The sequence below is a fragment of the Streptomyces sp. NPDC091682 genome (assembly GCF_044756625.1).
Taxonomy (GTDB): domain Bacteria; phylum Actinomycetota; class Actinomycetes; order Streptomycetales; family Streptomycetaceae; genus Streptomyces.
Window position 1 is genome coordinate 111,578 of sequence record NZ_JBIVTH010000009.1, and the last position, 113,935, is coordinate 225,512.

Annotated in this window: 109 protein-coding genes and 1 pseudogene (2 of these 110 cut by a window edge); 83 read left to right on the plus strand and 27 right to left on the minus strand. The window is 71.1% G+C overall.

Features of this window, described 5'->3' with window-relative positions; all coding sequences use genetic code 11:
• From hisS to ACIQK6_RS21800, 3 genes are all read left to right on the plus strand, one after another.
• A protein-coding gene (hisS, locus tag ACIQK6_RS21790; protein ID WP_329103990.1) for a histidine--tRNA ligase crosses the window boundary here: on the plus strand, positions 1–115 show its final stretch. It extends 1,145 nt beyond the left edge of the window; 115 of the gene's 1,260 nt are visible here — the last part of the coding sequence; its start codon lies beyond the left edge, outside the window; the stop codon is at positions 113–115.
• Positions 116–236: 121 nt separating this feature from the next.
• Positions 237–854, plus strand: a complete 618-nt coding sequence (locus ACIQK6_RS21795; protein ID WP_329103992.1) for a vitamin K epoxide reductase family protein — start codon at positions 237–239, stop codon at positions 852–854.
• Between the two features lie 41 nt (positions 855–895).
• Positions 896–2,251, plus strand: coding sequence for a replication-associated recombination protein A (locus ACIQK6_RS21800; RefSeq protein WP_329103994.1), 1,356 nt, complete (start codon positions 896–898; stop codon positions 2,249–2,251).
• A gap of 92 nt (positions 2,252–2,343) precedes the next feature.
• On the opposite strand, the gene ACIQK6_RS21805 is transcribed toward ACIQK6_RS21800, so the two are convergent.
• Positions 2,344–3,066 carry a DUF2470 domain-containing protein gene (locus ACIQK6_RS21805; protein ID WP_402695348.1) on the minus strand — a complete coding sequence of 241 codons (723 nt, stop codon included), beginning with the start codon at positions 3,064–3,066 and terminating at the stop codon, positions 2,344–2,346.
• A 241-nt stretch (positions 3,067–3,307) separates the two neighbouring features.
• Between ACIQK6_RS21805 and rpsD the strand changes: the two genes are divergently transcribed.
• The gene (gene rpsD / locus ACIQK6_RS21810; RefSeq protein ID WP_008740451.1) at positions 3,308–3,919 is read left to right on the plus strand and encodes a 30S ribosomal protein S4; all 612 of its coding nucleotides are present in this window, start codon (positions 3,308–3,310) and stop codon (positions 3,917–3,919) included.
• 88 nt (positions 3,920–4,007) lie between these two features.
• Here the strand turns inward: rpsD and ACIQK6_RS21815 are convergent, their stop codons facing one another.
• Entirely contained in the window at positions 4,008–6,182 is a 2,175-nt protein-coding gene (locus ACIQK6_RS21815) for a regulator (RefSeq protein WP_329103999.1), read from the minus strand.
• A gap of 147 nt (positions 6,183–6,329) precedes the next feature.
• On the opposite strand from ACIQK6_RS21815, the gene ACIQK6_RS21820 reads away from it, so the two are divergent.
• From ACIQK6_RS21820 to nusB, 15 genes are all read left to right on the plus strand, one after another.
• Positions 6,330–6,773 carry a DUF948 domain-containing protein gene (locus ACIQK6_RS21820; RefSeq protein ID WP_329104000.1) on the plus strand — a complete coding sequence of 148 codons (444 nt, stop codon included), beginning with the start codon at positions 6,330–6,332 and terminating at the stop codon, positions 6,771–6,773.
• Between the two features lie 8 nt (positions 6,774–6,781).
• Positions 6,782–7,126: a DUF6167 family protein gene (locus ACIQK6_RS21825; protein WP_329104002.1), complete on the plus strand. Its 345-nt coding sequence runs from the start codon at positions 6,782–6,784 to the stop codon at positions 7,124–7,126.
• Positions 7,126–9,795, plus strand: a complete 2,670-nt coding sequence (gene alaS / locus ACIQK6_RS21830) for an alanine--tRNA ligase (protein WP_329104004.1) — start codon at positions 7,126–7,128, stop codon at positions 9,793–9,795. Before ACIQK6_RS21825 ends, alaS begins: the two co-directional genes overlap by 1 nt.
• Positions 9,796–9,797: 2 nt before the next feature.
• Positions 9,798–10,268: a Holliday junction resolvase RuvX gene (gene ruvX / locus ACIQK6_RS21835; RefSeq protein ID WP_150256582.1), complete on the plus strand. Its 471-nt coding sequence runs from the start codon at positions 9,798–9,800 to the stop codon at positions 10,266–10,268.
• A gap of 128 nt (positions 10,269–10,396) precedes the next feature.
• On the plus strand, positions 10,397–12,151 hold the full coding sequence (gene mltG / locus ACIQK6_RS21840) for an endolytic transglycosylase MltG (protein WP_402695284.1): 1,755 nt from the start codon (positions 10,397–10,399) through the stop codon (positions 12,149–12,151).
• 6 nt (positions 12,152–12,157) lie between these two features.
• The gene (locus ACIQK6_RS21845; protein WP_329104008.1) at positions 12,158–12,982 is read left to right on the plus strand and encodes a shikimate dehydrogenase; all 825 of its coding nucleotides are present in this window, start codon (positions 12,158–12,160) and stop codon (positions 12,980–12,982) included.
• Positions 12,983–13,013: 31 nt separating this feature from the next.
• Positions 13,014–13,205, plus strand: coding sequence for a hypothetical protein (locus tag ACIQK6_RS21850; RefSeq protein ID WP_329104010.1), 192 nt, complete (start codon positions 13,014–13,016; stop codon positions 13,203–13,205).
• 132 nt (positions 13,206–13,337) lie between these two features.
• Positions 13,338–14,522: a chorismate synthase gene (gene aroC / locus ACIQK6_RS21855; RefSeq protein WP_329104012.1), complete on the plus strand. Its 1,185-nt coding sequence runs from the start codon at positions 13,338–13,340 to the stop codon at positions 14,520–14,522.
• Positions 14,519–15,037 (plus strand): shikimate kinase, encoded by a 519-nt coding sequence (locus ACIQK6_RS21860; RefSeq protein WP_401685880.1) that lies wholly within the window; start codon positions 14,519–14,521, stop codon positions 15,035–15,037. Before aroC ends, ACIQK6_RS21860 begins: the two co-directional genes overlap by 4 nt.
• Positions 15,034–16,125: a 3-dehydroquinate synthase gene (gene aroB / locus ACIQK6_RS21865; protein ID WP_301372379.1), complete on the plus strand. Its 1,092-nt coding sequence runs from the start codon at positions 15,034–15,036 to the stop codon at positions 16,123–16,125. Before ACIQK6_RS21860 ends, aroB begins: the two co-directional genes overlap by 4 nt.
• On the plus strand, positions 16,122–16,562 hold the full coding sequence (gene aroQ, locus ACIQK6_RS21870) for a type II 3-dehydroquinate dehydratase (protein ID WP_329104019.1): 441 nt from the start codon (positions 16,122–16,124) through the stop codon (positions 16,560–16,562). The genes aroB and aroQ overlap by 4 nt, the downstream gene beginning before the upstream one ends.
• Positions 16,563–16,654: 92 nt before the next feature.
• Positions 16,655–17,473 (plus strand): AAA family ATPase, encoded by an 819-nt coding sequence (locus ACIQK6_RS21875; RefSeq protein ID WP_329104021.1) that lies wholly within the window; start codon positions 16,655–16,657, stop codon positions 17,471–17,473.
• Positions 17,474–17,578: 105 nt separating this feature from the next.
• Positions 17,579–18,685 (plus strand): aminopeptidase P family protein, encoded by a 1,107-nt coding sequence (locus ACIQK6_RS21880; RefSeq protein WP_329104023.1) that lies wholly within the window; start codon positions 17,579–17,581, stop codon positions 18,683–18,685.
• Between the two features lie 59 nt (positions 18,686–18,744).
• Positions 18,745–19,311 (plus strand): elongation factor P, encoded by a 567-nt coding sequence (efp, locus tag ACIQK6_RS21885; RefSeq protein ID WP_030008757.1) that lies wholly within the window; start codon positions 18,745–18,747, stop codon positions 19,309–19,311.
• Between the two features lie 3 nt (positions 19,312–19,314).
• Positions 19,315–19,749, plus strand: a complete 435-nt coding sequence (gene nusB, locus ACIQK6_RS21890; protein ID WP_030008756.1) for a transcription antitermination factor NusB — start codon at positions 19,315–19,317, stop codon at positions 19,747–19,749.
• Positions 19,750–19,932: 183 nt separating this feature from the next.
• On the opposite strand, the gene bldD is transcribed toward nusB, so the two are convergent.
• On the minus strand, positions 19,933–20,433 hold the full coding sequence (gene bldD, locus ACIQK6_RS21895; RefSeq protein WP_030008755.1) for a transcriptional regulator BldD: 501 nt from the start codon (positions 20,431–20,433) through the stop codon (positions 19,933–19,935).
• A 287-nt stretch (positions 20,434–20,720) separates the two neighbouring features.
• Between bldD and pyrR the strand changes: the two genes are divergently transcribed.
• The 14 genes from pyrR (at position 20,721) to ACIQK6_RS21965 (ending at position 37,469) form a co-directional block, all read left to right on the plus strand.
• On the plus strand, positions 20,721–21,296 hold the full coding sequence (gene pyrR / locus ACIQK6_RS21900; RefSeq protein WP_402695285.1) for a bifunctional pyr operon transcriptional regulator/uracil phosphoribosyltransferase PyrR: 576 nt from the start codon (positions 20,721–20,723) through the stop codon (positions 21,294–21,296).
• 112 nt (positions 21,297–21,408) lie between these two features.
• Positions 21,409–22,404 (plus strand): aspartate carbamoyltransferase catalytic subunit, encoded by a 996-nt coding sequence (locus ACIQK6_RS21905; RefSeq protein ID WP_329104028.1) that lies wholly within the window; start codon positions 21,409–21,411, stop codon positions 22,402–22,404.
• A 2-nt stretch (positions 22,405–22,406) separates the two neighbouring features.
• Positions 22,407–23,693: a dihydroorotase gene (locus ACIQK6_RS21910; protein ID WP_329104030.1), complete on the plus strand. Its 1,287-nt coding sequence runs from the start codon at positions 22,407–22,409 to the stop codon at positions 23,691–23,693.
• Complete coding sequence (locus tag ACIQK6_RS21915; protein ID WP_329104032.1) at positions 23,690–24,271, plus strand: hypothetical protein; 582 nt, start codon at positions 23,690–23,692, stop codon at positions 24,269–24,271. The genes ACIQK6_RS21910 and ACIQK6_RS21915 overlap by 4 nt, the downstream gene beginning before the upstream one ends.
• On the plus strand, positions 24,268–25,431 hold the full coding sequence (gene carA / locus ACIQK6_RS21920) for a glutamine-hydrolyzing carbamoyl-phosphate synthase small subunit (RefSeq protein ID WP_329104034.1): 1,164 nt from the start codon (positions 24,268–24,270) through the stop codon (positions 25,429–25,431). The genes ACIQK6_RS21915 and carA overlap by 4 nt, the downstream gene beginning before the upstream one ends.
• On the plus strand, positions 25,424–28,732 hold the full coding sequence (carB, locus tag ACIQK6_RS21925) for a carbamoyl-phosphate synthase large subunit (RefSeq protein WP_402695286.1): 3,309 nt from the start codon (positions 25,424–25,426) through the stop codon (positions 28,730–28,732). The genes carA and carB overlap by 8 nt, the downstream gene beginning before the upstream one ends.
• Before the next feature lie 95 nt (positions 28,733–28,827).
• Positions 28,828–29,937 (plus strand): quinone-dependent dihydroorotate dehydrogenase, encoded by a 1,110-nt coding sequence (locus ACIQK6_RS21930; protein WP_402695287.1) that lies wholly within the window; start codon positions 28,828–28,830, stop codon positions 29,935–29,937.
• Complete coding sequence (gene pyrF, locus ACIQK6_RS21935) at positions 29,934–30,773, plus strand: orotidine-5'-phosphate decarboxylase (RefSeq protein ID WP_329104040.1); 840 nt, start codon at positions 29,934–29,936, stop codon at positions 30,771–30,773. Before ACIQK6_RS21930 ends, pyrF begins: the two co-directional genes overlap by 4 nt.
• Before the next feature lie 301 nt (positions 30,774–31,074).
• Positions 31,075–31,398, plus strand: coding sequence for an integration host factor (locus ACIQK6_RS21940; RefSeq protein WP_030008746.1), 324 nt, complete (start codon positions 31,075–31,077; stop codon positions 31,396–31,398).
• Between the two features lie 61 nt (positions 31,399–31,459).
• Positions 31,460–32,023 carry a guanylate kinase gene (gene gmk, locus ACIQK6_RS21945; protein ID WP_030008745.1) on the plus strand — a complete coding sequence of 188 codons (564 nt, stop codon included), beginning with the start codon at positions 31,460–31,462 and terminating at the stop codon, positions 32,021–32,023.
• A 73-nt stretch (positions 32,024–32,096) separates the two neighbouring features.
• A complete protein-coding gene (rpoZ, locus tag ACIQK6_RS21950) occupies positions 32,097–32,369 on the plus strand; it encodes a DNA-directed RNA polymerase subunit omega (RefSeq protein WP_004948662.1) in 273 nt (90 codons plus the stop codon).
• A gap of 121 nt (positions 32,370–32,490) precedes the next feature.
• Positions 32,491–33,690 carry a bifunctional phosphopantothenoylcysteine decarboxylase/phosphopantothenate--cysteine ligase CoaBC gene (gene coaBC, locus ACIQK6_RS21955; protein WP_402695349.1) on the plus strand — a complete coding sequence of 400 codons (1,200 nt, stop codon included), beginning with the start codon at positions 32,491–32,493 and terminating at the stop codon, positions 33,688–33,690.
• Positions 33,691–33,902: 212 nt separating this feature from the next.
• Positions 33,903–35,111 (plus strand): methionine adenosyltransferase, encoded by a 1,209-nt coding sequence (gene metK, locus ACIQK6_RS21960; protein ID WP_329104043.1) that lies wholly within the window; start codon positions 33,903–33,905, stop codon positions 35,109–35,111.
• 237 nt (positions 35,112–35,348) lie between these two features.
• Positions 35,349–37,469: a primosomal protein N' gene (locus ACIQK6_RS21965; protein WP_329104045.1), complete on the plus strand. Its 2,121-nt coding sequence runs from the start codon at positions 35,349–35,351 to the stop codon at positions 37,467–37,469.
• 193 nt (positions 37,470–37,662) lie between these two features.
• On the opposite strand, the gene ACIQK6_RS21970 is transcribed toward ACIQK6_RS21965, so the two are convergent.
• The gene (locus ACIQK6_RS21970) at positions 37,663–38,214 is read right to left on the minus strand and encodes a hypothetical protein (protein ID WP_329104047.1); all 552 of its coding nucleotides are present in this window, start codon (positions 38,212–38,214) and stop codon (positions 37,663–37,665) included.
• A gap of 252 nt (positions 38,215–38,466) precedes the next feature.
• Here ACIQK6_RS21970 and fmt point away from each other — a divergent pair, with 252 nt between their 5' ends.
• From fmt to ACIQK6_RS22005, 7 genes are all read left to right on the plus strand, one after another.
• Complete coding sequence (gene fmt / locus ACIQK6_RS21975) at positions 38,467–39,411, plus strand: methionyl-tRNA formyltransferase (protein ID WP_402695288.1); 945 nt, start codon at positions 38,467–38,469, stop codon at positions 39,409–39,411.
• A gap of 93 nt (positions 39,412–39,504) precedes the next feature.
• Positions 39,505–40,980, plus strand: coding sequence for a transcription antitermination factor NusB (locus tag ACIQK6_RS21980; protein ID WP_329104051.1), 1,476 nt, complete (start codon positions 39,505–39,507; stop codon positions 40,978–40,980).
• Positions 40,981–41,409: 429 nt separating this feature from the next.
• A complete protein-coding gene (gene rpe / locus ACIQK6_RS21985) occupies positions 41,410–42,096 on the plus strand; it encodes a ribulose-phosphate 3-epimerase (RefSeq protein ID WP_327386423.1) in 687 nt (228 codons plus the stop codon).
• A gap of 124 nt (positions 42,097–42,220) precedes the next feature.
• Positions 42,221–43,234, plus strand: coding sequence for a sugar-binding transcriptional regulator (locus ACIQK6_RS21990; protein WP_189740535.1), 1,014 nt, complete (start codon positions 42,221–42,223; stop codon positions 43,232–43,234).
• A 124-nt stretch (positions 43,235–43,358) separates the two neighbouring features.
• Positions 43,359–43,580, plus strand: coding sequence for a CarD family transcriptional regulator (locus tag ACIQK6_RS21995; protein ID WP_030012151.1), 222 nt, complete (start codon positions 43,359–43,361; stop codon positions 43,578–43,580).
• Positions 43,581–43,629: 49 nt separating this feature from the next.
• The gene (locus tag ACIQK6_RS22000) at positions 43,630–44,064 is read left to right on the plus strand and encodes a ribonuclease domain-containing protein (RefSeq protein WP_329104053.1); all 435 of its coding nucleotides are present in this window, start codon (positions 43,630–43,632) and stop codon (positions 44,062–44,064) included.
• Entirely contained in the window at positions 44,061–44,507 is a 447-nt protein-coding gene (locus ACIQK6_RS22005) for a barstar family protein (RefSeq protein WP_402695289.1), read from the plus strand. Before ACIQK6_RS22000 ends, ACIQK6_RS22005 begins: the two co-directional genes overlap by 4 nt.
• A gap of 83 nt (positions 44,508–44,590) precedes the next feature.
• On the opposite strand, the gene ACIQK6_RS22010 is transcribed toward ACIQK6_RS22005, so the two are convergent.
• From ACIQK6_RS22010 to ACIQK6_RS22030, 5 genes are all read right to left on the minus strand, one after another.
• Positions 44,591–45,067 (minus strand): group II truncated hemoglobin, encoded by a 477-nt coding sequence (locus ACIQK6_RS22010; protein WP_329104056.1) that lies wholly within the window; start codon positions 45,065–45,067, stop codon positions 44,591–44,593.
• Between the two features lie 2 nt (positions 45,068–45,069).
• Positions 45,070–45,393, minus strand: a complete 324-nt coding sequence (locus tag ACIQK6_RS22015) for an antibiotic biosynthesis monooxygenase family protein (RefSeq protein WP_329104058.1) — start codon at positions 45,391–45,393, stop codon at positions 45,070–45,072.
• 73 nt (positions 45,394–45,466) lie between these two features.
• The gene (locus ACIQK6_RS22020; protein ID WP_329104060.1) at positions 45,467–45,976 is read right to left on the minus strand and encodes a hypothetical protein; all 510 of its coding nucleotides are present in this window, start codon (positions 45,974–45,976) and stop codon (positions 45,467–45,469) included.
• Positions 45,977–46,031: 55 nt separating this feature from the next.
• Positions 46,032–47,762 carry an FAD-dependent oxidoreductase gene (locus ACIQK6_RS22025; protein WP_402695290.1) on the minus strand — a complete coding sequence of 577 codons (1,731 nt, stop codon included), beginning with the start codon at positions 47,760–47,762 and terminating at the stop codon, positions 46,032–46,034.
• Positions 47,759–48,025 carry a UBP-type zinc finger domain-containing protein gene (locus ACIQK6_RS22030; protein WP_033226151.1) on the minus strand — a complete coding sequence of 89 codons (267 nt, stop codon included), beginning with the start codon at positions 48,023–48,025 and terminating at the stop codon, positions 47,759–47,761. The genes ACIQK6_RS22025 and ACIQK6_RS22030 overlap by 4 nt, the downstream gene beginning before the upstream one ends.
• Before the next feature lie 306 nt (positions 48,026–48,331).
• Here ACIQK6_RS22030 and ACIQK6_RS22035 point away from each other — a divergent pair, with 306 nt between their 5' ends.
• From ACIQK6_RS22035 to ACIQK6_RS22120, 18 genes and pseudogenes are all read left to right on the plus strand, one after another.
• Complete coding sequence (locus ACIQK6_RS22035; RefSeq protein WP_329104064.1) at positions 48,332–49,156, plus strand: type 1 glutamine amidotransferase domain-containing protein; 825 nt, start codon at positions 48,332–48,334, stop codon at positions 49,154–49,156.
• A gap of 42 nt (positions 49,157–49,198) precedes the next feature.
• Positions 49,199–50,836: a thiamine pyrophosphate-binding protein gene (locus ACIQK6_RS22040; RefSeq protein WP_329104067.1), complete on the plus strand. Its 1,638-nt coding sequence runs from the start codon at positions 49,199–49,201 to the stop codon at positions 50,834–50,836.
• 37 nt (positions 50,837–50,873) lie between these two features.
• On the plus strand, positions 50,874–51,308 hold the full coding sequence (locus tag ACIQK6_RS22045; protein WP_329104069.1) for a nuclear transport factor 2 family protein: 435 nt from the start codon (positions 50,874–50,876) through the stop codon (positions 51,306–51,308).
• Between the two features lie 29 nt (positions 51,309–51,337).
• Positions 51,338–51,793 carry a nuclear transport factor 2 family protein gene (locus ACIQK6_RS22050; protein ID WP_030008817.1) on the plus strand — a complete coding sequence of 152 codons (456 nt, stop codon included), beginning with the start codon at positions 51,338–51,340 and terminating at the stop codon, positions 51,791–51,793.
• 13 nt (positions 51,794–51,806) lie between these two features.
• A complete protein-coding gene (locus ACIQK6_RS22055; protein ID WP_329104072.1) occupies positions 51,807–52,190 on the plus strand; it encodes a nuclear transport factor 2 family protein in 384 nt (127 codons plus the stop codon).
• Between the two features lie 9 nt (positions 52,191–52,199).
• Positions 52,200–53,819: a GMC oxidoreductase gene (locus ACIQK6_RS22060; protein WP_329104074.1), complete on the plus strand. Its 1,620-nt coding sequence runs from the start codon at positions 52,200–52,202 to the stop codon at positions 53,817–53,819.
• Positions 53,812–54,423 (plus strand): DJ-1/PfpI family protein, encoded by a 612-nt coding sequence (locus ACIQK6_RS22065; protein WP_030008820.1) that lies wholly within the window; start codon positions 53,812–53,814, stop codon positions 54,421–54,423. Before ACIQK6_RS22060 ends, ACIQK6_RS22065 begins: the two co-directional genes overlap by 8 nt.
• Positions 54,423–54,860 carry a VOC family protein gene (locus ACIQK6_RS22070; protein ID WP_329104077.1) on the plus strand — a complete coding sequence of 146 codons (438 nt, stop codon included), beginning with the start codon at positions 54,423–54,425 and terminating at the stop codon, positions 54,858–54,860. Before ACIQK6_RS22065 ends, ACIQK6_RS22070 begins: the two co-directional genes overlap by 1 nt.
• A 3-nt stretch (positions 54,861–54,863) precedes the next feature.
• Complete coding sequence (locus ACIQK6_RS22075; protein WP_402695291.1) at positions 54,864–56,687, plus strand: AGE family epimerase/isomerase; 1,824 nt, start codon at positions 54,864–54,866, stop codon at positions 56,685–56,687.
• Positions 56,688–56,724: 37 nt separating this feature from the next.
• On the plus strand, positions 56,725–57,075 hold the full coding sequence (locus tag ACIQK6_RS22080; RefSeq protein WP_329104082.1) for an STAS domain-containing protein: 351 nt from the start codon (positions 56,725–56,727) through the stop codon (positions 57,073–57,075).
• Positions 57,072–59,219: a glycogen debranching protein GlgX gene (gene glgX / locus ACIQK6_RS22085; protein WP_329104084.1), complete on the plus strand. Its 2,148-nt coding sequence runs from the start codon at positions 57,072–57,074 to the stop codon at positions 59,217–59,219. The genes ACIQK6_RS22080 and glgX overlap by 4 nt, the downstream gene beginning before the upstream one ends.
• Positions 59,220–59,235: 16 nt before the next feature.
• Entirely contained in the window at positions 59,236–59,547 is a 312-nt protein-coding gene (locus tag ACIQK6_RS22090) for an STAS domain-containing protein (protein ID WP_030008825.1), read from the plus strand.
• Positions 59,544–60,017 carry an ATP-binding protein gene (locus tag ACIQK6_RS22095; protein WP_329104086.1) on the plus strand — a complete coding sequence of 158 codons (474 nt, stop codon included), beginning with the start codon at positions 59,544–59,546 and terminating at the stop codon, positions 60,015–60,017. Before ACIQK6_RS22090 ends, ACIQK6_RS22095 begins: the two co-directional genes overlap by 4 nt.
• Entirely contained in the window at positions 59,999–61,255 is a 1,257-nt protein-coding gene (locus tag ACIQK6_RS22100; protein ID WP_329104088.1) for a PP2C family protein-serine/threonine phosphatase, read from the plus strand. Before ACIQK6_RS22095 ends, ACIQK6_RS22100 begins: the two co-directional genes overlap by 19 nt.
• Positions 61,256–61,999, plus strand: a complete 744-nt coding sequence (locus ACIQK6_RS22105; protein WP_402695292.1) for an AAA family ATPase — start codon at positions 61,256–61,258, stop codon at positions 61,997–61,999.
• A gap of 70 nt (positions 62,000–62,069) precedes the next feature.
• Complete coding sequence (locus tag ACIQK6_RS22110) at positions 62,070–62,810, plus strand: type 1 glutamine amidotransferase domain-containing protein (protein ID WP_329104093.1); 741 nt, start codon at positions 62,070–62,072, stop codon at positions 62,808–62,810.
• A 33-nt stretch (positions 62,811–62,843) separates the two neighbouring features.
• Entirely contained in the window at positions 62,844–64,328 is a 1,485-nt protein-coding gene (locus ACIQK6_RS22115) for an aldehyde dehydrogenase family protein (RefSeq protein ID WP_402695293.1), read from the plus strand.
• Positions 64,329–64,397: 69 nt separating this feature from the next.
• A pseudogene (locus tag ACIQK6_RS22120) lies at positions 64,398–64,472 on the plus strand (F420-dependent NADP oxidoreductase); the annotation flags it as partial.
• A gap of 408 nt (positions 64,473–64,880) precedes the next feature.
• Here the strand turns inward: ACIQK6_RS22120 and ACIQK6_RS22125 are convergent.
• The 4 genes from ACIQK6_RS22125 to ACIQK6_RS22140 form a co-directional block, all read right to left on the minus strand.
• Complete coding sequence (locus ACIQK6_RS22125) at positions 64,881–65,270, minus strand: rhodanese-like domain-containing protein (protein ID WP_402695294.1); 390 nt, start codon at positions 65,268–65,270, stop codon at positions 64,881–64,883.
• Positions 65,267–65,815, minus strand: coding sequence for a cysteine dioxygenase (locus ACIQK6_RS22130; RefSeq protein ID WP_329098716.1), 549 nt, complete (start codon positions 65,813–65,815; stop codon positions 65,267–65,269). The genes ACIQK6_RS22125 and ACIQK6_RS22130 overlap by 4 nt, the downstream gene beginning before the upstream one ends.
• Positions 65,816–65,893: 78 nt before the next feature.
• Positions 65,894–65,980 carry a putative leader peptide gene (locus tag ACIQK6_RS22135; RefSeq protein WP_311318651.1) on the minus strand — a complete coding sequence of 29 codons (87 nt, stop codon included), beginning with the start codon at positions 65,978–65,980 and terminating at the stop codon, positions 65,894–65,896.
• 32 nt (positions 65,981–66,012) lie between these two features.
• Positions 66,013–67,611, minus strand: coding sequence for an FAD-dependent monooxygenase (locus tag ACIQK6_RS22140; RefSeq protein WP_329098714.1), 1,599 nt, complete (start codon positions 67,609–67,611; stop codon positions 66,013–66,015).
• A 68-nt stretch (positions 67,612–67,679) separates the two neighbouring features.
• On the opposite strand from ACIQK6_RS22140, the gene ACIQK6_RS22145 reads away from it, so the two are divergent.
• Positions 67,680–67,898, plus strand: a complete 219-nt coding sequence (locus tag ACIQK6_RS22145; RefSeq protein WP_329098712.1) for a hypothetical protein — start codon at positions 67,680–67,682, stop codon at positions 67,896–67,898.
• A 171-nt stretch (positions 67,899–68,069) separates the two neighbouring features.
• Here ACIQK6_RS22145 and ACIQK6_RS22150 read toward each other — a convergent pair whose 3' ends face one another.
• The 4 genes from ACIQK6_RS22150 to ACIQK6_RS22165 form a co-directional block, all read right to left on the minus strand.
• Positions 68,070–68,960, minus strand: a complete 891-nt coding sequence (locus ACIQK6_RS22150) for an amino acid ABC transporter permease (protein WP_329098710.1) — start codon at positions 68,958–68,960, stop codon at positions 68,070–68,072.
• Entirely contained in the window at positions 68,957–69,631 is a 675-nt protein-coding gene (locus tag ACIQK6_RS22155; RefSeq protein WP_329098708.1) for an amino acid ABC transporter permease, read from the minus strand. Before ACIQK6_RS22155 ends, ACIQK6_RS22150 begins: the two co-directional genes overlap by 4 nt.
• 83 nt (positions 69,632–69,714) lie before the next feature.
• Positions 69,715–70,566, minus strand: a complete 852-nt coding sequence (locus ACIQK6_RS22160; protein ID WP_329098706.1) for a glutamate ABC transporter substrate-binding protein — start codon at positions 70,564–70,566, stop codon at positions 69,715–69,717.
• A gap of 117 nt (positions 70,567–70,683) precedes the next feature.
• Positions 70,684–71,469, minus strand: a complete 786-nt coding sequence (locus tag ACIQK6_RS22165; protein ID WP_329098705.1) for an amino acid ABC transporter ATP-binding protein — start codon at positions 71,467–71,469, stop codon at positions 70,684–70,686.
• Between the two features lie 299 nt (positions 71,470–71,768).
• Between ACIQK6_RS22165 and ACIQK6_RS22170 the strand changes: the two genes are divergently transcribed.
• Both ACIQK6_RS22170 and ACIQK6_RS22175 read left to right on the plus strand, forming a co-directional pair.
• Positions 71,769–72,479: a response regulator transcription factor gene (locus ACIQK6_RS22170; protein ID WP_329098704.1), complete on the plus strand. Its 711-nt coding sequence runs from the start codon at positions 71,769–71,771 to the stop codon at positions 72,477–72,479.
• A 12-nt stretch (positions 72,480–72,491) separates the two neighbouring features.
• On the plus strand, positions 72,492–73,904 hold the full coding sequence (locus ACIQK6_RS22175; RefSeq protein ID WP_329098702.1) for a HAMP domain-containing sensor histidine kinase: 1,413 nt from the start codon (positions 72,492–72,494) through the stop codon (positions 73,902–73,904).
• A gap of 20 nt (positions 73,905–73,924) precedes the next feature.
• On the opposite strand, the gene ACIQK6_RS22180 is transcribed toward ACIQK6_RS22175, so the two are convergent.
• Both ACIQK6_RS22180 and ACIQK6_RS22185 read right to left on the minus strand, forming a co-directional pair.
• On the minus strand, positions 73,925–76,117 hold the full coding sequence (locus tag ACIQK6_RS22180) for an endo-beta-N-acetylglucosaminidase (protein ID WP_329098700.1): 2,193 nt from the start codon (positions 76,115–76,117) through the stop codon (positions 73,925–73,927).
• A 45-nt stretch (positions 76,118–76,162) separates the two neighbouring features.
• Positions 76,163–77,446 carry a glycosyl hydrolase gene (locus tag ACIQK6_RS22185; protein ID WP_402695295.1) on the minus strand — a complete coding sequence of 428 codons (1,284 nt, stop codon included), beginning with the start codon at positions 77,444–77,446 and terminating at the stop codon, positions 76,163–76,165.
• A 620-nt stretch (positions 77,447–78,066) separates the two neighbouring features.
• Here ACIQK6_RS22185 and ACIQK6_RS22190 point away from each other — a divergent pair.
• Positions 78,067–79,227, plus strand: a complete 1,161-nt coding sequence (locus ACIQK6_RS22190; protein WP_329098696.1) for a LacI family DNA-binding transcriptional regulator — start codon at positions 78,067–78,069, stop codon at positions 79,225–79,227.
• Between the two features lie 34 nt (positions 79,228–79,261).
• On the plus strand, positions 79,262–80,317 hold the full coding sequence (locus tag ACIQK6_RS22195) for an ROK family protein (RefSeq protein ID WP_329107585.1): 1,056 nt from the start codon (positions 79,262–79,264) through the stop codon (positions 80,315–80,317).
• Between the two features lie 12 nt (positions 80,318–80,329).
• Here the strand turns inward: ACIQK6_RS22195 and ACIQK6_RS22200 are convergent, their stop codons facing one another.
• Together ACIQK6_RS22200 and ACIQK6_RS22205 are read right to left on the minus strand one after the other, a co-directional pair.
• Positions 80,330–81,325 carry a TAXI family TRAP transporter solute-binding subunit gene (locus ACIQK6_RS22200; RefSeq protein ID WP_329098695.1) on the minus strand — a complete coding sequence of 332 codons (996 nt, stop codon included), beginning with the start codon at positions 81,323–81,325 and terminating at the stop codon, positions 80,330–80,332.
• A gap of 32 nt (positions 81,326–81,357) precedes the next feature.
• The gene (locus tag ACIQK6_RS22205; protein WP_402695296.1) at positions 81,358–82,314 is read right to left on the minus strand and encodes a LysR family transcriptional regulator; all 957 of its coding nucleotides are present in this window, start codon (positions 82,312–82,314) and stop codon (positions 81,358–81,360) included.
• Between the two features lie 71 nt (positions 82,315–82,385).
• On the opposite strand from ACIQK6_RS22205, the gene ACIQK6_RS22210 reads away from it, so the two are divergent.
• From ACIQK6_RS22210 to ACIQK6_RS22220, 3 genes are read left to right on the plus strand one after another with little or no spacing between them, the layout of a single operon-like run.
• Positions 82,386–83,099 carry a maleylpyruvate isomerase family mycothiol-dependent enzyme gene (locus ACIQK6_RS22210; RefSeq protein ID WP_329098691.1) on the plus strand — a complete coding sequence of 238 codons (714 nt, stop codon included), beginning with the start codon at positions 82,386–82,388 and terminating at the stop codon, positions 83,097–83,099.
• A complete protein-coding gene (gene miaB, locus ACIQK6_RS22215) occupies positions 83,096–84,619 on the plus strand; it encodes a tRNA (N6-isopentenyl adenosine(37)-C2)-methylthiotransferase MiaB (protein ID WP_329098689.1) in 1,524 nt (507 codons plus the stop codon). The genes ACIQK6_RS22210 and miaB overlap by 4 nt, the downstream gene beginning before the upstream one ends.
• Positions 84,620–84,657: 38 nt before the next feature.
• Positions 84,658–85,380, plus strand: a complete 723-nt coding sequence (locus ACIQK6_RS22220; protein ID WP_402695297.1) for a hypothetical protein — start codon at positions 84,658–84,660, stop codon at positions 85,378–85,380.
• 165 nt (positions 85,381–85,545) lie between these two features.
• Here ACIQK6_RS22220 and ACIQK6_RS22225 read toward each other — a convergent pair whose 3' ends face one another.
• The gene (locus tag ACIQK6_RS22225; RefSeq protein WP_329098685.1) at positions 85,546–85,791 is read right to left on the minus strand and encodes an antitoxin; all 246 of its coding nucleotides are present in this window, start codon (positions 85,789–85,791) and stop codon (positions 85,546–85,548) included.
• Positions 85,792–85,814: 23 nt separating this feature from the next.
• On the minus strand, positions 85,815–85,982 hold the full coding sequence (locus tag ACIQK6_RS22230) for a gliding motility protein (protein WP_329098683.1): 168 nt from the start codon (positions 85,980–85,982) through the stop codon (positions 85,815–85,817).
• Between the two features lie 227 nt (positions 85,983–86,209).
• Here ACIQK6_RS22230 and miaA point away from each other — a divergent pair, with 227 nt between their 5' ends.
• From miaA to hflX, 6 genes are all read left to right on the plus strand, one after another.
• A complete protein-coding gene (gene miaA / locus ACIQK6_RS22235; protein WP_329098681.1) occupies positions 86,210–87,148 on the plus strand; it encodes a tRNA (adenosine(37)-N6)-dimethylallyltransferase MiaA in 939 nt (312 codons plus the stop codon).
• A gap of 126 nt (positions 87,149–87,274) precedes the next feature.
• Complete coding sequence (locus tag ACIQK6_RS22240) at positions 87,275–87,802, plus strand: hypothetical protein (protein WP_402695298.1); 528 nt, start codon at positions 87,275–87,277, stop codon at positions 87,800–87,802.
• Positions 87,803–87,872: 70 nt separating this feature from the next.
• The gene (gene dapF, locus ACIQK6_RS22245; protein ID WP_329098679.1) at positions 87,873–88,748 is read left to right on the plus strand and encodes a diaminopimelate epimerase; all 876 of its coding nucleotides are present in this window, start codon (positions 87,873–87,875) and stop codon (positions 88,746–88,748) included.
• Positions 88,749–88,888: 140 nt separating this feature from the next.
• Positions 88,889–90,979: an HD domain-containing protein gene (locus tag ACIQK6_RS22250; protein ID WP_329098677.1), complete on the plus strand. Its 2,091-nt coding sequence runs from the start codon at positions 88,889–88,891 to the stop codon at positions 90,977–90,979.
• A 228-nt stretch (positions 90,980–91,207) separates the two neighbouring features.
• Positions 91,208–92,722 (plus strand): M1 family metallopeptidase, encoded by a 1,515-nt coding sequence (locus ACIQK6_RS22255; RefSeq protein ID WP_402695299.1) that lies wholly within the window; start codon positions 91,208–91,210, stop codon positions 92,720–92,722.
• Positions 92,723–92,850: 128 nt separating this feature from the next.
• The gene (hflX, locus tag ACIQK6_RS22260) at positions 92,851–94,356 is read left to right on the plus strand and encodes a GTPase HflX (RefSeq protein WP_329098673.1); all 1,506 of its coding nucleotides are present in this window, start codon (positions 92,851–92,853) and stop codon (positions 94,354–94,356) included.
• An 81-nt stretch (positions 94,357–94,437) separates the two neighbouring features.
• On the opposite strand, the gene ACIQK6_RS22265 is transcribed toward hflX, so the two are convergent.
• Complete coding sequence (locus tag ACIQK6_RS22265; RefSeq protein ID WP_329098672.1) at positions 94,438–95,607, minus strand: hypothetical protein; 1,170 nt, start codon at positions 95,605–95,607, stop codon at positions 94,438–94,440.
• Positions 95,608–95,796: 189 nt separating this feature from the next.
• Between ACIQK6_RS22265 and ACIQK6_RS22270 the strand changes: the two genes are divergently transcribed.
• The 5 genes from ACIQK6_RS22270 (at position 95,797) to ACIQK6_RS22290 (ending at position 104,361) form a co-directional block, all read left to right on the plus strand.
• Positions 95,797–97,299, plus strand: coding sequence for a diaminobutyrate--2-oxoglutarate transaminase family protein (locus ACIQK6_RS22270; protein ID WP_329098670.1), 1,503 nt, complete (start codon positions 95,797–95,799; stop codon positions 97,297–97,299).
• A 21-nt stretch (positions 97,300–97,320) separates the two neighbouring features.
• Positions 97,321–99,600 (plus strand): IucA/IucC family protein, encoded by a 2,280-nt coding sequence (locus ACIQK6_RS22275; RefSeq protein ID WP_402695300.1) that lies wholly within the window; start codon positions 97,321–97,323, stop codon positions 99,598–99,600.
• Positions 99,601–99,632: 32 nt separating this feature from the next.
• Positions 99,633–100,346, plus strand: coding sequence for a GNAT family N-acetyltransferase (locus ACIQK6_RS22280; protein ID WP_402695301.1), 714 nt, complete (start codon positions 99,633–99,635; stop codon positions 100,344–100,346).
• Between the two features lie 99 nt (positions 100,347–100,445).
• Positions 100,446–102,338: an IucA/IucC family protein gene (locus tag ACIQK6_RS22285; protein ID WP_402695302.1), complete on the plus strand. Its 1,893-nt coding sequence runs from the start codon at positions 100,446–100,448 to the stop codon at positions 102,336–102,338.
• Between the two features lie 52 nt (positions 102,339–102,390).
• Positions 102,391–104,361, plus strand: a complete 1,971-nt coding sequence (locus tag ACIQK6_RS22290) for an ATP-dependent DNA helicase (RefSeq protein WP_329098664.1) — start codon at positions 102,391–102,393, stop codon at positions 104,359–104,361.
• A gap of 104 nt (positions 104,362–104,465) precedes the next feature.
• Here the strand turns inward: ACIQK6_RS22290 and lexA are convergent, their stop codons facing one another.
• Positions 104,466–105,260 (minus strand): transcriptional repressor LexA, encoded by a 795-nt coding sequence (gene lexA, locus ACIQK6_RS22295; protein WP_150259859.1) that lies wholly within the window; start codon positions 105,258–105,260, stop codon positions 104,466–104,468.
• 468 nt (positions 105,261–105,728) lie between these two features.
• Between lexA and nrdR the strand changes: the two genes are divergently transcribed.
• A complete protein-coding gene (gene nrdR, locus ACIQK6_RS22300) occupies positions 105,729–106,241 on the plus strand; it encodes a transcriptional regulator NrdR (RefSeq protein WP_329098662.1) in 513 nt (170 codons plus the stop codon).
• 144 nt (positions 106,242–106,385) lie between these two features.
• Positions 106,386–109,274: a vitamin B12-dependent ribonucleotide reductase gene (locus ACIQK6_RS22305; protein WP_329098660.1), complete on the plus strand. Its 2,889-nt coding sequence runs from the start codon at positions 106,386–106,388 to the stop codon at positions 109,272–109,274.
• A gap of 132 nt (positions 109,275–109,406) precedes the next feature.
• Here ACIQK6_RS22305 and ACIQK6_RS22310 read toward each other — a convergent pair whose 3' ends face one another.
• Entirely contained in the window at positions 109,407–109,796 is a 390-nt protein-coding gene (locus tag ACIQK6_RS22310; RefSeq protein ID WP_329098658.1) for a helix-turn-helix domain-containing protein, read from the minus strand.
• A gap of 68 nt (positions 109,797–109,864) precedes the next feature.
• Between ACIQK6_RS22310 and ACIQK6_RS22315 the strand changes: the two genes are divergently transcribed.
• The gene (locus tag ACIQK6_RS22315) at positions 109,865–110,542 is read left to right on the plus strand and encodes a nitroreductase family protein (protein ID WP_402695303.1); all 678 of its coding nucleotides are present in this window, start codon (positions 109,865–109,867) and stop codon (positions 110,540–110,542) included.
• Positions 110,543–110,705: 163 nt separating this feature from the next.
• Here ACIQK6_RS22315 and ACIQK6_RS22320 read toward each other — a convergent pair whose 3' ends face one another.
• Complete coding sequence (locus ACIQK6_RS22320; protein ID WP_329098655.1) at positions 110,706–111,665, minus strand: DUF1152 domain-containing protein; 960 nt, start codon at positions 111,663–111,665, stop codon at positions 110,706–110,708.
• Positions 111,666–111,760: 95 nt separating this feature from the next.
• Here ACIQK6_RS22320 and ACIQK6_RS22325 point away from each other — a divergent pair, with 95 nt between their 5' ends.
• The 3 genes from ACIQK6_RS22325 to ACIQK6_RS22335 form a co-directional block, all read left to right on the plus strand.
• On the plus strand, positions 111,761–112,600 hold the full coding sequence (locus tag ACIQK6_RS22325) for an arylamine N-acetyltransferase (RefSeq protein ID WP_329098653.1): 840 nt from the start codon (positions 111,761–111,763) through the stop codon (positions 112,598–112,600).
• A 32-nt stretch (positions 112,601–112,632) separates the two neighbouring features.
• Positions 112,633–113,238 (plus strand): YdbC family protein, encoded by a 606-nt coding sequence (locus ACIQK6_RS22330; RefSeq protein WP_030008846.1) that lies wholly within the window; start codon positions 112,633–112,635, stop codon positions 113,236–113,238.
• Between the two features lie 74 nt (positions 113,239–113,312).
• Positions 113,313–113,935 carry the 5' portion of a histidine phosphatase family protein gene (locus tag ACIQK6_RS22335; protein ID WP_329098651.1) on the plus strand. The gene runs 37 nt beyond the window's last position, so the window shows 623 of its 660 coding nt (coding positions 1–623); it begins with the start codon at positions 113,313–113,315; its stop codon lies off the right edge, out of view.

Sequence of the window (113,935 nt, forward strand, 5' to 3'; positions counted from 1 at the left end):
CGGTGAGCGGGACCTCGCCGAGGGCGTCGTCCAGCTGAAGGACATGGAGTCCGGCGAGCAGGCGGCCGTGCCCGTCGACGAGCTGGTCGACACGGTCCGGGCCCGCCTCGCCTGACGGCGACGCTTCGCACGCGCACGGGACGGGGCCGGGGATCTTTCCCCGGCCCCGTCCGTTCACAGGCTCGTACGGCACAATGGCCCGTGCTTGATCACCTGGCAGATGTGGAGCGGGCGGTATGACGACACGAAGCGCGGACGCGGACACCGCCCGGGGCAGGACCGTCGGGGGGAGCCGGGCCCTGGCCCTGCTGCTGGTGATCACCGGAGCCGCGGGCCTGCTCGCCGCCTGGGTGATCACGATCGACAAGTTCAAGCTGCTGGAGGACCCGACCTTCAAGCCCGCCTGCAGCCTCAACCCGATCGTCTCCTGCGGCAACATCATGACGAGCGATCAGGCATCGGCCTTCGGCTTCCCGAACCCGATGCTCGGACTCGTCGCCTACGGCATCGTGATCTGCGTCGGCATGAGCATGCTGGCCGGTGCCTCGTTCCGCCGCTGGTACTGGCTGACCTTCAACGCCGGCACCCTCTTCGGCGTCGTCTTCTGCACCTGGCTCATGTACCAGTCGCTCTACAACATCAACTCCCTCTGCCTGTGGTGCTGCCTGGCTTGGGTCGCCACGATCTTCATGTTCTGGTACGTCACCGCGCACAACGTCCGCGAGGGGCTGCTGCCGGCCCCGGGCTGGCTCAAGGCCTTCCTCGACGAGTTCACCTGGGTCCTGCCCGTCCTGCACGTCGGGATCATCGGGATGCTGATCCTGACCCGCTGGTGGGACTTCTGGACCTCCTGAGCGCGGGCGGCCCTGTCGGTGGGCTCGCATAGGCTTCCCGTGTGGAACCAGACCTGTTCACCGCCGCTGCCGAAGACCGCCAGGAGAAGGACCCGGCGAGCTCCCCGCTCGCCGTCCGGATGCGCCCGCGCACCCTGGACGAGGTCGTCGGCCAGCAGCACCTGCTGAAGCCCGGATCACCACTGCGGCGCCTCGTCGGGGAAGGGGCCGGCGGCCCGGCCGGTGCCTCGTCGGTGATCCTCTGGGGCCCGCCCGGCATCGGGAAGACGACGCTGGCGTACGTGGTCAGCCAGGCCACGCAGAAGCGTTTCGTGGAGCTCTCCGCCATCACGGCGGGCGTCAAAGAGGTACGGGCCGTCATCGAGGGCGCCAAGCGGGCGGCCGGCGGCTACGGCAAGGAGACCGTCCTCTTCCTCGACGAGATCCACCGGTTCAGCAAGGCGCAGCAGGACTCGCTGCTCCCCGCCGTCGAGAACCGCTGGGTGACGCTGATCGCGGCCACCACCGAGAACCCGTACTTCTCGATCATCTCCCCGCTCCTGTCCCGCTCGCTGCTGCTGACGCTGGAACCGCTCACGGACGAGGACCTGAGCGACCTGATGCGGCGCGCGCTCACCGAAGGGCGGGGCCTGGGCGGGGCCGTCACCCTCCCGGCGGACGCCGAGGCCCATTTGCTGCGGATCGCCGGCGGCGACGCCCGGCGGGCGCTGACGGCACTGGAGGCGGGCGCCGGGTCGGCCATCGCCAAGGGCGAGGACGAGATCACCCTCCAGACGCTGGAGGAGGCCGTCGACCGGGCGGCGGTCCGGTACGACAAGGACGGAGACCAGCACTACGACGTGGCCAGCGCGCTGATCAAGTCGATCCGCGGCTCGGACGTCGACGCCGCACTGCACTACCTGGCCCGGATGATCGACGCCGGGGAGGACCCCCGGTTCATCGCCCGCCGCCTGATGATCTCCGCGAGCGAGGACATCGGCCTGGCGGACCCGACGGCCCTGCCGATCGCCGTGGCCGCGGCCCAGGCGGTGGCGATGATCGGCTTCCCGGAGGCGGCCCTGACCCTCTCGCACGCCACGATCGCCCTGGCGCTGGCCCCCAAGTCGAACACCGCCACGACCGCGATCGGCGCGGCACTGGCCGACGTACGGGCGGGCCTGGCCGGATCGGTCCCGCCGCACCTGAGGGACGGGCACTACAAGGGCGCGGCGAAGCTGGGGCACGCGCAGGGGTACGTGTACCCGCACGACGTGCCGGGCGCGATCGCGGCGCAGCAGTACGCACCGGACGAGATCCAGGGCAAGCGGTACTACGAGCCGACGCGGTACGGCGCGGAGGCCCGCTACGCCGACGTGGTCGAGAAGGTCCGCGAGCGCCTCCGGGGCGCCGGGTCCTGACCGACCACGTCGTCGCGCTCGGCGCCGCCCGGCGCGGCGGCGCGTACGCCCGGACCCCGCGGCGCCGGCTGGAGTACGCCAACGACCTGTCTCTAGTACGAAGCGGCCGAGAACAGGGAGTGCATCGCCCGGCGCAGGCCGCAGATGTCCGCGACCGGCTCCGGGAAGTCGAAGCGGGCGTCGAAGGAGCCGGCCGGGCCGCCGGTGAAGCGGACCCGCAGCCCCAGTCGGTCCAGGGAGAGCGGGACGGCGGTCATCCCGCGGGCCTCGCGGGCACCGAGCAGGCCGCCCAGCTCGCCGAGCCGGTCGCCGTGGGCGGAGTGCAGGTGCTGCAGCAGCTCCGACTCGTGCGCGACCATCGGGTCCGGCTCCGCGGCGGCCAGGTCGTCCGGGTCGACGTGCTCGGCGCCCCACAGGTCGTCCACCGAGATCTCGCCGACCTCCAGGCGCAGCATCATCCAGGCCGGGCGTCCGGCGTGGGGGGCGTCGAGGGACTCCCGCATGCCCAGCAGCTCGCCCACCGGCTGCCGCTCCGCGAGCAGCGCCGCGCAGGCCGCGCGGTCGTCCCCGCGCACCGGCGTCAGCCACCCGGCCAGCCAGGCGCGGCCTCGGATACGATGGGGCACGGACACCGGCGCCACGTCCGTGATCTCGATCACGGCGGTGAGGTCGTCGTCCTGGGCGTGAGCGGCTGCCCTGGCAGCCGTGGATTCCCCGGAAACAAGGAGAATCACGTCCCCGTCCGGGGTGACGGTCCGCGCGACCGGCAGCCCTGTCCCGAACTCCTCGGCATCGTGAGTGTCACGAGCACCGATCAGCGTGAGGGATACTGAGGCGTTGGACTCTACGAGGGTTCGTACGCGTTCGGCTCCGGTGAGCTGCCGAACGCCTTCCCTGGGACGCGGCTGACCTTGCTTATCGTCGGCGCAAGCGGATTCTGTTTCGTTGGAATCCGAACTGCGTTGCGCACTGGGCAGGGGGATCCCATGTGGTCGAGACATTACGTCCTCCTCGCTAAGGTAAGCCTCACCTAACTTACATGGAGGTAGGTTCCCCGTGAACCAGAAGCGACCCAAGGTCAAGAAGTCGCGTGCCCTCGGCATTGCGCTGACCCCGAAGGCCGTCAAGTACTTTGAGGCCCGCCCCTACCCGCCGGGCGAGCACGGCCGTGGCCGCAAGCAGAACTCGGACTACAAGGTCCGTCTGCTGGAGAAGCAGCGTCTGCGCGCTCAGTACGACATCTCTGAGCGTCAGATGGCCCGCGCGTACGACCGCGCCAAGAAGGCCGAAGGCAAGACGGGCGAGGCGCTGGTCGTCGAGCTCGAGCGTCGCCTCGACGCCCTGGTCCTGCGTTCGGGCATCGCCCGCACCATCTACCAGGCCCGCCAGATGGTCGTTCACGGCCACATCGAGGTCAACGGCGACAAGGTCGACAAGCCGTCGTTCCGTGTCCGTCCGGACGACGTCATCACCGTGCGCGAGCGCAGCCGCGAGAAGGTTCCGTTCCAGGTTGCCCGTGAGGGTGGCTACGCAGGCGAGGGCGAGACCCCGCGCTACCTGCAGGTCAACCTGAAGGCCCTGGCCTTCCGCCTGGACCGCGACCCGAACCGCAAGGAAATCCCGGTCATCTGCGACGAGCAGCTCGTCGTCGAGTACTACGCCCGCTGATGCAGGCCTAGTCTCACTGGCTGGTCAGCCCGCCGTCCCCTCCGGGGGCGGCGGGTTTTCCGTTCCTCCTCCGTTTCCGGGCCCGGCCTCAGGGCTGCGGCTGCTCCGCCGCCGTGCCCGTCGACACGCGGGAGCCGCGCGGCCGCCCCGCCTGCCGCGGCACTCCGCCGGCGCCGCGCTCCTCCGGATCGCGCAACGCCCGCCCGACCAGCGCCTCACGGCTCAGCTCCCGGCCCTCGGCCTCGTACGCCGCGTAGCGCTCGGCGCCCAGCAGCTCGCCCGCCCGCTCCCGGCACATCAGCCGCGGGGCGTTGAAGTACCCCGAGCCGAACAGCTGCAACCCCACCCCGCCCCACATCGGCTCCGCCGCACCCTGGAGCACCGCGGCCTCGGCCGCGTCCCCCTCCGCGACCGTGACCAGCGCGAGCAGCTCCAGCGCGAGCACCAGCCCGACCAGATCGTGGAAGACGTGGTTGATGGTCACGCACTCGGTCAGCAGCCGCCGAGCTTCCCGGGTGCGCCCCGCTTCGAGGGCCGCGTACGCGAGGACGTACAGGGCGTACGCCTTCGTCCAGCGCTCCCCGCGCTCCTCGCAGATCTCCCGGACCTCCCCGCACAGCGCGAGCGCGCCCGGCAGGTCACCGAGGAAGGCCAGCGCCATCCCCAGCTCCACCTGGCACATCAACACGTTGCTGTTCAGCTCGCCGGCGGCCCGGTACTGCTCCAGCGCCGCGCCCAGCAGCTCCCGGGCCCGCGCCATGTCGTCCGATACCAGCGCCAGGCAGCCCATCCGGTGCACCGCGTAGGCCGCCGCGACCTGGTCCCCGCTCTGCGCCGCCCCGTCCCGGCACTCGTACAGGGCGCTCATCGAGGCCGCCGCGTCCCCCTGGAGGGCCGCGACGTAGCCGAGCACCCACAGGGCCTTCAGCCGCGAGGTCTCGTACTCCACCGCCCGGTCCGCCGGCTCCAGGGTCCGGTCCAGCCATTGCCGCCCCTCGGTCAGGCGCCCGCAGCCCGCCCAGTAGAACCACAGCGTCCCCGCCAAGTACTGGCCCAGGTGCGTCTCGTCCGGCTCGTCCAGACAGCACTCCAGGGCGAGCCGGATGTTCGGCAGCTCCGCCTCCACCAGCGCGGCCACCTCCTGCTGGCGCGGGCTGAACCAGTCCAGCTCGCACCACGTCGCCAGCCCCACGTACCAGTCCCGGTGGCGCCGCCGCAGGCGTCCGGCGTCGCCCAGCGACTCCAGCCACCCCGCCCCGTACACCCGTACGGTCTCCAGCATGCGGAAACGCACCCCGGCGGGCGTCTCCTCCCGAACCAGCAGCGACTGGGCGAGCAGCTCCCCAACCAGGTCCAGCACGGTCTCCACCGGCAGATCCGGACCCGCACACACGTATTCGGCGGCGTCGAGTTCGAACTGCCCCGCGAACACCGACAGCCGCGCCCACAGCAGCCGCTCCGCGGGCGTGCACAGCTCGTGGCTCCAGCCGATCGCGGTCCGCAGCGCCCGGTGCCGGGCGAGCCCGCCGCGCGCACCACCCGTCAACAGCGCGAAGCGGTCCTCCAGCCGGGCCAGCACCTGCGCGGGGGACAGCGTCCGCAGCCGGCCCGCCGCGAGCTCCAGGGCCAGCGGGATCCCGTCGAGGCGGGCGCACAGCTCGACCAGCGCGGCCCGGTTCTCCGCGGTCACCGCAAAGGCCGGGTCGGCCGCGGACGCCCGCGCCGCCAGCAGGGCCAGTGCCTCCTCGGCGGCCGGCGGGGCCAGGGGGAAGACCGACTCCCCGTCCAGGGCCAGCGGCCGCCGGCCGGCCGCGAGGACGCACAGGCCGGGACAGCGGCGCAGCAGCTCCCGTACCAGGTCGGCGCACTCGTCGACCAGCTGCTCGAAGCCGTCCAACACCAGCAGTAGCCGGCGTCCGGCCAGGTGCTCGGCCAGGACCGTCCGGGGTGGCCGGGTGGTGTGGTCGGTCAGCTCCAGGGCCTCGGCGAGGGCCAGCTCCAGCAGTGCGGGATCCCGTACGGTCGACAGCTCGGCCAGCCGGACGCCGTCACAGTAGCGTTCCTTCGGTCCCTCGGCCGCGGCCCGGGCCGCAGCGAGCACGAGCCGGGACTTGCCCACTCCGCCCACGCCGGTCACCGTCACGAGCCGCGAGCGCTCCAGGAGCCGCCCCACCTCGGCGAGTTCGCCACCCCGCCCGATGAACCGGCCCAGCTCCGAGGGAAGATTGCCCCCGGCAGTACTTCGAAGGGGTGTCTGTCCCATGGGACACGGAGGGTACTGGTCCGGATGCGCTGCGTTCAAGACGGGTCCGGTCCTCACGGATTTCCGGTACGGCCGAGGATCTCCGGCGCGATAGGGTCGGAGGGCGAATAGTCCTGCGGTTCCGGTACAGACAGAGAGCGGTGTGACGTGTCCGGTGTAGAGGTGGCCGGGATCATCGTGGCCGTCTTCTGGGCCATCCTGATCTCCTTCCTCGCCGTGGCCCTGGTGAGGCTGGCCCAGGTGCTCAGGGCGGCCACCAAGCTGGTGGCCGACGTGACCGACCAGGCCGTTCCGCTGCTCGCCGACGCCTCCACCACCGTCCGCTCCGCGCGCACCCAGCTCGACCGGGTCGACGCCATCGCGAGCGACGTGCAAGAGGTCACCTCCAACGCCTCGGCACTGTCCTCCACCGTGGCCACCGCCTTCGGCGGGCCGCTGGTGAAGGTCGCGGCCTTCGGCTACGGCGTCCGCAAGGCGCTGGGCAAGGGGGACGCCGGGGCGTCGGGAGGCACGCCGCCGAAGACATCCCGACGAACCGTGATCGTTGGACGTACGGTGCCGGCCGCCCGGCGCCGGAAGCAGAAGGGCTGAGACCGCCGATGTTCCGCCGAGCCTTCTGGTTCACCGCAGGCGCAGCCGCCGGCGTGTGGGCCACCACCAAGGTCAACCGCCAGCTGAAGAAGCTGACGCCGGAGAGCCTCGCCGCCCAGGCGGCCGACAAGGCCGTGGAGGCGGGACACCGCCTCAAGGACTTCGCCCTCGACGTCAAAGCGGGAATGACGCAGCGCGAGGACGAGCTGAACGACGCATTGGGGCTCCACCAGGACCCCGATCGACCCGACAACGTCACGGCCCTCCCCGGGCCGCGGCGGCTGCGGGCCATCGAGAACCGCAAGACCACCTACCGACCTAAGTTGTCGTACGACCGGAATGAGGACCACTGATGGAGTCGGCTGAGATTCGCCGCCGCTGGCTGAGCTTCTTCGAGGAGCGCGGTCACGCCGTTGTCCCTTCGGCGTCGCTCATCGCGGACGACCCGACTCTGTTGCTGGTCAACGCGGGCATGGTTCCCTTCAAGCCGTACTTCCTCGGCGAGACCAAGCCCCCCGCCCCCCGCGCCACCAGTGTGCAGAAGTGCGTCCGTACGCCGGACATCGAAGAGGTCGGCAAGACGACCCGCCACGGCACGTTCTTCCAGATGTGCGGCAACTTCTCCTTCGGGGACTACTTCAAGGAAGGCGCCATCAAGTACGCCTGGGAGCTGCTCACCAGCTCGGTGGCGGACGGCGGCTACGGCCTCGAGCCCGAGAAGCTCTGGATCACCGTCTACCTCGACGACGACGAGGCCGAGACGATCTGGCGCGAGAAGATCGGCGTGCCCGCCGAGCGCATCCAGCGCCTAGGCAAGAAGGACAACTTCTGGTCCATGGGCGTCCCCGGCCCCTGCGGCCCGTGCTCGGAGATCAACTACGACCGCGGCCCGGAGTTCGGCGTCGAGGGCGGCCCGGCCGTCAACGACGAGCGCTACGTGGAGATCTGGAACCTGGTCTTCATGCAGTACGAGCGCGGCGCCGGCGACGGGAAGGAAGACTTCCCGATCCTCGGCGACCTGCCGTCGAAGAACATCGACACCGGTCTGGGTCTCGAGCGCCTCGCGATGATCCTGCAGGGCGTGCAGAACATGTACGAGACCGACACCCTGCGCGTCGTCATGGACAAGGCCACCGAGCTGACCGGCGTGCAGTACGGCGCCGCCAAGAACACCGACGTCTCGATGCGCGTGGTCGCCGACCACATCCGCACCTCCGTCATGCTCATCGGCGACGGCGTCACCCCCGGCAACGAGGGCCGCGGCTACGTGCTGCGCCGCATCATGCGTCGCGCCATCCGTAACATGCGCCTCATGGGCGCCACCGGTCCCGTCGTTCAGGACCTGGTCGACGTCGTGATCAACACGATGGGCCAGCAGTACCCGGAGCTCGTCACCGACCGCAAGCGCATCGAGACCGTCGCGCTCGCCGAAGAGGCCGCCTTCCTGAAGGCCGTCAAGGGCGGCACGAACATCCTCGACACCGCCGTGACCGAGACCAAGGCCACCGGCGGCACCGTCCTCTCCGGCGACAAGGCGTTCCTGCTCCACGACACCTGGGGCTTCCCGATCGACCTCACCCTGGAGATGGCCGCCGAGCAGGGCCTGACCGTGGACGAGCCCGGCTTCCGCCGCCTGATGCAGGAGCAGCGCGACCGCGCCAAGGCCGATGCCAAGGCCAAGAAGACCGGCCACGCGGACATGTCCGCCTACCGCGAGATCGCGGACGGCTCCGGCGCCACCGAGTTCACCGGCTACGCCACCAACCAGGGCGAGTCGACCATCGTCGGCCTGCTGGTTAACGGCGTCTCCGCGCCCGCCGCTTCCGAGGGCGACGAGGTCGAGGTCGTCCTCGACCGCACCCCCTTCTACGCCGAGGGCGGCGGCCAGCTCGCCGACCAGGGCCGGATCAAGCTCGACACGGGCGCCGTCATCGAGATCCGCGACGTCCAGCAGCCGGTCCCGGGCGTCTCCGTGCACAAGGGCTCCGTCCAGGTCGGCGAGGTGACGGTGGGCGCCTCCGCCTACGCCGCCATCGACGTCAAGCGCCGCCGGGCCATCGCCCGCGCCCACTCGGCCACGCACCTGACCCACCAGGCGCTGCGCGACGCCCTCGGCCCCACCGCCGCCCAGGCCGGCTCCGAGAACAGCCCCGGCCGCTTCCGCTTCGACTTCGGCTCTCCGAACGCCGTCCCCGGCTCGGTCCTCACCGACGTCGAGCAGAAGATCAACGACGTGCTCTCGCGCGAGCTCGACGTCACCGCCGAGATCATGAGCATCGACGAGGCGAAGAAGCAGGGCGCCATCGCCGAGTTCGGCGAGAAGTACGGCGAGCGCGTGCGCGTCGTGACCATCGGCGACTTCTCCAAGGAGCTGTGCGGCGGCACGCACGTCGGCAACACCGCCCAGCTGGGTCTGGTGAAGCTGCTCGGCGAGTCCTCCATCGGCTCCGGCGTGCGCCGCGTCGAGGCCCTCGTAGGCGTGGACGCGTACAACTTCCTCGCCAAGGAGCACACGGTCGTCGCCCAGCTCCAGGAGCTGGTCAAGGGCCGTCCGGAGGAGCTGCCGGAGAAGATCGCCTCCATGCTCGGCAAGCTGAAGGACGCCGAGAAGGAGATCGAGAAGTTCCGCGCGGAGAAGGTCCTCCAGGCTGCCGCCGGGCTCGCCCAGAACGCCCAGGACATCAAGGGCGTCGCCCTCGTCGTCGGCCAGGTGGCGGACGGCATCGGCGCCGACGACCTGCGCAAGCTGGTCCTCGACGTCCGCAGCCGCATCCAGGGCGACCGTCCGGCCGTCGTGGCCCTGTTCACCGTGGCGAACGACCGCCCGCTGACCGTCATCGCCACCAACGAGGCCGCACGCGAGCGCGGCCTCAAGGCGGGCGACCTGGTCCGTACGGCCGCCAAGACCCTCGGTGGCGGCGGTGGCGGCAAGCCGGACGTCGCGCAGGGCGGCGGCCAGAACCCGGCCGCCGTGCCGGAGGCCATCAGCGCCGTCGAGCGCCTCGTCGTAGAGACGGTCTGACGATGACTCTGCGCCGCGGCCGCCGGCTCGCCATCGATGTCGGTGACGCCCGTATCGGGGTCGCCTCGTGCGACCCCGACGGGGTGTTGGCCACACCGGTGGAAACCGTTCCGGGCCGGGACATCCCCTTCGCCCACCGGCGGCTGCGGCAGCTCGTCGAGGAGTACGAGCCCCTCGAAGTCGTGGTCGGCCTTCCCCGCTCGCTCAGCGGGCGGGAGGGGCCGGCCGCGGCCAAGGTGCGCGCCTTCGCGAACGAACTCGCCAAGGGCATCAAGCCGGTGACGGTCCGTCTGGTGGACGAGCGGATGACCACGGTCACCGCCGCCCAGGGTCTTCGGGCCTCCGGGAAGAACGCGAAGAAGGGCCGGTCGGTCATCGATCAGGCAGCCGCTGTGGTGATCCTTCAGAACGCTCTTGAGACCGAACGGGTATCGGGTAATCCGCCTGGCGAGTGCGTCGAAGTGGTTGTCTGATCGCGATACGGTAACGTTCCGCGCGATGAGACGGCATTCGAACAGCCGTCGATCACCGTCAAAGAGGCGGAACCGGTTGCCACGGATGATGGAGTCCGTGGCCTCCGTCTCGCGGCTCTAGGGGACCGATGACTGACTATGGCCGGGGCCGTGGCCCCGAACCCTGGCACCCTGAGGACCCCCTTTACGGGGACCAGGGGTGGACCGGGCACCAGACCCAGCAGGGCCAGGTGCCTTACGGCGGTGCCCCGCAGCAGCAGGAATACCCACAGGAGCCGCAGTACCAGCAGCAGTACCCCCAGCACCAGCAGTACCCGGAGTACCAGCAGCAGCAGTACCCGCAGCAGGCACAGCAGCAGCCGCAGCAGTACCTGCAGGGCCAGTACGCGCAGCAGCAGCAGTACACCGGGCAGCAGCAGGCCTACGCCCCGCAGCAACCGCAGCAGCAGCCGCAGCAGCCGGCCTACGACAACCAGGGCTGGGACACCGGCCAGGGCCAGTACGCGGCGGCCGTGCAGAGCGGCCCGTACGCGGGCGTGGACCCTTACACCCAGCAGCCCGCAGCGGGCTACCCGGGTGAGGCCCCCGACCTCTACAGCACGGAAGACGCCTACGCGCCGCCACAGCCCCCGGGTCGGCGTCACCTGGAGCCGGAGCCCGTCGAGGAGCCGGAGCCCGCGGAGGAGCCGGAGAGCGACCTGCTCACCGCCGGTGGAGGCCGTGACGGCGACGACGGGGAGGGGGACGACGACGGCGACGGCCGCCGGGGCGGCCGCTCCAAGGGCGACAAGCCCAAGAAGCGCAGCGGCACGGCCTGCCTGGTCGCCGCAGTCGTCATCCTCGGCGTGGTCGGCGGTGGCGGCTACTACGGCTACAACTACATCAAGGCCAGGTTCAGCTCGGCCGAGGACTTCGCGGGCGAGGGCAGCGGCGAGATCGTCGAGGTCGAGATCCCCAAGGGCTCGGGCCTCATGCAGATGGGCCTGATCCTCAAGAAGGCGGGCGTCGTCGCCAGCGGGCAGGCGTTCGTCGACGCCGCGTCCAAGCTCCCTCCGGGCAAGGCCATCCAGGCCGGTGTCTACCCGCTCCGGAAGGAGATGTCGGCCGCGTCCGCGGTCGAGGTGATGAGCGACCCCTCGAAGCTGAACGTGATCACGGTCACCGAAGGCATGCGCAACAGTGCGGTGTACGCGGCGATCGACAAGAAGCTGGGCCAGCAGGAGGGCACCACCGCCGAGATCGCCAAGCGCGAGATCAAGAACCTCGGCCTGCCCGCCTGGGCGAACAACAACCCGAAGCTGATCGACCCGCTCGAGGGCTTCCTGTATCCGGCGCGCTACGACCTCAGCAAGGAGAGCACCCCCGACTCCCTGCTCAAGCAGATGGTCAAGAACGCGACCGACAAGTACACGGAGCTGGGCCTCGAGGGCAAGGCCAAGGAGCTGGGCCTGGAGAATCCGCTCCAGGTGGTCACGGTCGCCAGCCTCGTCAACGCCGAGGGCAAGAACCACGACGACTTCCGGAAGATGGCCGAGGTGGTCTACAACCGCCTCAAGAAGACCAACGACGTCACGAACCAGAAGCTCCAGTTCGACTCGACGTACAACTACGTCAAGAACCAGAGCGAGATCAACTTCAACCTGAAGGAAGCCCAGGCCTTCGACCACCCCTACAACACGCACTTCGTCAGGGGACTGCCCACCGGGCCGATCGACAATCCGGGCCTGGACGCGCTGACCGCTACGCTCAACCCGGACCACGGTGGCTGGATGTTCTTCGTGTCGGTCGACGGCAAGACCACGACCTTCACCAAGACCTACGAAGAGCACACCAAGCTGGCCAACGAGTTCCAGGAACGGCAGAAGCAGAAGAACGGCGGATAGCAGGACATGTCACGCATAAGGGCCGCGGTGTTGGGTTCGCCCATCGAGCACTCCCTCTCACCAGTGCTGCACCGCGCCGCTTATCAGGAGCTCGGCCTCGACGACTGGTCGTACGACCGCTTCGAGATCGACGAGGCCGCGCTCCCGGAGTTCGTGGCAGGACTCGGCCCCGAGTGGGCCGGGCTCTCCCTGACCATGCCGCTCAAGCGGGCGATCATCCCGCTGCTCGACGGCATCAGTGACACGGCCGCCTCCGTCGAGACGGTCAACACCGTCGTCCTCACCGAGGACGGCCGGCGCCTCGGCGACAACACCGACATCCCCGGCATCGTCGCCGCGCTCCACGAGCGCGGCGTCGAGAAGGTGTCCTCCGCGGCCGTCCTCGGCGCCGGCGCAACGGCTTCCTCGGCGCTCGCCGCGCTCGCGCGGATCTGCTCCGGGGAGGTCACGGCGTACGTCCGCTCGGCGGCCCGGGCGGACGAGATGCGGCAGTGGGGCGAGCGGCTCGGCGTGCCCGTCCGCACGGCCGACTGGTCCGCGGCGGCCGAGGCGCTGTCCGCGCCCCTGGTGATCGCCACCACTCCGGCCGGTACGACCGACGCCCTGGCGGCGTCCGTACCCGAAGGGGCGGGCACCCTCTTCGACGTCCTCTACGACCCCTGGCCCACCGCGCTGGCCGCGGCCTGGTCGCGGCAGGGCGGCCAGGTCCTCGGCGGACTCGACCTCCTCGTCCACCAGGCCGTGCTCCAGGTCGAGCGGATGACGGGCCGCACCCCGGGGCCGCTCGCCGCCATGAGGGCCGCCGGAGAGCGGGCGCTCGCCGCCCGTTAGGCTTTCCGCCTGCATATTCACAGGGGGCGGCATGGACGGGAACAGCACGGACCAGGTACTCGCGTCGAAGTGGGACCTCCCCTTCGTCGTCTTCAGCATGATCAGAGTGGCGTTCGGCACCCTGCCCCTGTGGGCCAAGGCGCTCATCCTCGGACTCTTCGCTTCCGTCGTCCTCTGGTACGGGATCACCTGGCAGCGCGAGCGCGGCCGGCGGGCCCGCTGACGCCTCAGGCGTCCGATAGCTGGACCGGGGCCCGAGAAACCCCTCCGGACGTGGGAGGATCGGGTGAGGCGGGTCCGGGCCGCGCACCCGATCGCGCCGTCGCTGTACCAGGCGCGAGCATGAGGAGCATCGTTGAGCAGGTTGCGTTGGCTGACCGCAGGAGAGTCGCACGGACCGGCACTGGTCGCGACGCTGGAGGGCCTTCCCGCCGGCGTCCCGGTCACCACCGAGCTGGTGGCCGATCACCTGGCCCGGCGCCGGCTCGGCTATGGCCGCGGTGCCCGCATGAAGTTCGAGCAGGACGAGATCACCTTCCTCGGCGGCGTCCGCCACGGGCTGTCCCAGGGCGGCCCGGTCGCGGTCATGATCGGCAACACCGAGTGGCCCAAGTGGGAGACGGTCATGTCGGCCGACCCGGTCGACCCCTCGCTGCTGAAGGAGACCGGCCGCAACGCGCCGCTGACCCGTCCGCGCCCCGGCCACGCCGACCTCGCGGGCATGCAGAAGTACGGCTTCGACGAGGCCAGGCCGATCCTGGAGCGCGCCAGCGCCCGTGAGACCGCCGCCCGCGTCGCCCTCGGCGCCGTCGCCCGTTCCTTCATCAAGGAGGTCGCGGGCATCGAGATCGTCTCGCACGTGGTGGAACTGGCCGCGGCCAAGGCCCCCTACGGCGTCTACCCGACCCCCGCCGATGTCGACAAGCTCGACGCCGACCCGGTGCGCTGCCTGGACGCCGACGCGTCGAAGGCGATGGTCGCGGAGATCGACCAGGCCCACAAGGACGGCGACACCCTCGGCGGTGTCGTCGAGGTGCTGGCCTACGGCGTTCCGGTCGGCCTCGGTTCGCACGTCCACTGGGACCGCCGGCTCGACGCGCGCCTCGCCGCCGCCCTCATGGGCATCCAGGCCATCAAGGGCGTCGAGGTCGGCGACGGCTTCGAGCTCGCCCGCGTGCCCGGCTCCAAGGCGCACGACGAGATCGTCTCCACGCCCGAGGGCATCAAGCGCACCTCCGGCCGCTCCGGCGGCACCGAGGGCGGACTGACCACCGGCGAACTGCTGCGCGTACGCGCCGCGATGAAGCCCATCGCGACCGTTCCGCGCGCGCTGGCGACCGTCGACGTGGCCACGGGAGAGGCGGCCGTGGCCCACCACCAGCGCTCCGACGTGTGCGCCGTGCCTGCCGCCGGCATCGTCGCCGAGGCGATGGTCGCCCTCGTGCTGGCCGACGCCGTCGTCGAGAAGTTCGGCGGCGACTCGGTCCCCGAGACCCGTCGCAACGTCCGGTCCTACCTCGACAACCTGCAGATCCGGTGACGGCCGGACCGCTCGTCGTCCTCGTCGGGCCCATGGGGTCCGGCAAGTCCACGGTGGGGGCGCTGCTCGCCGAGCGGCTCGGCGTCCCCTACCGGGACACCGACGCCGACATCGTCCTGGCCCAGGGCCGGGAGATCTCCGACATCTTCGTCGACGAGGGCGAGCCGTACTTCCGCGAGCTGGAGCGGCAGGCGGTCGCCGCCGCCGTCGCCGGACACACCGGAGTCCTCGCCCTCGGCGGCGGCGCCGTCCTCGACGAGGGCACCCGCGAGCTGCTGGCCGGCCTGCCCGTCGCCTATCTGTCGATGGACGTCGAGGAAGCCGTACGGCGCGTGGGCCTCGGCGCCGCCCGCCCGCTGCTCGCCGTCAACCCGCGCCGCCAGTGGCGCGAGCTGATGGACGCCCGGCGCCCCCTGTACACCGAAGTCGCGCGCGTCGTGGTGGCCACCGACGACCGCACCCCCGAAGAGGTCGCCCAGGCGGTCCTCGACGCTCTGGAGTTGAAGGACGTATGACAGACCAGGTGACGCGCATCCACGTCGGCGAGAGCGCCGGACACGACGCGTACGACGTGCTGGTCGGGCGACAGCTGCTCGGCGAGCTCGGCTCCCTGATCGGTACGAAGGCCCAGCGGGTCGCCGTGATCCACCCCGAGGCGTTGGCCTCGACCGGAGAGGCGCTGCGCGACGACCTGGCCGAGCAGGGCTACGAGGCGGTCGCCATCCAGGTGCCGAACGCCGAGGAGGCCAAGACGATCGAGGTCGCGGCCTACTGCTGGAAGGCCCTGGGCCAGTCCGGCTTCACCCGCACCGACGTGATCGTCGGCGTCGGCGGGGGAGCCACCACCGACCTCGCGGGCTTCGTCGCGGCCAGCTGGCTGCGCGGCGTGCGCTGGGTCGCCGTACCGACCACCGTCCTCGCGATGGTGGACGCGGCGGTCGGCGGCAAGACCGGCATCAACACCGCCGAAGGCAAGAACCTGGTGGGCGCCTTCCACCCGCCGGCCGGTGTGCTCTGCGACCTGGCGGCACTGGACTCGCTGCCGGTCAACGACTACGTCAGCGGCCTCGCCGAGATCATCAAGGCCGGGTTCATCTCCGACCCGGTGATCCTCGACCTGATCGAGGAGGACCCGGCGGCGGCGCGTACGCCCGAGGGCCCGCACACCGCCGAGCTCATCGTGCGCTCCATCCAGGTCAAGGCCGACGTGGTCTCCAGCGACCTCAAGGAGTCGGGGCTGCGCGAGATCCTCAACTACGGCCACACCCTCGCGCACGCCATCGAGAAGAACGAGCGCTACAAGTGGCGGCACGGCGCGGCCGTGTCCGTCGGCATGGTCTTCGCCGCCGAGCTCGGCCGGCTCGCGGGCCGCCTCGACGACGCGACGGCCGACCGGCACAAGGCGGTCCTCGCCTCGGTCGGACTGCCGCTGACCTACCGCGGCGACCAGTGGTCCAAGCTGCTCCAGACCATGCAGGTCGACAAGAAGTCCCGCGGCAACCTGCTGCGCTTCATCGTCCTGGACGGGCTGGCCAAGCCGACCGTCCTGGAGGGCCCCGACCCGGCGCACCTGGTCGCCGCCTACGGCGAGGTGTCGGCGTGAGCCGCCCCGTCCTCGTGCTGAACGGCCCGAACCTGGGCCGGCTCGGCTCGCGCGAGCCCGATGTGTACGGGGCCACCTCGTACGCGGGTTTGGTGGAGAGCTGCCGCTCGCTGGGCGAGGAGCTCGGCTTCGACGTCGAGGTCCGCGAGACCAACGACGAGGGCGAGTTGATCCGCTGGCTGCACGAGGCGGCGGACGGAAAGATCCCCGTGGTCATCAACCCGGGGGCCTTCACCCACTACTCGTACGCCATGCGGGACGCGGCCGCGCAGCGCACGGCGCCGCTGATCGAGGTGCACATCTCGAACCCGTACGCCCGCGAGGAGTTCCGGCACACCTCGGTCATCGCGGCCGTGGCGACCGGTACGGTGGCGGGCTTCGGCATCGGTTCGTACCGGCTGGCGCTGCGCGCACTGGCGGACGAGATCTCCGCCTGACACCCTGCCTGACGGTGCTGGTGGACGGCCGGACCCCGGCAGTCATATAACGTTCTCGCATCAGTCGCCGGAACGAGACGGAGTGGCAGCGGATGCAGCACGGAGTGGGGGGCGGGGGCGCGGGCTGGGGGCAGCCGGGACCGCGTCCGTCGGCGCCCCCGCAGCCGCCGATACCCCCGGCGCAGGGCTGGCCGGGTTCGCCCCCGCCGCAGTCTCCGCCCCAGCCGCCCCACCAGCCTCATCAGCCACCCCACCAGCATCATCAGCACCATCAGTCGCAGCCGGTGCCCGCCGTTCCGGAGGCCACCGGGCACATCCCGTTGCCTCCCGCAGTGCCGGGCACCGGCGGGGCGGTCCTCGCCGTCCTGCTGATCGGCCCGGCCGGCGCCGGTAAGACCACCGTCGCCCGGCACTGGGCCAGCACCCGGCCCGTGCCGACCGCCCACGTCAGCCTGGACGACGTCCGCGAGTGGGTGTGCTCCGGCTTCGCGGACCCCCAGGCGGGCTGGAACGAACACTCCGAGGCCCAGTACCGGCTCGCCCGCCGCACCTGCGGCTTCGCCGCCCGCAACTACCTGGCGAACGGCATCTCCTGCATCCTGGACGACGCCGTCTTCCCGGACCGGCCCGTGGTCGGGCTGGGCGGCTGGAAGCGGCACGTGGGCCCCACGCTGCTGCCGGTCGTGCTGCTGCCCGGCTTGGAGATCGTCCTGGAGCGCAACGCGGCCCGTTCCGGCAACCGCCGGCTCTCCGACGAGGAAGTCGCGCGGATCCACGGCAGGATGGCCGGCTGGTACGGCTCCGGACTGCCGATCATCGACAACTCCCACCTGGACATCGAAGGCACCGCACGCGCCCTCGACGAGGCCCTGGCCCGGGCCCTCTCGGCCCCCGGCGGCCGGCCCGGGTAGCCGGGGGGCGTCGCCTCCGGGCGCCTCTCGCGGTCCGGCCGGGCCCGGGCCCGTCCGGACGCGCTCGCCGGGCCGGATCGGCGGGGCGCTCGTACGCTCGAAGACATGTCAGACGTGTACGCCGCCCGCCGGGACCTGCTTCGCGACCGATGTGTCGCCGCGGGGAGCGCCGCCGCACTGATCACGCGTCCGGCGAACGTCCGCTACCTCTCCGGGGCGTCCCCGCTCGATGCGGTGCTGCTCGTCGGCCCCACCGAGGACATGCTGTTCTGCGCCGGCGCACCCACCGGCGAGGCGGACGAGGGCCGCCTCGATGAGCACCTGGACGTGACCGTCCTGGGCAGCCCCGGTGGTGACCCGGCCGTCGCGGCCGCCGATCTGGCCGCCTCCCTGCGGGCCGACTCGCTCGCGGTGGAGGAACACCACCTCACCGTCGGCCGCCACCGGGCCCTGCGCTCCGTCGCGCCCAAACTGCGCCTCGCGGACCTCGGTACGGCCGTGGAGCAGCAGCGCCTCGTCAAGGACGAGGAGGAGATCGCCTGCCTGCGGATCGCCGCCGAGATCGCCGACCAGGCCCTCGGGGAGCTGCTGGAGTCGATCCTCGTCGGGCGCACCGAGCGGCACCTCGCCCTGGAACTGGAGCGGCGGCTCGTCGACCACGGGGCGGACGGCCCCGCCTTCCCGACCTCCGTCGGCACCGGCCCGCACTCCGGCCGCTCCCGGCACCGGCCCTCCGACCGCAGGGTGGAGGAGGGTGACTTCCTCACGGTCTGTCTGGGCGCCAACTACCGCGGCTACCGGTGCGAGATCGGGCGGACCTTCGTGATCGGCACCAGTCCGGCAGACTGGCAGATCGAGCTGTACGACCTCGTCTTCACCGCCCAGCGGGCCGGGCGCGAGGCCCTGCTGCCCGGGGCCGCGTACCGGGACGTGGACCATGCCGCACGCTCCGTCCTGGACTCCGCAGGCCACTCGGAAGCCCTCGCTCCGTGGACCGGACACGGCGTGGGCCTCGAAATCGACGAGGACCCGCAGCTTGCACCTACGGCAATGGGTAAACTGGACGCTTGCGTGCCGGTCACCGTCGAACCGGGGGTTCACCTCCCGGGCCGGGGAGGTGTCCGGATCGATGACACGCTCGTCGTGCGCCCCGAGGCGGACGGCGGTCCCGAGCTACTCACCATTACGACCAAGGAGCTGCTCGCGCTCTAGCCGGCTCTGCCGGGCTGTGCGCGCACCCGTGGTCTTCCAGTGCAGGAGATTCCGCAACCGTGGCTTCCACGAACGACCTCAAGAACGGCATGGTGCTCAAGCTCGACGGTGACCAGCTCTGGTCCGTCGTCGAGTTCCAGCACGTCAAGCCCGGCAAGGGCCCGGCCTTCGTGCGCACCAAGCTCAAGCACGTGCTCTCCGGCAAGGTCGTCGACAAGACGTTCAACGCCGGCACGAAGGTCGAGACGGCCACCATCGACCGCCGTGACATGCAGTTCTCTTACATGGACGGCGAGTACTTCGTCTTCATGGACATGACCACCTTCGACCAGCTGATGGTGGACAAGAAGGCTGTCGGCGACGCCGCCAACTTCCTGATCGAGGGCTTCACCGCCTCTGTCGCCCAGCACGAGGGCGAGGTGCTCTACGTCGAGCTCCCGGCCGCGGTCGAGCTCAAGATCGAGCACACCGACCCGGGCGTCCAGGGCGACCGCTCCACCGGTGGCACCAAGCCCGCCACCCTGGAGACCGGCTACGAGATCCAGGTCCCGCTCTTCGTCACCACCGGCGAGACGGTCAAGGTCGACACCCGCACCAGCGACTACCTCGGCCGGAAGAGCAACTAACCCGTGGCTGCTCGGAGCAATGCGCGCAAGCGCGCCTTCCAGATCCTTTTCGAGGCCGACCAGCGCGGGGTGCCCGTACGCGAGGTCCTCGCGGACTGGATCCGCCACGCGCGGTCGGACGACCGGCAGCCGCCGGTCAGCGCCTTCACGATGGATCTCGTCGAGGGTTACGCCGACAAGGTGAACCGCATCGACGATCTGATCATCACCTACGCCGTGGACTGGGACCTCGACCGCATGCCGGTCGCCGACCGGAACATCCTGCGGCTCGGTGCCTACGAGCTGATCTGGGTGGACGACACCCCGGACGCCGTGGCCATCGACGAGGCCGTCCAGCTGGCCAAGGAGTTTTCGACGGACGAGTCCCCCTCGTTCGTGAACGGGCTGCTGGCCCGCTTCAAGGACCTGAAGCCGAGCCTGCGGCGCAGCGAGAGCTGACCGCACGGACCGGCACCGGCACCGCCGTACGGAAGGGCCCGCAACGCACGCGTTGCGGGCCCTTCCGTACGCGGGGCTCCGTGTGCGGGGCGGGATGCAGGACGAAAAAACCGGTGGGCGCCGGACCCCCGCAAGGGTCCGGCGCCCACCGGTAAACGTTTCTGCTGGTCCCGAGCCCGAGACTCAGAGCTCCTCGTGCGCCACCGCGCGACGGGCGTCCGCGTCCAGCACGCCCCAGCTGATCAGCTGCTCGGTCAGGACCGAGGGGGACTGGTCGTAGATCACGGCCAGGGTGCGCAGGTCGTCCTGGCGGATCGACAGCACCTTGCCGTTGTAGTCGCCGCGCTGGCTCTGGATGGTCGCCGCGTAACGCTGGAGCGGACCGGCCTTCTCGGCGGGGACGCCCGCCAGGCGCTCCAGGTCGAGACGCAGCTTCGGCGGCGGCTCGGCAGCCCCGCCGGGAGTCGTACCCGGAAGCAGTTCCTGCACCGGAACCCCGTAGAAGTCCGCCAGCTCGGCAAGACGCTGGACGGTCACGGCGCGGTCCCCGCGCTCGTAAGAACCGACCACCACGGCCTTCCACCGACCCTGGGACTTCTCCTCGACACCGTGGAGGGAAAGGCCCTGCTGGGTGCGGATGGCGCGGAGCTTGGCCCCGAGCTGTTTGGCGTATTCGCTGGACATAACGCTCCCGGACGCTGTGACGCTGTGACTGGTGGACACTGCGACTACGTAACTACGTGCGGCTCCGCCGCGCGGCTGGTAACTCACTGTGAGGTTACGCAGCGTTACTTGGATGCGTCAAGCCGAATGGTCTTCGTCGCCCCCCTGGGGGTCCGTTCCAGCAGCCCTGTGAGAGCCATTCCGTACCGGCCGGGTCCGAGCCACCGGCCTCTCCCTGGTACCGTGTGAGACGTACATCAGACGTCCTTTAAGGTCCGTCCCGTGAGGCGGAGAAGGAGGTCCTTTTCATGGACACCCAGCAGAACGCCGATTCCATGCGCCCCGTACTCGAAGCGCAGGACATCGCGCGGGTCCTGACCCGCATCGCCCACGAGATCGTCGAACGCGCCAAGGGCGCCGACGACGTGGTGCTCCTCGGCATCCCCACCCGCGGCGTCTTCCTCGCCCGCCGGCTGGCCGCCAAGCTCGAAGAGATCACCGGTACGAAGATCCCGGTCGGCTCCCTCGACATCACCATGTACCGCGACGACCTGCGGATGAAGCCCGCCCGCGCGATCGGCCGCACCGAGATCCCCGGCGACGACCTCGACGGCCGCCTCGTCGTCCTCGTCGACGACGTGCTCTTCTCCGGACGCACCATCCGCGCCGCCCTCGACGCCCTCGGCGACCTCGGCCGCCCCCGCGCCGTGCAGCTCGCGGTCCTCGTCGACAGGGGCCACCGCGAACTGCCGATCCGCGCCGACTACGTCGGCAAGAACCTCCCCACGTCGCTGCGGGAGACCGTCAAGGTCCAGCTCCAGGAGGAGGACGGCCGTGACGCCGTGCTGCTCGGCCAGCGGACCGCCCAGGCAGCAGGCCAGTAGACCGTTCGAGTGACGGGCCCCGACCGGGCCCGCGCCGAGGCCTGCCCTGCCCTGACCGCTCGCACCTCCGCCCGTCAGTCCGCCTGCCCTCCAGACCTACGGAGCCATCCAGATGAAGCGCCACCTCATCTCGGCCGCCGACCTCACGCGCGACGACGCCGTCCTGATCCTCGACACCGCCGAGGAGATGGCCCGTGTCGCGGACCGGCCGATCAAGAAGCTGCCCACCTTGCGCGGCCTCACCGTCGTCAACCTCTTCTTCGAGGACTCCACCCGCACCCGGATCTCCTTCGAGGCGGCCGCCAAGCGGCTCTCGGCCGACGTCATCAACTTCTCCGCGAAGGGTTCGTCCGTTTCCAAGGGCGAATCCCTGAAGGACACCGCCCTCACCCTGGAGGCCATGGGCGCCGACGCGGTCGTCATCCGCCACCACGCCTCCGGCGCCCCCTACCGGCTCGCGACCTCCGGCTGGATCGACTCCGCCGTCGTCAACGCCGGCGACGGCACCCACGAGCACCCCACCCAGGCCCTGCTGGACGCCTTCACCATGCGCCGCCGCCTGGTCGGCCGCGACGCCGGCCTCGGCAAGGACCTGAACGGCCGCCGGATCACCATCGTCGGCGACGTCCTGCACAGCCGCGTGGCCCGCTCCAACGTCCACCTGCTGCACACCCTCGGCGCCGAGGTCACCCTGGTGGCCCCGCCCACCCTCGTCCCGATCGGCGTGGAGACCTGGCCCTGCGAGGTCTCGTACAACCTCGACGAGGTGCTGCCGAAGTCCGATGCGGTGATGATGCTGCGTGTGCAGCGCGAACGCATGAACGCCGCCTTCTTCCCGACCGAGCGCGAGTACTCCCGCCGGTACGGGCTCGACGGCGACCGCATGGCGAAGATGCCCGAGCACGCCATCGTGATGCACCCCGGCCCAATGAACCGCGGCATGGAGATCACCGCCCAGGTCGCCGACTCCGACCGCTGCACGGCCGTCGAGCAGGTCGCCAACGGCGTCTCCACCCGGATGGCCGTCCTGTACCTGTTGCTCGGAGGCTCCCAGCCCGCCGTCACGACCACCCCCGCCGCCCCCGCCCGTACCGAGGAGAGCAAGTAATCATGAGCAAGATCCTTATCCGTGGCGCGAAGGTACTCGGCGGCGAGGCGCAGGACGTCCTGATCGACGGCGAGACCATCGCCGAGGTCGGCCAGGACCTGTCCGCCGACGGCGCGACCGTCATCGAAGCCGAGGGACAGGTCCTCCTCCCCGGCCTCGTCGACCTGCACACCCACCTGCGCGAGCCCGGCCGCGAGGACTCCGAGACCGTCCTCACCGGCACCCGCGCCGCCGCCTCCGGCGGCTACACCGCCGTGTTCGCCATGGCGAACACCTTCCCGGTCGCCGACACCGCCGGCGTCGTCGAGCAGGTCTGGCGCCTGGGCAAGGAGTCCGGCTACTGCGACGTGCAGCCCATCGGCGCCGTCACCGTCGGCCTGGAGGGCAAGCAGCTCTCCGAGCTGGGCGCCATGCACGAGTCCGCCGCCCGCGTCACCGTCTTCTCCGACGACGGCAAGTGCGTGGACGACGCCGTGATCATGCGCCGCGCCCTGGAGTACGTGAAGGCCTTCGGCGGCGTCGTCGCCCAGCACGCCCAGGAGCCCCGCCTCACCGAGGGCGCCCAGATGAACGAGGGCATCGTCTCCGCGGAACTCGGTCTCGGCGGCTGGCCGGCCGTCGCCGAGGAGTCGATCATCGCCCGCGACGTCCTGCTCGCCGAGCACGTCGGCTCCCGCGTCCACATCTGCCACCTCTCCACCGCCGGCTCCGTCGAGATCGTCCGCTGGGCCAAGTCCCGCGGCATCGACGTCACCGCCGAGGTCACCCCGCACCACCTCCTCCTCACCGAGGAGCTCGTGCGCTCGTACAACGCGGTCTACAAGGTCAACCCGCCGCTGCGCACCGAGCGCGACGTGCTGGCCCTGCGCGAGGCGCTTGCCGACGGCACGATCGACATCGTCGCCACCGACCACGCCCCGCACCCGCACGAGGACAAGGACTGCGAGTGGGCCGCCGCCGCCATGGGCATGGTCGGCCTGGAGACCGCGCTCTCCGTCGTCCAGCAGACGATGGTCGAGACCGGACTGCTCGACTGGGTGGGCGTCGCCGAGCGGATGTCCTTCGCTCCGGCGCGCATCGGCAGTCTCGAGAACCACGGCCGTCCCGTCTCGGCAGGTGAACCCGCGAACCTGACCTTGGTCGATACCTCGTACCGTGGTGTCGTGGACCCCGCACACTTCGCCTCCCGCAGCCGCAACACGCCTTACGAGGGCCGTGAGCTGCCGGGGCGCGTCACTCATACCTTCCTGCGGGGCCGGGCAACGGTCGTGGACGGGAAACTGGCGTGACACCTGCAGTAATCCAACTGGCCGCCGAGGCCGCCGAACGACAGTCGGCGGAGGTGACCCAGTTCGGCGCCCGCATCGCGTGGGTGATCGGCCTGGTCGTCTTCATTGCGTTCGTGTACTGGCTGATGCGGCAGGGCTGGAAATGGCGAGGGGCCCTGCAGAACGATCTGCCTGAGCTCCCCGCCGCCCCCGACGGCCTCCCCGAGCACCGACTGGCGCTGGTCGGCCGGTACCACGGGTCCACCACCGCCGGGCAGTGGCTCGACCGGATCGTCGCCCACGGTCTGGGCCTGCGCAGCCGGGTCGAGCTCACGCTCACCGACGCGGGCCTCGACGTGGTCCGACCGGGGGCGGGCGACTTCTTCGTACCGGCCGCGCAGCTGCGCGGCGCCCGCCTCGACAAGGGAATCGCGGGCAAGGTACTCACCGAGGGCGGTCTGCTCGTCGTCACCTGGGCGCACGGCGACAAGCTGATCGACTCCGGATTCCGCTCCGACCGCGCGGCCGAACACGCCGCCTGGGTCGAAGCCATCAATCTCATGAACTCATCCATCACGACGGAAGGCGCCGAACGATGACGACCTCCACCAGGGGAGCAGCCAAAGCTCCCGCCGTACTCGTCCTGGAGGACGGTCGGATCTTCCGCGGCCGCGCCTACGGCGCTGTGGGGGAGACCTTCGGCGAGGCCGTGTTCTCCACCGGCATGACCGGATACCAGGAGACCCTCACCGACCCGTCGTACCACCGGCAGGTCGTCGTGATGACCGCCCCCCACGTGGGCAACACGGGCGTCAACGACGAGGACCCCGAGTCCTCCCGCATCTGGGTGGCCGGCTACGTCGTGCGCGACCCCGCCCGCGTCCCCTCCAACTGGCGCTCCCGGCGCTCGCTGGACGAGGAGCTCGCGCAGCAGGGCGTCGTCGGGATCTCCGGCATCGACACCCGCGCCCTCACCCGCCACCTGCGCGAGCGCGGCGCCATGCGCGTCGGCATCTTCTCGGGCGAGGCCTGGGTCGGCATCCGCGACGAGGCCCTGCTGGCCAAGGTCCAGTCGCAGCCGCAGATGAAGGGCGCGAACCTCTCCGCCGAGGTCGCCACCAAGGAGGCGTACGTCGTCCCCGCGATCGGCGAGAAGCGCTTCACCGTCGCCGCCGTCGACCTCGGCATCAAGGGCATGACCCCGCACCGGATGGCCGAGCGCGGCATCGAGGTGCACGTGCTGCCCGCCACCGCCACGGTCGAGGACGTCTACGCGGTCAACCCCGACGGCGTGTTCTTCTCCAACGGCCCGGGCGACCCGGCCACCGCAGACGGTCCCGTCGCCGTCATGCAGGGCGTGCTGGAGCGCAAGACGCCGCTCTTCGGCATCTGCTTCGGCAACCAGATCCTGGGCCGCGCGCTCGGCTTCGGCACCTACAAGCTGAAGTACGGCCACCGCGGCATCAACCAGCCGGTGCAGGACCGCACCACCGGCAAGGTCGAGATCACCGCGCACAACCACGGCTTCGCCGTCGACGCGCCCCTCGACGGGGTCACCGAGACCCCCTACGGCCGCGCCGAGGTCTCCCACGTCTGCCTGAACGACAACGTCGTCGAAGGCCTCCAGCTGCTCGACCAGCCGGCCTTCAGCGTCCAGTACCACCCCGAGGCGGCCGCCGGCCCGCACGACGCCGCGTACCTCTTCGACCGCTTCACGTCTTTGATGGAAACCGCCCTGATGGAGGCCGAGCGTGCCTAAGCGCACCGATATCCAGTCCGTCCTGGTCATCGGCTCCGGCCCGATCGTCATCGGACAGGCCGCCGAGTTCGACTACTCCGGCACCCAGGCCTGCCGCATCCTCAAGGCCGAGGGCCTGCGGGTCATCCTGGTGAACTCCAACCCCGCGACGATCATGACCGACCCGGAGATCGCCGACGCCACGTACGTCGAGCCGATCACCCCCGAGTTCGTCGAGAAGATCATCGCCAAGGAGCGCCCCGACGCGCTCCTGCCCACCCTCGGCGGCCAGACCGCGCTCAACACCGCCATCTCCATGCACGAGCAGGGCGTGCTGGAGAAGTACGGCGTCGAGCTCATCGGCGCCAACGTCGAGGCCATCAACAAGGGCGAGGACCGCGACCTCTTCAAGGGCGTCGTCGAGGCCGTCAAGGCCAAGATCGGCTACGGCGAGTCCGCCCGCTCGGTCATCTGCCACACCATGGACGACGTCATCAAGGGCGTCGACACCCTCGGCGGCTACCCCGTCGTCGTCCGCCCCTCCTTCACCATGGGCGGCGCCGGCTCCGGCTTCGCCCACGACGAGGACGAGCTGCGCCGCATCGCCGGCCAGGGCCTCACGCTCTCCCCGACCACCGAGGTGCTCCTGGAGGAGTCCATCCTCGGCTGGAAGGAGTACGAGCTGGAGCTGATGCGCGACACCAAGGACAACGTGGTCGTCGTCTGCTCCATCGAGAACTTCGACCCGATGGGCGTCCACACCGGTGACTCGATCACCGTCGCCCCGGCGATGACCCTGACCGACCGCGAGTACCAGCGCCTGCGCGACATCGGCATCGCGATCATCCGCGAGGTCGGCGTCGACACCGGCGGCTGCAACATTCAGTTCGCGATCGACCCGACCGACGGCCGCGTCATCGTCATCGAGATGAACCCGCGCGTCTCGCGCTCCTCGGCCCTCGCGTCGAAGGCCACCGGCTTCCCGATCGCCAAGATCGCCGCCAAGCTGGCCATCGGCTACACGCTCGACGAGGTCCCCAACGACATCACCGAGCAGACCCCGGCCTCCTTCGAGCCGTCCCTCGACTACGTCGTCGTCAAGGCCCCGCGCTTCGCCTTCGAGAAGTTCCCGCTGGCCGACGCCACCCTCACCACGACCATGAAGTCGGTCGGCGAGGCCATGGCCATCGGCCGCAACTTCACCGAGGCCCTCCAGAAGGCCCTGCGCTCCCTGGAGAAGAAGGGCTCGCAGTTCACCTTCGTCGGCCCCACCGGCGACAAGGACGAGCTGCTGCGCACCGCGGTCCGCCCGACCGACGGCCGCATCAACACCGTCATGCAGGCCATCCGCGCCGGCGCCACCCAGGAAGAGGTCTTCGAGTTCACGAAGATCGACCCCTGGTTCGTCGACCAGCTCTTCCTCATCAAGGAGATCGCGGACGAGCTGACCGCCGCCGAGAAGCTCGGCCCCGAGCTGCTCGCCGAGGCCAAGCGCCACGGCTTCTCCGACGCCCAGATCGCCGAGATCCGCGGCCTGCGCGAGGACGTCGTCCGCGAGGTCCGGCACGCCCTCGGCGTCCGCCCGGTCTACAAGACGGTCGACACCTGCGCCGCCGAGTTCGCCGCCAAGACCCCGTACTTCTACTCCTCGTACGACGAGGAGTCCGAGGTCGCGCCCCGCACCAAGCCCGCGGTGATCATCCTGGGCTCCGGCCCGAACCGCATCGGCCAGGGCATCGAGTTCGACTACTCCTGCGTCCACGCCTCCTTCGCCCTCAGCGACGCCGGCTACGAGACCGTGATGGTCAACTGCAACCCGGAGACCGTCTCCACCGACTACGACACCTCCGACCGCCTGTACTTCGAGCCGCTGACGCTCGAGGACGTGCTGGAGATCGTCCACGCCGAGTCGCTGGCCGGCCCCATCGCCGGTGTCGTCGTCCAGCTCGGCGGCCAGACCCCCCTCGGTCTCGCCCAGGCCCTCAAGGACAACGGCGTCCCCGTCGTCGGCACCTCTCCGGAGGCCATCCACGCCGCCGAGGACCGCGGCGCCTTCGGCCAGGTCCTCGCCGACGCGGGCCTGCCGGCCCCCAAGCACGGCACCGCCACCACCTTCGCGGGTGCGAAGGCGATCGCCGACGAGATCGGCTACCCGGTCCTGGTCCGCCCGTCCTACGTGCTCGGCGGCCGCGGCATGGAGATCGTCTACGACGAGGCCCGCCTCGAGTCGTACATCGCCGAGTCCACCGAGATCTCCCCGACCCGCCCCGTGCTGGTCGACCGGTTCCTCGACGACGCGATCGAGATCGACGTGGACGCCCTCTACGACGGCCACGAGCTCTACCTCGGCGGCGTCATGGAGCACATCGAGGAAGCCGGCATCCACTCCGGCGACTCGGCCTGCGCCCTGCCCCCGATCACCCTCGGCGGCTACGACATCAAGCGCCTGCGCGCCTCCACCGAGGCGATCGCCAAGGGCGTCGGCGTCCGCGGCCTGATCAACATCCAGTTCGCGATGGCCGGGGACATCCTCTACGTCCTGGAGGCCAACCCGCGCGCCTCCCGGACCGTCCCCTTCACCTCGAAGGCCACCGCGGTCCCGCTCGCGAAGGCCGCCGCCCGCATCTCGCTCGGCACCACCATCGCCGAGCTGCGCGCCGAGGGCCTGCTGCCGAAGACCGGCGACGGCGGCACCCTGCCGATCGACGCGCCGATCTCCGTCAAGGAGGCCGTCATGCCGTGGTCGCGCTTCCGCGACATCCACGGCCGCGGCGTGGACACCGTCCTCGGCCCCGAGATGCGCTCCACCGGCGAGGTCATGGGCATCGACGCCGTCTTCGGCACCGCCTACGCCAAGTCGCAGGCCGGCGCCTACGGCCCGCTGCCCACCAAGGGCCGCGCGTTCATCTCCGTCGCCAACCGCGACAAGCGCTCGATGATCTTCCCGGCGCGCGAGCTCGTCGCCCACGGCTTCGAGCTGATGGCCACCTCCGGCACCGCCGAGGTGCTGCGCCGCAACGGCATCAACGTCACCGTGGTGCGCAAGCTCAGCGAGGGCGAGGGCCCGGGCGGCGAGAAGACCATCGTCCAGCTGATCCACGACGGCCAGGTCGACCTGATCGTCAACACCCCGTACGGAACCGGCGGCCGCCTCGACGGCTACGAGATCCGCACGGCGGCCGTGGCCCGCAGCGTCCCCTGCCTGACCACGGTCCAGGCGCTCGCCGCCGCCGTCCAGGGCATCGACGCGCTCAACCGCGGCGACGTGGGCGTGCGCTCCCTCCAGGAGCACGCGGAGCACCTGACCGCAGCCCGCGACTGACGCAGGCCCGCACAGCCAGCCCGGACACGGGGAGGGGGACACCGGTTTCACGACGGGTGTCCCCCTCTTCACGAGCGCAGAGGGATTTTCCGACGATGTACAAAACGTTCTTCAACCTGGTCTTCAAGCGGATGGACCCGGAGCAGGCCCACTACCTGGCCTTCCGCTGGATCCGCCTGGCCGCCCGCACCCCCGTGCTGCGCACCTTCGTCGCGGCCGCCCTGGCCCCGCGCTACGAGGAGCTGCGCACCGAGGCCCTCGGCTTGCGCATGCACGGCCCCTTCGGACTCGCCGCCGGCTTCGACAAGAACGCCGTCGCCATCGACGGCATGTCGATGCTCGGCTTCGACCACATCGAGATCGGCACGGTCACGGCCGAGCCGCAGCCCGGCAACCCGAAGAAGCGGCTCTTCCGACTCGTGGCGGACCGCGCGCTGATCAACCGCATGGGCTTCAACAACGAGGGCTCGGCGGCCGTGGCGGCCCGCCTGGCGGCCCGTGAGGCCGTCTTCAAGACCGTGGTCGGCGTCAACATCGGCAAGACCAAGGTCGTGCCCGAGGAGGAGGCCGTGGGGGACTACGTCGCCTCCACCGAGCGCCTCGCCCGGCACGCCGACTACCTCGTGGTCAACGTCTCCTCGCCGAACACCCCGGGCCTGCGCAACCTCCAGGCCACCGAGTCGCTGCGCCCGCTGCTGACGGCCGTGCGCGAGGCCGCGGACCGGACGGTGACCGACCGCCGGGTGCCGCTGCTGGTCAAGATCGCCCCCGACCTGGCGGACGAGGACGTCGACGCGGTCGCCGACCTGGCCCTGGAGCTGGGCCTCGACGGCATCATCGCGACGAACACCACCATCGCCCGCGAGGGGCTGGGCCTGAAGTCCGCCCCGTCCCTGGTGAAGGAGACCGGCGGGCTCTCCGGCGCCCCGGTCAAGGAGCGCTCGCTGGAGGTCCTGCGCCGCCTGTACGCCCGCGTGGGGGACCGCCTGGTCCTGGTCGGGGTCGGCGGCATCGAGAACGCCGAGGACGCCTGGCAGCGGATCCTGGCCGGCGCCACGCTGGTCCAGGGCTACAGCGCCTTCATCTACGAGGGCCCGTGCTACGCCCGCGCCATCCACAAGGGCCTCGCCGCGCGCCTGGCCAACAGCCCGTACGCGACGCTCGCCGAAGCGGTGGGCGCCGAGACCCGAAAGGCCACCAAGTGACTGTGACCCCGTTCGGCACCCGCCTGCGCGCGGCGATGGACTCCCGGGGCCCGCTGTGCGTGGGCATCGACCCGCACGCCGCCCTGCTGGCGCAGTGGGGGCTGCAGGACGACATCGCGGGCCTGGAGCGGTTCTCCCGCACGGTCGTCGAGGCGCTCGCCGAGTCGGTGGCGGTCTTCAAGCCCCAGGCGGCCTTCTTCGAGCGGTTCGGCTCGAAGGGCGTGGCCGTCCTGGAGCGGGCCGTCGCGGACGCCCGCGCGGCCGGGACCCTGGTCGTCATGGACGCCAAGCGCGGCGACATCGGCTCCACCATGGCGGCGTACGCCTCGGCCTTCCTGGACCCGGCCTCGCCGCTGTTCTCGGACGCGCTGACGGTCTCCCCGTACCTGGGCTACGGCTCGCTGAAGCCGGCCGTCGACCTGGCCCGGGAGTCGGGCGCGGGCCTGTTCGTCCTGGCGCTGACCTCGAACCCGGAGGGCGCCGAGGTCCAGCGGGCGGTCCGCGAGGACGGCCGGACGATCGGCGCGACGATGCTGGCGCACCTGGCGGCGGAGAACGCGGACGCCGCCCCCATGGGCTCCTTCGGCGCGGTGGTCGGCGCCACGCTGGGCGATCTGTCCTCCTTCGACCTGGACATCAACGGGCCGCTGCTGGCCCCCGGCATCGGCGCGCAGGGCGCGACGGCGGCGGACCTGCCGGGCGTCTTCGGCAAGGCGGTGCGCAACGTCGTCCCGAACGTCTCGCGGGGCGTCCTGAAGCACGGTCCGGACGTGAGCGCCCTGCGCGACTCGGCACGGCGCTTCGCCGACGAGATCCACGAGGCCGTCACCGCGTAATCGCTCGCTCGGGGAGGCCGGCCGCAGCTCCGCGGCACGGCCTCCCGCACTTCTTGGCGAAACTCGAACGCTCTTCATCGGACAAAACCGGGGTATTTTGTCGGTGATGTCCGGTTCGGTGGAGGCTGACCAGGACTTTTCGTCCGTTCTCGCTGACTGGAGCGGTGTTGGCCGCTAGTCTCCGACCAGAGTGAACGTGCAGCGAACGAGTTCATCGCTGTTCGGGAGCTCGCCAGGTGTGGTGCCTTCGGGCAGCCCGCCGGTCCGTATCCGACAGTTCGACATCCGAGGTGACGTAGGCGTGGCTCTTCCGCCCCTTACCCCTGAACAGCGCGCAGCCGCGCTCGAAAAGGCCGCCGCGGCTCGCCGGGAGCGGGCCGAGGTCAAGAATCGACTCAAGCACTCCGGTGCCTCGCTCCAAGAGGTCATCAAGACGGGCCAGGAGAACGACGTCATCGGCAAGATGAAGGTCTCCGCCCTGCTGGAGTCTCTGCCTGGCGTGGGCAAGGTGCGCGCCAAGCAGATCATGGAGCGTCTCGGCATCTCCGAGTCCCGGCGTGTCCGAGGTCTCGGTTCCAACCAGATCGCCTCTCTGGAGCGCGAGTTCGGCAGCACCGGCGCCTGAGGCGTCGACTGAAGTTCTCCCGGCGTTCTCAGGCAGTCCCGAGAACCTGGATAATCGCTCTATGGCAGCAGAGGTTCGTCCGCGGCTGACCGTGCTCTCCGGCCCTTCAGGGGTCGGCAAGAGCACGGTCGTCGCGCATATGCGCAAGGTTCACCCCGAGGTATGGCTCTCGGTGTCGGCCACCACCCGCAAGCCGCGGCCCGGTGAGCGACACGGAGTCCACTACTTCTTCGTCAATGACGACGAGTTCGACAAGCTGATCGCCAACGGCGAGCTCCTGGAGTGGGCCGAGTTCGCGGGCAACCGCTACGGCACTCCCCGCGGCGCGGTGCTGGAACGCCTGGACAACGGCGAGCCGGTACTGCTGGAGATCGATCTCCAGGGCGCGCGACTCGTCCGCGAGTCCAAGCCCGACGCCCAGCTGGTCTTCCTGGCACCGCCGAGCTGGGACGAGCTGGTCCGCCGGCTGACCGGTCGGGGCACCGAATCGGCGGAGGTCATCGAGCGCCGGCTCGCCGCCGCCAAGATCGAGCTCGCTGCCGAGTCCGAGTTCGACACCACCCTGGTCAACACCTCCGTCGAGGACGTAGCCCGTGAGCTGCTAGCCTTGATGGCAGTTGTCTGATCGTTGATCGATGTTTTTGATTCGGTCGATTCCAGGACGGCCCAATCTTTCACCCATCTTCGGAAGGTAGAGCGTGTCCTCTTCCATCACCGCGCCCGAGGGCATCATCAACCCGCCGATCGACGAGCTGCTCGAGGCCACGGACTCGAAGTACAGCCTCGTGATCTACGCGGCCAAGCGCGCGCGTCAGATCAACGCGTACTACTCGCAGCTCGGTGAGGGCCTGCTCGAGTACGTCGGCCCGCTGGTGGACACCCACGTCCACGAGAAGCCGCTTTCGATCGCGCTGCGCGAGATCAACGCTGGTCTGCTGACCTCCGAGGCCATCGAGGCCCCGGCCCAGTAGGGCACCAGAAGTCCTTTCACCACAGGCCCGGCAGAACATCTGCCGGGCCTGTGGTGTGTCATGGGTGGGTACGACGACGATCAGAGCCGAACGCGTCGCAGCCGTCGAAGGGAAGTACGTGGTGGACAAGCCGAAGGTCGTCCTGGGGGTCAGTGGCGGGATCGCCGCCTACAAGGCGTGCGAGCTGCTGCGCCGGCTCACCGAGTCCGGCCACGACGTGCGGGTGGTGCCCACCGCGTCCTCCCTGAACTTCGTGGGGGAGGCCACCTGGTCCGCCCTCTCCGGGAACCCGGCCTCCACCGAGGTCTGGGAATCGGTCCACGAGGTGCCGCACGTGCGCATCGGGCAGTCCGCCGACCTCGTCGTCGTCGCACCCGCCACGGCCGACATGCTGGCCAAGGCCGCCCACGGGCTCGCCGACGACCTGCTCACGAACACCCTGCTCACCGCCCGCTGTCCGGTGGTCTTCGCCCCCGCCATGCACACCGAGATGTGGGAGCACCCCGCCACCCAGGAGAACGTGGCCACGCTGCGCCGGCGCGGCGCCCTCGTCATCGAGCCCGCCGTCGGCCGGCTCACCGGCAAGGACACCGGCAAGGGGCGGCTGCCCGACCCCGAGGAGATCTTCGATGTCTGTCGCCGGGTCCTGACCCGTGGTGCGGCCGAGCCGGACCTCGCCGGGCGGCACGTGGTGATCAGCGCGGGCGGCACGCGGGAGCCGCTGGACCCGGTCCGCTTCCTCGGCAACCGTTCCTCCGGCAAGCAGGGCTACGCCCTCGCCCGCACCGCCGTCGCCCGCGGGGCCCGGGTCACCCTGGTTTCGGCCAACACCGCGCTGGCCGACCCGGCCGGGGTGGACGTCGTACGGGTGGGGACGGCAGTGCAGCTCCGGGAGGCCGTGCTCAAGGCCGCCGCCGACGCCGACGCCGTGGTGATGGCCGCGGCCGTGGCCGATTTCCGGCCCGCCGAATACGCGAGCGGAAAGATCAAGAAGAAGGACGGACAGGACCCGGCGCCGGTGGCGCTGGTGCGCAATCCGGACGTTCTCGCAGAGATCTCGGCCGATCGGGCCAGAGCCGGACAGGTGGTCGTGGGATTCGCCGCCGAGACCGACGACGTCCTCGCGAACGGCCGCGCCAAGCTCGCCCGAAAGGGCTGTGACCTTCTCGTCGTGAACGAGGTCGGGGAGGCTCGAACCTTTGGTTCCGAGGAGAACGAAGCGGTGATCCTGGCCTCTGATGGCTCTGAGACTCAGGTTCCCTATGGTCCGAAGGAGGCCTTGGCTGAGGTGATTTGGGACCAGGTGGCCGTCCGGCTCTAGTCGCGACGCGCCTGGCCCGATTCCCCTTCTCCAGATCACCTCTGTGCGTAAGAATGGGAGTGCCGCAGGTCACACGGCTCCCATAAGGCGAGACGGGTGGTCCGGGTAACGGTGGCGACCGATAAACTGCATCCGGAACGTGATCGGGCGCAGCCCCCGATGTGGTTCCGCCAAATGATCAGCCAGCAGCCGCTGCAACCCCAGGGAGCGTTGTGTCCCGTCGTCTGTTCACCTCGGAGTCCGTCACCGAGGGCCACCCCGACAAGATCGCTGACCAGATCAGCGACACGATCCTCGACGCGCTCCTCACCGAGGACCCGACCTCGCGCGTCGCCGTGGAAACCCTCATCACCACGGGTCTCGTGCACATCGCGGGAGAGGTGACGACGAAGGCCTACGCGCCCATCGCGCAGCTCGTCCGGGAGAAGATCCTCGAGATCGGCTACGACTCCTCCAAGAAGGGCTTCGACGGCGCCTCCTGCGGCGTGTCGGTGTCCATCGGAGCCCAGTCCCCGGACATCGCGCAGGGCGTCGACACCGCCTACGAGAAGCGCGTCGAGGGCGACGAGGACGAGCTGGACAAGCAGGGCGCGGGCGACCAGGGCCTGATGTTCGGCTACGCCTGCGACGAGACCCCCGAGCTCATGCCGCTGCCGATCCACATCGCGCACCGGCTGTCCCGCCGGCTCTCCGAGGTCCGCAAGAACGGGACCATCCCGTACCTGCGCCCCGACGGCAAGACCCAGGTCACCATCGAGTACGACGGTGACAAGGCCGTGCGCCTGGACACCGTCGTGGTCTCCTCGCAGCACGCCTCGGACATCGACCTCGACTCGCTGCTCGCTCCCGACATCCGCGAGTTCGTCGTCGAGCACGTCCTGGCGCAGCTCGTCGAGGACGGCATCAAGCTCGACACCGAGGGCTACCGCCTCCTGGTGAACCCGACCGGCCGCTTCGAGATCGGCGGCCCGATGGGCGACGCCGGCCTCACCGGCCGCAAGATCATCATCGACACCTACGGCGGCATGGCCCGCCACGGTGGCGGAGCCTTCTCCGGCAAGGACCCGTCGAAGGTCGACCGCTCGGCCGCCTACGCCATGCGCTGGGTCGCCAAGAACGTGGTCGCCGCCGGTCTCGCCGCGCGCTGCGAGGTGCAGGTCGCGTACGCCATCGGCAAGGCCGAGCCCGTCGGTCTCTTCGTCGAGACCTTCGGCACCGCCAAGGTCGAGGTCCAGAAGATCGAGGACGCGATCGGCGAGGTCTTCGACCTGCGCCCGGCCGCGATCATCCGTGACCTGGACCTGCTGCGCCCGATCTACGCCCAGACCGCCGCCTACGGCCACTTCGGCCGTGAGCTGCCGGACTTCACCTGGGAGCGCACCGACCGCGTGGACGCCCTGCGCACCGCGGCCGGCCTGTAAGCACACCCCGCCGCACGGCGGACCCGTACGGCCCCGGACCGCTGGTCCGGGGCCGTATTCGCGTTGATCGGCCGGCGGTCCGGTGCCTATGCTGCTCCTGCCCTCCCGGTGCGCGGGGTGACGGCTTCATCTGGAGCCGGGCGCGAGCCCGGCGTTGAAGGGTAGTTCCACCTGCCGCCGCCCGCCCTGATCTCGGGAGGGCGCCCACTGTCGGTGGCGTTTGGTAAGAATGCTGCTGTGAGCAGGGACAACGGCGAGAGCGAAACCGAGGCGGGCGGCCCGCCGGAGCAGCTCGCACTGATCCGGGAGATGGTCGCCGAGGCGAAGGCCAAGGCGCCCAAGGCAAAGCCGCGCACCTGGCGCGGGGCCCCTCTCGCCGCCGAGCTGCCCGTCGCCCGGATCCTCGTGAACAAGGGCGTCCTCCACCTCGACCAGCTCTGGGACTACGCCGTCCCCGAGGAGCTCTCCGAGGCCGCCCAGCCCGGCGTCCGAGTCCGCGTCCGGTTCGGCGCCGGCTCCCACCACGTGCACGGCGGCCGCCGCGAGGGCGGCGGCCTGATCGACGGCTTCATCGTGGAACGCCGCGCAGAGTCCGACTACGACGGCGCACTGGCCGCCCTCGCCCACGTGGTCTCGCCCGAGGTGGTCCTCAGCCCCCGCATGCTCGCCCTCGCCCGGGCCGTCGCCGACCGGTACGCGGGCAGCCTCGCCGACGTCCTCCAGCTCGCCCTGCCCGCGCGCAGCGCCCGCGCCGAGGCCAAGCCCTCACCGGAGCCCCTGCCGCCGCCCCCCGTCCCCGAGCCGGCCGGCTGGGCGCGGTACGGCGCCGGGCCGGGCTTCCTGCGCGCCCTCGCCACCGGTGGCGCCCCGCGCGCCGTGTGGACCGCCCTGCCCGGCCCCGGCTGGGCCGACGAACTCGCCCGCGCCATGGCCGCCACCCTGGCCTCCGGGCGCGGGGCCCTCGCCGTACTCCCGGACGGCCGCACCGCCGCCCGCGTCGACGCGGCCCTGACCGCCCTCCTCGGCGAAGGCCGGCACGCGCTGCTGACCGCCGAGTCGGGACCCGAGAAGCGCTACCGCCAATGGCTGGCGGTGCACCGGGGATCCGTGCGGGCCGTCATCGGCACCCGGGCCGCGATGTTCGCACCCGTGCGGGACCTTGGGCTGGTCGCCGTCTGGGACGACGGGGACTCCAGCCACAGCGATGACAACGCCCCCTTCCCGCACGTCAGAGAAGTGCTGGAACTCCGCGCCGTAAGCGACGGCTGCGGCTTCCTCGCGGGCAGTACCAGCTGCACCGTGGAGGCCGCCCAGTTGGTCGAGTCCGGCTGGGCCAGGCCCCTGATCGCCGACCGCGAGACCGTGCGGGCCTGCGCGCCCCGGATCAGGACCGTCGGGGACGAGCTGCTCGCCCGTGACGAGGCGGCCCGGGCCGCGCGCCTGCCGAGCCTGGCCTGGGAGACGGTACGGGAAGGGCTGAAGACCGGGCCCGTACTGGTACAGGTACCGCGGCGGGGCTACGTGCCCCGGCTGGCGTGCGAGCGGTGCCGCACCCCCGCCCGCTGCACGGTGTGCGCGGGACCCCTGGAGGCCCCCGACGAGCGGGATCTGAGGTGCGGGTGGTGCGGGCGGGGCGAGCCGTCCTGGCACTGCGAGGAATGCGGATCGTTCCGGCTGCGGGCCCAGGTGGTCGGGGCCCGGCGCACCGCCGAGGAACTGGGACGCGCCTTCCCGGCCGTGGCCGTACGGACCTCCGGGCGCGACCACGTCCTCGACGAGGTGCCGGACCGGCCTGCGCTGGTGGTGTGCACCCCCGGCGCCGAACCGGTGGCCGCGGGCGCCGGGTACGCGGCCGCGCTGCTGCTCGACGGCTGGGCCATGCTGGGTCGGCCCGACCTGCGGGCCGGCGAGGAAGCCCTGCGGCGGTGGATCGCCGCCGCCTCCCTGGTCCGGGGCGACGGCCAGGTCGTGGTGGTCGCCGAACCGACGCTGCGGCCCGTCCAGGCGCTGGTGCGGTGGGACCCGGTGGGCCATGCCGTGCGGGAGCTCGCGGAGCGGTCCCAGCTCGGCTTCCCGCCGGTGTCCCGGATGGCGGCGGTGGCCGGCCGGGGCGAGGCCGTGGAGGCCTTCCTGGCCGGAGCCGAGCTGCCGCCCGACGCGGAGATCCTGGGGCCGGTGCCGCTCCCGGGGCGGCGCGGGGAGCCGTCCCCCGGGGAGCGTGCGCTGGTCCGGGTTCCGCCAGGCAGCGGAGCCGCCCTGGCGGCCGCCCTGAAGGCGGCGCAGGCGGCCCGGCTGGCGAAGGGGGTTCCGGCGGCGGAGGCCGTCCGGGTCCGGATCGACCCACCCGACATCGGCTGACGGGCCGCGGCACCGGGCCGCGCCGACGAGCCGCGCCTACGAGCCGCGCCGACGCGGTGCGGGCAAGGCCGTCGCCGAACGCCGAAACCCCCGGTGGGACGCCCGTACGGGCGTCCCACCGGGGGCGGACTCGGGCGCGGCGATCCGGCGCGGCCGGCCGTCGGGTGTCGGCGTCCCGGCGGCAGGACACTCCTCAGCCGCTGCGCGGACCGGGGAAGGCGGGGGAGCGGGGAACCTCTCCGAGCCCCCGCGCGGGAGCGCCCGCGGCAGCGGCTGCCTGGGCCTCCTCGCGCACCGGCTGCGGCGGCATCGAGCGGGCTGCCGGGACGGTCGGCAGCGGCCCCATGGTCCGGGTGGTCGTCCCCTCGGCCAGCGGCTCCGCGGACTCGGCGGACTGCGCCCGCCGGGCCCCGTAGCGGCGGTGCACGGCCTGCTTGGTGACACCGAGCGCAGAACCGACCGCGTCCCACGAGAAGCCGAGCGAGCGGTCGAAGTCCACCGCCGCGGTGACCAGCGTCTCGACGCTGTCCCGCAGCTCCTGCGCGAGGCGGACGGTCGGGGCGGGCGCCCGGCCGTAGACGACGAAGCCGGTCGAGGGACCCGATCGGCGCGGGCGGTACACGTTGCCGAGCTGGGCGGTGAGCGTACGCAGGGCATCCACCTGCCGGCGAACCCGCTCGATGTCCCGTACCAGGAGGTGCAGGCTGGCCCGGGCTTGAGCGTCGTGGGTGGCGTGGTCGGCCATGAAGAAGCCTCTCGAACCGGTGCTGAAGGGCGGATCGGGCCGCAGACACCGTTCATTCACACGCGGCCCGTTTTGGTCAATCTCTCTTGACAACGCGCCACCCGTCGCCCAGGTCACGCTGTGGGGGCGTGTCGGCATATGCGAGGGGCGTGCGCGTGTGCGTACGCCCCCTCAACACCACAGGTGGGCGGCCCGACCCGCGCCCCATAGACTGGTGCGCTGCTGACAGCCGAGATAGCGAGGTAGTCCCCAGTGAAGCTCGTCTTCGCAGGCACCCCCGAGGTCGCCGTACCCGCCCTGGACGCCCTGATCGCCTCCGGGCGGCACGAGGTCGCCGCCGTGATCACCCGGCCCGACGCACCGGCCGGCCGCGGCCGCCGCCTCGTCGCCAGCCCGGTCGCCGAACGCGCCGAGGAAGTGGGCATCGAGGTGCTCAAGCCCGCCCGCCCCCGCGACCCGGACTTCCAGGCCCGACTGCGCGAGATCGGCCCGGACTGCTGCCCGGTCGTCGCCTACGGCGCCCTGCTCCCCAAGAGCGCCCTCGACATCCCCCGGCACGGCTGGGTCAACCTGCACTTCTCGCTGCTGCCCGCATGGCGCGGCGCCGCGCCCGTCCAGCAATCGATCATCGCGGGGGACCAGGTCACCGGCGCCTCCACCTTCCGCATCGAGGAAGGCCTGGACACCGGCCCGGTCTACGGCATCCTCACCGAGGAGATCCGGCCCACCGACACCAGCGGCGACCTCCTCACCCGGCTCGCCTTCGCCGGGTCCGGACTGCTGGCCGCCACCATGGACGGCATCGAGGACGGCACCCTGCGCGCCGTCGAGCAGCCCCACGACGGGATCTCCCACGCGCCCAAGATCACCGTGGAGGACGCCCGGATCGACTGGACCGCTCCCGCGATGCGCGCCGACCGCGTGGTCCGCGGCTGCACGCCGGCCCCGGGCGCGTGGACCGTCTTCCGCGGGGAACGCCTCAAGCTGATCTCGCTCGGCCTGGTGCCCGACCGCACGGACCTGGAACCGGGCGAGCTGGCCCCCGCCAAGAACAACGTGTACGCCGGCACCGGCTCGCACGCCGTGGAGCTGCTGTGGGTGCAGCCGCAGGGCAAGAAGCCGATGCGGGCCGCCGACTGGGCGCGCGGGGTGCGGATCGCTCCCGGCGAGCGCCTCGGTGGAGCCGACGTAGGCTGATCGGGGCGACGTCCGAGCGCGGACGTCCCCCCGTCCCACCCCCGCAAGACCCGTAGCACTCGTAGCACTCGTAAACCCCGGAGCACCTTTCACGTGAGCGAACAGCCCCGTCAGCCCCGTCGCAAGCCTGCCCCCGCAGGCGCGGGCGGCAAACAGGCCAAGCCCTACCGCCGGCCCCAGAAGGACCCCGTCCGGATGCTGGCCTTCGAGGTGCTGCGGGCGGTGGACGAGCGCGACGCCTACGCCAACCTCGTACTGCCGCCACTGCTCAAGAAGGCCCGACAGGACGAGAACTTCCAGGCGCGCGACGCGGCGCTGGCCACCGAGCTGGTCTACGGGACGCTACGCCGCCAGGGCACCTACGACGCCGTCATCAAGGCGTGCATCGACCGCCCGCTGCGGGAGGTGGACCCGCCGGTGCTGGACGTGCTCTCGCTCGGCGCCCACCAGCTGCTCGGCACCCGCATCCCCACGCACGCGGCGGTCTCGGCGAGCGTGGAACTGGCCCGGGTGGTGCTCGGGGACGGGCGCGCCAAGTTCGTGAACGCCGTTCTGCGGAAGATCGCCGCGCACGACCTCGACGCCTGGCTGGAGCGCGTCGCACCGCCCTACCAGGACGACGCCGAGGAACACCTCGCGGTGTACCACTCGCACCCCAGGTGGGTCGTCAGCGCCCTGTGGGACTCGCTGGGCGGCGGGCGCGCGGGCATCGAGGACCTGCTGGAGGCCGACAACGAACGTCCCGAGGTGACTCTGGTGGCCCGCCCGGGCCGGTCCACTCCGGAGGAACTGCTGGAGGCGGTCGGTGAGGACTCGGCGCTGCCGGGCCGCTGGTCCCCGTACGCCGTCCGGATGGCCGAGGGCGGCGAACCGGGCGCGCTGGAGGCGGTCCGCGAGGGCCGCGCGGGCGTCCAGGACGAGGGGAGCCAGCTGGTGGCCATGGCGCTGGCTGCCGCACCCGTCGAGGGCCGCGACGAGCGGTGGCTCGACGGGTGCGCCGGCCCGGGTGGCAAGGCGGCGCTGCTCGCGGCGCTCGCGGCGCAGCGCGGTGCGTTCCTGCTGGCCTCGGAGAAGCAGCCGCACCGGGCCCGGCTCGTGGAGCGCGCGCTCGCGGGCAACCCGGGCCCGTACCAGGTGATCGCGGCCGACGGCACCCGCCCGGCATGGCTGCCCGGCTCCTTCGACCGGGTCCTGATGGACGTCCCGTGCTCGGGCCTCGGCGCGCTGCGCCGCCGCCCGGAGGCCCGTTGGCGCCGCCGCCCGGAGGACCTGGAGGGCTTCGCGCCGCTCCAGCGCGGGCTGCTGCGCGAGGCCCTGTCGGCGGTGCGCGTGGGCGGCATCGTCGGCTACGCCACGTGCTCCCCGCACCTGGCGGAGACCAGGGTCGTCGTGGACGACGTCCTGAAGGGCCGCGGGGCGGGCCACTCCCCGGTGTCCGCGGAACTGATCGACGCGAGGCCCTTCATGGCGGGCGTCCCGGCCCTGGGCGACGGCCCGGACGTCCAGCTCTGGCCCCACTTGCACGGCACGGACGCGATGTACCTGGCGCTGCTGAGGCGCACGGCGTAGGACCGGACCCCGCCCCGCCTCCCCCCGCCCGGCCGGAACCGACCGCGATGCCGTCCGGGCCGGGCCTTGTCGGCGGGGGCGGGGGCGGGGGCGGGGGCGGGGGCGGGGGCTTCGCGGTGAGCGGGTGCCGGTCGGGCGGGGGGAGGCGGGGCGGGGGCTTCGGGGAGGGCGGGATCCTCTCGGGCGGTATCGGGGATGGGACTGACGGGAAACCCCCATACCCATCCGTGATTCAGGTCGAGAGGCTCCCGCTCATCGCGAAGCCCCCGCCGCGCCTCCCCGTCCCGCCCGGCCGGATCCCGCTCCCCGGGGTCGCTCTCGCATCACCCGGTCCCCGCTGTACCGTGCCCGGTCGTCCCGGCCCGTCGTGCGCGGGGCGACTTGCGGGGTCGTGGCCGGAACCCGGTGGGGGCATGGCAGGCTTGGGGCATGGCCGCTCAGATTTATCCCAGCATCCTGTCCGCCGACTTCGCCAGACTCGCCGAGGAGGCGAAGGCCGTCGAGGGGGCCGACTGGCTGCACGTCGACGTCATGGACAACCACTTCGTCCCGAACCTGACCCTCGGTATGCCGATCGTGGAATCCCTGAGCAGGGCCACGGACACCCCGCTGGACCTCCACTTGATGATCGAGGACCCGGACCGCTGGGCCCCCCAGTACGTGGAGGCCGGAGCGGGCTCGGTCACCTTCCACGCCGAGGCCGCCGCCGCGCCCGTGCGGCTCGCGCGGGAGATCCGGGCCAAGGGGGCGCGGGCCTCGATGGCGCTCAAGCCCGCGACGCCGATCGAACAGTACGAGGACATCCTCCCCGAGCTCGACATGTTGCTGATCATGACGGTCGAGCCCGGCTTCGGCGGCCAGCCCTTTCTCGACATCATGCTCCCGAAGATCCGCCGTACCCGGGAGCTGATCGCCAAGCACGGCCTGGAGCTGTGGCTCCAGGTCGACGGCGGGGTCTCCGCCTCGACCATCGAACGGTGTGCCGAGGCCGGCGCGGACGTGTTCGTGGCGGGCAGCGCGGTCTACGGAGCGGTCGATCCGGCCACCGCCGTGCGCACGCTGCGTGAGCAGGCGGGTGCAGCGATCGCAGCCGCGCCGTGGGCTTGCGACCACTGAACCAAGGGTTGATGAACAGCTCGGTGAACGGGAGCTGTCCAGGCTGATCAACGGCCGTCGGATCTGACAGGATGAACGGCGAGTCGAGAGTGTGAACAGCAGTGAGGAGAGCGCGGTGTCTGCAATGTCGGCGGGACGGTCAGCCCTGCGGATGGGACCCGCGGAGCTGGTGCAGGCGGCGGCCATGGCCCGCCGCTTCTACCTGGAGGGCAAGTCCAAGATCCAGATTGCCGAGGAGTTCGGCGTGAGCCGCTTCAAGGTGGCCCGGGTCCTGGAGACCGCCCTCGAACGTGACCTCGTACGGATCGAGATCCGGGTACCGGCCGAACTCGATGCCGAGCGGTCGGACGCGCTCCGGGCCCGGTACGGGCTCCGGCACGCCGTCGTCGTGGAGTCGCCCGCCGACACCACCGAGGACGCGCCCGACCCGGAGAACCTCGGCGCGGTCGCGGCCGACCTGCTGGGCGAACTGGTCAACGAAGGCGACGTGCTGGGCCTGGCGTGGGGGCGGTCGACCATTCACATGGCCGCCTCCCTGCACAGGTTGCCGCAGTGCACCGTGGTGCAGCTGACCGGCGTGTACGACGCGGGGACCGCCGAGCGGGGTTCGGTCGAGGCCGTGCGCAGGGCCGCCCAGGTCTCGGGCGGTGACGCGCACCCGATCTACGCGCCGATGCTGCTGCCCGATCCGGCGACCGCCGCCGCGCTGCGCAGCCAGACGGGGATCGCGCGCGCCTTCGAGTACTTCGACAAGGTGACGGTCGCGGCCGTGTCGATCGGCTCGTGGGAGCCGGGCATTTCGACCGTGCACGACATGCTGACCGACGAGGAGCGGGAGCACTACGCCTCGCTGGGCGTGGCGGCGGAGATGTCCGCGCACCTGTTCGATGCCGAGGGGCGTCGGGTCGGCCGGGACCTCGGCGAGCGGTGCATCACCGTCGAGGCCGACCGGCTGCGGAGGATTCCCGAGGTCGTGGCGATCGCGGGCGGGCTGCGCAAGGCCTCCGCGATCGGTGCCGTGCTGAGGTCGGGGTTGGTGACCAGCCTCGTCACGGACACGGCGGTTGCCGACTACCTCCTCACCGAGTCGGCCCCCGGGCTGCGGCCGGCCTTGGACCGGGCCGACCCGGACGACTGACGCGGTCTGACCGGGTATGACGCACCGGTGGCGGTCGCTGTTGCTGCCGCCGGTGCGGATGGTGCTGGAATTGAGATCCGAACGGCGGGCCGCGCGGCGGCCCGCGGGGCGCATACTGGGTTCAATGACAAAGTCAGCAGTACCTCGCCGCCATTTGCCGTCCAGCCCGTTCAAGGCCCCCGTGGAGCAGCCGATCCGGCAGTTCAACGTCGGCGACCGGGTTACCCACGATGAGCACGGCCTCGGCCGTGTCGTCGGAATCGAGGAGGGGATCGCTGTTCTCGTCGACTTCGGTTCGGTTCAGAAGCGAATCCTGAGTCCCTACACCAAGATGGCCGCACTCTGAGGCCACCGGGCGATTCGCTAGCGAATCGGATATTTGGCACGATCGGTGCATGATCTTTCGGAACGTGCCCCGATCGTTGCTGCGTTTGCTGGGGCCCCTGTTCCTCTGTGCCGCGCTGGTCGGTGCGGTGGGGTGTGACGGGCAGACGTCCGTACCTGCCGCCGCCTCCCGTGCGAGTGCCTCCGCCGTCCCGGGGTGGGCGAAGGGGATGGCCACCGTACGGGCCGACGGGCTGCCTCAGCAGGCCCGTGACGTGCTCGCGCTCATCGACGAGGGCGGGCCGTACCCCTACCGGCAGGACGGCACGGTCTTCGGGAACTTCGAGAAGGCCCTGCCCGCGCAGAAGCGTGGCTACTACCACGAGTACACCGTGCGCACGCCGGGGGAGCGTGATCGCGGAGCCCGGCGGATCGTGACGGGTGAGGGTGGGGAGTTCTTCTACACGGACGACCACTACGACACCTTCAAGGCGGTTCTCCGATGAGCCTGGACCCGCAGCCGCTCACCCCCGCGCTCGAAGCCGCCGAAGCGGCGGGCCGGACGGTCGTACGGCTGGACCTGAGCGGGGTACGGAGCAAGGCCGAGCTGATGCGGCGGTGCGGGGACGCCTTGCGGCTGCCGGAGTGGGTCGGCGGGAACTGGGACGCGTTGGCCGATGCGCTGCGGGACCTGTCGTGGGTGCCGTCGCCGTCCGGCGGGGGGTGGCTGGTGGCGGTGACGTCGTGGCGGGGTTATGCCGATGCTCGGCCGGGCGAGTGGGAGACGTTGGTGGAGGTGCTGGAGGAGGCCGTGGGCTTCTGGCGGGAGCGGGGGCCGTCCGGAGGTGGGGCGGGGCTGGTGGTGGTGCTGGCCGATGCCGATGCCGATGCCGGGCCGGCTACCGGGGCTCCGCCCCGGACCCCGCGCCTCAAGCGCCGGCGGGGCTGAAACGGCGCCTCGAGCAGCGCCTCAAACGCCGGTGGGGCCGGGTTGGTGGGGCGGGGGCAGGCCGCGGGGCCTGCCCCCGGGGGTCAGTCCTGGGGGGTGTTGGGGATCCAGGGTGGGGTTTGGCCCCAGGACCAGACCGGGATCTTGGCCGCGTCGACCGGGGGTGGGTTGGGGCCCGAGTAGATCAGGGCCATCCGCGTGCCCCACTCGATGTAGTACGCGAACACGCCCCGGAATTCCGGGTCCGTCGGGAGGCCGACCTCGTCGGCCGTGTCCATCAGCAGGTCCACCCAGCGGCGGCGCTGCCGTTCGGTGATCGCCCGGCCCAGGTGCTTGGTGGCCATGTGCTGGTGGCCGCCGTGGTGGGCGGTGTAGTCCGACGGGCCGCCGAAGACCTCCGACAGCCAGACCGCGACGTGCTGCGGGTGTTCGGAGTCCATGCCGGCGAAGACCGGGGCCAGGACCTCGTCCTGCAGGGCGTGGGCGTAGAAGGCGTCCGTGAGGCGGTCCATCGCCTCCGCTCCGCCCATCCACTCGTAGATGGTGGGTGTGGTGCTCATCGTTATCCGGCGGCCTTTCCCGTGCCCGCGACGCCCGTCACGAGGTAGTGCTGCATCTCTTCGATGGCCGTCACGTACGGACGGATCGCGCCGAAGAAGGCGGGGAAGTGCTCGCCCTTGCGGAACCCGTTCAGGTGGTCCTCGATCGAGGTCCAGCGGATCCGCAGGATGTAGCGCTCCTTCTCCTCCTCGCAGCGGGCCAGCTCGTAGTCGATGCACTCGGGCGAAGCGGCCAGGGACTCGGCGGCCCGGGCGTACGCGTCCTCGAAGGCCGACTGGTCGTCCAATGCGATCCGGTAGCGGATGTATTCGACGGTGGTGGTCATGGGTGCGTGCCTCTCCCTGGGTGTCGGTCGTCGCCAGCCTTACTCGATCACGCGCCGCCGTGGGGCGGATTCCTCATTCGGACCCGGACTTCATGGAGTCGGTCGGTTCGGAGACGTCGGGTCCCTGGGCGCGGACCCGCTGGACCTCGTCCAGGGAGCCGCGCAGCTCGGTCAGCCACTCGTCCGTGTTGCGGCCGACGAGTCGGACGCACCAGGCGAGGGCGTCGGCCCGACTGCGGGCCACGCCGCCGGCGACCAGGGTGTCGAGCACCTGGCGCTCGGACTGGCGCAGACGGGTCATCACCGGGACGGCGAGGTGGGTGAACAGGGTCGTCTCCCCACCCACCCGCACGCCCCAGGCGACCTTCCGGCGGTAGAGCTCTTCGGCCTCGCGGGCCACTTCGACGCGCTGTTCGCGGGTGCGTTCGCGGAACTCCTTGACCGATTCGGCCGCCGGTATGACGCCGACGACCGTGATCTCCTCGCGGTCGAGGGTGACCGAGTCCAGGGACTCGTAGACGTCGACCGGCAGGCGCTCGGCGAACCACGCGCGGAGCTGTTCGCTCTGTTCGGCTGTAATCATGTAATCAACGTTGCATCCGCTGCGCCCTTGATCGCAAGGCGCGCGGCGTTCGCTCTCAGCCCATCGAGCGGTAGCGGTGGATCAGCGAGACGGCCATGGCTCCCTCGCCCACCCCCGAAGCGACCCGTTTGACCGAGTGGGCGCGGACGTCGCCCGCCGCGAAGACTCCCGGGACGCTCGTCTCCAGGGGGTACGGGGCGCGCTCCAGGCTCCACTCGGCCGGCAGTTCGCCGCCGTTCGAGATCAGGTCCGAGCCGGTGAGGACGAAGCCGTACTCGTCGCGCTCGACGACCCCCGCGAGCCAGTCGGTGTGCGGGCGGGCGCCGATGAAGGTGAACATGAAGCGGGCCGGGACCTCGGTGTCCTCGCCCGTGTCCGCATCGTGGAGGGTGAGGCGTTCGAGGTGCTCCTCGCCGTCCAGTCGGACCACCGTCGTGCGCACCTTCACCTCGATGTTCGGGGTGCGGTCGATCTCGTCGATCAGGTAGCGGGACATGCTCGCGTCCAGGGAGGCCGCGCGGACCAGGATGGTCACGCGGGCGGCGTACTTGGCGAAGTGCACCGCCGCCTGGCCCGCGGAATTGGCCCCGCCGACGATGAACACGTGCTGGGAGATGCAGGCGGAGCTCTCGGTGGTGGCCGCGCCGTAGTAGAGGCCGGCCCCCTCGAAGCGGTCCGCGCCGGGGGCCTCGAGGCGGTTGTACGAGACCCCGGTGGCCAGCAGCACCGTCTCGGCGGAGATCTCCGTGCCGTCCGCCAGGGTCAGGATCTTGGCCGGGTCGTCCCGGGTCAGCGAGACCACCTCCACGGGGTGCAGGATCTCGGCGCCGAACCGGGAGGCCTGGATGGTGGCCCGGCGGGTCAGGTCGCCGCCCGAGAGGCCCGAGGGGAAGCCGAGGTAGTTCTCGATCAGGCTGGACGTGCCCGCCTGGCCGCCCGGGGCGCGGGAGTCCAGCATGAGGGTCGACAGGCCCTCCGAGGCCGAGTAGACGCCCGCCGCCAGGCCCGCCGGGCCCGCGCCGACGATGACGCACTCGTAGTGCGGGCGGGAGGCGGTGGTCGCCAGGCCCAGGCGCTGGGCGAGTTGGGTGTCGGTCGGAGCCGAGAGCACCGACCCGTCCGGGAAGCGGACGAGGGGGAGCGCCCCGTCGGGCTGGGCGGCGATCAGGGTCAACGCCTCGGGGTCCCGTTCGACGTTGAGGAAGCGGAACGGCTGGCCGTTGCGGGTGAAGAAGTCCCGCACGGCGTGGGTGCCCGGGGAGACGAGGTGGCCGGCGACGATGATCCCGTCGTACGCCGGCCGGTAGGTGGCCAGCCAGTCCGACAGCAGGTCGTCCAGGACCGGGAAGAGCCGCTCGTGCGGCGGGTCCCAGGGCTTGAGCAGGTAGTAGTCCAGTCGGACCCGGTTGATGGCGGTGATCGCGGCGTCGGTCTCCGCGTAGGCCGTCAGCAGCACGCGGCGGGCGTCCGGGAAGCGGCTGACCGCCTCCAGCAGGAACTCGACGCCGGTCACGTCCGGCATGCGCTGGTCCACGAGGAACAGCGCCGGGTCGTGGCCGCGCTCGTCGAGGGAGTCCAGGATCTTCAGGGCGTCGGCCGCCGAGGAGGCGCCGAGCACCCGGTAGCGGTCACCGTAGGCGCTGCGCAGGTCGCGGCGGACCGCGCGCAGCACCTGCGGGTCGTCGTCCACGGCGAGGATGACCGGCTTCTTGTGCTCCGCGCGTTCGGCGGCCGAGGACGCAGAGGTGGCGGTGGCGGCGGCGGAACCCTCCGGGGCCGCGCTCATGCCGGGTCCAGCATCAGCTGGTCGGCGTAGCACCAGGCCCAGTCCTCGCCGGGCTCGTGGGAGGCCGCGATGGCGTGCTCGGTGGTCCGGTAGTGCCGGGTTGCGTGACGGTTCCTCGACGAGTCGCAGCATCCGACGTGCCCGCAGCTGAGGCACATCCGCAGGTGCACCCAGGTGTCGCCGGCGATGAGGCACTCCTCGCAGCCCACGGCCGTGGGTTTCACCGGACGTATCTGATCGATGTGTGTGCACAACAGGTCCATCGTCATCGTCCCCGTCCCTCTCCTCGTGCTCTTGCCCGTGCTGTTGCTCGTTCATCAAGTCGGCTCGTGCGCCTCTGATTCACGGCGCGTCCAGACCATAGGGCGGAGCCACCGGAACGGTTCATCGATTCGGCCGAAGTCAGGTAGTCCTGAGGCTACTTCCTGACGTCTGCGGACGACTTCCTGAGGTGCTGCCACGAGCTGGCCCGCTACCTCACGAAGTCGCACACCAGCGCTTTGACGAAGCCCCTGGGCGCGGCCAGTGTGGGGAACGCCAACGACAACAGGCGGCGCCTGGAGGAATACGTGAGCAGAAGGATTCTGGTCATTGTCTCCGAACACGGATACTGGGCCGAGGAACTGATAGGCCCCGTATCGAAGTTCGACGAGCGGGGCTACGAGGTCATATTCGCCACGCCGACCGGAAAGCGTGCACACGCTCTTCCGCCGAGCCTCGACGCGAACTACATCGATCCCCCGCTGGGACGCTCGGTCACCACTGAGGAGAACGCCCGGCTGGGTCGGGAGTTCGAGCAGTCGAGCCGGCTGGACTCGCCGCTCGACATCGAGGCGTGGGTCCCCGAGCGTCCGTACACGAGCGACGAGGGCTATCTGCCCAAGCTGGAGCAGTACCACCGCGATCTCGACAAACTCGACGCCGACATCGCCGGGTACGACGCGATCCTCATCGTCGGCGGCAGCGGCCCGATCGTGGACCTCGCCAACAACGAGCGCGTGCACGCCCTGATCCTGGCCTTCCAGAAGGCCGGCAAGGTCGTCGCCGCCGAGTGCTACGGCGTCGCCTGCCTGGCCTTCGCCCGGGACTGGGGCGACCGCCGGAGCATCATCTGGGGCAAGCACGTGACCGGCCACTGCAAGGAGTACGACTACAAGGACGGCACCGGATTCCTCGGTACCGACTTCAACATGGGGCCGCCGCCGTATCCGCTGGAGTACATCCTGCGCGATGCGACGGGCCCGCGCGGCGCGTACCACGGGAATTTCGGCAAGCCGGTATCGGTCATCGTCGACTTCCCCTTCGTCACCGGACGCTCCACCCCCGACTCGTATCTCACGGGGCAGAAGATCGTGGAAGTCCTGGAGGACGGTCTCACCCGATACGGCTGGTGATCCCGGAAGCCGCAGGGAAATCTCAGAGTTGAGGGGGAATTCATGGAAGCCACTCCCGGACGGGAAAGGCTGATCGAGCAGTTCAAGGCCGACGGCCTGAAGGTGATGTTCGGAAATCCGGGGACGGTGGAACAGGGATTCCTCGACGCGGTGGACGCGGCGGAGGACTTCACCTACGTCCTCGCCCTCCAGGAGACCGTGGCCGCCGGCATCGCCGACGGGTACGCCCGGGCGACCGGCGGGGCGGCGCTGCTCCAGCTGCACTCCGGCGTCGGCCTGGGCAACGGCATCGGCATGCTCTACCAGTCGCTGCGCGGGCACACCCCGCTCGTCGTGGTCGCCGGTGACGCCGGGGTGCGCTACGACGCCATGGACGCGCAGATGGCATGCGACCTGGTGGCGCTGGCCAAGCCGGTGACCAAGTACGCGACCCGGGTCACCGACCCGCGGTCCGTGCTCCGCACCGTCCGGCGGGCGGTGAAGATCGCGCTCACCCCGCCCCGCGGTCCCGTCTTCGTGGCGCTGCCCATGGACGTGCTGGACGAGCTCAACTCCGAGCCGGTCCTGCCCTCCACGCAGGTGCTCACCGACGTGTCGCCCTCGCCGGCCTCGGTGGGGCGGGCGGCCGAGCTGCTCGCCTCCGCCGAGCGGCCGATCGTGCTGGTCGGGGACGGGGTCGCGCTCTCCGGGGCGCAGCACGAGCTCGTCGCCGTCGCCGAGCTGCTGGGCGCCGACGTGTACGAGGTCGACTCGTCCGAGGTGAACATCGCGGCCTCGCACCCGCTGCGGCGGGGCCAGACCGGGCACATGTTCGGCCCGCACAGCAAGGAGCTCGTCGGGGACGCCGACGGGGTGCTGATCGTCGGCACCTATGTCTTCCCGGAGGTCTTCCCCGAGCTGGAGAGCCCCTTCCGGGCGGGCGCCAAGGTCGTCCACATCGACCTCAACGCCTACGAGATCGCCAAGAACCATCCGGTGGACCTGGGCCTGGCCGCGGATCCCAAGCAGGCGCTGCGCGCGCTGGCCGGCGTACTGGAGCGGCGGCTCGGTCCGCAGCAGCGGGCCGTGGCGGCCGCGCGCCTCGACGTACGGACCCGGGAGCGGGCCCGCGCGGTGCGCTCGGCCCCGGACGACGGCACGCCGATGGCCGTCTTCCTGAAGACCCTGGCCGAGCGCACCGGCGGGGACCTGATCGTCTTCGACGAGGCGCTGACCACCTCGCCGCTGGTCACCCGCTACCTGCCGGCGGAGCGCCCCGGCGACTACCACCTCACCCGGGGCGGCTCGCTCGGCGTGGGCTTCCCGGGCGCGGTCGGGGCGAAGTTGGCCCGGCCGGAGCGGCTGGTGGTCGGCTTCGCGGGCGACGGCGGGTCCATGTACACGTACCAGGCGCTGTGGACGGCGGCCCGGCACGGCATCGACGCCAAGTTCGTGGTGTGCAACAACCGCAAGTATCGGCTGCTGGACGACAACATCGCCCAGTACTGGCGGGAGCGGGACATCCCGGAACACGGCTTCCCGCACTCCTTCGACCTCTCCCACCCCGAGATCGACTTCGCCGGGCTGGCCCGGTCGCTCGGCGCCGGTGGGATGCGCGTGGAGAAGCCGGACGAGGCGGTCGCCGCCGTGGGCCGGATGCTGTCCCACCCCGGACCGTTCCTCGTGGACGTCCAGATCTGACCAGAGCACTCACGCAGCACGGACAGGAGGAGAGCGCATGCCCGCCGAGCGGCAGCTGACCGAGGACGCGATCCGCAGTTTCGCCGAGAACTGGTACGTGGCGCTGGACCAGCACGTGGGTCTGGACGACGTGCTCGCCCTGATCACCGAGGACCTGGAGTTCAAGGTTCCCGAGGACACCTTCCTCGGACACGAGGGGTTCGGCCGCTGGTACGCGGCCGTGACCAACCGCTTCTTCGACGAGGTCCACACCGTCACCAAGGTGGAGCCCGTCATCGAGGGCGACCGGGCGGTCGTCCGGGTCCTCGTCAACTGGCAGGCGAAGATCTGGGACCCGCCAGCCGCCCGCAGCCAGTGGCTCGGCTTCGACGCCGACCAGACCTGGACGGTCGTGGCCGGTCCGGACGGACCGCTGATCAAGCAGTACACCGTCAACGACCTGGCGCCGATGCCCGGTTCCGGCTCGCTCTGAGCGCGCGCGCCGACGAAGGAGGAGCGACGATGACCGAAGTGACACGGGAGCGGGTCGAGGCGGCTTACGCCGCCCTCGGCTCCGGCGACCGGGCGCGCATCCTCGAGTACTACTCCGAGGACCTGCGCTGGCTGGTGCCGGGCAGCCACCCGCTGGCCGGCTGGTACGAGAGCCTGGACGCCTTCCTGGAGCTGATGGGGCAGACCCACAAGCTCACGGGCGGCACCTTCCGGATGGACATCCAGGCCGTCCTCGTCGGCGAGGACTGCAGCGCCGACGTGTGCCGCAACGTGGCCCTGCGGGACGGCGCGGACGAGACGAGCACGTCCCCGTACGAGCGGATGGACTACCCGGTCTTCCACTTCATGCGGTGGCGCGGCGGCCGGATCGTCGAGGGCCGGGACGGCCTCTTCGGGGACTCGGCGACCGCCTTCAGCCAATTCTGGGCGCCGTTCGCGCCGGACGGAACCCGCAGGGACCGATAGGGGGTCGAACGCGATGGACCGATACGAGAGCCACACCGAAATCCTTCGGAAGTACTACGAGTACGCCAACGCCGGGGACTGGGACCGCTGGTGCGACCTGTTCGCCGACGACCAGGTGATGGACGAGCAGCTCGCCGGCCACATCGAGGGTCTGGAGGTGCTGCGCTCGATGATGAAGGGCATGGGCACGATGTACCGGGCCTTCCGGAACGAGCCCGTGCACTTCCTCGTCGACGGTGAGAAGGCCGCGGCCGTCTCGCACCTGACCGCGGTCAGCGCCTCCGGCGAGGCCATCGAGGCCGAGGTCATGAACTTCTTCCGGATCGTGGACGGAAAGATCGCCTACATGGCGAACTACCACGACACGGTTCCCTTCCAGGTGCTGAGCCAGGGCTGAGGGGGAGCCGTGAGCGTCGAAGAGTACGACTACGTCGTCGTGGGATCCGGCACCGCCGGCAGCGTGCTGGCCGACCGGCTCTCCGAGGACCCGGACGTCTCCGTGCTGGTCCTGGAGGCGGGCGGCCCCCGCATCCCGCCGGAGGTGGACGATCCGTCCTCCTGGTACAAGCTCCTCGGCGGGCCGGTGGACTGGGGCTACACCAGTACCCCGCAGCCCGGACTCGGTGGCCGCCGGACGTACGAACCGCGCGGCAAGGCCCCGGGCGGCAGCAGCAACCTCTACATCATGATGCACATCCGCGGCCACGCCTCGGACTTCGACAACTGGGCCTACCAGGGCGCCGCCGGCTGGTCCTACGAGGACGTGCTGCCCTACTTCGCCCTGTTGGAGGGCCAGGAGGACGTCACCGCCGCCACCACGGGCACCCGCGGCCCGCAGCGGATCACCAACGCCGGCCGGCACGGCCCCAACCCGGTCTCCCGAGCCTTCATCGACGCCGCCGTCGAACTGGGCCACCAGGAGATCGCCGACTTCAACACGGACGGCCCCCGGCGCGGCCTCTTCGGCACCGGCTGGCACCACATCGACGTGGCCGACGGCCGCCGCCAGGGCACCCTGGCCGCCTATCTGGAGCCGGCGCTGCGGCGCGCCAACCTGACCCTGCGCACCAACGCGCAGAGCACCCGGCTGCTGCTCGACGGGGACACCTGCACGGGCGTCGAGTACGTCCAGCTCCAGCCCCCCGCCACGCTTTCGGACAGCGACGCCCCGGGCCGCACCGTCCGGGACGGCCACAGCAGCGTCGCGGCGCCCGGCCTGCACACCGTACGGGCCCGCCGAGAGGTGATCGTGGCGGCCGGGGCGATCGAGTCCCCGAAGCTGCTGCTGCTCTCCGGCATCGGCCACCCGGAGCAGCTGCGCGAGCACGGCATCGAGGTCACCGCGGCCCTGCCCGGGGTCGGCGAGAACTTCCACAACCACGTCCTGACCGGGCTGATGGCCGAGGTCACCCAGGAGCTCCCGCCGCCGGCGCAGAACCTGTCGGAGAGCGCTCTATTCCTGTCCTCGCGGCCCGGGCTGCCCGCCCCCGACCTGCAGATCGCCTTCGTCCACGTGCCGTTCGACGTGATCGTCGGCCGGGACCACCCCAACACGGTGTCCATCCTGCCCGGTGTCGTACGGCCCGTCTCGCGCGGCTCGATCAAGCTGGCGAGCGCCGATCCGCTGGCCCACCCGCTGATCAACCCGAACTACCTGGGCGACCGGTGGGACCTGGAACGGATGGTGCAGGGCATCAAGATCGCCCGGGACATCTTCGCGACCTCCGCCTTCTCGCCCTGGTACAAGCAGGAGCTGCAGCCCGGCCCCGGCTACGCGAGCGACGACGACCTGGCGACCTTCGCGAAGCAGAAGTCGGAGAGCTACCACCACCAGGCCGGCTCCTGCCGCATGGGCATCGACGACTTCTCCGTCGTCGACCCCGAGCTGCGGGTGCACGGCGTACGCAACCTGCGCGTGGTCGACGCGAGCGTGATGCCCGCGGTCCCGTCCGGCAACTGCCATACCGCCATCGCGATGATCGCCGAGCGCGCGGCGGACTTCCTGAAGGGAGCCTCCCGTGTCTGACGCGGTGCTGCGCGAGGGCGCGCTGTCCGGGACCCGGATCGCGGTCCTGGTCGAGAGCGACTACTACGAGCCGGAGATCTTCTACTACCAGCACCGGTTCGCCGAGGAGGGCGCCGAGGTCGACTTCCTGACCCGGTTGTGGGGCAACGACTCCATCACCTTCACCGGACACGAGTACCGGGCGCCCTTCACCGCCACGCAGTCCCTGGAGGGGCTGAGCGACGCGGAGCTGCGCCGGTACGCGGCGATCATCGTGCCCTCCGGCATGGTGGCCGACCGGCTGCGCTACACCGAGGACGTGGACGTCCTCGCCCCGGCGACCGAGCTGCTGCGCCGGGCCTTCGAGGAGCCGACGGTCCTCAAGGGGATCATCTGCCACGGAATGTGGCTGGCCTCCTCGATCCCGGACAAGATCCGGGGCCGCAAGGTGGTCTGCCACAACAACCTCATCGGTGACGTCCGGAACATGGGCGGCGAGTACGTCGACGAGGACGTGGTGGTCGACGGGGACCTGGTCACCGGCCGCACCGGAGCCCACCACCACCTGTTCGCCCGCCGGATCATCGAACTGATCGCGGCCGGCCGGGGCCGGGGGGCCGGCTGATGGCCGCCGGGCTGCGGTGGTCCCACGTGGGCCTGAACTGCACGGACCAGAAGACCACCGAGGAGTTCTACACCCGGTACTTCGGCTTCGCCCGGGCCCGGGTCGTCGACCTCGGGGAGGCTCAGATCGTGTTCCTGCGCAAGGGGGACGCGTACTTGGAGCTCTTCGCGGCCGGCGGGACCGAACCGGCCCGCCCGGCGCACGAGGACGGTCCGGGGGCCCCCGGACGGATGCGCCACCTGGCCTTCCAGACCGACAGCGTGGACGCGTTCCTGGCCGAGCTGGGCGACGCGGCGGAAGTGACCCTGGGACCGCTGGACTTCGACGACTTCATCTGCGGCTGGCGGACCGTGTGGGTCCGCGATCCCGACGGGGTCATCGTCGAGGTCAGCCAGGGGTACGAGGACGACGGCTCTCACGACAAGGACGGTGCGTGACCCATGGCTGACGCCGTGACCTTCTCCTTCTCCGACACGATCGCGGGATACGTCACCCGCTTCGACTCCGGGGCCCGGTTGCTGGGGCTGAGGACCTCCGACGGGCGCGAGTTCGACGTCTCCCTCGCCGGTGACCCCAGCGCCGAGCTGGTGCGCAACCTGGACGAGCCCTACATCGACGCCTCCGGGCACATCGACGAGATGCTCTCGCCCGGGCGGTTCCTCTTCGTCTACGGGGTGCACTACCCGGAGCGCGGCGGGAGCTTCGACGCCAAGCGCCTGGTCTTCCTGGGCCGCGGGTCCGAGGACTACCGGTTCGAGGAGCCCAGCTGGTGGATCAAGCAGATCGAATCCCTGGCCGACTTCTACAAGCGGGCGCAGTTCGGCGACGGGCCGGTGGACTTCACCGAGTACCGCACCGAGATCCGGCTCGGCGGCGACAAGACCGCCAGCCACGTCCAGGAGACCGACACGATCTCCCGCCTGGTCTACGGCATGGCCTCGGCCTACCTGCTGACCGGCAAGGACGAGTACCTGGAGGTCGCCGAGCGCGGCACCGAGTACCTGCGCAAGCACATGCGGGTCGTGGACAGCGAGGAGGACGTGGTCTTCTGGTACCACGGCATCAGCGTCGACGGGGACAGCGAGCGCAAGCTCTTCACCTCGGAGTTCTCCGACGACTACGACGCGATCCCGATGTACGAGCAGATCTACGCGCTGGCCGGCCCCATCCAGACCTACCGGGTCACCGGCGACGTCCGGATCAAGAACGACGCGGACGCCACCATCAGGCTGTTCGACAAGTTCTTCTTCGACCCGGAGCAGGGCGGCTACTACTCGCACATCGACCCGATCCTCTTCAGCGCCGACCACGAGTCCCTCGGTGAGAACGCCGAGCGCAAGAACTGGAACTCGGTCGGCGACCACGCGCCCGCCTACCTGATCAACCTGTACCTGGCGACCGGCGACCAGAAGTACGCCGACTTCCTCGAGTACACCTTCGACACCATCGCGGACAAGTTCCCGGACTACAAGAACAGCCCCTTCGTCCAGGAGCGCTTCTTCCGCGACTGGTCGCACGACACCGCGCACAGCTGGCAGCAGAACCGCGCGGTGGTCGGCCACAACCTGAAGATCGCCTGGAACCTGATGCGGATGAACTCGCTGAAGGCCAAGCCCGAGTACGAGCAGCTCGCCAAGAAAATCGGCGAGATCATGCCGGCGGTCGGCAGCGACGTGCAGCGCGGCGGCTGGTACGACGTCGTCGAGCGGATCAAGGAGGGCGACCAGGAGGCGTACCGGTTCGCCTGGCACGACCGCAAGGCCTGGTGGCAGCAGGAGCAGGCGATCCTCGCCTACCTCATCCTGAACGGCACGGTCGGCGGCGACGCGAACCTGCGCGAGGCCCGGCAGGCGCAGGCCTTCTACAACACCTTCTTCCTCGACCACGACGAGGGAGCCGTCTACTTCAACGTGCTCGCGAGCGGTACGCCGTACCTGCTCGGCACCGAGCGGCTCAAGGGCAGCCACTCGATGTCCATGTACCACTCGGCGGAGCTCTGCTACCTCTCCGCCGTGTACAACAACCTGCTCATCAACGGCCGGGAGATGGACTTCCACTTCCAGCCCGACCCGACGAACCTGCCCGACCGCATCCTGCGCGTCTCGCCCGACCTGCTTCCCGCCGGTTCGGTGAAGATCGCGTCCGTGGAGATCGACGAGAAGCCGTACACCGACTTCGACGCCGACGCCCTCACCGTCCGGCTGCCCGACGTGCAGGGCCGCGTGAAGGTCAAGGTCCGGCTTCGTCCGGTCGCCAAGAAGTAGCGCTCAACGGGGGGCGCCCCAACTAGAGGGGAATGCAATGACTCTCAACGTCAAGGAACGCCGGAACAAGACGGGCACCGTGCTCGTCGCCACCGGCGAGATCAACAGCGAAACATCCGGCTCGCTGCTCCAGGCACTGCTGCCGCTGGTCCGCGAGGGCAAGCCGCTGAAGATCGACCTCACTGCGGTCACCTACGTCTCCAGCGCGGGCCTGCGCACCCTGCTCGTGGTCTACCGCGAGGCGCAGCACGCCGGCGTCGCCGTCACCCTCTACGGGGTGAGCGAAGAAGTCCGGTTCGTCATGTCGGCCACCGGGTTCCTGGACTTCTTCGAGACCGGCGAGGCCGTCGCCGCGGCGGCCAAGGCCAAGGCCAGGGCCGCGCGATGACCGAGACCCGGTCCGAGCAGGTGCTGCGCGTCGACGCGTACCCGACCCACGAGGTGGGCGGGTACCGCGTCCGCGCGGGCAAACCGTTCCCCTTCGGGGCCAACGTGGTCCCCGGCGGGGTCAGCTTCTCCGTCTTCTCCGACCAGGCCACCTCCATGACCCTGGTCATCTTCAAGCGCGGAGAACCCGAACCCATGGCCGAACTGGAGTTCCCCGAGGAATTCCGCACCGGCAGCGTCTTCGCCATGACCGTCTTCGGCCTCGACCACGAGAACATCGAGTACGGGTACCGGGCCGACGGCCCCTACGACCCGGTCACCGGCCACCGCTTCGACGCCCGGCAGATCCTCTCCGACCCCTACGCCCGGCTGATCGCCGGCCGCGACGTGTGGGGCGTGGAGCCGGACCGCAGCCGCGGCTACCAGTACCGCTCCCGCGTCTGCCTCCAGGACTTCGACTGGGGCGACGACACCCCGCTGGGCATCCCCGCCGAGGACCTCGTCGTGTACGAGACCCACGTGCGCGGCTTCACCCGGCACCCCTCCTCGCAGGTCACCGCACCCGGCACCTTCGCAGGCCTGCGCGAGAAGATCCCGTACCTGAAGGAACTCGGGATCAACTGCATCGAGCTGCTCCCGGTGTTCGAGTTCGACGAGAGCGACAACCCGCGCACCAACCCGGAGACGGGCGAGCAGCTCTTCGACTACTGGGGCTACAACACCGTCTCGTTCTTCGCGCCCAAGGCCGGCTACGCGGCCACCGGACGCTACGGCATGCAGGGCGACGAGTTCCGCACCCTGATCAAGGACCTGCACGCGGCCGGCATCGAGGTCATCCTCGACGTCGTCTTCAACCACACCGCCGAGGGCAACGAACAGGGCCCGACGATCTCCTTCAAGGGGCTCGACAACGCCACCTACTACATGCTCACGCCCGAGGGGTACTACTTCAACTTCAGCGGCACCGGCAACACCGTCAACTGCAACCACCCCGTCGTGCGCAACTACGTGCTCGACTGCCTGCGCCACTGGGTCGCCGACTACCACATCGACGGCTTCCGCTTCGACCTGGCGGCCATCCTCGGCCGGGCCCTGGACGGCACCCCGCTGCCCAACCCGCCGCTGCTGGAACTGCTCGCCTACGACCCCGTCCTGCGGCACACCAAGCTCATCGCCGAAGCCTGGGACGCCGGCGGCCTCTACGAGGTCGGCAACTTCCCGGCCTACGGCCGCTGGGCCGAGTGGAACGGCAAGTACCGCGACACCGTGCGCAGCTTCCTCAAGGGCGACCCCGGCGTCACCGGCGAGCTGGCCACCCGGATCGCCGGCTCGCCCGACCTGTACGCCACCCGCGGCACCGCGGCCTCGGTCAACTTCCTGACCGCGCACGACGGTTTCACCCTCGCCGACCTGGTCTCCTACAACGACAAGCACAACGACGCCAACGGCGAGCACAACAACGACGGCGCCAACGACAACAACAGCTGGAACTGCGGCGCCGAGGGACCCACCGACGACCCGGAGATCAACGCGCTGCGCACCCGGCAGATGAAGAACGCCCTCGCGATCCTCTTCACCAGCCAGGGCATCCCGATGCTGCTGGCCGGGGACGAGGTCGCCCGCACCCAGCAGGGCAACAACAACACCTACTGCCAGGACAACGAGCTCTCCTGGTTCGACTGGGACCAGGTCGACGACAACGCCGAACTGCTCCGGTTCACGCGGGAGATGATCGAGTTCCGCAAGCACCACCGCGAACTGCGATCCACCGCCCACCCCACCGGCCAGGTCCGCGAGCACCTGGGCCTGCCGGACATCAGCTGGCACGGGGAGCGGGCCTGGCAGCCCGACTGGTCGGCCGAGAGCCGGCTGCTGGCGGTGGCCCGCTGCGGCACCGGCGACGACGACGTGGTGTACGTGGCCATGAACGCGCACTGGGAGTCGCACGACCTGGAGCTGCCCGCCCTGCCGGGAGGCCGGAGCTGGCACCTGTTCGCCGACACCGGGGCCGAAGCACCGTACGACATCCGCACCCCCGGAGCCGAGCAGGAGCTGGACAACGCCGGGAAGTACCTGATCGGCCCGCGCTCGGTGGTGATCCTGGTGGGCCGCACGAACGCTTCCGAGGACCTCGACACGCCCTGACCGAAGGAGACCTGACATGCCGCTTTCCGTGTCCCTGAGCATCGAGGGCGACACCACCGTGATCGAACTGACGGGCGAGCTGGACGCCAAGACCGCGCCGGACTTCCACCGGACCATCGAGAAGGCCGCCGGCCACGGCACGCAGACCGTCGAGATCAGGATGGCCGGCGTCGGCTACATGGCCAGCGCCGGACTGCGCTCCCTGGTCTTCGCCCAGCAGAAGGTCGCGAACGACGTCACCATCAAGGTGGTCGGTGCCATCGAGCCCGTGTCCCGGACCATCCGGACGGCCGGGCTCGACCGGAGCATCGTTCTCTCCGATGAGTGACCACCGTGACTGACATGGTCGAACTGGCGAGGAAGTCCTGCGCGCTGGAAGTGCCCGCAACGGTGGGGGCACTGGGCGAAATCGCCTCGTTCGTCATGCGGTTGGCCGGAGCGGCGGGCCTGGACAAGGGCGCCGCCTACCGGCTCCGGCTGGCCGTGGACGAACTGGCCACGAACGTCGTGATGCACGGGTACCGGGGCGGCGGCGGACGGATCAGCGTCCGTGGCCGCTCCGGCCCGGACGGGGTGCAGATCGTCATCGAGGACACCGCACCCCCCTTCGACCCCGTCGAAGGCCGCCTGCCGCCCGCCCACGGGGTCCCCCCGCAGGACCGGCGGATCGGCGGCCTCGGCATCCACCTGGCACTGACCAGCGTGGACGAGTTCGGCTACGCACACAGGGACGGCCGCAACATCAGCACCCTGACTGTGAAGGCTGAGGGGACCCACCGATGCCCTCCACGACCGTGATCATCCTCGACGCGTACCCGCCACCGCCGCCCGAGCTGCTCGACGCCCTGCGGACGATGGACGCGGCACTCGTCACCCGCTCCCTGACGGAGCTGCGCGAAGGCGCGCTGGAACTGCTGCCCGTCGCGGACGTGCTGCTCGCCCCGGCGGAGTCCGACGGGGAGGCGGTGCGCACGGCCGTCCGCCGGCTGCGCCGCTGGGCCGGGGCCCCCATCGTGGTCGTCTGGACCGTGACGGAGTTCGCCGCCCTGGAGGAACACGTCCGGATCGGGCACGACTACCTCGTACCGCCCTTCCTGCCCGCCCTCGTCGGGGCCCGGCTGCACAGTTGCTCGGAGCGCGCCGGACTCGGCCGCACCCTGCGGGAGGCCGACGCACGCGCCGAACTCATGGGCTACGAGAAGGAACTGGAGATCGGCCGGGAGATCCAGGCGGGCTTCCTGCCCGAATCGATGCCCGTCCCCGACGGCTGGGAGATCGACGTGCGGTTCCGTCCCGCCCGACAGGTCGCCGGAGACTTCTACGACGTCTTCGAGATCTCCCGCGGCCGCCGGCTGGCCTTCGTCGTCGCCGACGTCTGCGACAAGGGGGTCGGAGCCGCGCTGTTCATGGCGCTCATCCGCTCCCTGCTGCGGCACACCGCGCAGAACAGCGGCCTACAGCACCTGGTCGCCGGACGCGCCGGCGGCAGCCGGCGGATCCCGGTCGTCGGCGCCACCCCGCTGCTCAACGCGGTCACCGCCACCAACGGCTACCTCACCCGCAACCACCTGCGGCAGGGCTACTTCGCCACCCTCTTCTTCGGGGTGCTCGACCCGCTCACCGGCAGCCTGGTCTACATCAACGGCGGCCATAACCCGCCCCTGCTGCTGCCCGCCGACGGCAGCCCACCGGTCGCCCTCCACATCACCGGGCCCGCCGTCGGGATCCAGCCCGACTGCGTCTACACCCTCGGCTACGCCCAGCTCGACCCCGGCGACACCCTGTTCGCCTTCACCGACGGGGTCCCCGAAGCACGCTGCCCGGGCGGCAGCTTCCTCGGCGACGACCGGATGCTGGAACTGCTCGCCGGGCCACCGGTCAGCGGCAAGGAGGTGGTCGACCGGATGGACCTGGCGGTGCGCGAGCACACCGGCACCGCCGAACAGCACGACGACGTCACCATGCTGGCCCTGCACCGGCCACGCGCGGCGCGGGGGCCGCGCGCGGACGGCGCCGGCACCCGGGTGGTGGCCTAGATGACCCGCACCATCGTCGTGCACTCGCACCGCGGTGGGACGGGCAAGTCCTCGGTACTGGCGAACCTCGCGCTGCTGCTGGCGGCCGAGGGGCGCCGGGTGGGGGTGGTCGACACCGATATCCAGTCACCCACCCTGGACCTGCTGTTCCGCCTGGGGCCCGGCGCCTCTCTGACCGACTACCTGCTCGGCCGCTGCGAGATCGAGACCACCGCCCAGCAGACGGGGGTGCCCGGGCTGTACGTCGTACCGGCCCGGACCGGGACGGCCGCCCTGCGCGAGATCATGGCCGGGGGCTACGACGTCGGACTGCTGCCGGAGGGCTTCGACCGGCTCGCCGCGCACTACGCCCTCGACGTGCTGCTGCTCGACACCCACGCCGGGCTCAACAACGAGTCGGTGACCGCCATGGCGAGCGCCGACGTACTGATGATCATGGCCCGGGCCGACCGGATCGACCTCTCCGGGGTCGAGGAGACCATCGCCCTCGCCGGGCGACTGACCTGCCGGCGGAACCTGGTCCTGAGCATGGCCCCCGAGGGCATCGACCGGGACGCGGCCCGCCGGCGCTCCGAGGCGGTCTACGGCGCGCCAGTGGCCGGAATCCTTCCCTACTCGCCGGAAATGGCGGCTCTGTACGGGGAGCGCATATTTGCAGAAGCCCACCCCGACCACCCCCTGGTCGGTGAATTCCGCACCATCATCTCGGCGTTGGACGCACGTGACGAAGTATCGCGGGCCTGACGTCATCCCCCTTACGCCCCCCGCGGGTGGCGTGTTGAATCGGCAGCGAATCCAGAACAAGGAGAGAATCATGAAGATTCTCGTCGTCATGACGGCCAAAGCCACACTGCATCTGCTCGACGGCGAACAGCACCCCTCGGGATTCTGGGCCGAGGAATTCGTCGTGCCCTTCTCGCTCTTCAAAGCGGCCGGCCACGACGTGGACGTGGCGACGATCGGGGGCAGGGCACCGACGGTCGACCAGACGAGCATCGACCCCCAGTTCCTCCAGTGGGTCCGCCCCCAGGGTTCGCCGGACGAAGACGCGGCCAACGCCGCCGCATACGTCCGGGCCATCGAGAACACCCCCCAGCTGAGAGCTCCCATCGCACTGGAGACCCTCACCGAGAAGGACGTCGCGGACTACGACGGCGTGTACGTCAGCGGCGGTCACGGCGCCATCGGAGACCTCCCCAAGTCCGACGAGCTCGCCCAGATCCTGCGCTGGGTCATCGCGCAGGACAAGCCGCTCGCCACCGTGTGCCACGGCCACACCGCGCTGCTCGCACTGCGCGACGGCGAAGGCCGCTGGCCCTTCGAGGGCTACCGGATGACCGCGTTCTCGCACAGCGAGGAACTGGTCACCAACATGGCCGGCCGGCTCCCGCTGATCCTGGAGGTCGAACTCACCCGGCTCGGCGCCCGCTACGAGAAGGCCGAAGCCATCTGGGACTCGCACGTGGTCGTCGACCGCAAGCTGACGACCGGCCAGAACCCCTACTCCTCCAAGGCCCTCGCCGAGAACTTCTTGACGCAGCTCGCGAAGGGCTAGTACCGCCCCCGCACCCGAAACCGGAAGGCAGCCATGACCAAGCGTGAGCTGAGCGGCCAGCCCCTCGCCAACCCCGGGAAACTGTTCATCGGCGGCGCCTGGGTCCCGGCCCGGGACGGCCGGACCGAACCGGACATCAGCCCCGTGGACGGGCAGGAGATCGTACCGGTGGCCCAGGCCGCCGCCGCGGACGCGGACGCGGCCGTCGCCGCCGCCCGTACGGCGTACGAGGAAGGCCCCTGGAGCAGACTGTCCGCCCAGGAGCGCGCGCTGCGGCTGAACCGGGTCGGTGAGCTCATCGAGCGCGACCTGGAAGAGATCGCCCTGCTGGAGACCGTGGACATGGGCAAGCCGTTCGCGTTCTCCAGCACGGTCGACGCCCCCATGGCCGCCCAGCTCATGCACTACTACGCCGGGGCCGTGACCCGTGTCGACGGCTCCTCGCGCGCCCCGGCCGGCGGCCAGCTCGCCTACACCCTGCGCGAACCGCTCGGCGTGGTCTGCGCCATCACCCCGTTCAACTTCCCGCTGCTGCTATCGATGACGAAGATCGCACCGGCGCTCGCGGCGGGCAACACGGTGGTCCACAAGCCCTCCCCGGCCACCCCGCTGACCGCCCTGAAGATCGCCGAGCTCTTCCAGGAGGCGGAGATCCCCGACGGGGTGCTGAACGTCATCACCGGTCCGGGCGTGGAACTGGGGGAAACCCTCACCGGCCACCCCGACATCGACAAGATCGCCTTCACCGGTTCCACCTCGGTCGGCCAGACCATCATCCGCAAGGCGGCCGGCACCCTGAAGAAGGTGACGATGGAGCTCGGCGGCAAGTCCGCCAACATCGTCTTCGCCGACGCCGACCTCGACGCCGCCGAGGAACTCGCCTTCTTCGGCATCTACTACAACAAGGGCGAGATCTGCACGGCCGGCTCCCGGCTCCTGCTCCAGCGCCCCATCCACGACGAGATGGTCGAACGCCTGGTCCGCCGGGCCGCCGACCTCAAGCCCGGTGACCCGCGCGACCCGGCCACCCTCTTCGGACCGCTGGCCCACCGCGGACAGTTCGACAAGGTCAGCTCGTACATCGAGGTCGGCGAGAAGGAAGGCGCGGTCCTGCGCACCGGCGGCAGCGGCTGGACCCCCGAGGGCGCCTCCAGTCAGGGCCTGTACTTCCTGCCGACCATCTTCACCGGCGTCGACAACGGCATGCGGATCGCCCAGGAGGAGATCTTCGGCCCGGTCCTGTCGATCATCCCGTTCGACACCGAGGAGGACGCCGTGCGCATCGCCAACGACAGCGCGTACGGCCTCGCCGCCGGCGTCCACACCAAGGACCTGCGGCGGGCCCACCGGGTCGCCTCGCAGATCAAGGCCGGCACGGTCTGGGTCAATTGCTACAACCAGTACGACCCCGCCGTGCCCTACGGCGGATACAAGGCTTCCGGTTACGGCCGCGAGTGCGGTCCCGAGTCGCTGGAGAGCTACACCCAGACCAAGTCGGTCTGGATCGGCATGGACTGAGAGCGCGACCGAGACGGCGAACGAGCCCGACCGAGACGGCGAACGAGACCCCCTTCCCGAGGAGCGGCAATGCGGACAGGCATCATCGGCACCGGGCGGATCGGCTCGGTCCTGGCCAGGATCCTCGTGGCGGCAGGCCATCAGGTCGTCCTCGCGGGCGCCCGCGGCCCCCAGGTCCTCGGCCCGCTCGTGGCCGAGCTGGGTCGGGGGGGGGGGGGGGGGGCCCCCCCCCCCCCCCCCCCCCCCCCCCCCCCCGCGGGGGGGGGGGGCGGGGGGGGGCGCCGCCCCCCGCGGCCCCCCCCGCCCCCCCCGCCGCCCCCCCCGGGGGGGGGGGCCCCCCCCCGCCCCCCGCCGGGGGGGGGGGGGGGGGGGGGGGGGGCGGGGCCCGCCCCCCCCCCGGGGGGGGGGCCCCCCCCCCCCCCCGGGGGGGGGGGGGGGGGGGGGGGGGGGGGGGGCCCCCCCCCCCCCCCCCCCCGCCGCGAAGGCCGGCGAGGCCGGACCTTCCAGCCCGTCCGGCGTTCGAGAACCGGGTCCGGCCGGAGCCCGGGGGCATCAGGCGGGTGCGACCGGGAGGCCGGCGGACTTCCAGGCCTGGAAGCCGCCGGTCAGGTCTGTCGCGCGGTGGATCCCCAGGGCGTGCAGCGAGGCCGCGGCGAGGCTGGACGCGTAGCCCTCGTTGCAGATCACCACCACCTGGAGGTCGTGGCCCGTGGCCTCGGGGAGGCGGTGGCTGCCCCGTGGGTCCAGGCGCCACTCCAGTTCGTTGCGCTCGACCACCAGCGCGCCCGGGACCAGCCCGTCCCGCTCGCGCAGGGCCTGGTAGCGGATGTCCACCAGGAGGGCCCCGGCGCGGGAGGCGGCGTACGCCTCCCGCGCATCCACGCGGGTGTAGCCCGCGCGGACCCGCTCCAGCAACTCGTCGATGCCGATCGGGGCGCTCACTGCCAGTCCGCCGGACGCTCGACGTGCTCCAGGCTGAGCACCGGGCCGCTGCGGCTGTAGCGGCGGATCAGCGGGAGCGGCGGGTAGTAGGCGTGCACGGAGACCGCGTGCTCGGCCTGCGACTCGTTGAGGACCTCGTGCACGTGGTGTTCCCGGAAGGCGCGCCCCGATCCCGCGGCCAGGGTGCGGCGGCGGTCGACGTCCGGGGCCAGTTCCAGGGACCTCCAGCCCTCCGCGGGCAGGCGCACGGTCAGCGAGTGCTCGGTGAGCCGGCCCCGGGCGGTGGCGAAGGCGCCCCGCGATTCGGCGTGGTCGTGCCAGCCGGTGCCGGTGCCCGGAGGCCAGCCGATCAGCCACGCCTCGCTGCCGCCCGGCCCGTCCAGCCGGATCCAGGTGCGGCCCTCGGGATCGAGTGGCAGCGAGGCCACGACCTCGGCGTCGGCCGCCGTGCGGAGGGCGAAATCGAGGAGCTCGGCGGCCGTGGGGCCGCCGGCCGCCGTCGAGGACTCCAGGGCGTACGGGGGTGCGGATGCGGGTGCAGACATGAAGGGGGACCGTTCCTGGGTTCGCGGAGGTGCGCGCAGGCCGGTGGACGGCACGGGGCGCGCGGAGGGAAGGGCGAATCAGCAGGAAGGGCGACACACGCAGCCCGCGTAGCGGAGCAGGTCCATATGGACCCTCCGCCACAGGCGTACGTCGTTGCCGGTCACTCCGCGAGTGAACCACGGAGTCCCGGAGACGGTCAATCGATCACCGCGGTCGGCGTCGTCGGCATCGGCACCGACGACGCCTGAGCGGGCGCCGGTACCCGGGACGCGGGCGCGCCCGCCCGTAGGGTGTCCGCCGCCTCGTACAGTTCCGCCGGGCGGACCCCCGCGAAGGTCGCCGCCAGGTGCCCGTCCGGCCGCACCAGCAGCACGGTGTGCGCCGGAGCCCCCGGATAGCCGTCCGCGACCAGCAGGTCGGTGCGGACCGGGAGGGCGCTCACCGCCGCGGCGAGTCGGGGCATCAGTCCGGCGCCGAGCCAGTGGCGGCGGTCCCAGACCCCGGTGCCGGGAGCCACCAGGACCACCAGGAACCGGCCCTGCCCGAGCAGGTCCCGCAGCGGCACGGTCGCCCCGTCGGGCGCGGTCACCGCAACGTTCGCCACCGGGCCGCCCGGCTCCGTGGCCGTCGGGACCTCGTGCACGGCGACCGGCGGGGCGTACGTGGGCTCCGAGCCCAGCGGTCCGCGCCCCAGGTGGCCGTCGGTGAGCAGGGATTCGGCGGAACGTGCGGCGCCGGGGAGGTAGGTGCGCAGGCCGCCCCCGGCGCGCAGCGACGGCATCGCCTGGTCGGCCGCGCGCAGGCGGGAGGCGACCGCGGTGCGCCGCTCGCCCTCGTAGCTGTCGAGCAGGGCCTCGGAAGCGCCCTGGTGCCAGGCCAGGGAGAGCTTCCACGCCAGGTTCTCGGCGTCCCGGAGTCCCTCCTCGACCCCTTGGGTGCCGAGCGCGCCCAGCAGGTGCGCGGCGTCTCCGGCGAGGAAGGCGCGGCCGTCGCGCCAGCGGCGGGCGAGGCGGTGGTGCAGGGTGTGGACCCCGGTGTCGATGAGGTCGTACGGGGGTGTCGTGCCGCCGCACCACACCGCGAGGGTGTCGCGGATCAGGGTCACCAGCACGTCGGGGGTCACGAGTTCCCCGCGGGGCGGGAGCAGCCAGTCCAACCGCCACACCCCGTCGCGCAGCGGCCGCGAGGTGACCTCCTGCGGCGGGCTGCGGTGCAGCAAGGCCTCGCCGGGCCAGGGCAGTTCGGTGCGCAGCGCGGCCACGGCGTGCCGCTCCACGGCGGTGCGGCCCGGAAAGCGGATGCCGAGCAGCTTGCGCACGGTGGAGCGGGCGCCGTCGCAGCCGACCAGGTAACTCCCGCGCCACCAGGTGGTTTCGGCGCCCCGGGTGTGCGCGGTGACGCCCCGGCCGTCCTGCTCCAGGGAATCCAGCTTGCTGTCGGTGACCAGCTGGACGAGCGGGTGGGACACGGCGGCGTCGCGCAGTCCGCGCGTCAGTGCGTGTTGCGGCACGTGCAGCGGGGCCTGGCGGTCCTCGAAGGTGATCCGCCGGTCGGTCTGGCGCCGGCGCATCGTGCGCCAGGCGGCGAAGTACGTCCCCTCGTCGCGCAGCGTCGTACAGCCCAGCCGGTGCGCCATGGCCGACGTTTCGGCGTGCAGGACGACGGTACGGGCCGGCCGGACCTCTTCCTTTCCGGGCCCCTCGTCGAGCACGACGGAGGGTACGCCCGCACCTGCCAGGGCGAGCGACAGGGACAGTCCGACGGGTCCCGCGCCGACGACGATCACCGGGTCCATGGCGCGGCTCCCGATGTCCGGTATGTGATCACAGAACGTATGCAACCCACTGTAGGTGCCCGCGTCAAGTGACCCTGGTCGGCGCAGCGGTAAATGGAATCGGAAATTCCGAAAAGGGCGTCAAGGATGGACACTGCAAGGCGGCGGTCATCTGCGTGCGTGAGGACGGCGGCGGCGACGTCAGTGTCCATTCGCTGGAATGGAAGGACGAGCGTGCCCCCTCCTTCATCGCCTGCCCGCCGTTCACCTCGGTAAAGAGCGGCGGCATCATCACGAGGTCCCACTGATGGACTGGATCGCTCGAGGCTCCTCCAGCACGGCCGACGTCGAAGCCGGAAGTCGCATCGATCGGTACAACGCAATGTGGTGCGGCGGATGAATTCCGCCGCACCACACAGACTGAGCAATATGAATGACGTGAGGTCAGAGCCCCAACGGCCCCTGGACCGGGAGGGCCGTCAGATCCCGCCCGAGTTCGCCCCGGTCGCCATGTCGTTCACATCGTTGACGCCGACCACCGCACCGGTGCTCTTCTTCGACTTCCGCAGTCGGCCCTCCAGCAAGGAGGCGAACGAGGTGAGGCCGAAGTTCACGACGATGTAGATCAGTGCGATCACGAAGAGCGTCGGGATGGTGTTGCTGTAGTTGGCCGAGATCTGCCGGTTCATGGAGAGCAGTTCCCCGAAGCCCAGCAGGGCGCCACCGATCGCGGTGTCCTTGAGGATCACCACGAGCTGGCTGACCAGGGCCGGCAGCATCGCCGTCACGGCCTGCGGGATCAGCACGTGGAACATCGTCTGGCCCTTGCGCATGCCGATCGCCTTGGCGGCGTCGCTCTGGCCGTGGGGCAGGGAGAGCACGCCCGCCCGGACGATCTCGGCGATGACGGCCGAGTTGTAGAGGACCAGGCCCGTGACCACGGCCCAGAAGGGCCGGGTGTCGGAGGGGACGTCCATGAGCCGCGGCGCCATCAGCGCGAAGCCGAACAGCATCAGCATCAGCACCGGGATGGCACGGAAGAACTCGACCCACGCGCCGACCGGACCCCGCACCCACGCGTGGTCCGACAGTCGACCGATGCCCAGCAGCGCGCCGAACGGGAGGGCGATCAGCATGGCGAGCGCGCCGGCCTTGAGGGTCTCCACCAGGCCCGGGAGCAGGTACGTGGTCCAGACCCGGCTGTCGGTGACGAAGGGGGACCACTTGTCGGCGTCGAGCTGGCCCTTCTCGCCCATGAGGGACAGCGCCCACCACAGGACGAGCCCGAACAGCACGACGAAGAGCCCGCTGTAGATCCAGTTGCGCGCCTTGGCCTTGGGGCCAGGGGTGTCGTACAGAACGGAACTCATCGCTTCACCGCCACTCGCTTGGCGACCCAGCCCAGCAGAAGGCCGGTGGGCAGGGTCAGCAGGACGAAACCGAGAGCGAAGACAGCGAAGACCGCGAAGAGCGCCTGCGGTTCGTTCTCGAGCATTTCCTTCATCAGCAGGGCCGCTTCGGCCACGCCGATGGTCGCCGCCACCGTGGTGTTCTTGGTGAGTGCGATCAGTACGTTGGCGAGCGGTGCGATGACCGCCCGGAAAGCCTGGGGGAGCACGATCAGGGTGAGCACCTGGAAGAAGCTCAGCCCCAGTGCGCGGGCCGCCTCGGCCTGACCCACGGGCACGGTGTTGATGCCGGAGCGCAGGGCCTCGCAGACGAAGGTGCCGGTGTAGGCGGTCAGTCCGAGGACCGCGAGCCGGAAGCCGATCTCCTTGAACGTGCTGCCGCCCAGGGCGATGCCGAGCGTCTGGTTGAGCCCCAGCGAGCAACCGATGATCAGCAAGGTCAGCGGGGTGTTGCGGACCAGGTTGACGTAGGCGGTGCCGAAGCCCCGCAGCAGCGGGACCGGGCTGACCCGCATCCCCGCCAGGACGGTCCCCCAGATCAGGGATCCGACCGCCGAGTAGAGGGTGAGCTGAACCGTCACCCAGAAGGCTCCGAGCACGTCGTACTGCCCGGAATCAAGAAAATCGAACACGATGCCCTGCGCTCTCCCCAGGATGGCCGGTGAGGTGCGCCGCCGCCCGCGGCAGGCGGGCGGCGACGCTCCTCACCGATGAATCAGCTGCCTTCGGTGATCTGCGGAGCAGGCTCGTTCTTGTAGTTGGCCGGGCCGAGGTTCTTGTCCACGGCCTTCTGCCAGCTGCCGTCCTCGACCATCTTCTTGAGCGCGGCGTTGATCTTGGTCTGGAGCTCCTTGTCGCCCTTCTTCAGACCGATGCCGTAGTTCTCGTTGCTCAGGCTCAGCCCGACCAGCTTGAACTTGCCCTTGTTCTTGTCCTGCGCCGCGTAGCCCGCCAGGATCGAGTTGTCCGTGGTCAGGGCGTCGACGGCCTTGTTCTCCAGGCCGGTGATGCACTCGGAGTAGCCGCCCTGCTCCAGCAGGTCGGCCTCGGGAGCCAGCTTGGTCTTGACGTTCTGCGCCGACGTGGAGCCGGTGACCGAGCAGAGCTTCTTCTTGTTCAGGTCCTCGGCCTTGGTGATGCCCGTTTCGTCGGCGCGGACCAGCAGGTCCTGGTGCGCGAGGAAGTACGGGCCGGCGAAGTCGACCTTCTCCTTGCGCTTGTCGTTGATCGAGTAGGTCGCGACGACGAACTTCACGTCACCGTTCGCGATCAGGTTCTCGCGCTCGGCGCTGACGGCCTGCTTGAACTCGATCTGGTTCGGCTCGTAGCCGAGCTCCTTGGCGACGTAGGTCGCCACGTCGACGTCGAAGCCCGTGTACTTGCCGTCCGGGGTCTTCAGGCCCAGACCGGGCTGGTCGTACTTGATGCCGACGACGATCTTGTCCTTGGCGCCACCGGACGCACCGCCGTCACTGGCGGCGTCCTGCTTGCTGCCGCCACACGCGGTCGCGGTCAGGGACAGGGCGACGGCGACGGCCGCGGCCGCAGCGGCCTTGGAGATCTTCATGGTGAACTTCCCTCGGATGAGACGTGGTTGAACGACGAGCGACGCTTGCGGCGCACGCACGGCAGACAGGAACGATCCGGCGACGATCCGCATACGGATGACTACCAGACGGAAACCTCAGTGGTGCAGGATCTTCGACAGGAAGTCCTTCGCCCGATCGCTGCGCGGGTTGCTGAAGAACTGCTCGGGAGTCGCCTCTTCGACGATCTTTCCGTCGGCCATGAAGACGACCCGGTTGGCGGCGGACCGCGCGAAGCCCATCTCGTGCGTGACGACCACCATCGTCATGCCCTCGCGGGCGAGCTGCTGCATGACCTCCAGCACCTCGTTGATCATTTCCGGGTCCAGGGCCGAGGTCGGCTCGTCGAAGAGCATCACCTTCGGCTCCATGGCGAGCGCCCGGGCGATCGCCACGCGCTGCTGCTGGCCACCGGAGAGCTGTGCCGGGTACTTGTCGGCCTGGGAGCCGACGCCCACCCGCTCCAGCAGGGACAGCGCCTTCGCGTGGGCCGTGGCCTTGTCGGTCTTGCGGACCTTCAGCTGGCCCAGCATGACGTTCTGCAGCACCGTCTTGTGCGCGAAGAGGTTGAACGACTGGAACACCATGCCGACGTCGGCGCGCAGCCGGGCCAGTTCCTTGCCCTCGGAGGGCAGGTCCTTCCCGTCGAGCGTGATGGTGCCCGAGTCGATGGTCTCCAGCCGGTTGATGGTCCGGCACAGCGTGGACTTGCCCGATCCCGAGGGACCGATCACCACGACTACCTCACCGCGGGCAATGCTCAGATCGATGTCCTGAAGCACGTGCAGCGCGCCGAAGTGCTTGTTGACGTTGCTCAGTACGACCAGGTCGTCTGCGGCACCGGCCGCGTCCTGCACGTCCTTGGTCACTGATACTCCGCTCATCGGCTTCTTGCTCCGTCCTCCTCGGTTGGCAGGACAGTAGTGACGTGACGCGCACAACGTCATCACATCTGAGGGAGAATTGAGGATAACGATCCGGCCTCTTCCCGATACGCTCCGTGCGCGACACCGGTGTGGTCGATCATGTCCGCGTACCGGGTGCATAACGGAAGGCGCGCCGGGGCGGGACCCTCTTGACGTGGGACTCCGTATCGGCGTGGATGCATGGTGGCCCTACGTGCGGCCCTGCGTGTGACCATGCGCAGTGAAGCCCGAGTGAGACAAGAGGAGAGGGGGACGACATGAGACTGCTGCTCGTCGAGGACGACGATCACGTCGCGGCAGCCCTGTCCGCGATCCTCGCCCGCCACGGCTTCCAGGTCACCCACGCCCGCAACGGCGAAGAGGCCCTCCAGGCGCTCCTGCCCGCCGGCGCGCCGACCTGCCCCCAGCCCTACGGCGTGATCCTGCTCGACCTCGGTCTGCCCGATCAGGACGGCTACGAGGTGTGCGGCAAGATCCGCAAGCGCACCGCCACCCCCGTGATCATGGTGACCGCGCGGGCCGACGTACGCTCCCGCATCCACGGCCTGAACATGGGCGCCGACGACTACGTGGTCAAGCCCTACGACACCGGCGAGCTCCTCGCCCGCATCCACGCCGTCGCCCGGCGCACCGGCGCCTCCGAAGAGGTCGCCGGCACCGGTACGGCCGCCACGGTCCGCCTCGGCCCCGTCAGCATCGAGCTGCCCAACCGCCGGGTGAGCGTGGACGGCGCCGACGTGCCCCTCACCCGCAAGGAGTTCGACCTGCTGGCCCTGCTCGCGCAGCGGCCCGGCGTCGTCTTCCGCCGCGAGCAGATCATCAGCGAGGTGTGGCGCACCAGCTGGGAGGGGACCGGGCGCACCCTGGAGGTGCACGTCGCCTCGCTCCGCTCCAAACTGCGCATGCCCGCCCTCATCGAGACCGTCCGAGGGGTGGGCTACCGGCTCGTCGCCCCGGCCGCTCCCTAGGAACCTTCTGTCGTGCGTGCCCGTCTGCTCCCGCTGCTCGTCATCCTGATGGCGGGCACGCTGCTCGCCCTCGGCTTCCCGCTCGCCGTGAGCCTGGCCGCCGGGCAGCAGCAGCGGGTGGTGGTCGACCGGATCGACGACAGCGCCCGCTTCGCCGCCCTCGCACAGTTCTTCATCGACGCCGAGGGTTCCGGATCCATGGGCGCCGCCGAGCGCCGCGAGACCCTCGGGCAGGAACTCGCCCGCTACCAAACGCTGTACGGGATCCGCGCCGGCATCTTCTACCGGGACGACAACGCCCTGGCTCGGTCCCCGGGCTGGTGGCAGCTCCCGGATTCCCGCGAGGGGCGCCGGGCCCTGGAGCAGGCGCTGGCCGGCCGGCGCAGCCACGATCCGCCGCAGGTGTGGCCCTGGCAGACCGACGGCAAACTGCTCGTCATCTCCCCGGTCGTCCTCGACGGGGACGTGGTCGCGGTCGTCGCCACCGAATCCCCGACCGACCAGATGCGCGCCCGGATCCTGAAGGGCTGGCTGCTGATCGTGGGCGGACTCGCCGCCGCCATGCTGGTCGCCTTCGGCGCCGCCCTCAAGCTCACCAGCTGGGTCCTCAAGCCCGTCCAGACCTTGGACGCGGCCGCCCACGGCATCGCCACCGGACGGATGAACTCGCGGGTCGCGGCCGCCGGCGGGCCCCCGGAACTCCAACGCCTGGCCCACTCGTTCAACGAGATGGCCGACAACGTCGAAGAGGTCCTGGAACAGCAGCGCGCGTTCGTCGCCGACGCCTCCCACCAGCTGCGCAATCCGCTCGCGGCGCTGCTCCTGCGGATCGAGCTGCTCGCCCTCGAACTGCCAGAGGGGAACGAGGAGATCGCCTCCGTGCGCACCGAGGGCAAGCGCCTGACCCAGGTCCTAGACGACCTGCTGGACCTGGCGCTGGCCGAGCACGCCTCCGCCGAGATCAGCCTCACCGACATCGGGGCCCTGACGGCCGAGCGGGTCGCCGCGTGGCGCCCCTACGCCGAGGAGAAGGGCGTACGGCTCACCGAGACGGGCCGGAGCGCCATCACCGGCTGGGCCGACCCCATCGCCCTGTCCAGTGCGCTCGACGCGGTCATCGACAACGCCCTCAAATTCACCCCCGCGGGCGAGGAGGTCGAGGTTTCGGTCTCCACCGAGGGGCGCACCGTCCGCGTGGCCGTCGCAGACCGCGGCCCCGGCCTCACCGAGGACGAGCTGCTCCGCGTCGGCGACCGGTTCTGGCGCAGCGGCCGCCACCAGAACGTCAAGGGTTCCGGGCTCGGCCTGTCGATCTCCCGTGCCCTGCTCGCCGCGGGCGGCGGGTCCCTCTCCTACGAGAAGAACCCGCCGCACGGGCTGCGGGTGACGGTGGCCGTCCCGCGCACCGACCCCCAGGGCGGCTGAGCCACAGACCCCCTGTCCGGCTACCAGACGAGGGCGGTGCGGGCCGCCTCCGACACCGCGTACAGCTCGTCGACGGCCCGGACCTCGAAGGCCGCCGCCCGTTCCCGTCCGGCGCGCGGGACGGCGGGCAGGTACAGGGCGGTGCCGCAGGTGCCCCCGAGGAAGCGCCGCGTGCCGTCGGGCAGGACCCGCCACACCTCGTAGTGGCGCGGCCGCCCGTCGGGGCCGGCCGCCGCCCGCCAGGACAGACGCACCCGGGCCCGGCCGTCCTGCCGGGACGAGGCGTCCACGACCAGTGCGGTGGGAGGCACCGGGCGCCGGGTGCGGGTCTCGTCGCGCACCGACACGGCGCCGATCCGCCACACCACCGGTCCCTTCCCGAGCGCGGTGATCCGTACCGCGAGGCCGTACGCGGTCCTGCCGGCCAGTGCCGTCAGAGCGGCCCGCGTCGTGCGCCAGCCCCGCCCACCGTCCCGGGTCGCGGCCGGCAGCCACGTGTACGGGACGGGCTCGCCGGGGCCGGACGGCTCGCGGACGGCCACGCCGACCTCCACCGCGATCCCCGCCGCGGCTTTCGCCGTGATCTCCGCGGCGACCGGCTCCGGTCCGGTGGCGTGCACCAGCTCCAGGACCGACCCGCGGGTCAGCGGCAGCCGTGTGGAGTGCAGCCCGATGGTCACCGGGGCGGTCAGCTCGCCCTCGACCAGCAGGCTGGAGCCGCCGCGCCAGGCGCTCGCGAAGTCCAGGGTGACCGAGGGGCGCGCCCCGGCGGTGTCGACCGCCCAGCGGCGGCCGGGGAGCCGGTCCTGGAGCCCGAGGTGGTTCCAGGGCGTGTCCGAAACGACCCTGCCGCTGTCGTACCAGCGCAGCCCGTGCCCGGTGTTGAAGGAGCAGGCGAAGGGGAGCCCGGTGACGGTGGACCGGTCGGCGACGGCCGTCGCCGGCGCCCGCCAGCGGGCCCCGGGCGCCGGCCGGGCCGGGTCCAGGGACTCGCCCGTCCAGAACCGGTCGTCGGCACGGTGGAAGGCGCCGGGGGAGCGGTCGGTGAGGTGGTTGCGGGTCCACTCGGGCCGGTAGAAGCCGTAGCTGACGACGTGGTCCCGCCCGCGCGGGACGATCGCGTCCCAGTCGACGACCGCGTCCCAGCCGCGGGATTCGGTGTCGACCGCGGCCCACAGGTCGTGGCGGGAGCGGCCGAGGCGGTCGGCGAGCGTGCCCGAGGCGGCCAGGGTGTCCGGGGTCCAACGGAAGTCCACGAACATCGTGTCCGAGACCGTCCCGGCCCGGTCCTCGAAGAACTCCTGGTTGAGCGCGTTGAGGGCGCCCTGCCAGCCCACCCGGCCGGTGTTGTTCATGGCGTCGTACCAGGTGGTGCGCAGTCCGTGCGGCTCGCCGGCCGCCCGCAGGGCGCGCAGGAACTCCCGCATCCGGGTGGCGAGCGCGCTGTCCCCGCCGTCGGTCTCGGCGTTCACGAACCAGCCGTCGAAGCCGTAGGTCCGCGCCACCTCGACCAGCTTGTCGGCGATCGGGAAGCGGCCCAGGGAGTCCCGCCGCACCAGGTCGCAGGTCCACCGCAGGTCGCCGCCGTAGGCGACGGGCGGCAGGAACACGTTGCCCAGCACCCGGACGCCGTTGCGGTGGGCGGCGTCGACCACCGGCGCGTTCGGCGCGAGCACGATGCCCTCGCCGGCCGAACCGCCCCAGAAGACCAGCTCGTCGATGTACGCCCAGTGCGTGAGCGCGTAGTGGTCGGCGGTCGGGGAGCCCTGGGACGGGTTCCCGGCCGTGGGCCCGAAGGAGACCAGGGAGGCGATGCGGGCCTGGCCGGCGCGGGCGTCCCGGTTCGCCGGGACCGGGGTGAACCGCTGCGCCAGTGGCACGGTCGAGGTGTTGTGGGCCAGATCGGGATCGCTCTCGGGGGTCCACCGGCTCAGCGAGCGCCACACGATCCCGGGACCGGGGGCCCCCGACGGGAGGGAGTCCGGGAACCAGTACGAGGCGTACGGGGCCAGGTCGACCGGTGCCGGTGCCGGTGCCGGTGCCGCGGCGGGCGCTCTCACTGGTAAGGGCGCGGGCGCGGCGGCGGCCCGGGCGCGGCCCGCCAGACCCAGCAGCACGGCGGCCCCGGCCCCGGTGACCAGCACCCTGCGCCGGGTCGGCCGTACCGAGGCGGGCGGCGTACGCGGATCGACGACGTCGTCGGTCTCGGGCATGCGGGGCTCCTCACGAAGGGATCGGGGGACCGGGAGATCGGCCGGTCAGGTCACGTCGTGCACGCGCAGCACCTCGGTGATGCCGCGCGCGGCCAGATGGGCGGGGTCCGCGGCACGCTCCGCGAGGACCACCGCGGGGCGCACCCCCTGGGCCGTCAGCGAGGCCCAGGCTTCGAAGAACGCGCCGCCCGGGGCGCACACCGAGCGCCCCGGAGCCTGCGCCCCCGCACCGACGTCCACGGCGAGCGCGGTGGACCGCGGCGCCGGGCGGTGCGCGCGGCCCCGCCACCGCGCGGCGATCCGGGAGACGGCGGCGCCGGCCGGCTTGGTCCGGCGGTCGTTGGTGAGCAGGCCGAGGCCGTACTCCAGCTCCGGGAAGTCCGCCAGCTCCCGGGACACGTCGTGCGAGCACCACCAGGTCACGCCCCACAGGTCCGGGCAGTCCAGGGCGTTGGCGACGGTGGCCTCGGTGAACCGCGCCGCGTGCGCGGGCGGGATCAACGGCGCCGGGGCACCGACCTCTTGGAGCCACACCGGGCGGTGCGGGTCCAGGGCCCAGGCCTTGGAGAGCTCGATCAGGTACGCGGCATGGTGCTCCGTCGCCGTCCCGCTCCGGCCGTGGCGCTGCGCGGTGCCGTTGAACACCCAGGAGTGCACGGCGGTGACCCCGCCCAGCCGGGCCGCATGGGCCGCCGTGAACGGGTGTCCGTCCCGGTACCAGGCCGCGTCGTACTCGGCATGCAGGTGCAGCCGCCCTGGTGCGCCCTCCTCGCAGGCGGCGAGCATCCGCTCCAGCCAGCGGGCGGCCTGGTCCGGGGTGATCCGGTCGGGGTCGGGGTGCGGGGCGCCGGAGAACTGGTTGATCTCGTTGCCGACCGTCATGCCCAGGAAGTTCGGCCGGTCGGCGAGGGCCGCGGCCAGCGTGCGCAAGTACTCCTCCTGCCCGGCGACCACGTCCGGGTCGGTGAAGATGTTGCGCCGGTGCCAGGTCCGGGTCCAGGCGGGCAGGAAGTCGAAGCTCGACAAGTGCCCCTGCAGCCCGTCCACGTTGACGTCGAGCCCGCGTTCGGCGGCCGCGTCGGCGAGCGCGACGAGCTGCTCGACGGCGCGCGGCCGGATCAGCGTCCGGTTCGGCTGGAAGACCGGCCACAGCGGGAAGACGCGGACGTGGTCCAACCCGAGCGCGGCGATCGAATCGAGGTCGGCCCGCACCTCGTCGAGGTCGAAGTCCAGCCAGTGGTGGAACCAGCCGCGGGCCGGCGTGTAGTTGGCGCCGAAGCGGAGCACGTCATCGTGCACGGGGCGTCCTGGAGTTCTGGAGGACTTCATCGGATGCGCCACAACCTGCCGGTGCCGATCGGGAAAGTCAACAGGGCCCCTGACCATGCGCTTATGCGCTTCAGCCCAGTTGACACAAGGGTTCTAGGTGAAGACCCTGAGGAAACTAATGCGCTTTAGTTACGGCCGGCTGAAACGAAGTGCGTGGAAATGGACAGCGGTATTTCGGTCACGCGGTCGCCGCTTCGGGCCCGTTCTGCCTCGGGCCGTACGGGGGCGGCCGCACCGCCGACCGGAGCGCACCGGCCCGGGGGGTTCGAGGACGTGGGGATGGTGACCGGGCCCAACGGCCCCGCCCCGAAAGGGCCGTGGGTGGCGGCGCCCGATCCGGCCGCGGCCGTCGCCCCGGGCGCGCGGGGCCCCATACGGGCCTACGCCGGTTCGCCGTAGGGGACTTGGCCGGTCACCGTGCCGCGGCCCGACTCCCGCACGTTCCGGTGGACCGGGCGGCCGAGGTGGACTTCGAGCCACGGCCGCCGCTCGACGCACCCCCCGGAAGACCAATGGATCGTCATAAAAGCGGCCTGTCGGGGCAGGATCGCGTACGGTCCGGCCATTGCCGTCCGTATTCCGCCACGTGTGACGCACCCGAAGGACGAATGAGGCAGGCCATGGCCCGCAGACCCACGATCAAGGACATCGCCCGGCAGGCCGGCGTGTCGGAGAGCGCCGTCTCCTTCGCGCTCAACGGCCGGCCGGGCGTCTCGCAGGACACCCGGGCCCGGATCCGGCGCGTCGCCGAGGAACTCGGCTGGCAGCCCAACAGTGCGGCCCGGGCCCTGTCCGGCGAACGCTCCGGAGCCGTCGGCCTGGTCCTCGCCCGGCCCGCGCACACGCTCGGCGTCGAGTCGTTCTTCCTCCAGCTCGTCTCCGGCATCCAGGAGGTCCTCTCCGCGGCCCGCACCGCCCTGTTGTTCCAGGTCGTCGAGGACATCGACGCCGAATGCGCGGTCTACCGCCGCTGGTGGGCCGAGCGACGGGTCGACGGCGTGCTCGTCGTCGACCCGCGGACCAGCGACCCGAGACCGGCGCTCCTGGAGGGACTGGCCCTGCCCGCGGTCACCATCGGCGAGGCCCTCTTCCCGGACGGCGGCGCGGCCACCGGTCTCGAGGGCAGGACAGGGCCCTCCTCGGCTCCCGCCCAGGATCCGGCCCAGGATCCGGCCCAGGCTTCCACCCAGGCCCAGGCCCCGGCTCCCTCCGCGGCTCTGTCCGCGGCTCTGTCTTCCGTCCGGGCCGACGACGCCGGCGCCATGGCACAGGTCCTCGAGCACCTGTACGGGCTCGGCCACCGCAGGATCGTGCACGTCGCCGGGCTCCCCGGCCTCGCCCACACGGTCCGCCGGATGGAGTCCCTCCGGACCGAGGCCGCACGTCGCGGCCTGGGTCCGGACCAAGTGCGCTCGGTGGTCACCGACTACTCCGACGCCGAGGGCGCGGCGGCCACGCGACGGGTCCTGGCCGAGCCGGATCCACCCACGGCGCTCGTCTACGACAACGACGTGATGGCCGTGGCCGGGCGCGCGGTCGCCGCCGAGCTGAGCATCCCGGTTCCGGGCCGGCTCTCGATCGTGGCCTGGGACGATTCCGCCCTCTGCCGGGTCACCCATCCCCGGCTCACCGCTCTCGTACGGGACACCGCCGGCTTCGGTCGGCTGGCCGCCGAGGAACTCCTGGCCGTCCTCGCGGGCAGCCCGCCCGGGGTGCGGATCAGCGAGCGGCCGAGGCTGGAGCCTCGCGAGAGCACGGCGCCGCCCCCGGCGCATACTTAATCCTGAAAACCTTCCTGGAGCCGCCACCGTGATCATTCCCAGCGCCCCGTTCCCCGCACCACGGGCCGCCGCAGCGGCCGCCGGACCGACGGTCGCGATCGACGTCGGCGGTACGAAGATTGCCGGTGCGCTGGTGCAACCCGACGGCACGATGACGGCCACCACCCGCCGCCCGACCCCGCGCGGGGCGGACGCCGACGGGGTCATGGCGGCGGTCGCCGAGGTCGTCGCCGACCTCTCCGAGTCGCCGCTTTGGGCCTCGGCGGTCCGCTGCGGGATCGGCAGCGCCGGCCCGGTGGACACCTCCCGGGGCACGGTCAGCCCGGTCAACATCGGGGCCTGGCGGGAATTCCCGGTCCAAGAGCGGGTCGTGGCGGAGCTCGCGGCGCGCGGGGCCGACCTGCCGACCGTGCTGGCCGGTGACGGGGTGGCGATGACCGCTGCCGAGCACTGGCTGGGTGCGGCCCGGGGCCACGCGAACGCCCTGTGCATGGTGGTCTCCACGGGCGTGGGCGGTGGCCTGATCCTGAACAACCAGCTCCACCCCGGCCCCACGGGCAACGCGGGGCACATCGGCCACATGAGTGTGGCGTTCGACGGCGAGCCGTGCGTGTGCGGCGGCCACGGGTGCGTCGAGTCGATCGCCTCCGGTACGGCGATCGCCCGCTGGGCCCTGGACCAGGGCTGGACGCCGTCGGGCACGGCGGGGGCCGGCGCAGGTGTCGGCGTGACCGGTGCGAAGGGCGCGGCCGGCCGGCCTGACGCCACGGCAGCGGGAGTGGCAGCTGCCGCCGCCGAGGGCGACCCGGTCGCCCTGGCCGCCTTCGACCGGGCGGGCCGCGCCCTGGCCGCCGCCATCGCGGCCACCGCGACCCTCGTGGAGACGGACATCGCGGTCATCGGCGGTGGAGTGGCCGCGGCCGGCGACATCCTCTTCGCCCCGATCCGCAGCCACCTCGCGGCCTACGCCACGCTCTCGTTCGTCAAGGACATCCAGGTGGTGCCGGCGATGCTGGGCACCCATGCGGGGCTGATCGGCGCGGCCGCGGCAGCGACCATGCTGCTGCCTTCGCCACCGTCCCCTTCGTGAACCCCAGGACGCTCAGGGCTTGACGGACCGGTAGTACCGGCGTGCGCCTTCGTGCAGGTCCAGCGGGTCGGTGTAGATCGCCGTCCGCAGGTCCACGAGCTGCGCCGCGTGCACCTCGCGCCCGACGAGGTCGCGGCTGAGGATCACCGTCCGCGTCAGCTGCTCGGTGAGCTGCGGGTCGGTTCCCGCCGTGGTCACCAGCAGGTTCGGCACGGCCAGGGTCGATACCGAGCTGGTGTTGCGCGCCCGCGTGTAGACGTCCTGCGGCATCACGGCCGTCCGGTAGTAGCGTGCCGGGCTGCCGCTCTCCTGGAGCGGTTCCATCAGGTCACCGAGCGGTACGAGCCGGATGTCGAAGCGCTCCGACAGCTCCTTCACGGCGTTCGTCGGCAGGCCGCCGGACCAGAAGAACGCGTCGATCCGGCCGGCCTCCAGCTCACCCGGCATGGTGTCGATGCCGATCGACACCGGCGTGATGTCCAGAACCGGGTCGATCTTCGCCGCCTTCAACAGTCGCTCCGAGACCAGCCGCACGCCGGAGCCCGGCTGACCGATCGCGACCCGCTTGCCGCTCAGGTCCCGGGCCGACTGCACCGGGGAGCCGGCCGGAACCACCAGCTGCACGTAGTCGTCGTACAGCCGTGCGACCCCGCGCAGTCGGTCCGCGCCGGGCTTCTTGTCGAGCTGGTACTTGGCGACCGCGTCCGCCGTCGCCACCGTGAAGTCCGCCTCGCCGGTGGCCAGCCGCTTCAGGTTCTCCTGCGAGCCCTCGCTGGTCTGCAGGAGCACGTCCACTCCTGGCATGTCCCGGCCCAGCGCCTGCTCCAGCAGTTGCCCGTACCGGTGGTAGACCCCGGTTCGCGCGCCCGTGCTGAAGGTCAGCTCGCCTTCCAGTTCCGGCTGCCCGAAGGGCTTGAGCCACCACGTCAGGACCCCGAGCACGGCGAGTACCGCCACCAGGACCCGCAGGGCGTGGCGCCTGCTGATCCGGGGCGGTACGAGAGGCATGGCCGCGATCCTGCCACCCGTCCGCCGTCCTGTCACGGCGCGGGCCGTCCGGGGGCTCCCGAGCGGAGCCTTCCCAGCAGCTTGCGGGCGGCCGGCCCGGACGGTCCGTCCGTGCGCCAGGCCAGCGCGACCCTCCCGCTCAGTTCCGGCTCGGTGATCCGCAGCGCGCACAGTCCGTTGCCGTTGCCGTTGCCGTTGCCGACGCCGGCACGCTGGCCTGCTGCCGACTCCGCCCCGGACGGCACCACCGCCACCCCCAAGCCCCGCGCGGCCAGCCGGACCAGCACGGCGGGCGCCGCCGCCTCGAAGTCCACCCGCGGGGCGAAGCCCGCCTGCGCACAGGCCCGCTCCAGCACCCCGCGCAGCCCGGTCCCGCGCGGCAGACCGATCAAGGACCGCCCGCGCAGTGCGGCCAGCGGGATCCGGCCGTTCACGGCGGCCGCCACCAGCGGATCGTCCACCCGCACCGCCGCGACCAGGGGTTCGTCGAGGACCACCTGGCAGGAGACGTCCGGCGGCGGTTCCCCCGAGAGGCCGACCACCGCCAGGTCCAGCTCCCCGCGCAGCAGGGCGGCCAGCATCCGCTCAGAGGTGTCCTCGGAGAGCGAGATCTCCACCCCGGGGTGCTCGTCGTGGAAGGCCCCGAGCACCTCCACCACGTCGAACCCGCCCACCACGGCCCCGGCCGCCCCCGGTACCAGCCCGAGTGCCACCCGCCCGCGCAGCAGGCCGGAGAACTCCTCGGCCGTCCGCCGCACGCCCTCCACCGCCGCGAGCACGGCCCGCGCGTACGTGAGCACCGCCCGGCCCGCCTCCGTCGGGGTCACCCGCCGCCCGGACCGGTCCAGCAGCCGCTGCCCGAGCTCGCGTTCCAGTTGTGCGACCTGTGCGCTCACCCCGGGCTGCGACACGTGCAGCCGCGCCCCGGCCCGCGTGAAGCCGCCCTCCTCCACCACGGCCACGAAATAGCGCAGCTGAGCCAGTTCCATAAGCCTGGATTCTAGATTGCAGAAGGACCCGCTCTTGGACTTATGCCCAATGCCGCCCCGACCCTGAAGCCATGAGCCGACCCACCGACCGACCCAACGATCGACCGACCTCCCGACCGACCTCCCGATCCACCTCGCCCACCTCCGTGCACCGCCGTGGGATCGCCGCGGCCGTCGCCGCCGAACGCCGCGAGCTGGCCGACGTACTGGACGCCCTGACCCCGGACCAGTGGGACGCCCCCTCCCTCTGCGCCGGCTGGCGCGTCCGCGAGGTCGCCGCCCACCTGTCCCTCGGCTTCCGCACCACCCTCCCCGGCTTCGCCGCCGAACTGCTGCGCGCCCGCGGCAACCTGCACCGGATGACCGACCGCACGGCCCGCCGCGACGCCGCCGCCTTCACCGCGCGCGAGCTCGCCGCGCTGCTCCGCGAGAACGCCGACCACCCCTGGAAACCGCCCGCCGCCGGCCCCACCGGAGCCCTCGCCCACGACGTGGTCCACGGCCTCGACATCACCGTCGCCCTCGGCCACCCGCGCCGCGTCCCCGCAGACCGGCTGCGGCTCCTCCTCGACGCGGTCACCCCCCGGTCCCTGCGCTTCTTCGGCGCGGACCTGACCGGCGTCCAGCTGTGCGCGCAGGACCTGGACTGGTCCCACGGCGAGGGAACTCCCGTGCACGGGGAAGCCCAGGACCTGCTGCTCGTCCTCTTCGGCCGCCGCCTTCCCCCGGGTCGGCTGAACGGGGGACCGGAGGGCCACCGGGTACCGCCTACCCTTGTTGCATGACCAGCAGCGACCGGAGCCAGGCAGTGGACGTGAAGCGAAGCTACGAGGTGCGCACCTACGGGTGCCAGATGAACGTGCACGACTCGGAGCGGCTCTCCGGTCTGCTGGAGGACGCCGGTTACGTCCGGGCGCCCGAAGGCGCCGACGGCGACGCCGACGTCGTGGTCTTCAACACCTGCGCGGTCCGCGAGAACGCCGACAACAAGCTGTACGGCAACCTCGGCCGACTGGCCCCGATGAAGACGAAGCGCCCCGGCATGCAGATCGCCGTCGGCGGCTGCCTCGCCCAGAAGGACCGCGACACGATCGTCAAGCGGGCCCCCTGGGTCGACGTCGTCTTCGGTACGCACAACATCGGCAAGCTGCCCGTACTGCTGGAGCGCGCCCGCATCCAGGAGGAGGCGCAGGTCGAGATCGCCGAGTCGCTGGAGGCCTTCCCCTCCACGCTCCCGACCCGCCGCGAGTCCGCCTACGCCGCCTGGGTCTCGATCTCCGTCGGCTGCAACAACACCTGCACCTTCTGCATCGTCCCGGCCCTGCGCGGCAAGGAAGAGGACCGCCGGCCCGGCGACATCCTCGCCGAGGTGGAGGCCCTGGTCGCCGAGGGCGTCTCGGAGATCACCCTGCTCGGCCAGAACGTGAACGCGTACGGCTCGGACCTCGGCGACCGGGAGGCCTTCAGCAAGCTGCTGCGCGCCTGCGGCCAGATCGAGGGCCTGGAGCGGGTCCGCTTCACCTCCCCGCACCCGCGCGACTTCACGGACGACGTGATCGCGGCGATGGCCGAGACCCCGAACGTGATGCCGCAGCTGCACATGCCGATGCAGTCCGGTTCGGACCCGATCCTGAAGGCGATGCGCCGCTCGTACCGGCAGGAGCGGTTCCTCGGCATCATCGAGAAGGTCCGCGCCGCGATCCCGCACGCCGCGATCTCCACCGACATCATCGTGGGCTTCCCCGGCGAGACGGAGGAGGACTTCCAGCAGACGATGCACGCCGTGCGCGAGGCCCGCTTCGCGAACGCCTTCACCTTCCAGTACTCCAAGCGGCCCGGCACCCCCGCCGCCGACATGGACGGGCAGATCCCCAAGGAGGTCGTGCAGGACCGCTACATGCGCCTGGTCGCCCTCCAGGAGGAGATCTCCTGGGAGGAGAACAAGAAGCAGGTCGGCCGCACCCTGGAGGTCATGGTCGCGGAGGGCGAGGGCCGCAAGGACGGCGCCACGCACCGCCTGTCCGGCCGCGCCCCCGACAACCGCCTGGTCCACTTCACCAAGCCGGAGCAGGAGGTCCGCCCCGGCGACGTGGTCACCGTGGACATCACCTACGCCGCGCCGCACCACCTGCTGGCCGAGGGCCCGACGCTGATCGTGCGCCGCACCCGCGCCGGCGACGCCTGGGAGAAGCGCAACGCCGCCCCCGCCCAGCCGGCGGGCGTCATGCTCGGGATCCCGAAGCTGGGCGTCCCGGCGCCCCTGCCGGTCGTCACCTCCGGCTGCTCGGTGCCCACCTCCTCCTGAGGGGCACGGGCCCCGCGCCTGCGGCTAGGCTGCGGATCATGCTCGTAGCCGCCGCCGTTTGTCCTGCCCCGCCGCTGCTCGTGCCCGAGGTGGCCGCGGGGGCCGCCGCCGAACTCGGCGACGCCCGCACCGCCTGCTCCGACGCGCTGGCGGTGCTCGCCGCGTCCCGGCCCGACCTGCTGGTCGTGGTCGGGGCCGCCGCCGAGGGCGGCGCGTACGACCAGGGCACCCCCGGCGGCTTCGCTGGGTTCGGCGTGGACCTGACCGTCACCCTGGGCCCCGACCTGGGCGAACTGCCGAGCGGCCATGCCACCGGGTCCACCCTCCCGGCTTCCCTCGCGGTGGCCGGCTGGCTCCTCGGCCAGGCCCGCTGGGCGGCAGCCCCGGTCGCCGGGGTGGCCGTCGCCGCGGACCTCGCCCCGAGCGGCTGCGGCCTCCTCGGCGCGGACCTGGGCGGTTCCGCCGAACGCGTGGCCATGCTGGTCCTCGGGGACGGCAGTGCGTGCCGCACCCTCAAGGCCCCCGGATACCTCGACGAGCGCGCCGCGGCCTTCGACGCGGAGGCCGCCCGTGCGCTGGGCGCCGCCGACGTCGCCGCGTTGGCCGGGATCGATGCCGCTCTCGCGGCCGAGCTCCAGGCCGCCGGACGGGCCCCCTGGCAGGTGCTGGCCGGCGCCGCCGGGGGCGCGGAGCTGGCGGGACGGCTGCTGTACGAGGACGCGCCGTACGGCGTGGGGTACTTCGTCGCCGCCTGGTCTTAGCCGGTCGTAGCCGTTCCTGATCGTTCCCGGCCGGTCGTGGCCGCGCGGCGGCCGCGCAGCCGACGGGGCGCGACAGGGCTACCAGGAGGGGCCGTGGGGCTCTCGGAACGGCGAAGGGGCGCGGGACCCGGCCGTGCCGGTCCCGCGCCCCTTTCCCGGACCGCGTCAGGAGGCGGCCGGCGGCGTCGGCCCGCCGGGAGCGTCCTTGTGCGCGATCTTCCCCAGGGCGTCCTTCGCCTTGCCCGTTCCGCTCGTGATCTGGCCGCTGTACTTGCCCTTGGTCTTGGAGTCCATGGCCCTGGCCACCTTGTCCAGACTCTCGCCGATCTTGCCCTCGTGCTGCAGCGCGAGATCGCCGACCTTGTCCTTCGCCGGAGCGAGCTTGGCCTTTAGATTGTCCAGCAGGCCCATGGGTCACCTTCCGTTGGCGGTCGCTACGTACGGGCGCCCTCGCCGGTCTCGCTGTCCGCAGCCACCGGGGCCGCCTGCTGCTTCGGGATCTCCACGACTCCCGCCTCCGGAGACTTCTCGGCAACAGGCTCGGCCTCCTCGGCCGTGCCGGACTCCGCCGTCAGGTCCTCCGTCGCGACCTCTTCGGTCACAATCTCGTCCTTACGGCGAAAAAACCGATCAAAAATGCCCATGTCTACTCCCGTAACGTTACTCGTGTGAGTGAAGTTCCGCGTCGACCGGACCGGCCTGCGCCGGGCGTACGCAGGGCGCATGTCCGGCCGGAACCTCGCCAGGGCAACGACCCCGACCCCACCCCGTCACGTCACTCGATCGGGTACATGGCTGTGTCTTGACCAGGGGCTGCGAAACTGGGGCGGTGAGGAATGCAGCCCCCGCCCCGCGGGTCATCGCCGTCGTAGGTCCCACCGCGGCAGGAAAGTCCGACCTGGGCGTCGCCCTGGCCCGCCGCTTCGACGGCGAAGTCGTCAACGCCGACTCCATGCAGCTGTACCGGGGGATGGACATCGGTACCGCCAAGCTGACGACCGAGGAGCGCGGCGGCGTGCCGCACCACCTCCTCGACATCTGGGACGTCACCGACACCGCCAACGTCGCCGACTACCAGCGGCTGGCTCGCCTGGAGATCGACAAACTGCTCGCCGAGGGGCGTACCCCCGTCCTCGTCGGCGGATCCGGCCTGTACGTCCGTGGCGCCCTGGACGTCATGGAGTTCCCCGGCACCGACCCCGAGGTGCGGGCCCGACTGGAGGAAGAGCTCGCGCTCCGCGGCTCCGGCGTCCTGCACGCCCGGCTCGCCGCCGCCGACCCGGCCGCCGCGCAGGCCATCCTGCCCAGCAACGGCCGCCGCATCGTCCGCGCGCTCGAAGTGATCGAGATCACCGGCCGCCCCTTCACGGCCAACCTGCCCAGCCACGATTCCGTTTACGACACCGTGCAGATCGGCGTCGACGTGGCCCGCCCGGAGCTCGACGAGCGGATCGCGCTGCGGGTCGACCGGATGTGGGAGGCCGGACTGGTGGACGAGGTCCGCGCACTGGAGGCCCGCGGGCTGCGCGACGGAATCACGGCCTCCAGGGCGCTCGGCTACCAGCAGGTCCTTGCCGCGCTCGCCGGTGAGTGCACCGAGGACGAGGCCCGGGCCGAGACCGTCCGGGCGACCAAGCGGTTCGCCCGCCGCCAGGACTCCTGGTTCCGCCGCGACCCGCGCGTCCACTGGCTCAGCGGGGCCGTCGCCGACCGGGGGGAACTCCTCGGACTCGCGCAGTCGTTGGTCGAACGAGCGGTCACAGCCTGATCACGTGATGGCATCGGGACGCCTCACGCGCCAGTAGCGGGGCCGGGGGCGTGCCATCATCAAACTCCAGCAGGTGCGATCACCTGCGATGAACGGCGGCGTACTGAGTCCGAGTGGGGAGGGCGCGTGGCGATGGAGGCCGGCCCTCGCGACACCGGGCGGGACGATACCCGGAGGGAAGCGGACCCGATGCTTCTGGACGGGACCGACGAGACGGACGGGCCCGCGGGCCTCGGGCTGCCCGCCGATCCGGCGCGACTGACCCCGGACGGCCCGGACACCCCGGACTCCGCCGAGGCGGAAGCCGCCGCCGGACCCGAGTTCGAGGTCGAACTGCGCCCGCAGCGCCGCCTGCGCCTGTGGCAGATCGCCCCCATTGCGATGCTCGCCGCCACCGGTTCGCTGATGTTCGCCTTCCCGCTCGCCTTCGAGTTCGGCGACGGCGGTGCCGTGGTCGCCATGCTCGGCTTCCTGATCAGCTGCTGCGCCGGAGGCTGGGGAATGATGGCCGCCCGACGGGTCGGCTACACGTGGCCCGGCCTCCCGGTTCGGGGGAGCGGCCGCCGCCCGGACTGGCGCATGGCCGCGCTCTACGCCGTCGTCGCACTGGCCGTCGTAGGTCTCGCCGTGTACCGGGTCGCCCGGCTCCGCTGACCGCCCCTCGGACGGTTCCGCCCTTCGGACGGTCCGGCGGCCCTGAGCTGGTGCTCGGTACCATGGGCCGGTGACGCAGACCACCCTCTCCTTCCTCAAGGGCCACGGCACCGAGAACGACTTCGTGATCGTCCCGGACCCGGACAACGCCATCGAGCTGCCCGCGTCCGCCGTCGCGAAGCTGTGCGACCGGCGCGCCGGAATCGGTGCTGACGGCGTCCTTCACGTCGTCCGGTCCGCCGCGCACCCCGAGGCCGCGCACCTGGCCGACGAAGCCGAGTGGTTCATGGACTACCGCAACAGCGACGGCTCCATCGCCGAGATGTGCGGCAACGGCGTGCGCGTCTTCGCCCGCTACCTCCAGCACGCCGGACACGTCGAACCGGGCGACCTCGCCGTCGCCACCCGCGGGGGCGTCAAGCGGGTGCACCTCGACAAGAAGGGCGACGTCACCGTCTCCATGGGCCGCGCCGAGCTGCCCGCCGGCGAGGTCACGGTCAGCGTCGACGCCCGGAGCTGGACCGCGCGGAACGTGAACATGGGCAACCCGCACGCGGTGGCCTTCGTCGAGAGCCTCGACCACGCGGGGAACCTGTTCGCCGCCCCCGCGTTCAGCCCGGAGTCCGCCTACCCGGCCGGGGTCAACGTCGAGTTCGTCGTCGACCGGGGCCCCCGACACGTCGCCATGCGCGTCCACGAGCGCGGCTCCGGCGAGACCCGCTCCTGCGGCACCGGCGCCTGCGCCGTCGCCGTGGCCGCCATCCGCCGCGACGGCGTCGACCCGGCCGCCACCGGCGAACCGGTCGCGTACACCGTCGACCTCCCCGGCGGAACCCTGATCATCACCGAACACCCCGACGGGCAGATCGACATGACCGGACCAGCCGTGATCGTGGCTGCGGGGGAGTTCGAGGGGTCCTGGCTCACCGAAACGGCTTTCGGCTAGAGCTTCCCTCTAACGGGTGATCCGTTTCACGCTGAGCGAGAGGTGGACTGCGCCACGTGGTGGGGTCGGTAACATCAGGCACCGGCCCTGAGGGCTCACCCCATGCCCACCACCGCCGGTCGAAGCCGCCGGAGGTGCCCATGAGTGCAGAGGCCACGAACCCCGAAGCACACCCCGAAGCGCGCCCTGAGCTCCGCAGACGCGGTCGGACCAGGCTCGATCTGCGCCGGCTCGGGCGCGCGGCCCTGCTCGGGCCGACGTCACGAGACCGGCTTCCGGACGCGATCGGCCACGTTGCCGAGGCGCACCGCGCCCACCACCCGGACGCCGATTTGTCCATTCTGCGCCGCGCGTATCTCCTCGCGGAGACCTCGCACCGCGGCCAGATGCGAAAAAGTGGTGAGCCGTACATCACACATCCACTCGCCGTCACCCTGATCCTCGCCGAACTCGGCGCCGAAACCACCACCTTGACGGCCTCTCTGCTCCACGACACCGTCGAAGACACCGACGTGACCCTCGACCAGGTCCGGGCGGAGTTCGGTGACGAGGTGTGCTTCATCGTCGACGGCGTCACCAAGGTGGAGAAGATCGACTACGGCGCCGCCGCCGAACCCGAGACCTTCCGCAAGATGCTCGTCGCCACCGGCAACGACGTCCGCGTCATGTCCATCAAACTCGCCGACCGGCTGCACAACATGCGCACCCTGGGCGTGATGCGCCCCGAGAAGCAGGCCCGCATCGCCAAGGTCACCCGCGACGTGCTCATCCCGCTGGCCGAACGGCTCGGCGTGCAGGCCCTCAAGACCGAGTTGGAAGACCTCGTCTTCGCGATCCTGCACCCCGAGGAGTACGAGAGCACCCGCGCGCTCCTCGCCGCCCATGCCGGAGAACGCGACCCGCTGCCCGCCATCGCCGACTCCGTACGGGGTGTCCTGCGCGAGGCCGGCATCGCCGCCGAAGTACAGGTCCGGCCACGGCACTTCGTCTCCGTGCACCGCATTTCCCGCACCCGCGGCGAACTGCGCGGCTCCGACTTCGGCCGCATCCTCGTCCTCGTCGGCGAGAACGCCGACTGCTACGCCGTGCTCGGCGAGCTGCACACCTGCTTCACCCCGGTCGTCTCAGAGTTCAAGGACTTCATCGCCACCCCGAAGTTCAACCTCTACCAGTCGCTGCACACCGCCTTCGCCACCCCCGAGGGCTACGTGGCCGAGGTCATCGTGCGGACCCGGCAGATGCACCGCGTCGCCGAGGCCGGCGTGGTCGCCCTCGGCAATCCGTACGCCACCGCGACGGCCGATGCCGCCGCCGACCCGGACGAGGAGCGCGTGGACCCCACGCGCCCCGGCTGGCTGTCCCGACTCCTCGACTGGCAACAGTCCGCGCCCGACCCCGACACCTTCTGGACCGTGCTCCGGGCGGAGCTGGCCCAGGACCGGGAGATCACCGTGTTCCGGGACGATGGCAGCGCCACCGGCACGATCAGTCTGCCGGCCGGAGCCAGCTGTATCGACGCCGCCTACGCGCAGCACGGCGAGGCGGCCCACGGCTGTATCGGCGCCCGCGTCAACGGGCGCCTCACCTCCCTGTCCTCCGCCCTGTCCGACGGGGACACCGTCCAGCTGCTGCTCGCGCAGGACGCCACCTCCGGCCCCGCCGCCGAGTGGCTGGACCACGCACGGACCCCCGCCGCCCGGATCGCCATCAGCAGCTGGCTCGAATCCCATCCCGACCGCGCCATGGCCACCACCTCGGCCGCCCGGGCACCGCTCTCGGTGGTCGGGGCCCGCGGTGGCGGGGCCAACGCGGTCGCCGACCTGCCGGACGCCACCGTGCGGCTGGCCGGGTGCTGCACCCCGGTGCCACCGGACGCCGTCGCCGGGTTCCTGGTCCGCGGCGGGGCCGTCACCGTGCACCGCATCCACTGCGCGGCGGTGGCGCAGATGCGCGCCGTGGGGCGCACCTCCGTCGCCGTGCACTGGCGGGCGACGGCGGACTGCCGGGTCACCCTGCGCGCTGAATCGTTCGGCCGCCCGCACCTGCTGGCCGACCTGACCGAGGCCATCGCCCGCGAGGGGGTCGAGGTGGTCTCCGCGACCGTGGAGCCGCCGGTCGAACAGCGGGTCCGGCACAGCTACACCCTCCAGCTGCCCGACGCGGCCGGGCTGCCCGCGCTGATGCGGGCGATGCGGGACGTGCCGGGCGTGTACGACGTGAGCCGGGTGTAGGCGCGGTCCAGGTCTACGGGTCTACGGGTCTACGGGTCTACGGGTCTACGGGTCTACAGGGCTCCGGGGCTAAGGGCGCGCCCAGACGCGGGCCGCGCGGAGACGTGGCCCGGTGGGGACGCGGGCCGGGAGCGGACGTAGGCCGGAACGCCTCCGGAAGGCCCCGTTCGGGTGGACCCGTCGCGCGCCGTACGCGGCCGTGTGGCGGGCGCTGGTAAGCGGTGGTGGATGCAGCTCTCCTCCCCGCGCCTGCGCGCCACCCTGCTCGCCGCGGCCTCCCTCACCCTCGTCGCCGCCGTCCTGCCCCCACCGAAGCCGCTGGGCATCGGCGACAGGCTCTTTCCGGAGCTAGGGAACCCGGGGTACGACGTGCTCTCGTACGACCTGTCCTTCGACTACAAGGACAATCTGAACCCGCTCGACGCGGTCACCGTCATCGACGCCCGCGCCCTGGAGCGGCTGGAGCGCATCAATCTGGACTTCACCCACGGCAAGGTGGCGTCCGCGGAGGTCAACGGGGAGCCGGCGCGGTTCGAGAGCGTGGCCGAGGACCTGGTCCTGACGCCCGCGCGCCCGGTGGCGGACAACATGCCGCTGCACATCACCATCCGGCACACCAGCGATCCGCGCGGCCGCGGCGACGGCGGCTGGGTGCCCACGGAGGACGGCTTGGCCATGGCCAACCAGGCCGACGCCGCGCACTGCGTCTTCCCCTGCAACGACCACCCCGCCGACAAGGCGCTCTTCACCTTCCGGATCACCGCCCCGGCCGGCCTCACGGCCGTCGCCAACGGGGAGTCGGTGGCCCCCGCCGTGCGGCTCGGCCCCACGACGACCTGGACGTACCGCACCCGGCACCCGATGGCCACCGAGCTGGCCCAGGTCTCCGTGGGCCGCTCCGAGGTCGTGCACGGCACCGGACCGCACGGGCTGCCGCTGCGCGACGTGGTGCCCGCGGCCGACCGGCAGCGGCTCGATCCCTGGCTCAAGAAGACCGCGGGCCACATCGAGTGGATGGAGGAGCGCGTCGGCCGCTACCCCTTCGAGAACTACGGTGTGCTGATCGCGCGGGCCACGACCGGCTTCGAGCTGGAGACGCAGACCCTCTCGCTCTTCGAGAGCAACCTGTTCGCGCGCGACGGCTACCCCGACTGGTACGTCGAGTCCGTGATGGTCCACGAGCTCGCCCACCAGTGGTTCGGCGACAGCGTCACCCCGCGGACCTGGTCCGACCTGTGGCTCAACGAGGGACACGCCACCTGGTACGAGGCCCTGTACGCGGACGGGCTCGGCAAGTACTCCCTGGAGCGGCGCATGCGCGAGGCGTACCAGCGTTCCGACCAGTGGCGGGCGGCGGGCGGCCCGCCGGCCGCCCCGAAGGCAGCCGCACCCGGCCAGAAGATCGGGCTGTTCCGGCCGGTGGTCTACGACGGGTCCGCGCTGATCCTCTACGCCCTGCGGCAGGAGATCGGCACGGAGGCCTTCGAGAAGATCGAGCGGCGCTGGGTCGCGGAGAACCGGGACGGGATCGCGGGGACGGCCGACTTCGTACGCCTGGCATCGCAGGAGGCGGGCCGTGACCTCGCGGCCTTCCTGGAGCCCTGGCTGTACGGGGCCACGACCCCGCCGATGCCGGGGCACCCGGAGTGGAGCGGCACGGCGGCCTCTGGCAAGCCGGCCTCTGGCAAGCCGGCCTCCGGCAAGGCGACCCCCGGCACGGCGGCGGACGTGAGCACCCGATAAAAGGGTGTGACCGGCGAGGAACGGGCATGTCACCATCGACGGGGCCGTGCGGGGAATCCCCCGGCGGTGTGACACGTTGGACGTGACAGCTAACGTGGCACTGCTATTCGAATCGACGTAAGGATCCAATGACCTCCTCTTCTTCCCCTTCCCAGGACGCGCGGGACGCCCAGGACGTGCGGGACTCGCAGAGCTTCACCGAGAGCCTTCGGGCCGATGCCCTGATGGAAGAGGACGTCGCCTGGAGCCACGAGATCGACGGAGACCGGGACGGCGAGCAGTTCGAACGCTCGGAGCGCGCGGCCCTGCGCCGCGTGGTCGGCCTCTCCACCGAGCTCGAAGACGTCACCGAGGTCGAGTACCGGCAGCTGCGCCTGGAGCGCGTCGTCCTGGTCGGCGTCTGGACCTCCGGCACGGTGAACGACGCGGAGAACTCCCTCGCGGAGCTCGCCGCCCTCGCCGAGACGGCGGGTGCTCTCGTACTCGACGGTGTGATCCAGCGCCGTGACAAGCCGGACCCGGCCACCTTCATCGGCTCGGGCAAGGCGCGCGAGCTGCGTGACATCGTCATGGAGAGCGGCGCGGACACCGTCGTGTGCGACGGTGAGCTCAGCCCCGGCCAGCTCATCGCCCTTGAGGACGTCGTCAAGGTGAAGGTGGTCGACCGGACCGCGCTGATCCTCGACATCTTCGCCCAGCACGCCAAGTCCCGAGAGGGCAAGGCGCAGGTCGCCCTCGCGCAGATGCAGTACATGCTGCCGCGACTGCGCGGCTGGGGTGCCTCGCTGTCCCGGCAGATGGGTGGCGGCGGCGGTGGCGGCATGGCCACGCGCGGCCCCGGTGAGACCAAGATCGAGACCGACCGACGTCGGATCCGCGAGAAGATGGCGAAGATGCGCCGGGAGATCGCGGAGATGAAGACCGGCCGTGACATCAAGCGGCAGGAACGGCGCCGCAACAAGGTGCCCTCGGTCGCCATCGCCGGTTACACCAACGCGGGCAAGTCCTCGCTGCTCAACCGCCTCACGGGCGCGGGCGTGCTGGTGGAGAACGCACTGTTCGCCACCCTCGACCCGACCGTGCGCCGGGCCGAGACGCCGAGCGGCCGGGTCTACACCCTGGCCGACACCGTCGGCTTCGTCCGGCACCTGCCCCACCACCTCGTCGAGGCCTTCCGCTCCACGATGGAGGAGGTCGGCGACTCCGACCTCATCCTGCACATCGTGGACGGCTCGCACCCGGCGCCGGAGGAACAGCTGGCGGCGGTGCGCGAGGTGATCCGTGAGGTCGGCGCGGTGAACGTGCCCGAGATCGTCGTGATCAACAAGGCGGACGCCGCGGACCCGCTGGTCCTGCAGCGGCTGCTGCGGATCGAACGGCACTCCATCGCCGTCTCGGCGCGCACGGGCATGGGCATCGAGGAACTCCTCGCGCTCATCGACTCCGAGCTGCCGCGGCCCGAGGTCGAGGTGGAGGCCCTGGTGCCGTACACGCGCGGCTCGCTGGTCGCCAAGGCGCACGCCGAGGGCGAGGTGATCTCCGAGGAGCACACCCCGGACGGCACCCTGCTCAAGGCGCGGGTCCACCAGGAACTGGCGGCGGACCTGGCGCCGTACGCGCTCGCGAAGCGCTGAGCGGGCTTGACGGCTTGACGGCTGAGGCCCCCCTGCACCGCAGGGGGGCCTCAGCCGTTCGGTCACGCTCGGGGTTCGGGGCTACTTGAACTTGGCGCTGACGGCGTCGAAAATGCCCTTCGCCTCCGGCCCCAGCCGGGGCCCGGCCAGCCAGCCCGCCTTGGCCGGGCCTATCGAGGTGTTCGACACCAGCGCCGGCTTGCCGTCGGCGCCCGCCGTGACCCAGCCGCCACCGGAGGAACCGCCGGTCATGGTGCAGCCGATGCGGTACATCACCGGGTCGTTCGCGTTCAGGGACAGCCGGCCCGGCCGGTCCGTGCACTGGAAGGCGCGCTGGCCGTCGAACGGAGCCGCCGCCGGGTAGCCCGTCGCCGTGATGCTCGCGACCTTCGGCACGGCCTGCGCGTTGAAGTCCACCGGGAGCGCCGAACCGACGGTCTCTTCCAGGGACTTGGTCTTGCCCTTCTCGGGCGCCACGTGGAGCACCGCGAAGTCGTAGGGGGCACCCGCGCCGCCGGTCGGACCGCCGCTCGCGATCCACTGGTCGGAGGTCTGCGCCCAGTCGCTCCACCACACGCCGAACGGGGCCACCGTCTCGCGGGGCGCGCCCTTGAGCTGTGCCGACGGCTTGCCCGTGTTGTTGTAGGACGGGACGAAGGCGATGTTGCGGTACCAGCCGCCGGCCTTGCCCGCGTGGACGCAGTGGCCCGCGGTCCAGACCATGTTCGACTTGCCGGGGTGGGCCGGGTCCTTGATCACGGTCGCCGAGCAGACCATCGAGCCCTCGGGGCCGTCGAAGAACACCTTGCCGGACGACGGAACGCTCGTGTGGTAGGGCGGGTTGGCCTGCTTGGCCGCCACCGGTGCCGGGGTCGGGTCGGTGACGCCCTGGTCCTTGCCCGCGTCGGGGTCGACGGACGGACGCTGCGGCTGCTCGGCGTCACGCATGCGGTCCGGGTCCCACAGGCCCTCGATGACCGGGTTGATGTAGTCGCCCGCCTCGCGGAGCCAGTCCTCCTTCTTCCAGTTCTTCCACTCACCCCCCTTCCACTTCTCCAGGTCTATACCGTGTTCCTTGAGCTTGTCCTTGAGCTGGTCCGGGATCTTGATCCCGTCCTGGCCCGGCAGGCTCGCCGCCACGGTCGGCTTGGCGTCGCCGCCGGCCTCCTCGTCGCCGGGGCCGCAGGCAGCCGCGGTCAGCGCGAGCGTGGCCGCGCACAGAATCGCGGTGACCGGTCGGTTCGATCGCATGTCGTTCGTCCCCCTGGGAGTTCGAGGAGTGGAGTGCAGCCCCCCACTATGCCGCTGTCGCCCAGGACGACACAGGCCGGGGCCGTGGTTCCTGGCGCTCTCCCCTTGCAGAACAAGGATCTTGAGTCAACCCGTGATCCCTCGCCGTCACCGTCGTTGGTACGTACGGGGGATGGGGGAGCAGCGTTCATGTTCGAGACGCAATCCGGAAGAGCAATCAGTGCGGGAGGACCGACACTCGTGGCTGCCACCGAGCCGGCCGCGGCGGCGGCCGCGACAGAGATCCCACCTCAAGTGCCGCCGCAGGGAAGCCGGGGACCGGTTCCGGACGGAGCCGGCAGCCCGGGCGGTTCGGGTCGCTCGGGCCGCTCGGGCGTGAGCGAGGGGCCGGGGGGTTCCGTCGCTCCTGAGAACATCCTGCGCAGACAGGCACAGCGGGAGTCCGCCGCCCGGACGTACGCGCGCTCGCTGCCCATCGTCCCCGTGCGGGCCCGCGGGCTCACCATCGAGGGCGCCGACGGGCGGCGCTACCTCGACTGCCTCTCCGGCGCCGGCACGCTCGCCCTCGGGCACAACCATCCGGTGGTGCTCGAAGCCATCCGGGGCGTCCTCGACTCGGGGGCCCCGCTGCACGTGCTGGACCTCGCGACCCCGGTCAAGGACGCCTTCACCACCGAGCTGTTCGCCAACCTGCCGCCCGCGCTCGCAGCCGACGCGCGCATCCAGTTCTGCGGTCCGGCCGGAACGGACGCCGTGGAGGCCGCACTCACACTGGTGCGCACCGCGACCGGACGCCCCGGGCTGCTCGCCTTCACCGGGGCCTACCACGGCATGACCGCCGGGGCCCTGGACGCTTCGGGCGGCGCCCCCGGCGTGCGGGTGACCCGGCTGCCGTACCCGCAGGACCTGCGCTGCCCGTTCGGAGTCGGTGGCCCAGAAGGCGCCGAACTCTCCGCGCGCTGGACGGAGAACCTGCTGGACGACCCGAAGGGCGGAGTGTCCGCCCCCGCAGGCATGATCGTCGAGCCCGTGCAGGGCGAGGGCGGGGTGATCCCCGCCCCGGACGGTTGGCTGCGCCGGATGCGCGAGATCACCGCGGCGCGGGGGATCCCGCTGATCGCCGACGAGGTGCAGACGGGCGTCGGCCGGACCGGTGCCTTCTGGGGAGTCGACCACGCCGGGGTGGTGCCCGACGTCATGGTCCTCTCCAAGGCGATCGGTGGCAGCCTGCCGCTCGCGGTGATCGTGTATCGGGCCGCCCTGGACGTCTGGGCCCCCGGCGCGCACGCGGGCACCTTCCGCGGCAACCAGCTCGCCATGGCCGCCGGTACCGCCACGCTCACCTTCGTCCGCGAGAACCGGCTCGCCGAGCGCGCCGCCGCCCTGGGGGAACGGATGCTGGCCGCCCTGCACGGCCTGGCCTGCGGCCATCCGTGCATCGGAGAGGTACGGGGCCGGGGCCTGATGATCGGCATCGAACTCGTCGACCCCGACACCGGGGCCGCCGCGCCGTCCCTCGCCGCTGCCGTCCGCCAGGAGTGCCTGGACCGCGGCCTGATCGTCGAACTCGGCGGCCGCCACGGCGCCGTGGTGCGCCTCCTTCCCCCGCTGACCCTGACCGACGAGCAGGCCGCGGCGGTCCTCGACCGTCTGGCCGACGCCATCCCGGCCGCCGCCCGTCGGACCCACTGACCCGCACCCCGAGGACCCGCGATGCCCGATCCGCACCATTCCACCCCCATCACGGAGAACCAGCCACTGTCTCCCGACCGGCCCGCCCCGCTGCCGCCGGGGCCGGCCCCGGCGCTGCCGAATCCGCTCCCGGACCACGAGGAGGCCGTCGCCCCGGGACAGACGTCAGCGTCGCCCGGCACCTCTGCGCCGCTGAGGGAGGTCGCGGAGCCGCCGTCCCCGACGCCGCCGCGGCCCGACGTCCACGAGGTACAGGGCTCGGGGTCCGCTGTCACCCCGCCGGCCCGGCCCGTGCCCGCCGAGGACGCACCGACCCCGCCCCCGGCCGGCACGCCTCCCCACGCCGACGGAGCCACGGCCGAGCACCCGAAGCCACGCCCGACGGGCGCACCCGGAACCCCCGGAGCCGGAGCCCCCGGAGCACCGGCCGAGCAGCTTCCCCCGGTGGCGGCCGCCAGCGGGACCGACGCCGGGGCAACGGCCACGGTGCCGCGGCAGAAGGACGGCACACCCCGGCCCCGTTCCGGATGGACGAGCCCCCTACGGCTGGAGCCGACCACACTGCCCGACCTGCTCAACCACCCCGACCCGGCCGTCGCCGCCGAGGCCGCGGCGGTGGAGAACCTGCTCCGCTGCTGGGTCCGCGAATCCGGTCTCGGCCGCCCCGACGGCCCCGCCGGAACCCCCCTGCGCATCCCCCTTCCCGCTTCCGGTACCGCCCTGCTCGTTCCCGTCCGCCACTGGTCCCACGCCGGCTGGCACCGGTTCGGTGCGGTCCGACTCGAAGGCACGACCGCCGCCGCACCCTCCCTCGACGCCGTCACCATCGCCGCGCTCATCGCCCGAGAAGGCACGAGCGGTGGCCGAGGCGCCGCCGACCTCGTCGGCCGGGTCGCCGACTCCGTGCGCCGCACCGCCGAATTCATCGCCGACCGGCGGGAACGCCCCACCGCCCCGGCCCCCCTGGGCGGGGACCGTTTCCTCACCGCCGAGCAGGCGCTCCTCCTCGGTCACCCCCTCCAGCCGGACCCGAAGAGCCGTGAAGGGCTTTCCGAGGCCGAGGTACGCCGCTACTCACCCGAACTCCACGGCTCCTTCCCCCTGCACTGGTTCGCGATCGACCCCGCGGCCCTCGCGAGCGAATCGGCCTGGACCGAGAGCGGCCGCCCCGTCTCCGCGCCACAGCTCCTCGGCCGACTCGCCCCCGGTCTCCCGCTGCCGGGCGGCACCACCCCCCTTCCCCTACACCCCTGGCAGGCCCGTGACCTGCTCGAGCGCCCCGCCGTCTCCGCCCTCCGTGACGCGGGACTTCTGTACGACCTCGGCCCACACGGCGAGCCCTGGTACCCCACATCCTCCGTGCGCACCGTCCACCGACCGGGCGCCCCCGCGATGCTCAAGCTCTCCCTGGGCCTGCGCATCACCAACTCCCGCCGCGAGAACCTCCGCAAGGAACTCCACCGCGGTGTCGAGGTACACCGGCTGCTCCGCACCGGCCTCGCCGAGCAGTGGCAGGCGTCCCACCCCGCCTTCGACATCGTCCGCGACCCCGCCTGGGTCGCCGTGGACGCGCCGGACGGAACCCCCGTGCCCGGACTTGACGCCCTGCTGCGCCACAACCCCTTCCGTTCGGGCGACGACCCGGTCTGCATCGCCGCACTCACCGCCCCCCGCCCGTGGCCCGGCCGGACCACCATGAGCTCCCGCCTCGCCGAACTCATCACCGGACTCGCCATCGCCACCGGCCACACCACGTCCGCCGTCGCCGCCGAGTGGTTCCTGCGCTACCTCGACCACGTGGTGCTGCCGGTCCTCGCCTTCGATGCGCTCGCCGGTATCGCCCTCGAAGCGCACCAACAGAACACCCTGGTGCTCCTCGACCCAGCCGGCTGGCCGATCGGCGGCCGCTACCGCGACAACCAGGGCTACTACTTCCGCGAATCCCGCCGCGCGGAACTGGAGCACCGGCTCCCCGGCATCGGCAGCGCCAGTGACACCTTCGTCTCCGACGCCGTCGCCGACGAACGCTTCGCCTACTACCTCGGCATCAACAACGTGCTGGGCCTCATCGGCGCCTTCGGATCCCAGCGGCTCGCAGACGAACGGGTCCTCCTCGCCGCCTTCCGCCGCTTCCTCGCCAAGGCCGCCGGCCTCGGCCCGCTCCCGGCACGGCTGCTCGACTCGCCCACCCTGCGCTGCAAGGCCAATCTGCTCACCCGCCTGGGCGGCCTCGACGAGCTGGTCGGCCCCGTCGACACGCAGTCCGTCTACGTCACCATCACCAACCCCCTTCACGATTGACGCGTCGGCGCCGACGCGGAGAAGAGCCCCCGATGCCCTCCACCGACACTTCAGCCCAAGCTCCAGCCGCGCGACCCGGCCACGACACACGCACCACCACCGGCGTCGTCGAAGTCGCCCGCGGAAGGCGCGCACAACGCCTCAATGCGGAGCTGTTGCCCCTGCTCGCCGAGGCCGACCTGCTCGATTCCCCCGCCATCTGGGGCAGCGTCACCACACCGGCCGGAGCCTTCCGCCTCGAACCCGTGCGGCCCGGCCGTGACCTGGAGCTACTCACCGGCTGGATGAACGATCCCGAAGTGTCCGCCTACTGGGAGCTCGCGGGCTCCGCCGCGGTCACTGATGCCCACCTGCGGGCCCAGCTCGACGGGGACGGCGGCAGCATCCCCTGCCTCGGACTCCTCGACGGCACGCCGATGAGCTACTGGGAGATCTACCGAGCCGACCTTGACCCGCTCTCCGGGCACTACCCGGCGCGCCCCCACGACACGGGTATCCACCTGCTCATCGGAGACGGCACGAACCGCGGCCGCGGACTGGGAACGGCTCTGCTGCGTGCCGTCGCCGACCTGGTCCTCGGCAACCGCCCCCGCTGCACACGCGTCGTCGCGGAACCGGACATCCGCAACACCCCCTCCGTATCAGCCTTCCTGAACTCCGGTTTCCGCTGCTCCGCGGAAATCGACCTTCCCGAGAAGCGGGCCGCCCTGATGATCCGGGAGCGGGTGCTGCGCAATCTCCTCTGAGTGCCGCCCCGCAAACCCCGACCGTCGTCGGCAGCTTCGCACCTCTCCCCTCGATAACTCTGCGTAACGAAGCAAAGTTCCCGACCTCCGAGGAGTCACGTGCCGAACTTCCCCGCAGCCCCCCACGCTGCCGACCCCGCCGGGCCGCCGTTGCCCCGGGACCTCTGCACGCCGCCCGAACTCAACCGCGGGACCTGGGGCCTCGCCGCCCGCCGGCTGCTTGCCAAGATGCTCGGCGAGTTCGCCTACGAGGAGATCATCCGCCCCGTCCCCGCACCGGCCACCGCAGGGGACGCCTGGACCCTGACCCTCGACGACGGCAGCAGCCTCGGCTTCCGCGCCCGGCGCCGCTCGTACGGCAGTTGGCACGTCACCCCGGACACGATCATCCTGACCCCACCGCCACCCTCGCCGACCGCACCGACAGCACCGATCGTGCCGGGCGCCCTCGGGAGCCCGACCGCACTCGAGGATCCGTACGCCTTCCTCATCCGGGCCCGGAACCTCCTGGGGCTCGACGGACCCACCCTCGGTCACCTCGTCCGCGAGCTCAGCGCCACCCTCACCGCCGACGCCCGACTCGACCACACCGCACTCACCGCCGACGTCCTCGCCGACCTCGACTACGCCGCCCTCGAAGGCCACCAGACCGGCCACCCCTGGCTCGTCCCCAACAAGGGCCGGATCGGACTCTCCGCCTCCGACACCGCCGCATGGGCCCCCGAGGCGCGCACCCGCCAGCGGTTGCCCTGGCTCGCCGCCCACACCTCGCTCGCCGCCTACCGCGGGACCGCCGGCCTGGAGGACCCCGCCCACCTCTACTCCGCCGAGCTCGACCCCGTCACCCGGGCCGCCTTCGACCAGTCCCTGCGCGACCGCGGCCTCGACCCGCTCCACTACCTCTACCTCCCGATCCACCCCTGGCAGTGGGACGAGGTCGTCCTCCCCCTCTTCGCCCCGGCGCTCGCCTCCGGCGCCCTGGTCCCGCTCCCCGCCGATCCCGACGTGCGTCTCCCGCAGCAGTCCGTCCGTACGTTCCTCAACCTCAGTAGGCCCGACCGGCACAGCGTCAAACTCCCGCTCTCCGTCTTCAACACCATGGTCTGGCGCGGACTGCCCAACGACCTCGCGCTCGCAGCCCCGGCCGTCACCGCCTGGATCCACTCCCTCCGCGACGGCGACCCCTTCCTCCGCGACGAGTGCCGGGTCGTCCTGCTCGGCGAGGTCGCCTCCGTCACCGTCCGCCACCCGGTCTACGACGCGCTCCCCGAGGTCCCGTACCAGTACAAGGAGCTCCTCGGCGCGATCTGGCGCGAGCCCCTCACCGGCCTGCTGGCACCCGGCGAGCGCGCCCGTACGCTCGCCTCCCTCCTCCACACCGACCCGCGCGGCCGGTCCTTCACCACCGAACTCGTGGCCCGGTCCGGACTGACCCCCACCGTCTGGCTCCAGCGCCTCTTCGCCGCCCTCCTGCCCCCACTGCTCCACTTCCTCTACCGCTACGGCACCGTTTTCTCCCCGCACGGCGAGAACGCCATCGTGATCTTCGACGAGTGCGACGTCCCGGTCCGGCTCGCGGTCAAGGACTTCGTGGACGACGTCAACATCACCGACGAACCGCTGCCCGAGCTCGAGTCCCTGCCCGACGAGGTCCGAGCGGTCCTGCTCACCGAGCCCGCCGACTTCCTGCCCCAGTTCATCCACTCCGGTCTGTTCGTCGGCGTCTTCCGCTACCTCTCGGCCCTGTGCGAGGACGGCCTGGGCGTCCCGGAGCGCGCGTTCTGGTCCCTCGTACGGGCGGAGATCCTCCGCCACCAGGCCCGCTTCCCGGAGCTCAAAGACCGCTACGAGCTCTTCGACCTGCTGGGCGAACGCATCGGACGGCTCTGCCTGAACCGGAACCGGCTCTACGAGGACGGCTACCGCGACCGGCCCGACCGTCCGCACGCCGTGCAGCACGGCACCGTGCCCAACCCCTTGTACCGGCCATGATTGCTCGCCGGTGCGCTCGCTGTCAGTGCGGCCCCGTAGGGTTGGGAGTGCTATGACGAAGCCCTCCCTCCCCGACCTGCTGCACGCCGCCGTCTCCGCCGTCGGCGGCACGGAGCGCCCCGGCCAGGTGGCCATGGCCGAAGCCGTCGCCGAAGCGATCGACGACAACTCCCACCGGCTGATCCAGGCCGGTACCGGCACCGGAAAGTCGCTCGGCTATCTGGTGCCGGCCCTCGCGCACGGCGAGCGCGTGGTGGTCGCCACGGCAACCCTCGCCCTCCAGCGGCAGCTCGTCGAGCGCGATCTGCCCCGGACCGTGGAGGCACTGCATCCGCAGCTGCGCCGCCGCCCTCAGTTCGCCATGCTCAAGGGCCGGTCCAACTACCTGTGCCTGCACCGCCTGCACGAGGGCGCTCCGCAGGACGAAGAGGACGGACTCTTCGACCAGTTCGAGGCGGCCGCGCCCACCAGCAAGCTCGGCCAGGACCTGCTGCGCATGCGCGACTGGGCGGACGAGACCGAGACCGGCGACCGCGACGACCTGACCCCTGGTGTTTCGGACAAGGCCTGGTCTCAGATCTCCGTCTCCTCCCGCGAGTGCCTGGGCGCCACGAAGTGCGCGTACGGCGCCGAGTGCTTCGCGGAGGCTGCCCGTGAGCGGGCCAAGCTCGCGGACGTGGTCGTCACCAACCACGCCCTCCTCGCCATCGACGCCATCGAAGGCGCTCCCGTGCTGCCGCAGCACGAGGTGCTGATCGTGGACGAGGCCCACGAGCTGGTCTCCCGGGTGACCGGGGTCGCCACCGGCGAACTCACCCCGGGCCAGGTCAACCGGGCCGTGAAGCGTGCCGCCAAGCTGGTCGACGAGAAGACCGCCGACTCCCTGCAGACCGCCTCCGAGACCTTCGAGCGGGTCATGGAGCTGGCGCTCCCGGGTCGGCTGGAGCAGATCCCGGAGGACCTCGGCTACGCGCTGATGTCCCTGCGGGACGCCTCGCGCAACGTGATCTCGGCGATCGGCGCGACCCGGGACAAGTCCGTCCACGACGAGGACGCGGTGCGCAAGCAGGCGCTGGCCGCGGTGGAGAGCATCCACGGCGTGGCGGAGCGGATCACCAACGGCTCCGAGTACGACGTGGTCTGGTACGAGCGCCACGACCGCTTCGGCGCCACCCTCCGCGTCGCCCCCCTGTCGGTGTCCGGCCTGCTGCGCGAGAAGCTGTTCGAGGACCGCTCCGTGGTCCTGACCTCCGCCACCCTCAAGCTGGGCGGCGACTTCAACGGGGTTGCGGCCTCGCTGGGCCTGTCCCCCGAGGGGGTCGAGGGCGACGACGTACCCGTGTGGCGCGGCCTCGACGTCGGCTCGCCCTTCGACTACCCGAAGCAGGGGATCCTCTACGTCGCCAAGCACCTGGCCACGCCGGGCCGCGAGGGGACCCGCGGCGACATGATGGACGAGCTCGCCGAGCTGATCGAAGCGGCCGGTGGACGCACCCTCGGTCTCTTCTCCTCCATGCGCGGCGCCAAGGCGGCCGCCGAAGAGCTGCGCGGCCGGCTCGACCATCCGATCCTGCTCCAGGGCGAGGAGACCCTCGGCGAGCTGATCAAGTCCTTCGCCGCCGATCCGAAGACCTGCCTGTTCGGGACGCTCTCGCTCTGGCAGGGCGTGGACGTGCCCGGGCCCAGCTGTCAGCTCGTGGTCATGGACCGGATCCCCTTCCCGCGCCCCGACGACCCGCTGATGAGCGCCCGGCAGAAGTCGGTCGAGGAGCACGGTGGCAACGGTTTCATGGCCGTTGCGGCCACGCACGCCGCGCTGCTGATGGCGCAGGGTGCCGGCCGCCTCGTACGGGCTTCGGGTGACCGGGGCGTCGTCGCGGTCCTCGACCCCCGGCTGGCGACGGCCCGGTACGGGAGCTTCCTGCGGGCCACGCTGCCGGACTTCTGGTACACCACGGACCGCAACCAGGTCCGCCGCTCGCTCGCTGCGATCGACGCCGCCGCTCAGACTGACGGCAAGTAGCGGGCGACCACATCTTCGCGAGCGGTGGTGGTTTGGCCGCAGAGAACAGGGCAACCCCCGGAACCGGCGCAGTGGGTTCCGGGGGCTGAATGGGGGCGGCGGGGTCAGACCCGACGCAGTACCGCGACGACCTTGCCAAGGATCGTCGCTTCGTCGCCGGGAATCGGCTGGTAGGCGGCGTTGTGCGGGAGGAGCCAGACGTGGCCGTCTTCGCGCTTGAAGCGCTTGACCGTGGCCTCGCCGTCGAGCATCGCGGCGACGATGTCGCCGTTCTCCGCGACCGGCTGGCGACGGACCGTGACCCAGTCGCCGTCACAGATGGCGGCCTCGATCATCGAGTCGCCGACGACCTTGAGGACGAAGAGCTCGCCGTCGCCGACCAGCTGGCGGGGGAGCGGGAAGACGTCCTCGACCGACTCCTCGGCGAGGATCGGGCCGCCGGCCGCGATCCGGCCGACCAGGGGAACGTACGACGCGGCGGGCTTGCCTGTGGTGTCCGTGGGCTGCGAGCTCGGCTGGTCGGAGCCTCGCACCTCGTAGGCCCGGGGGCGGTGCGGGTCACGGCGCAGGAAGCCCTTGCGCTCCAGGGCCATCAGCTGGTGTGCGACCGACGAGGTGCTGGACAGGCCGACCGCCTGGCCGATCTCCCGCATCGACGGCGGGTAACCCCGACGCTGCACGGAGTCGCGAATGACCTCGATGACCCTCCGCTGCCGGTCCGTGAGCCCGGAGCTGTCGGCGCGAATGCCTGGAGGTCGACCTGGCAGCGAGCGTGCGGGGCGTACTGCGGGCTCCGCATCCGGGTTCAGGTTTGCGTCGTTCATGGCATGCACCGGCTCGAGTCGGCTCTGGGAGCGGTTCTGGGCGGTAATGGCGGCACTGTCTGCGGTGGTGGTCACGTCGGCCCCTCTCGAAATGTTCTCCCTAGCTGGACAACGGTAGTAGCTTTCGAAAGGTTGCGCCAAACACACGTTCGAGTGAAAAATCGCAGATCGTCCTGCGTGGGCATATCAAGGGGTGTATGGACGATCGGTTCGTCGAACGTGGGTTCGGCCCGGCATTCGCCGCCTACGGTACCGTTCCCGGTCGGATCGCCGCTTTTGGGCCTGTGCCCAGTGTGGCACCAGGAGGCCGTGCGTCCGCCCATCGGACGCCGCGACACGCGAAGCCATGTAAATCCGCCACAACCCAAGATCTAGTGGTTGGATGAGCGCTGCCACCCAGAGGTTGTGGTCCTCGGGTCTTCCGGGGGCCTCGGCATCGCATATGCTTGTGGCTGCTTCACGAGCCCCCGACGGAGTCAGTCTCCGTCGTTCAGGGGCTCCGTGGGGTGATTCGATCGTGCCAAAAGGGAGGGTGAGGGAACCATGCACTGCCCCTTCTGCAGGCACCCCGACAGCCGTGTCGTCGACAGCCGCACCACGGACGACGGTACGTCGATCCGCAGGCGCCGTCAGTGCCCCGACTGCTCCCGTCGATTCACGACGGTGGAGACGGCCTCGCTGATGGTGATCAAGCGCAGCGGGGTGACCGAACCCTTCAGTCGCACCAAGGTCATCTCCGGCGTGCGCAAGGCGTGCCAGGGGCGGCCGGTCACCGAGGACGCCCTCGCCAAGCTCGGCCAGCGGGTCGAGGAGGCGCTGCGCGCCACCGGGAGTGCCGAGCTGACCACCCACGATGTGGGTCTGGCCATACTCGGCCCGTTGCAGGAGCTCGACCTGGTCGCGTACCTGCGCTTCGCTTCCGTTTACAAAGCTTTCGACACCCTTGAAGACTTCGAGACCGCCATCGCGGAACTCCGCGTATCGCGGTCTCATACCGAAGAGTGCGAGCTCGGTGGGACCGCCCAGGTCCCCGTGCCCGCCTCCGCCGCCGACTGATCGGACCATCCGTGCCGCGGCGCTCACGCGTCGTGATGCGGCCGGTCGGCCAGGCGAAGAGACGTAGACACAAGACACAGCACTGTGCCGCGGAATATCGATGGCACTTTAGGGCGTTTTTGCCCGCATATGGGAGGAAGCGGCATGACAGAGACGGCGAGCGGCTCGGCACGTGGTTCCCGCGCCAAGGGGACCAAGGCTGCCAAGGGCGGCCTGCGTATCGAGCGCATCCACACCACCCCGGGCGTGCACCCTTACGACGAGGTGAGCTGGGAGCGCCGTGACGTCGTCATGACCAACTGGCGCGACGGCTCGGTCAACTTCGAGCAGCGCGGTGTCGAGTTCCCCGACTTCTGGTCGGTGAACGCGGTCAACATCGTCACCAGCAAGTACTTCCGCGGCGCGGTCGGCACCCCGCAGCGAGAGACCGGTCTGAAGCAGCTGATCGACCGGATCGTGAAGACGTACACGAAGGCCGGCGAGGACTTCGACTACTTCTCGTCGCCCGCTGACGCGGAGATCTTCGAGCACGAGCTGACCTACGCCCTCCTGCACCAGATCTTCAGCTTCAACTCCCCGGTGTGGTTCAACGTCGGCACGCCCCAGCCGCAGCAGGTCTCCGCCTGCTTCATCCTGGCCGTCGACGACTCCATGGAGTCGATCCTCGACTGGTACAAGGAAGAGGGCATGATCTTCAAGGGCGGCTCCGGCGCCGGCCTGAACCTCTCCCGCATCCGCTCCTCCAAGGAGCTCCTCTCCTCCGGCGGCAACGCCTCCGGCCCGGTCTCCTTCATGCGCGGCGCCGACGCGTCCGCCGGAACGATCAAGTCGGGCGGCGCCACCCGCCGCGCGGCCAAGATGGTCGTCCTGGACGTGGACCACCCGGACGTCGAGGCCTTCATCGAGACCAAGGTGAAGGAGGAGGAGAAGATCCGCGCCCTGCGCGACGCGGGCTTCGACATGGACCTGGGCGGCGACGACATCACGTCCGTCCAGTACCAGAACGCCAACAACTCCGTCCGCGTGAACGACGAGTTCATGACGGCCGTCGAGAACGGCACCGAGTTCGGCCTGCGTGCCCGCATGACCGGTGAGGTCATCGAGAAGGTCGACGCCAAGGCGCTCTTCCGCAAGCTCGCCGAGGCCGCGTGGGCCTGTGCCGACCCGGGCATCCAGTACGACGGTGTGATCAACAACTGGCACACCTGCCCCGAGTCCGGCCGCATCACCGCGTCCAACCCGTGCAGCGAGTACATGCACCTGGACAACACGTCCTGCAACCTCGCCTCGCTCAACCTGATGAAGTTCCTGAACGACGACGGCAAGGGCAACCAGTCCTTCGACGCCGAGCGCTTCGCCAAGGTCGTCGAGCTCGTCATCACCGCGATGGACATCTCCATCTGCTTCGCGGACTTCCCGACGCAGAAGATCGGCGAGAACACCCGCGCCTTCCGTCAGCTGGGCATCGGCTACGCCAACCTCGGCGCCCTGCTGATGGCCACCGGCCACGCGTACGACTCCGACGGCGGCCGCACCCTCGCCGCGTCGATCACCTCGCTCATGACCGGTACCGCGTACAAGCGCTCCGCCGAACTGGCCGCCATCGTCGGCCCCTACGACGGCTACGCCCGCAACGCCGAGTCCCACAAGCGCGTCATGAAGCAGCACGCCGACGCCAACGCCCTCGCGCCGCGCACCGAGGACCTGGACAACAGCATTTGGGCCGCGGCCACCGAGGCCTGGCAGGACGTCCTGCGCCTCGGCGAGAAGAACGGCTTCCGCAACTCCCAGGCCTCCGTCCTCGCGCCGACCGGCACCATCGGTCTCGCGATGTCCTGCGACACCACCGGTGTCGAGCCGGACCTGGCCCTGGTCAAGTTCAAGAAGCTCGTCGGCGGCGGCTCGATGCAGATCGTCAACGGCACCGTCCCGCAGGCCCTGCGCCGCCTGGGTTACCAGGAGGAGCAGGTCGAGGCGATCGTCTCCCACATCGCCGAGCACGGCGTGGTCGTCGACGCCCCGGGCCTGAAGACCGAGCACTACGAGGTCTTCGACTGCGCCATGGGCGAGCGCTCCATCTCCGCGATGGGTCACGTCCGTATGATGGCCGCGATCCAGCCCTGGATCTCCGGCGCGATCTCGAAGACGGTCAACATGCCGGAGACGGCGACCGTCGAGGAGATCGAGGAGATCTACTTCGAGGCGTGGAAGATGGGCGTCAAGGCGCTCGCGATCTACCGCGACAACTGCAAGGTCGGCCAGCCCCTCTCCGCCAAGAAGAAGGAGGTGGAGAAGGAGGAGGTCACCGCCAAGGCGGAGGAGACCATCCGCGCCACGGTCGAGAAGGTCATCGAGTACCGCCCCGTCCGCAAGCGCCTCCCCAAGGGCCGCCCGGGCATCACCACCTCCTTCACGGTCGGTGGCGCCGAGGGCTACATGACGGCGAACTCCTACCCGGACGACGGTCTGGGCGAGGTCTTCCTGAAGATGTCCAAGCAGGGCTCGACCCTCGCGGGCATGATGGACGCCTTCTCGATCGCCGTCTCGGTCGGTCTGCAGTACGGCGTTCCGCTGGAGACCTACGTCTCGAAGTTCACGAACATGCGTTTCGAGCCGGCCGGCATGACGGACGACCCGGACGTGCGGATGGCGCAGTCGATCGTCGACTACATCTTCCGTCGTCTGGCGCTGGACTTCCTGCCCTTCGAGACCCGCTCCGCCCTCGGCATCCACACCGCCGACGAGCGCCAGCGCCACCTGGACACCGGCTCCTACGAGCCGCTCGAAGACGAGTTGGACACCGAGGCCCTGATGCAGGCGGCCCCGCTGGCCGCGGTCCCGTCGGTCCCGAAGCCGGTCGTGGCGGCCTCCGTCCCGGCCCCGAAGACGGCGCACAGCAACGCCGAACTAGTCGAGATGCAGCTCGGCGTCTCCGCCGACGCCCCGCTCTGCTTCTCCTGCGGTACGAAGATGCAGCGCGCCGGCTCCTGCTACATCTGCGAGGGCTGCGGCTCGACGAGCGGTTGCAGCTGAAACCAGGCGGAACCGCGCCCGATGCATCCTTGAGGATGTGCGGCTCAGGGCGCTGACCTGCACGTGAGAGAGGGTGCCGACCAATGGTCGGCACCCTCTCGGCGTTGTGGATCTACTGCTTGATGCACCTGCTCAAAGGACCTTCCCGGCCTCCGCCGCGGCCCGGGCCCGCTCGATCTCGTTGATGTGGGTCTCCGTCCACTGGCGGAGCGCAGTGATCGGCCCCGCGAGGCTCCGGCCGAGCTCCGTCAGTTCGTATTCGACCCGGGGCGGGATGGTGGGAAACACGGTGCGGGTGACGAACCCGTCGGCTTCGAGGCCGCGCAGGGTCTGGGTGAGCATCTTCTGTGACACGCCCTCGATGCGCCGACTCAATTCGGTGTACCTCAGGATGCCTTCGAGGAGGGCGTCCACGACCAGGATGGTCCACTTGCCGGAGATGTGATCGAGGACCTGGCGGGTAGGGCACTTCGCGGAGTAGACGTCGGCCGGCAGCCCGGACGATTCCACAGTGGTCTTCATGCGGGGAGAGTAACGCACTAATTAGTGCCCTCTTCCCGATGGAGAGTGACTCTCCAATAGTGAGTGACATGACGAGTCCAACGATGTCCGTCGCAGAAGCGATCCGTACCCGCCGCACCGTCCGCCACTACCTGCCAGCCCCGATCCCCGAGGCCACGCTTGACGCGCTTCTCGATCTCGCCGTCGAGGCCCCCACCAGCTGGAACCTGCAGGACCGGTCCATCGTCGTGGTATCCGGAGACGAGGGCCGTGCGGGACTGGCGTGGGCCACGGGGGGCCAGCCCCAGCCGCAAGAGGCCCCGGTCGTACTGGTCTTCGTCGCCGAGCCCCAGTCCTGGCGGGATGACCACAGCGACGTCTACGAGCAGGCCCGGCGCAGCGGAGCGTGGAACAACGAGTTCGTCGCGATGTTCTCCGTTGCGTCACGGGTGTTCCAGGAGGATCTCGACCAGCGGGGTTTGCTGCGGGAGTACGCGGTCAAGGACGCCATGATCGCGGCATCCTTCGTGATGCTCGCCGCGACGGAGATGGGCCTGGCGACTTCGCCCATGAACGGCTGGGACGAGGCGAAGGTGAAGAAGGTGATCGGGATCGACGGCCGTGACGACCTGGCCATCGCCCTGTTGGTGTCGGTCGGCCATCCGGCGCAGGACCAGCGCCATCCGGGTCGGCGTGCCCGGGAGCGCACCGTCTTCCGCGAATCGTACGGTGCCGGCGGAGCGGGGAACGCCGCACGCCAGGAGTAGGTGCACCACACCCATGTCATGACGCCACTGTTGTGCGTGTGTGAGCCGTTCAGGCGGGGTGTTCACGGTGACGCGGACACCCCACCACGCATGTCGCCGGCCCGCATTTCACCACCGCGGCTTCTCCGCCGCCGCGCGGGCCACCGTCGAGCACGTCACCGGGTCAGTGGGGGATGCGGCGGGACGGACGGGTGACCAGGTCCTCGCGGAACTCGGCGATCCGGGAATGGACCTGGCGCATCAGGTGGGTGTCCTCAATGCGATCCAGGTAGAGGCAGCGCGCGGCGAGCCCCGGCAGGTCGAAGGCGAAGTACAGGGACATCAGAGGGTTCACGAAGAGCTCGCTTCCCCGCGTGCGGCTGGTGAACTGCACGTCGCCGAAGGAACCCCGGACGGCCGCGGCGATCGAGCCGTTCACGATGCTGGGCCGGTCCGGGGTCTGCTCCTGGGCATGGGCCACCGCGTCCAGGAAGAGGGCGCCCTCCCTGGTGGCGCGCGGTATGGAAAACGCGCCGAGGTAGGCGCCCGCGCGCTCCAGCGCCGCGATATTCTCCAGCACCAAGCCGTGACTGACCCCGTGGTACGCGTCCACGCCGAAGCCCACCGATACGACGAGGCGCTGGGGCACGTCGTCCAGCGCGGCCAGTGCCGCGACGCTGGTGAGGTCCTCCTCGGGCGTGCCGAGGCCCGCTTCGTCGCCCCGCATCAGGATGTCCGTGCCGCCGTCGACCAGGACGATCGCATCGATGTGGTGGAGGTCGATCAGTTCGCGGTAGGCGGCGCGCAGCGGCTGGACCCCGGTCTGGGGGAAGGCGTACACGAGGGCCGGGTAGTCGTGCGCCTCCAGCCACTGGGCCAGCGTCCGCTCGGGGAAGTAGGACAGGTGGGGCGCGGAGTCGGGGGTGACGGTGGCCAGGTCGGGGGCCTGCCACGCCTCGGAGGGCAGTCCGGCGAGCGTGCTGAAGGAGAGGTTCGCGAGGTGGACCCGCTTGCCCTGGTGCATGAGGGACAGGGCCACGGGGAGGCCGGCGTAGATGTCGAAGCCGCCGCCCGCACCGGCGACCAGGATGTTTTCGGCGTCGGCGAGGCGGTCGAAAAGCGGGTTGGAGTGCAAGGCCGTCATGGTGATCATTGTGCGGGGCGCGCACGACGACGCGCCTGCGGATTTCACGGTAGTGCGATGGCCGGCGAGGCGGGGGAACGGGGAGATGGTCAGTCATGTGGAGCGGTGACGAGCTGGACCTGGACGCGTATCTGGACCGGATCGGACATCAGGGGGACCGGGAGGCGTCCGGGGAACTCCGTCCGGACCTCCGCACGTTGTACGCAGTGCACCGCGCCCACACCGCCGCCATCACCTTCGAGAGCCTGGACGTCCTGCTCGGCCGCCCCGTCGCGCTGGACCTCAAGTCGATCGAGGGCAAGCTCGTGCACGGCCGTCGCGGCGGCTACTGCTACGAGCAGAACTCGCTGCTGGCCGCCGCCCTGGAGCGGATCGGCTTCGAGGTCTCCGGGCGCGGTGCCCGCACCCGCACCCGCGGGGACTCCGTCCTCGCGGTGACACACGCCGTCCTCGTCGTCACCGTCGAGGGTGAACGGTGGCTGTGTGACGTCGGGTTCGGGTTCCAAGGGCCTCGGGAGCCGGTGCCGCTGGGACGACCGGGTGCCGATGTGCAGCAGGGGGAGTGGACGTACCGCGTCCGTGAGGAGGAGGACGGCGTTCTGGTGCTGTGCCTGCTGCGCGGAGACACCTGGCGAGACCTGTACGCCTTCTCCCCGCAGCACTACCGCCCCGTCGACTACGTCGTACTCAACCACTACAGCTCCAGCCACCCTTCCTCTTCCTTTGCCGGGCGGCTGATCGTCCAGCGCCCGGGAGACGGCGTCCGCCAGGCGCTCGTCGGGCGGGAACTCACCCGGCTGTACCCCGACGGCCGCGCCGAGCAGGAGATCGTCGGCCCGGACGACCTGCTCGCCGTGCTCGACCAGGAGTTCGGGCTTCGGTTGTCCGATCGGGACGCGGCAGAACTGGTGCGGATCCACCGCGCTGAGGACTGAACGGGGCCGCGCTTGGCCCGTACGATGGCGCAGTGCTGGTCAAGTGGATTCGCTGCACGGTGACGGACCGACGCGGGTTCGAGCGCGGGCAGCGAAAATGGGCGGGGCTGCCGGGCGAGCCGGGATTCCGGGGGCAGGGCGGCGGCTGGAGCCGGGGCCGGCAGGGGGTCGCGCATGTCTTCGCGTTCTGGGAGAGCCGTTCCTTCTACGACTCCTTCATGGCCCGCTCCCACGATCGGCTGGCCGCCTCCCAGAACGGCACCTACACCGATCTGCGGGTCACCCTCTTCGACCACCGCTTCGACGTGAAGACCGGCTTCGAGCCGCGCTTCACCGATGCCGACGTCGTACGGGTCGCGCACACGCGGGTCCGGGAGGGCCGGGTCGACCACTTCGCCCTCATGCAGGAGAAGGTGTGGAATCCGGCGATGGCGGGATCGCCCGGCATGGTCCGGGGCCTCTTCGGGGAGGCTCCGGGTCGGGAGTTCCTGGTCCTCTCCATGTGGCACGCCGCCGCCGAGCACGGCAAGTACCGGCAGGAGCGGGTCGAGCGGCTCTCCCTCCGTGCCCAGATCCAGGCCGATGTCGAGGCCCTCACCGGCGATGTCGTCGACCTCGAACCCTCCTGGACGGTATGACCGTACGACGACCGGCGGGGGGCGATCGGCGTGCCCGGTCGGCGGGCTGCCCGGCTGCCGAATAGGGTCGTGGGATGGTTCGACCACGGCGCATCGTCCTTGTCCGACACGGGGAATCGGAGGGGAACGCCGACGACTCGGTGTACGAGAGGGAACCCGACCACGCCCTGCGGCTGACCCCCACCGGGCGGGAGCAGGCGGCGGCGGCGGGCGTCCGACTGCGCGAGCTCTTCGGCACCGGGACGATCAGCGCGTACGTCTCCCCGTACCGCCGCACGCTGCAGACCTTCCGGGAGCTCCGGTTGGACCCGACGCGGGTGCGGATGCGCGAGGAGCCGCGCCTGCGCGAGCAGGACTGGGGGAACTGGCAGGACCAGAACGACGTACGACTGCAGAAGGCGTACCGCGACGCGTACGGACACTTCTTCTACCGTTTCGCGCAGGGCGAGTCGGGGGCCGATGTGTACGACAGGGTCGGGTCCTTCCTGGAAAGCCTCTACCGCAGCTTCGAGGCCCCCGACCATCCCGAGAACGTGCTGTTGGTGACGCACGGGCTGACGATGAGGCTGTTCTGCATGCGCTGGTTCCACTGGTCCGTGGCCGAATTCGAGGCCCTGTCCAATCCGGGCAACGGCGAATTCCGGGTGCTCCTGCTCGGCCCGGACGGCCGGTACCGGTTGGACCGCCCGTTTGAGCG

Bases quoted from the DNA above. Each gene is read 5' to 3' on its own strand.
- ACIQK6_RS21795 (WP_329103992.1), top strand. From the start codon at position 237: ATGACGACACGAAGCGCGGACGCGGACACCGCCCGGGGCAGGACCGTC.
- ACIQK6_RS21815 (WP_329103999.1), bottom strand. From the start codon at position 6,182: ATGGGACAGACACCCCTTCGAAGTACTGCCGGGGGCAATCTTCCCTCG.
- ACIQK6_RS21825 (WP_329104002.1), top strand. From the start codon at position 6,782: ATGTTCCGCCGAGCCTTCTGGTTCACCGCAGGCGCAGCCGCCGGCGTG.
- alaS (WP_329104004.1), top strand. From the start codon at position 7,126: ATGGAGTCGGCTGAGATTCGCCGCCGCTGGCTGAGCTTCTTCGAGGAG.
- ruvX (WP_150256582.1), top strand. From the start codon at position 9,798: ATGACTCTGCGCCGCGGCCGCCGGCTCGCCATCGATGTCGGTGACGCC.
- mltG (WP_402695284.1), top strand. From the start codon at position 10,397: ATGACTGACTATGGCCGGGGCCGTGGCCCCGAACCCTGGCACCCTGAG.
- ACIQK6_RS21845 (WP_329104008.1), top strand. From the start codon at position 12,158: ATGTCACGCATAAGGGCCGCGGTGTTGGGTTCGCCCATCGAGCACTCC.
- ACIQK6_RS21850 (WP_329104010.1), top strand. From the start codon at position 13,014: ATGGACGGGAACAGCACGGACCAGGTACTCGCGTCGAAGTGGGACCTC.
- aroB (WP_301372379.1), top strand. From the start codon at position 15,034: ATGACAGACCAGGTGACGCGCATCCACGTCGGCGAGAGCGCCGGACAC.
- ACIQK6_RS21875 (WP_329104021.1), top strand. From the start codon at position 16,655: ATGCAGCACGGAGTGGGGGGCGGGGGCGCGGGCTGGGGGCAGCCGGGA.
- ACIQK6_RS21880 (WP_329104023.1), top strand. From the start codon at position 17,579: ATGTCAGACGTGTACGCCGCCCGCCGGGACCTGCTTCGCGACCGATGT.
- bldD (WP_030008755.1), bottom strand. From the start codon at position 20,433: ATGTCCAGCGAATACGCCAAACAGCTCGGGGCCAAGCTCCGCGCCATC.
- pyrR (WP_402695285.1), top strand. From the start codon at position 20,721: ATGGACACCCAGCAGAACGCCGATTCCATGCGCCCCGTACTCGAAGCG.
- ACIQK6_RS21905 (WP_329104028.1), top strand. From the start codon at position 21,409: ATGAAGCGCCACCTCATCTCGGCCGCCGACCTCACGCGCGACGACGCC.
- ACIQK6_RS21910 (WP_329104030.1), top strand. From the start codon at position 22,407: ATGAGCAAGATCCTTATCCGTGGCGCGAAGGTACTCGGCGGCGAGGCG.
- carA (WP_329104034.1), top strand. From the start codon at position 24,268: ATGACGACCTCCACCAGGGGAGCAGCCAAAGCTCCCGCCGTACTCGTC.
- ACIQK6_RS21930 (WP_402695287.1), top strand. From the start codon at position 28,828: ATGTACAAAACGTTCTTCAACCTGGTCTTCAAGCGGATGGACCCGGAG.
- gmk (WP_030008745.1), top strand. From the start codon at position 31,460: ATGGCAGCAGAGGTTCGTCCGCGGCTGACCGTGCTCTCCGGCCCTTCA.
- ACIQK6_RS21970 (WP_329104047.1), bottom strand. From the start codon at position 38,214: ATGGCCGACCACGCCACCCACGACGCTCAAGCCCGGGCCAGCCTGCAC.
- rpe (WP_327386423.1), top strand. From the start codon at position 41,410: ATGGCCGCTCAGATTTATCCCAGCATCCTGTCCGCCGACTTCGCCAGA.
- ACIQK6_RS21990 (WP_189740535.1), top strand. From the start codon at position 42,221: ATGTCGGCGGGACGGTCAGCCCTGCGGATGGGACCCGCGGAGCTGGTG.
- ACIQK6_RS21995 (WP_030012151.1), top strand. From the start codon at position 43,359: ATGACAAAGTCAGCAGTACCTCGCCGCCATTTGCCGTCCAGCCCGTTC.
- ACIQK6_RS22000 (WP_329104053.1), top strand. From the start codon at position 43,630: ATGATCTTTCGGAACGTGCCCCGATCGTTGCTGCGTTTGCTGGGGCCC.
- ACIQK6_RS22005 (WP_402695289.1), top strand. From the start codon at position 44,061: ATGAGCCTGGACCCGCAGCCGCTCACCCCCGCGCTCGAAGCCGCCGAA.
- ACIQK6_RS22010 (WP_329104056.1), bottom strand. From the start codon at position 45,067: ATGAGCACCACACCCACCATCTACGAGTGGATGGGCGGAGCGGAGGCG.
- ACIQK6_RS22015 (WP_329104058.1), bottom strand. From the start codon at position 45,393: ATGACCACCACCGTCGAATACATCCGCTACCGGATCGCATTGGACGAC.
- ACIQK6_RS22020 (WP_329104060.1), bottom strand. From the start codon at position 45,976: ATGATTACAGCCGAACAGAGCGAACAGCTCCGCGCGTGGTTCGCCGAG.
- ACIQK6_RS22025 (WP_402695290.1), bottom strand. From the start codon at position 47,762: ATGAGCGCGGCCCCGGAGGGTTCCGCCGCCGCCACCGCCACCTCTGCG.
- ACIQK6_RS22030 (WP_033226151.1), bottom strand. From the start codon at position 48,025: ATGGACCTGTTGTGCACACACATCGATCAGATACGTCCGGTGAAACCC.
- ACIQK6_RS22040 (WP_329104067.1), top strand. From the start codon at position 49,199: ATGGAAGCCACTCCCGGACGGGAAAGGCTGATCGAGCAGTTCAAGGCC.
- ACIQK6_RS22045 (WP_329104069.1), top strand. From the start codon at position 50,874: ATGCCCGCCGAGCGGCAGCTGACCGAGGACGCGATCCGCAGTTTCGCC.
- ACIQK6_RS22050 (WP_030008817.1), top strand. From the start codon at position 51,338: ATGACCGAAGTGACACGGGAGCGGGTCGAGGCGGCTTACGCCGCCCTC.
- ACIQK6_RS22055 (WP_329104072.1), top strand. From the start codon at position 51,807: ATGGACCGATACGAGAGCCACACCGAAATCCTTCGGAAGTACTACGAG.
- ACIQK6_RS22070 (WP_329104077.1), top strand. From the start codon at position 54,423: ATGGCCGCCGGGCTGCGGTGGTCCCACGTGGGCCTGAACTGCACGGAC.
- ACIQK6_RS22075 (WP_402695291.1), top strand. From the start codon at position 54,864: ATGGCTGACGCCGTGACCTTCTCCTTCTCCGACACGATCGCGGGATAC.
- ACIQK6_RS22080 (WP_329104082.1), top strand. From the start codon at position 56,725: ATGACTCTCAACGTCAAGGAACGCCGGAACAAGACGGGCACCGTGCTC.
- glgX (WP_329104084.1), top strand. From the start codon at position 57,072: ATGACCGAGACCCGGTCCGAGCAGGTGCTGCGCGTCGACGCGTACCCG.
- ACIQK6_RS22090 (WP_030008825.1), top strand. From the start codon at position 59,236: ATGCCGCTTTCCGTGTCCCTGAGCATCGAGGGCGACACCACCGTGATC.
- ACIQK6_RS22100 (WP_329104088.1), top strand. From the start codon at position 59,999: ATGCCCTCCACGACCGTGATCATCCTCGACGCGTACCCGCCACCGCCG.
- ACIQK6_RS22105 (WP_402695292.1), top strand. From the start codon at position 61,256: ATGACCCGCACCATCGTCGTGCACTCGCACCGCGGTGGGACGGGCAAG.
- ACIQK6_RS22110 (WP_329104093.1), top strand. From the start codon at position 62,070: ATGAAGATTCTCGTCGTCATGACGGCCAAAGCCACACTGCATCTGCTC.
- ACIQK6_RS22115 (WP_402695293.1), top strand. From the start codon at position 62,844: ATGACCAAGCGTGAGCTGAGCGGCCAGCCCCTCGCCAACCCCGGGAAA.
- ACIQK6_RS22130 (WP_329098716.1), bottom strand. From the start codon at position 65,815: ATGTCTGCACCCGCATCCGCACCCCCGTACGCCCTGGAGTCCTCGACG.
- ACIQK6_RS22140 (WP_329098714.1), bottom strand. From the start codon at position 67,611: ATGGACCCGGTGATCGTCGTCGGCGCGGGACCCGTCGGACTGTCCCTG.
- ACIQK6_RS22150 (WP_329098710.1), bottom strand. From the start codon at position 68,960: ATGAGTTCCGTTCTGTACGACACCCCTGGCCCCAAGGCCAAGGCGCGC.
- ACIQK6_RS22160 (WP_329098706.1), bottom strand. From the start codon at position 70,566: ATGAAGATCTCCAAGGCCGCTGCGGCCGCGGCCGTCGCCGTCGCCCTG.
- ACIQK6_RS22165 (WP_329098705.1), bottom strand. From the start codon at position 71,469: ATGAGCGGAGTATCAGTGACCAAGGACGTGCAGGACGCGGCCGGTGCC.
- ACIQK6_RS22170 (WP_329098704.1), top strand. From the start codon at position 71,769: ATGAGACTGCTGCTCGTCGAGGACGACGATCACGTCGCGGCAGCCCTG.
- ACIQK6_RS22180 (WP_329098700.1), bottom strand. From the start codon at position 76,117: ATGCCCGAGACCGACGACGTCGTCGATCCGCGTACGCCGCCCGCCTCG.
- ACIQK6_RS22185 (WP_402695295.1), bottom strand. From the start codon at position 77,446: ATGAAGTCCTCCAGAACTCCAGGACGCCCCGTGCACGATGACGTGCTC.
- ACIQK6_RS22190 (WP_329098696.1), top strand. From the start codon at position 78,067: ATGGCCCGCAGACCCACGATCAAGGACATCGCCCGGCAGGCCGGCGTG.
- ACIQK6_RS22200 (WP_329098695.1), bottom strand. From the start codon at position 81,325: ATGCCTCTCGTACCGCCCCGGATCAGCAGGCGCCACGCCCTGCGGGTC.
- ACIQK6_RS22205 (WP_402695296.1), bottom strand. From the start codon at position 82,314: ATGGAACTGGCTCAGCTGCGCTATTTCGTGGCCGTGGTGGAGGAGGGC.
- ACIQK6_RS22210 (WP_329098691.1), top strand. From the start codon at position 82,386: ATGAGCCGACCCACCGACCGACCCAACGATCGACCGACCTCCCGACCG.
- miaB (WP_329098689.1), top strand. From the start codon at position 83,096: ATGACCAGCAGCGACCGGAGCCAGGCAGTGGACGTGAAGCGAAGCTAC.
- ACIQK6_RS22220 (WP_402695297.1), top strand. From the start codon at position 84,658: ATGCTCGTAGCCGCCGCCGTTTGTCCTGCCCCGCCGCTGCTCGTGCCC.
- ACIQK6_RS22225 (WP_329098685.1), bottom strand. From the start codon at position 85,791: ATGGGCCTGCTGGACAATCTAAAGGCCAAGCTCGCTCCGGCGAAGGAC.
- ACIQK6_RS22250 (WP_329098677.1), top strand. From the start codon at position 88,889: ATGAGTGCAGAGGCCACGAACCCCGAAGCACACCCCGAAGCGCGCCCT.
- ACIQK6_RS22255 (WP_402695299.1), top strand. From the start codon at position 91,208: ATGCAGCTCTCCTCCCCGCGCCTGCGCGCCACCCTGCTCGCCGCGGCC.
- hflX (WP_329098673.1), top strand. From the start codon at position 92,851: ATGACCTCCTCTTCTTCCCCTTCCCAGGACGCGCGGGACGCCCAGGAC.
- ACIQK6_RS22265 (WP_329098672.1), bottom strand. From the start codon at position 95,607: ATGCGATCGAACCGACCGGTCACCGCGATTCTGTGCGCGGCCACGCTC.
- ACIQK6_RS22270 (WP_329098670.1), top strand. From the start codon at position 95,797: ATGTTCGAGACGCAATCCGGAAGAGCAATCAGTGCGGGAGGACCGACA.
- ACIQK6_RS22275 (WP_402695300.1), top strand. From the start codon at position 97,321: ATGCCCGATCCGCACCATTCCACCCCCATCACGGAGAACCAGCCACTG.
- ACIQK6_RS22280 (WP_402695301.1), top strand. From the start codon at position 99,633: ATGCCCTCCACCGACACTTCAGCCCAAGCTCCAGCCGCGCGACCCGGC.
- ACIQK6_RS22290 (WP_329098664.1), top strand. From the start codon at position 102,391: ATGACGAAGCCCTCCCTCCCCGACCTGCTGCACGCCGCCGTCTCCGCC.
- nrdR (WP_329098662.1), top strand. From the start codon at position 105,729: ATGCACTGCCCCTTCTGCAGGCACCCCGACAGCCGTGTCGTCGACAGC.
- ACIQK6_RS22305 (WP_329098660.1), top strand. From the start codon at position 106,386: ATGACAGAGACGGCGAGCGGCTCGGCACGTGGTTCCCGCGCCAAGGGG.
- ACIQK6_RS22310 (WP_329098658.1), bottom strand. From the start codon at position 109,796: ATGAAGACCACTGTGGAATCGTCCGGGCTGCCGGCCGACGTCTACTCC.
- ACIQK6_RS22315 (WP_402695303.1), top strand. From the start codon at position 109,865: ATGACGAGTCCAACGATGTCCGTCGCAGAAGCGATCCGTACCCGCCGC.
- ACIQK6_RS22320 (WP_329098655.1), bottom strand. From the start codon at position 111,665: ATGACGGCCTTGCACTCCAACCCGCTTTTCGACCGCCTCGCCGACGCC.
- ACIQK6_RS22325 (WP_329098653.1), top strand. From the start codon at position 111,761: ATGTGGAGCGGTGACGAGCTGGACCTGGACGCGTATCTGGACCGGATC.